Consider the following 115,343-nt stretch of genomic DNA (forward strand, 5'->3'; position numbering starts at 1 on the left):
CGGCTAACCCGGCGTCCTGCCGGGTTACCCACGAATTCAAGCCTGCGTTCGGCCAGCGTGGTTTAACGGGGCGCCTGAGATCAAGATCAAAAGCAGATCAAGAGCAAGATCAGGAGCAGTCCCTTGCTCCAGGCATAAAAAAGGCGACTGGGCCGTGGGGCCGCAGTCGCCTTTATTCTTTTGGATGAGGTGCTTACTGCACTTCTACCGCCAGGCTGTCACTGATCTTTTTCTGCCAGATGGCAGGACCGGTGATGTGGACGGATTCACCTTTGCTGTCTACTGCAACGGTGACCGGCATGTCTTTGACGTCGAACTCGTAGATGGCTTCCATACCCAGTTCGGCGAAGGCAACCACGCGCGACTTCTTGATGGCTTGGGCCACCAAATAAGCGGCGCCGCCCACGGCCATCAGGTACACGGCCTTGTGATCCTTGATCGCTTCGATGGCGGTAGGGCCGCGCTCGGATTTGCCGATCATGCCCAGCAGGCCGGTTTGCTCCAGGATCTGGCGGGTGAACTTGTCCATCCGCGTTGCAGTGGTCGGGCCCGCTGGGCCAACCACTTCTTCGCGCACCGGATCAACCGGGCCGACGTAGTAGATAAAGCGGCCCTTGAGGTCCACCGGCAAGGTTTCGCCCTTGTTCAGCATCTCGACCATGCGCTTGTGCGCCGCATCGCGACCGGTAAGCATCTTGCCGTTGAGCAGGACGGTTTCGCCCGGCTTCCAGCTCTGCACTTCTTCCGGGGTCAGGGTGTCGAGGTTGACGCGGCGAGCCGATGGGCCGGCTTCCCAGACGATTTCCGGGTAGGCGTCCAACGGTGGCGCTTCCAGTGACGCCGGGCCCGAGCCGTCGAGCACGAAGTGCGCGTGACGGGTGGCGGCGCAGTTGGGGATCATGCACACCGGCAGGGACGCGGCGTGGGTCGGGTAGTCCATGATCTTCACGTCGAGCACGGTGGTCAGGCCACCCAGGCCCTGGGCGCCGATGCCCAGTTGGTTGACCTTCTCGAACAGCTCCAGGCGCATTTCTTCGATACGGTTTTGCGGGCCGCGCTTTTTCAGCTCGTGGATGTCGATGGACTCCATCAACACTTCCTTGGCCATTACCGCGGCTTTCTCGGCGGTACCGCCGATGCCAATGCCGAGCATGCCCGGTGGGCACCAGCCGGCGCCCATGGTCGGAACAGTCTTGAGCACCCAGTCGACGATCGAGTCGGACGGGTTGAGCATGGCCATTTTCGACTTGTTCTCGGAGCCGCCACCCTTGGCCGCCACGTCCACTTCCACGGTGTTACCCGGGACGATGGAATAGTGGATGACCGCAGGGGTGTTGTCCTTGGTGTTCTTGCGGGCGCCGGCCGGGTCGGCGAGGATCGAGGCGCGCAGGACGTTTTCTGGCAGGTTGTAGGCGCGACGCACGCCTTCGTTGATCATGTCGTCCAGGCCCATGGTTGCGCCGTCCCAGCGCACGTCCATACCCACGCGCACGAACACGGTGACAATACCGGTGTCCTGGCAGATCGGGCGATGGCCGGTGGCACACATGCGCGAGTTGATCAGGATCTGGGCGATGGAGTCACGGGCTGCCGGCGATTCTTCGCGCAGGTAGGCTTCGTGCATGGCCTGGATGAAATCAACGGGGTGGTAGTAGGAAATGAATTGCAGGGCGTCGGCAACGCTCTGAATCAGGTCGTCTTGCTTGATCACGGTCATGAGTCGCGCTCCTCTATAAGGGAACATTCAATAAAGATGGCCTCAGTGTTGCATCGGTCGGCTGAAGCCATCTTTCCAAGGCACGCCAGAATGGTGCAGGCGCGACGCTAAAAAGGCGCGGCAGTATAACCCGGCACGGTGGCCGATACACCCGACTATGGTCAAACTGTCGCAGGCATGATTCCCTGTGCGCGCTCCTTATGATCGAGTCTTTATATGCCTGAACTGTATGTCGGCGAACGCCACTGGTCGGTCACCCCCGGCAGCAACCTGCTGGATGCCTTGAATCAGGCCGGTGTGGCCGTGCCCTTCAGTTGCCGGGCCGGCAGTTGCCATGCGTGCCTGGTGCGTTGCGAGGGTGAGGTTGACGACAAGCAGCCCGAAGCCCTGAGCCCGACGCAGCGCCAGCAAGGTTGGCGGCTGGCGTGCCAGTGCCGGGTCATTGCGGACCTGAAGGTCGACGCGTTTGATCCCCTGCGCGATGGCTTGCCCGCCCAGGTGGTGGGCGCCGATTGGCTGAGTTCGACGGTACTGCGCCTGCGCCTGCAACCAGAACGTGCCCTGCGGTACAGGGCCGGGCAGCATTTGGTGCTGTGGGCAGGGCAGGTGGCACGCCCTTATTCCCTGGCGAGTTTGCCCCAGGAGGAGCCGTATCTGGAGTTCCATATCGACTGCCGTCAACCCGGTGCCTTCAGCGATGCCGCGCGACAGTTGAAGGTCGGTGATCCTGTATGCCTGGGCGAACTGCGGGGTGGAGCGCTGCACTATGATCCTGACTGGCAATCACGACCCTTGTGGCTGCTGGCCTCCGGTACTGGCCTGGGCCCCTTGTGGGGCGTGTTGCGCGAGGCACTGCGCCAGGATCATCAAGGCGAGATTCGCGTGATTCACCTGGCCCATGAGGCCGAGGCTCATTATCTGGCTGAACCCCTGGCAGCGCTTGCCGCGCAACATGGGCACCTCACCGTGGAGCTATGGACCGCGGCGCAGTTGCAGCCGGCATTGGCGCAACTGCGGCTTGTTTCCCGGCACACCCTGGCCTTGCTTTGTGGGCACCCTGCCAGCGTCGAGGCCTTTTCCAAGCGCTTGTTCCTGGCGGGCCTGCCGCGTAATCAATTGCTGGCGGATGTGTTCCTGGCTCGCCCTTTTACGTTATGAAAAGCCTGGTCAAGTCGGTATCGGAGCTTATCGTCCGGAGCCGATGACGCCATCGCAGGCAAGCCAGCTCCCACAGTAGACCGAGTTGTCTGACTATTGTGGGAGCTGGCTTGCCTGCGATGAGGCGCTGAAATTCAACACAATGGCCTGCACTGAAATGCAAAAAGCCCCGCCATTCACAGGGCGGGGCTTTTGTTTTTCAGCTTGTCACTCAGACCTGCGGGTCGCCCACATGCAGGATCTTCATGCCATTGGTGCCACCGGTGGTGTGGTAGCTGTCGCCCTTGGTCAGGATGACCCAGTCGCCTTTCTCCACGACGCCGCGTTTGACCAACTCGTCGATCGCCTTCTGGCTGACTTCGTTCGGTGCCAGCGACGCCGGGTCGAACGGGATGGTGTACACGCCACGGAACATGGCCGCGCGGGCCTGGGCTTCGCGGTGTGGGGTGAAAGCGTAGATAGGCACCGAGGAACGGATGCGCGACATGATCAACGGCGTGTAGCCACTTTCGGTCAGGGCGATGATGGCCTTGACACCCGGGAAGTGGTTGGCGGTGTACATGGCAGCCAGGGCGATGCTCTGGTCACAGCTTTCGAAAACCTTGCCGATGCGGTGGCTGGAGGTCTTGCTGGTCGGGTGCTTTTCGGCACCGACGCAGATACGCGCCATGGCCTGCACGGCTTCCAGCGGGTACGGGCCGGCGGCACTTTCAGCCGAGAGCATCACGGCGTCGGTGTAGTCGAGCACGGCGTTGGCCACGTCGGACACTTCGGCACGGGTCGGCATCGGGTTCTGGATCATCGACTCCATCATCTGGGTCGCAACGATCACCGCTTTGTTATGACGGCGTGCGTGCAGGATGATCTTCTTCTGGATACCGATCAGCTCGGCGTCACCGATTTCCACGCCCAGGTCGCCACGGGCAACCATCACGGCATCGGAAGCCTTGATCAGGCCGTCGAGGGTTTCATCATCGGCCACGGCTTCAGCACGCTCGATCTTCGCTACCAGCCAGGCGGTACCGCCGGCTTCGTCGCGCAGCTTACGGGCGTATTCCATGTCGGCGGCGTCGCGCGGGAAGGACACGGCGAGGTAGTCCACTTCCATTTCGGCGGCGAGCTTGATGTCAGCCTTGTCTTTTTCAGTCAGGGCCGGCGCCGTCAGGCCACCACCGCGACGGTTGATGCCTTTGTGGTCGGACAGCGGGCCGCCGATGATCACGGTGCAATTGAGTTCGGTCGGCGTGGCGGTGTCGACGCGCATGACCACACGGCCGTCGTCCAGCAGCAGCTCGTCACCGACGCCGCAGTCCTTGACCAGGTCCGGGTAGTCGATGCCCACCACGTCCTGGGTGCCTTCGGTCAGCGGGTGGCTGGTGGAGAAGGTGAATTTGTCACCGATCTTCAGCTCGATCCGCTTGTTGGTAAATTTGGCGATACGGATTTTCGGGCCTTGCAGGTCGCCCAAGAGTGCAACGAAGCGGCCATGCTTGGCGGCCAGGTCACGCACCAGCTTGGCACGAGCCTTGTGCTCGTCCGGGGTGCCGTGGGAGAAGTTCAGACGGGCGACGTCCAAACCAGCCAGAATCAGCTGTTCGAGGACTTCCGGCGAGTTACTGGCCGGGCCAAGGGTGGCGACGATTTTGGTACGACGGACGGACATGCACGGACTCCTGAGTTCAAGCGCTGGGGAAGGCTACTATGCTCTTTCGTTGTAGTCATTGTTCGTTTGCACTACTTATCGACGATTGGCTTGTTTTGGCTGCGGTTGAATGGGCAAACGCCTTGAAGATTTTCGACCAGGGGTCGATACACTGCACAAGACAGGAGAACCCCATGCGAATTTTGCTCGTTGCTGCCCTGGCCGTCAGTGTTGTCGGCTGTACCCGCTGGTCGATGGACCACCATTTGAACAACGCTTACCGCGCCTATGGGGTCGGTGATTGCCAGCGTGTCACCCTGGAGTTGTCCCAGGTCGATCGCGAGAGCCGTACCCGCCGCTACGTGCAACCGGAGGTTTCGATGTTGCGCGGGCAGTGCCTGGAACGCCAGAAACTGTTTGTCGATGCCGCGCAGACCTATCAGTTCATCATCGGCCACTACCCGTCTAGCGAGTACGCCTATCGAGCCCGCGCGCGGCTCGATACCTTGCAGCAACTGGGGCATCTGCCGGCTGCAGGCCTGGCAAAACCAAGGCCTGCGTCGTTGTAATGGTATTTGTCATTTTATAGCTGGCCTGTCGCCAGTCTTGGGCTAATCTTTGAATGTCTGTTTGTGCAGTTTCCCATTCGAACGGATGCAAGGCCCGGATTCGGCAGTTGTTTGGTGACAAGCGGTAGGTTTTGTCACACCGAGATCCAGGGAGAGCGAGCGATTGCTTGTTCCGAATCACTGGCACGGCCAGATTTTTGGCTATTGGATGGCGACTTCACCATGTTTACCGAACGACGGATCGAGCGGCATCAACTGCCGTATTTTCTGCAGGTGTTCAATCGTATTACCGACAAGCCAATCGGCTATCTTGGAAATGTGTCTGAAAACGGTCTGATGCTGATCAGCTCGTTACCCATGATGACCGAGGTGGATTTCGAGCTGCGCTTGAAAGTGCCGGTGGCGCAAGGCGAGTTCAAGGCGATTGACCTCACGGCAACCTGCTTGTGGAGCCACGAGGATGTCACCCCGCAGCATTACGACTCGGGGTTCAGCGTGCTTGAGGCGCCCGAGGAATACCGGCACCTGATCAACGCGCTGTTGCAGTACTTCAGCTTTTATCCTTTGCAGGCCTCTGTCTGAATTATGCGTGGGGTCGTGGCCGTTTCCTGGCCATACCCCTGCGCAGTCATCCTCAGAATACCCCGGCCTTTTTCCACTCCAGATAGCGTGTGACCAGCCCGGCACCCAGCGCCGATGGCAAGGTATCGAGCACCGACAGCCCATGGGCACTCAAACGATCATGGCGTTGGTTGCGGGTGTTGAGGTAATCGATCGTGCCGCTGTAAGCCAGGGCTTCGGGCAATGTCTGCACAGGCGTCTGACGTAGCTGGTCGAGGACCTCTTCCCTCAGGCTGGCCACCAGTACCCGGTGATGCCTGCCGATACGCTGGACGGCAGCCATCAGCGCTTCATCCTCCTCATCCCGCAGGTTGGTGACGATGATCACCAGCGCCCGGCGTTTTTGACGTGCCAACAACTGGCTGGCGGCCGCCTGGTAGTCGGCGGTTTTTCGCGTGGTCTGTAGGTCATAGACCGCATTGAGCAACAGGTTCAATTGGCCACTGCCCTTGACCGGCTTCAGGTAGCGCGGCTGGTCGCTGGCGAACGTGCACAGCCCTACCGCATCGCCCTGTCGCAAGGCGACATAGCTCAGCAGCAGGCAGGCATTGAGCGCGTGATCAAAATGGGACAGTTCGTCATCCTGGCTGCGCATGTGCTGGCCGCAATCGAGCATGAACACGATTTGCTGGTCGCGTTCGTCCTGGTATTCCCGGGCAATGGGCGTTCGTTGGCGGGCGGTGGCTTTCCAGTCGATCTGACGCAGGCTGTCACCTTCACGAAACTCGCGCAGTTGGTGAAATTCCAGGCCCAACCCTCGCCGCTGATGTTGGCGCACGCCCAGTTGGCTCAGCCAGTTATCCACACCCCGTAACTGCGCACCGTATAAGCGCGCGAAATCCGGGTAAACACGGGTGGAATCGCGGGTGTCGACCCATCGTCGTGCCGACCACAGCCCCAATGGGCTGGGCAGCAGCAGCTCGCAGCGACTGAAATGGAACTGCCCGCGCCGCAAGGGGCGCACGCGATAGCCCAGCTCAGCACGTTCACCGGGGCGTAGTTGAATGAATTGAGACAGGTTCTCCACAGCCAGGCCATCGGGCACGTGATCGAACACCTGCACGGTCAGAGGTTGCGGGTAGTCGTGCTCCAGGCACAGGCGTATTTCTTCCCAGCGCCCCAGCGCCAGGCTACCAGGCAATGTTCTGTACACGCGGGTCGAAGGGCGGCGACGCAAGCGTGCAGCATCCAGCAACGCCAGCAGCAACAGGGCCAGCAGCAGGCCCCAGGCTACCGAATGCAAGGTGGCGGGCACTTTGAACTGCAACGCTGCCGAAGCGCCCAACAAGATGTTCAAGCCGAGCAGAACGCCCAGCCAGGTCAGCAGCAGACGAGTCGGTTTCATGGCCGCGTCATTGCCTTGGTGCCGCAATCTGGTCGAGTAACTGCTGGAGCACCTGGTCGACCTCCAAGCCGTCGATGTCCAGCTCTGGTGCGATGCGTACCCGGTGACGCAGTACCGCCAGGGCGCAGCCCTTGATGTCATCGGGGGTGACGAATTCGCCACCGCGCAACAGCGCACGGGCACGGGCACCGCGTACCAGAGCGATGGAGGCCCTGGGGCCGGCACCGATGGCCAGCCCCGGCCAACTGCGCGTGGCACGGGCCAGGCGCACGGCATAGTCGAGCACCTGTTCATCCAGTGGCAGGTCACTGGCAATTTGCTGCATCGTTACTACGTCCTCGGCTTGCAGCACAGTACGCAACGGCTGTACCTCCAGCATGTCGGCCTTGGACGAGCGCGTCACTTCGCGGACCATATCCAGCTCTTGTAGAGCATCCGGGTAGTCCATTCGCACCTTGAGCATGAAGCGGTCCAGTTCGGCCTCGGGCAGTGGGTAGGTGCCTTCCTGTTCGATAGGATTCTGGGTTGCCAGGACCATGAAGGGCTGGCCGATGGGCAACGCCTCGCCCTCCAGGGTCACTTGGCGTTCCTGCATGGCCTCCAGCAGCGCTGCCTGGGTCTTGGCGGGTGCACGGTTGATCTCGTCGGCCAGCAACAGGTGGGTGAACAACGGTCCCTTGCGCAGTTTGAACTGTTCGGTCTGCAGGTCGTAAACGGCGTGGCCGGTGACATCGCTGGGCATTAGGTCCGGGGTGAACTGGATGCGGGCGAAATCACCGCCAAAGCAGCGGGCCAGGGCCCGTACCAGCAAGGTCTTGCCCAGGCCAGGCACGCCTTCAAGCAGGACGTGGCCGCCTGCGATCAGGGCGGTGAGCACGTCGTCAATCACCGGGTCCTGGCCAATCACGGCCTTGCGCAATTCCACGCGCAGCGCCTGGGCCTGCTGGCTGGCCTGCTGAAGGTTTTCGGCGGTCAGGGCGGTGGCCAGTGGAGAGTCGCTCATAAGGCATTCCTGAGGGTTTGCAGGTGCGCCACCTGACGGCTGAAGTCGGCGCTGGAAAGCCGCTTCAGCGCAACGGGCTCAAGCGCCTGGCTGATGATGTGAGGGGGTTGTCGCGTAAGGTGTTCCAGCACTTGGCGTTGCTCTGACGCATCGAGGTGTTCGAACCCTGGATGGCGTCGCCGGGCTGCGCGCAGAATGTCGTGTCGCAAGGCTTGCAACAACGTGCCCTGGCCGCTGCGGCGCAATAGGAAGTCCGCGCTGGCCTGCAAGTGTTCCTGCAGCTGGCGACGTGCCTTGGGCGCCGGTGTCTGGATCGGGCCCTGGCGCATGCCTGCCTGCCACAGCCCCAAGGCAAGCAGCGCAACCAGGGCGACGAGGGCCTGAGGGAAATAACGGAGCAACAGGGTAAACAGATCGTCCGTGTCACTGTTGAACAGCAAGGTGACGTCAGTGCCCTGGTTCAGGTACCACAGCAACCAGGCGTTATCATGGCTGCCGATATCTGCGGTTTTCCATAGGTCGCTGTCGGTGATCACCGTTACGCGGCCTTGCCCCAGGTCGAGTTGTATCAGGTGGCTGGACTTGGCGCTGTTGGCGGAAAACTGCGCCAGGTGCTTGGGGTCGGTGAGGTTGAAGTAAGTGTCAAAACTGAAGTACGCCGGTGCGGTTTCGTTGTCGACATAGAGCTTGGTCAGATCCGGTTTGTTTTTTTTACGCGGTGGCACGGGTTCGTCGAAGGTGTCGCTCAAGGTTTGGCGGATAGTGAGGCGATCAAGCAGCAGGTCACCGCTTGTGCCGGCTTCTTCATCCCATAATGCCTCGGCGACCAGGAGCAGGTGGCCACCGGCTTTTGCCCAGCCCAGCAGTTGGTCGACCTGGCGTGGGGTCATGTTGCTGCGCTCTCCCAGCAACAACAGGCTATGGCCTTTGGCGGGCAGTTCGGCGAGTCGTTCAAGGCCCTTGGCGTGTGCCACGACCAAGCCGTGCTGGCGTAGAAAGTGCTCGGCGGCCAGATAGGGATTGGCGCGAGCCTCTGGCGACGGGCCCCGGTCAACCACTTCCTCGTAGGGAATTGCCTTGTGCCAGGCATATAAGCCGCCCGCACCCACCAGGCACGCCAACAACAGCGCTGTCCACAATAGCGCGCGATTCACTGGCCCGCTCCGTCACTGAAAAGAGCACGCCAGTCGCTGCACAGTTTTTGTTGGGCTGAAGAAGGCGGCAGACGGTGACCATAGGCCAGGTTTTGCCAGTGGCGTGTCAGTTCGTCGCTGAACGCCAGTAACTGCGGTTGTTGCAAATGATGAACACGCTCCAGTACCTGCCCCTCGGTATCGGCGCTTGTCAGTGGCAGGTCGAACTCGTGCAACAGCCGGCTGAGCAACCCGCGATACAGCAGGCCAAGGGCTTCCCGTGGGTGGGTGGGCCATAGTTGTTCGGCGGTACTGGCGATGTCTTCGGGCAATGTCTCGGTGCCCAGTTCCAGCCCGAACAACTGAGCGGGAACGGGCGAGGGAGCGGCCGTGCGAGTAGGCCCAAGGCGGCTGACGAACGTGCGCAACCATTCACGGTAACGCCAGCACACCAGGGCCAGGCCGCCAATCAGAAGGCTCCAGAGCAGTATTTCCAAAGTTTTGGCGACGTATTTGAAGGTGTCGCTGTTAAGGTTGTCGAGCAGTGCCTGGAGCCAGCCAGGTAATTTGCCGTCGCCCGTGGCCTTGTTTTTAACCGGCGCTTTTTCTTCGCCAAACCGATAGCGTGTGACGGTTTCCGGGTTCTTGAAAGGTGGCTTTTCCAGCAACGCCTGGATGGATTGGCTGGCGGCCTGGGTGCTAAGTGGCTTATGGGCTGTGGTTTCATCTGCCATGGTCGGTGGGCTGATGTGTAGCAACGCCAGGCCAACCACCAGCAACAGCAGCGGTGCAACATTGCTCAGGCGCTGGCGCAGCCGACGGAATACCAGTTCCAGGTCCCAGGCCTCCAGCACTGTGCGGCGGTTGAGGTACAGGCTGAAGCCACAGGCGACGTAGATGGGTTCCCAGAACACCAGGACCAGGGCATAGAAGGCATTGCTCAGGTGCTCAAGCCAAAGCACGTCCGAGGCTGACGCGAATATTAGCCGTTGCCAGTCCCAGTCCAGTTCAACCTGTTGCGGGATGAAGAGATAGAACAGGGTCATGCCGCCAAACCAGAGGCCGATTTCCATGTGCACACCGATGGTCGTCAGCCAGCGTGCGGCGCCAGCGTTACGTTGCAGCAACACTCCAAGGCGTCGTTGACGTGCGTCACCGTCCAGGCCTTCCAGTTGGCTGACGGGCAGGGTGAAGCTGCGGCTCATGCTCAGCCGCCGCCACGTCAGGCTTGCGAACAGTTGCCCCTTGAGCAATTGCGGCCACTGGCGAACGGCCTGTTTGAGGCTGGGGGGCTCACCAAACAGGGCCTTGGACAGAATGTACAGCGGCAAGCGGTCGAAGGCCGGCTTGAGCCACCAGAACAGGAACATGACCAAAGACGGGTAATTCCAGAGCAGCACCGTCAACAGGCTGAATACCGGCAAGCTTACCAGCGCCCAACTGCCCATCAGCAGGACACGGTGTTCCCTGGCCATCAGTACGCCCAGGTCCATGGCTTCCCAGGAAGTACGCGGGCGAATCACCACGCTGGCGTCAGTCAGGCGCATGGCGACTCCGCCCGGCCAGGGACAGGTAAGCGGCCACCAGCAGCCAGAGCGCGGCGCCTACTGCGTATTTGATCCAGGGCTCAATGCGAGTGGTTGAGGACCAGTAGGCTTCGATAAAGGCTGCGATCAACAGGAACACCATGACACCGCAAAGCATCCGTACGCTTTTGCGGGCGGCCAGGCGCAGGGCCTCGCTGCGTGCCAAGCGCCCGGGGGCAACCAGTGACCAGCCCAGTTGCAAACCTGCGGCACCGGCCAGCGTGATGGCGCTCAACTCGAATGCGCCGTGACCAATGACAAACGACCAGAAGGTCTGGCCATAGCCAATGTCGGTAAGGTGCCCGGAGACTGCACCTATGACCAGGCCGTTGAAAATCAGGAAGAACACACTGCCCAGGCCGAACAACAGGCCGGCGGCAAAGGTCTGGAAGGCGATGCCGATGTTGTGCATCACGTAATAGCCAAACATCATCCAGTCTTCGCTGGCGGCCCGTTCGGCAGCACGGCCCAGACGGCTGGCGTCGGGGTTGTACATGCCCTGCATGTCGGCCAACTGCTGGGGGCTGATGATGCTGTAGATAAGATCGGGGAACAGGTACACCAGCAGGGCTATCCCCACCAGGCTGCCAAAGAACAGCAGGCCAGCGATCAGCACGAAGCGCCATTGTTCGCGTACCAGGCGCGGGAATTCGGCGAGAAGAAACGCCAGTATGTTTGCCGTCAGTTGGCTGCGATGGCGATACAGTTGTTGATGGCCGCGCAGTGCCAGTTGTTGCAACGTGTCGACCAGGTAACTGCTATAGCCGCGTTGCTGAGCCAGGGCCAGATGTTGGCACAGGCGTCGATATTGATGCGGGAAGTCGGCAACATCGGCGGCCTTGGCTTTACCTTGCTCCAGTTGTGTCAACTGCTCGGCGAAGGTATGCCATTGGCGCTGGTGGCGGCTTTCAAAAAGGCTCTGCTTCATGTCGGCCCCAACAAACCACGGGCTACCCCGTTGAGTTGCTCCACGGCGCGCGGCGCAGACACCTGCAGGGGCTCTGCGAGGATGGCGGCCAATTCATGCACCCGTTCGGCCGAGAGTTCGGCCTGGCGTTCGGCGAAACCGAGGATGGCCCTCTGTTCGCTCAACTCCAGTGCGAAGGGTAGGCGCAGGGCGGGCGCTTGAGGGATGCTTGGGCGTACCAGCGGCAATTCCCGGTAGACCACCAGCGTACCGGCGGCCAGGTCGCCGAGCCGCTTGAAGTGCGGATGTTGCAGGCAACTGATCGCGCCCAGGAAATAACCGAAGGGCAGCATGTCGACAAAACGCAGCAGGTTGCGGATCAGCGATGCCGACCAGCCAATGGGCGTGCCGTCATCCTGTACCACGCGCAGCCCCATGACCTGCTTGCCTGGCGAGCAGCCCTGGTTGAGCACTTCGAACAACACCATGTACCACCAGCTCACCAGGAACAGCAGCAGCGAACCCAGCCCGATCCCCACATTGCCGAGCAGCGCCAGTGGCACCAGCAGGATACCCATGATGATCCCGCGCACGCCCAGGTCGAATGCAAACGCCAATGCCCGGGAGGGCAGGCCAGCAGGGCGCAGGGGCAGGTCGATGCCCTCGGGCGTTTCTATCTGATAGTGGGTATCCAGAGGGGTTGATGGCATTGCGATCCTTGGCACTGCGAGGCGACTTGAGAGACACGGATGCTAGCAGTGTCGAGGATGGAAGCAACCACCCGAGGTTTTTCTGGATATTTATACAGTAAGGTATCGCTGGCCCCGGACGCCTTGCAGCGCCTAGACTTTGTCGGTCTTCAGCACAGGAATAGCCCGTGACCTCGATTTTCTGGTACGACTATGAAACCACCGGCATCAACCCGCGCAACGATCGCCCGCTCCAGGTAGCCGGTATCCGCACCGACCTTGAGCTCAATGAGGTCGGTGCGCCGATCAACCTTTATTGCCAGCCCAGCGACGATATCCTGCCTCATCCGGCAGCGTGTGCGATCACGGGTATTACGCCGAGTATCCTCGCTGAGAAGGGCCTTGCCGAGGCCGATTTCATGACCCGGGTGCACGCCGAATTGGCCGCGCCAGGTACCTGCGGCGCCGGCTACAACACCCTGCGATTCGACGATGAAATGACGCGCTACAGTCTGTACCGCAATTTTTTCGACCCCTATGCGCGCGAGTGGCAGGGCGGCAACAGCCGCTGGGACTTGATCGATGTGATGCGCACCGCCTACGCCCTGCGGCCGGAGGGCATCAACTGGCCCGAGCAGGACGGGCGTGTGACCCTCAAGCTCGAACGCTTGACCGAGGCCAACGGCATAGACCACGGCCAGGCCCATGACGCGTTGTCGGATGTGCGTGCAACCATCGCCCTGGCGCGGTTGGTCCGGGAGAAACAACCGAAGTTATATGAATGGTTGTTTCAACTGCGCAGTAAACAACGGGTCATGGATCAGGTGCGGTTGCTGCAACCGATGGTGCATATCTCCGGGCGTTTCTCCGCCGAACGCCATTACCTGGGCGTGGTCTTGCCCCTGGCCTGGCACCCACGCAATCGCAATGCCTTGATCGTCTGTGACCTGGGGCTCGATCCACAAGGGCTGTTGGACCTGGATGCGACGACCCTGCGCCAGCGTCTTTACACGCGCCGCGATGAGCTGGCCGAAGGTGAGCTGCCGGTTCCGCTCAAGCTACTGCATATCAACCGCTGCCCGGTGGTTGCGCCGTTGAAGGTGCTGCGCCCGCAAGATCTTGAGCGCCTGCAACTGGATAAGGAGGCTTGCCTCGCGCGGGCGCTGCGACTAACTGACGCACAGGAAGTTTGGCGGGACAAGTTAGCGGCCATTTATGCCGAGGAAGACTTTGCGTCGAACGCGGACCCGGAGCAGCAGCTCTACGAGGGTTTTATTGGTGATCGTGACCGCCGTTTATGTGAGCAAGTTCGCATGGCAGAGCCCGCGCAATTAGCCCGTCAGCAGTGGCCGTTCGATGATCATCGTTTGCCGGAATTATTATTTCGCTACCGGGCGCGTAACTTTCCTGAAACCTTGAACAATGACGAGCAACAACGCTGGAAACTTTTCTGTCAGCAACGTTTGTCGGAGGCGCAGTGGGGGGCGCCGAATACCCTGTTGGCATTTAAGCAGGCGCGTGAGGAGTTGGCGGTTAGTGCTACATCGTTTCAGTGCCAGGTGCTGGCGCAATGGCAGGACTATGTGGATTCATTAGCGGCGCGCTTGAGTCTGTAAGCGCATAACTACAGAATATTCAGACAATAAAAAACGCCAGCAAGCTGGCGTTTTTCATGTGTGACGTATCGGGTGAACGTCCGACCGGGCTTAGCCCAGCAGGGTTGCCCAACCTTCAACTACGTCACCGCCCCACTTGGCTTTCCACTCTTTCAGAGTTTTGTGGTTGCCACCTTTGGTTTCAATCACTTCGCCGTTGTGTGGGTTTTTGTATTGCTTGACCTTGCGAGCACGCTTGGTGCCGGTAGTTTTCACAGCGCCGCGCGGTGCTTTAACTTTCGACTCTGGATCCAGCAGCGCGATGATGTCACGCAGGGATTTGGAGTATTCACCCATCAGGGTGCGCAATTTGCCTTCGAATTCCAGCTCGGTTTTCAGCTTGTCGTCTTCGGACAGGTTCTTCAAACGGGCTTGCAGCTCTTTGATAGCTTCTTCGGTGGCGCGGTATTCGTTGATCAGTGACATGTGGACTACCTTATGTAGAACGCTGATTGACAGGGTGAGTGGCCTAATAATAGTCAGGCAATTTCATCAAGTAAACATTTAAGACGTTATTCAGGTGAATGACATTGAATGTGTGTGAGAAAACCTGGCCGATGAGTTAATTAGTCAGCGTTAAGCGCAAAGATAATCGCGTTAATTTTTTGCTACTGACCTCAGCATGCCGTTGTACCGTCATATAGCGGTGGTAAAACCTTACACGATTAAGGGGTGTTACCACGGCCATGCCTCAAGATAAGGTGCAAGGGAATACTGCAGTTTTTCTGCGTAATCGCTAGAATAGCGGCCTTTGTGAAGTTCTGGAGTTTCCCCCTAATGCGCACTTTTCGGCTGGTGATTGCTTGCCCGGACCGGGTTGGCATCGTTGCCAAGGTCAGTAACTTTCTGGCTTCCCATAATGGCTGGATCACCGAGGCGAGCCATCACTCGGACGATCTCAGTGGTTGGTTTTTCATGCGTCACGAAATCCGTGCCGATACGCTGCCCTTTGGCCTGGAAGCATTCCGCGAGGCGTTTGCGCCGATTGCCGAAGAGTTTTCGATGACCTGGCACATCACCGATACAGAGCAGAAGAAACGCGTGGTGCTGATGGCCAGCCGCGAATCCCACTGCCTGGCAGACCTGCTGCACCGCTGGCACAGCGACGAACTCGATTGCGAGATTGCTTGCGTGATCTCCAACCACGACGACCTGCGCAGCATGGTCGAATGGCATGGCATCCCTTATTACCATGTGCCGGTCAACCCACAGGACAAGGAACCGGCATTTGCCGAGGTGTCGCGTCTGGTCAAGCAGCATGATGCGGATGTAGTGGTGCTGGCGCGCTACATGCAAATCCTGCCACCGGAACTGTGCCGCGAATACGCTGGCAAGGTGATCAACATCCACCACAGCTTCTTGCCGTCCTTTGTCGGTGCCAAGCCGTATCACCAGGCTTCCCTGCGTGGCGTGAAGCTGATTGGTGCAACCTGCCACTACGTGACCGAAGAGCTGGACGCCGGCCCGATCATCGAGCAGGACGTGGTGCGCGTCAGCCACAGCGACAGCATTGAAGACATGGTGCGCTTCGGCCGTGACGTCGAGAAGATGGTGCTGGCCCGTGGCCTGCGCTATCACTTGGAAGATCGCGTGTTGGTGCACGGCAACAAGACCGTGGTCTTCTGACCCGGCGATTGTGATTGAAAGACACCGGGGCCTGGAGGTAAAACTCTCCAGGCCCTTTTTTATTTCTGCTTCTGGAGATTCCCATGAGCGATCCGCTCGATAAAGCCACCTCACGGGCGCCTGCTACCTTGGGCGAGGGCTGTTTGAGCCGTTACGACCCGGACGCGCTGGATGCCGAGGATGGTACTGATTTTCCAGGCGCGGCGCGTTTATGGGAGCAGACACAGGCGCAGGACCAGCCGCCTGCCGCCCCTGAAAAAGACGCTTGAGCAGCGGTTTGCCGACCATCAATAGAAACACTGGCGCACCGGCCAGCAAATAGAAGTAGTAGGTCACCGCGCGCCAGATCAGAATTGCCGCAGCCGCTGTGGATGTGCCCACCATGGGCGCCAGCAGTGCCGCTGACGTCAATTCCGCAGCGCCGGCCCCACCAGGCGCCAGGCTGAACTGCCCCGCAGTCAGGGATAACATCTGGATCAGAAAGCTCCAGGCCCACTGTACCTCGCCCCCCAACCCGCGCAGCGCCAGGTACAGCACGCTGTAACGCAGCAGCCAATGCAGGCTGGTCAGCGCAAAGACCCCAAGCAAGGTGCTCCGGGGTAGTTTCAGGGTGGCGCTGAACGCCGCAAGAAAACGCAGCAACCGGCGTGCCCAGCGTCGGCGGCTGGTAGCGCCGACCTTCATGGCCTTGAGTGCCAAACCCGCCAGGCGAATCAGCCGCCGGTGAACATGCACCACGGCCCAGCCACTGATTACCCCACCCACCATCGACACGGCGCTAAGCCCCAGCAACCACTCCAGACGCGGGCTGAGGCTATGGAACAGCGCATACAGCAAGATCCCCACCAGTGCGCAGAGAAAAAACACCAGGTCGCTCAATTGGTCCATGGCGAACACCGCGCTGCCATGGGCGGGACGGATACCATTGCGCGCCAGCAGGGCCATCAGGGTCAACGGCCCGCCGCTGCCGCCGGGAGTTGCACACATGGCGAATTCAGTGGATATCACCACGCCAAGGCTTTTGAGCGGCCCTAACTGGCCGCGATGCTCGCCAAGCAACAGGCGGATGCGCAGGCTGTTGATCAGCCAGCAGCCGATGATCATGGCGAACATCCCCAGTAACTGGGGCAACGGAAACTGGCGCAGGCGCGCAATGCTTTCGCCGCCGCCCAGCCATACCGGAATGGCCAGCGCCACCAAAAGGGCCAGCACCAGCCAGATCAGTCGGCCCATGGCTGCGTGGCCAGCCAGGCGGCTTTGGTTTGGGGGACGCGCCCTGTGCTGAGCAGGCGTTGCAGGGTGTGCAACCAATAATCGCGGGAAAACCTGTGGCGCATGTCCACCGGGTGCAATCCCAGTCGGATCAGCGCAGCCTCCTGCCAACGCTGTTCACGGCGGTCGCTGAGGACTTTGGACAATCCCCGGCGCCAGGCACTGCGGGCACTCCACACCAGGCCGGGGGCGCTGATAGGCGTGAAGTCCGGTAGGCGATAAAGATGTTGTGGGTCGCTGGTGTAGCTCAGCGGCAACTGGCGCAATGCCTGCCGGGTGCCATCGCTCATCAACCAGGCTGGCGCAACAAAGCCATGCAGCGGCCAGCCATTGCGCTGGAATACCTCGATGCCGGCGGTCAGCCGCCGCAACGCCTCGGCCTCGGACAGCTGGTAAAACTCGCCTTCGTGGGTATAGATGCGTCGCATAAACCATTCTTTTGGCGTACGCGGCCGAGGTTGGTCGTCGCAATGGTAATAACCATGCAAGGTGAGTTCATCGCCCTTGGCGACACGGCTATCGAGCAGGCGCCGAAAATCGCGGTGGGCGGCCAGGTCGTCATGGTGATGGAAGTCTGGCACCACCAGCCAAGTGATGGGCACGTTGCCCAGTGCATCGACGGCCTCGACGAAGGGCCGGTAGTCGGCCCAGGTGTGCGGGGCCACGTCGTGCAGTACCAGCATCAGCGCGCGCTCAGCCATGGGCGAGCATCGGTTCATGGCTGCCCAGCACGGCGCAGTAATGCCCCAGCAGGCTGTCGACTACCGTGTTCCACGCATAATGCTGCTCGACATGGCGCCGAGCCTGAGCACCCAGGCGTCGGCTGTCGGTACTGAACAGCTCGCGCACCGCCTCGGCCATGGCCTTGGGGTTGTTTGGCGCGCACAGCAGGCCACAACGCTCGTCGACAATCTCGGTAAAGGCCCCGGCCGCCACGGCGACCACTGGAATACCGCAGGCCATGGCTTCCAGGATCACCAGGCCGAAGGTCTCCTGGTCACCACCATGCAGTAAGGCGTCGGCGCTGGCCATCAGCCGAGCGACATGTTGGGCGGGCCGGAATCCGTCAACCACGGTGACATTGTCTGGCACGCTGGCCGGCATGCCGGAGCCCACCAGCAGCAAGTGATAGCCTTCCCCCAGGCGTTTCATGCAGTTGAGCAGCACCGGCAGGTTTTTCTCCTTGGAGCCGCGCCCGGCGAAGATCAGTAGTCGAGTGTCTTCGCCAATCCCCAGTTCGGCGCGCAGGCCGGGGTCACGTACCTCAGGGGTGAAGGTTTGCAGGTCTACACCCAGGGGTTGCACGAAGACATTTCTGACGCCAAGCCCGGTGAGCTTGTCGGCCATTACCTGGCTGGGGGCGAGCACTCGGTCGAAATTCCCATAGAGTTTGCGCACATAGGCTTCAACATTGGGGGTAAACCAAGGCCCCATGCGATTGCTCACCAGCAGTGGCAAGTCGGAGTGGTAAAAGCCGATGACCGGCACATCCAATTGGCGTCGGGCATCCAGTGCGGCCCAGGCGGTCAGGTAAGGGTCGCCAACTTCGATCAGGTCAGGCTGTAAATCGTGCAGGACATTTCGCCAAGGCGCCAAACGAAGGGGGAAGCGATAGCCTTTGCCGAAGGGCAGGGCGGGCGCCGGTACTTTGAAGATGCCGTCCTGCTCGCTCAAGTGTGCACCGGGTATCAACAGGCTGTGGCGAATGCCCGGCTTGAGCGCCAGACGCCGGTGCTTGGCGTCAAGGTAAGTGCGTACGCCACCGCTGGCCGGGGCGTAGAACATGGTTATGTCAGCGATATGCACGATGAACATCCCTCCGATCCATTGCTCTCCCTAGATGGACCTGAGGTAAGGATAGATGTTCGATTGGGATTGGTGTGTTATGCCGGTCGGTTAAACGCAGGTCCCCTGTGGGAGCGGGCTTGCTCGCGAAAGCGGTGAATCAGTCAGTGCATCTTCAACTGATAGACTGCTTTCGCGAGCAAGCCCGCTCCCACATTGGATCGCATTGCGTTCGCTGTAATGGTCGGTATTGCCCCTCAGATCCGGAAGCTGCCCACCAATTGCTTCAAACGCGAGGCCTGTTGTTCCAGGTCCGAGCAGGCGCGCAGGGTCGATTGCAGGTTTTCCACCCCTTCCTGGTTGAGGGTGTTGATCTCGGTGATGTCCATATTGATCGACTCCACCACCGAGGTCTGTTCTTCAGTGGCGGTGGCGACCGACTGGTTCATACCGTCGATCTCGCCAATGCGCTGGGTCACGCTGTTCAGGCGCTCGCCGGCCAGGTTGGCGATTTCCACGCTGTCCAGGCTGTGGCGTTGGCTTTCGCTCATGGTAGTCACCGAGTCCCGGGCACCCACCTGTAGCTCTTCGATCATCGTCTGCACCTGTTGCGCCGACTCCTGAGTGCGATGAGCGAGGTTGCGCACTTCATCGGCCACGACCGCAAAGCCACGCCCGGCTTCCCCGGCGCGCGCCGCTTCGATCGCCGCATTGAGCGCCAGCAGATTAGTTTGCTGGGAAATGCTGGTGATCACCTCAAGAATCTGGCCGATATTCACCGTTTTGCTGTTAAGTGCTTCGATATTGGTGCTTGAGGTGCTGATCATGCTGGATAACTGCGTCATCGCCTTGATATTGCGTTCAACCACCTGCTGGCCGTCTTCGGCCAAGTGCCTGGCATCGCTGGCCTGACTGGAGGCTTGGGCGGCGTTGCGTGCGATCTCCTGGGCCGCGGCCCCCAGTTGGTTGATGGCGGCGGCGACGCTGTTAGTGCGGTTGGCCTGTTCGTCGGAGTTGACCATCGACGAGTTGGAGGCGCTGACCACCCGCAGGGCCACTTCATTGACGTGCTCGGTGGCTGAAGACACTTCGCGAATCGAGGTATGAATGCGCTCGACGAAGCGGTTGAAAGCATTGCCCAGGGTGCCGAATTCATCATTGTTCTGGATGGTCAGGCGGCGGGTCAGGTCGCCTTCACCGTCGGCAATGTCCTGCATGGCTCGGGTCATCAGGTGCAAAGGTTGCAGCAAGACGCGGATGAGCATGCCGAGCAGGGCGATGATGATCACCACCGCGATGATCGTTGCGATCACCGCCGAGGTGCGAAACTCACTGAGCATGGCGAAAGACTTGTCTTTATCCACCGAAACGCCCAGGTACCAGTTTACCGAGGGCAGGCCCTTGATCGGTGTAAACGTCACGATATTGGTCTTGCCGTTGGCTTGCACTTCGCTGAAATCGCCGCTGATCTTCGGCGTGTCTTTTGGATAAACGTCCGCCAGGGTCTTCATCACCAGGGCTTTATCCGGGTGCACCAGCACTTTGCCGTCGGCGCTGACCAGGAACGCATAACCCATGCCGCCAAAATCCAGCGCGCCGATGTTGTCCACCAGGGTCTGCAGGCTCAGGTCGCCGCCGACTACGCCGATGCTCTGGCCACCCTTGGCGCTGGGCGTGGCGACAGAAATGATCAGTTGCCCGGTCGCCGCGTCGATATAGGGTTCGGTCAGGGTTGAACCGTTGCTGGCCTGGGCGCCCTTGTACCAGGGGCGAACACGCGGATCGAAGCCGTCGGGCATCTTGGTGTCAGGACGAATGGTGAAGGTGCCCTGGCTGTCACCGACGTAGGTGGCCATGAATGACGAGGTCAGCGCTTTCTGTTCCAGCAGGCTGGCGACCACGCTTTGTTCAGGGTTGATGGCGATGTTCTGTGCGGCGTTTTCCACCAGGGCGATACGCCCGGTGAGCCAGGTCTGGATGTTGCTGGCGGTGACGTCGCCCATCTCATGCAGGTAGTTATTGAGGTCGTCACGAATCGCGTTGCGCTGCAGGTAGTCGTTGTAGAGGGTAAACAACGCGAAAGCGGCGATGACGATAAGGGAGGCTGCAAGCAGGATCTTGTGGCTGAAGCGCAGATTTTTGTTCATGGCTTGAAGGGTCCGCTAAGGTCTTAATATCCGAGGCGCATCCTATGCGGGAGGCGCAAAATGGCAGCGTCAAAAAAGGTGTGGTATTTCTGGTGATAGCTCCGTTGGTCCATATCGGAATTATCTGACCGTTTTTTAGTCTTTGTCGGGCTTACATCCGTCTATATCGACCTCGCGGCACTAAAGATTAACCATAGGTGACGAAATGCCTGACTCCACACAACTGCTTATCGGTGCTGGCCTTGACGGCCTGCCCATCGCCCAGTCCATGCGCCTGGCCAACCGTCATGGGTTGATCGCTGGCGCCACGGGCACCGGCAAGACCGTCACCTTGCAGCGCCTGGCGGAAGCCTTCAGTGATGCGGGTGTGGCGGTGTTCGCTGCCGACATCAAAGGCGACCTCTGCGGCCTGGGCGCCGCAGCCAACCCCCAGGGCAAAGTGGCCGAGCGCATCGCCGGTATGCCCTTCCTTAATTACACGGCCCAGGCGTACCCGGTCACCCTGTGGGATATCCACGGCCAATCCGGTCATCCGTTGCGCACCACCATCAGTGAAATGGGCCCGCTCTTGCTCGGCAGCCTGTTGGAGCTCACCGACAGCCAGCAATCGGCGCTCTATGCGGCGTTCAAAGTGGCCGACCGCGAAGGCCTGTTGCTGCTGGACCTCAAGGACCTCAAGGCACTGCTCAATCACCTGCGCTATCACCCGGAACTACTGGGCGAAGACGCCGCCTTGATGACCACCGGTTCCAGCCAGGCCTTGTTGCGGCGTCTGGCAGTGCTGGAGCAGCAGGGCGCCGAAGCCCTGTTTGGCGAGCCGGCCCTGCAATTGGAGGATATTTTGCAGCCCGCCAGTGATGGGCGTGGGCGCATCCACCTGCTGGACGCCAGCCGCTTGGTGCATGAAGCGCCGAAGGTCTACGCGACCTTCCTGTTGTGGCTGCTGGCAGAGTTGTTCGAACAATTGCCGGAACGCGGCGATGCCGACAAACCGTTGCTGGCGTTGTTTTTCGATGAAGCGCACTTGTTGTTCGCCGATACGCCAAAAGCCTTGCAGGAGCGCCTGGAGCAGGTAGTGCGCCTGATCCGGTCCAAAGGCGTCGGCGTGTATTTCGTCACGCAATCGCCGGGCGACTTGCCGGATACGGTGCTGGCGCAACTGGGCCTGCGCATCCAGCACGGTTTGCGCGCGTTCACTGCCAAAGAACAGAAGTCCCTGCGAGCGGTGGCGGACGGTTTTCGTCCCAACCCGACATTCGATACCTTGTCGGTGCTTACAGAGTTGGGCACTGGTGAGGCCTTGGTGGGAACCTTGCAGGAAAAGGGCACGCCGGAAGTCGTCCAGCGCGTACTGGTTGCTCCTCCGCAATCGCGGATCGGGCCGCTCACCGAAGCCGAACGTAAAGCGTTGGTTGCCAGCTCGCCGCTGTTGGGGCGCTATGACAAGCCGGTGGATCGTGAGTCTGCCTATGAAGTGCTGATGGCCCGCAAGGAGCTTGGGCCTGCCGAGCAGGCTGCTCCGGCCGCCGAAGAGCCGAGCTTTACCGACAGGGCCGGTGCCTTCCTGGGGACCACGGCGGGCAAGGCGTTGAAGTCAGCCATGCAGCAGGCCGCCAATCAGATGGGGCGCCAGTTGGTACGTGGTCTGCTGGGTTCGTTATTGGGCGGCAGCAAACGCAAATAACGTTTCAGGCTTTGGGCCGGGCATGGGCGGCCAGCCGTTCCAGGGCGGCGCGCAAGCCCGGGTCGTTGATCCCTTCGGCGGTGGCCTGAAGGGTTTCGGCGGCCGTTTCCGACAGGTCCAGGGTATGCCCCACTGCGCCTTGCGGCACGGTGGGTGGCTGTACCTTGAACTGAATGCGCGTCAAGCCGGCGAATTCTTCAAACGCCATCAACTGGCGCTGCAAGCGTTTTTGCTGATAACGCAAGCGCGTGGCCCAATGACCATCGGTGACAATTAATAGCAGATTGCCTTCTCGCCAGGACGCCACATGACAGTGCTCACGTGCGGCAGGTTGCAGCTGGCTTTCCAGCAGGCGTTGCAAATGGCCCAGGCGTTTGGCATGGCCAAAGATGGCTTTCAACGGCTTGGCTTCGCGAAGCAACACGCCGGGCGCGCGGGCTGTAAGAGGGCGAAATGCCATGTTTAGACACCTTAGGTAACAGAGCGGTTATCTTAACAGAAAGCGCCGGTACACCCCGCGGCCGTGCCTCGGCTGGGCTTTGCCCATGAAATCAATAAGTAACTTCTGCGCTCCATGGGTTGAAGTTCGCGCAAAAGCCCTTATTTTAAACAGGCCCTCTCACAGCGCCGTGCCTGCCTCGGGGAACAACGCCACTTTCCTCACCCACGATTCCGGGTAGAATGCGCGTTCGCAATGCGGCCGTGAGGGCTGCTCGGGCCACTCACGGTGCGCCCTCCATCCCTATGTGTGGAAGAACCTGCCGATATGTTTGCGCCTTTGTTAAAGAAACTTTTTGGAAGCAAGAATGAGCGCGAAGTCAAACGCATGCTCAAGACGGTGCAGCTGGTCAATGCCTTCGAAGAGCAGATGGTTGCTCTGTCGGACGAGCAATTGCGCGCCAAGACCCAAGAGTTCAAGGCCCGCATAGCCAAAGGTGAAACCCTCGACAAGCTGCTGCCCGAAGCCTTTGCGGTCGCCCGTGAAGCCGGTAAGCGCGTCATGGGCATGCGCCACTTCGACGTCCAGTTGATCGGCGGCATGACCTTGCATGAAGGCATGATTGCCGAAATGCGCACCGGTGAAGGCAAGACCCTGGTGGCAACCCTGGGCGTTTACCTCAACGCACTGTCCGGCAAGGGCGTGCACGTTGTGACGGTGAACGACTACCTGGCTCGCCGGGACGCCAACTGGATGCGCCCGCTGTATGAATTCCTCGGCCTGACCGTCGGCGTGGTAACGCCGTTCCAGCCGCCGGAAGAGAAGCGCGCCGCGTACGCCTGCGACATCACCTACGGTACCAACAACGAATTCGGTTTCGACTACCTGCGCGACAACATGGCGTTCAGCATGGATGAAAAATTCCAGCGTGAACTCAACTTTGCCGTGATCGACGAAGTCGACTCCATCCTCATCGACGAAGCCCGTACCCCGCTGATCATCTCCGGCCAGGCCGAAGACAGCTCGCGCCTGTACACCGAGATCAACAAGTTGATCCCGCGTCTTGAGCAGCACATCGAGGAAGTGGAAGGCGTGGTGACCAAAGAAGGTCACTTCACCATCGACGAGAAGACCCGCCAGGTCGAACTCAACGAAGCCGGTCACCAGTTTGTCGAAGAGATGCTGACCCAGATCGGCGAATTGGCCGAAGGTGAAAGCCTGTACTCGGCGCACAACCTGGGCCTGTTGACCCACGTGTACGCTGGCCTGCGCGCCCACAAGCTGTTCCACCGCAACGTCGAGTACATCGTGCAGGACGGCCAGGTCGTGCTGGTTGACGAGCACACCGGTCGTACCATGCCCGGTCGTCGTCTGTCCGAAGGCCTGCACCAGGCCATCGAAGCCAAGGAACACCTCAACATCCAAGCCGAAAGCCAGACGTTGGCGTCCACCACTTTCCAGAACTACTTCCGTCTGTACAACAAGCTGTCCGGCATGACCGGTACGGCCGACACCGAAGCGTTCGAATTCCATCAGATCTACAACCTGGCCGTGATGGTCATCCCGCCGAACAAGCCGTTGGCGCGTAAAGACTACAACGACCTGGTGTTCCTGACCGCCGAAGAGAAATACGCGGCGATCATCAATGACATCAAGGATGGCATGGCCAAGGGCCGTCCGATCCTGGTGGGTACCGCCACCATCGAGACCTCCGAGCACGTGTCCAACCTGCTCAACAAGGAAGGTATCGAGCACAAGGTACTGAACGCCAAGTTCCACGAAAAAGAAGCCGAGATCATCGCCCAGGCCGGTCGCCCAGGCGCATTGACCATCGCCACCAACATGGCCGGTCGTGGTACCGACATCCTGCTGGGCGGCAACTGGGAAGTGGAAGTGGCCTCGCTCGACAACCCGACGCCTGAGCAGATCGCCCAGATCAAGGCCGACTGGCAGAAGCGTCACCAGGCTGTGCTGGAATCCGGTGGCTTGCAGGTGATCGCGTCCGAGCGTCACGAATCGCGCCGTATCGACAACCAGCTGCGTGGCCGTGCCGGTCGCCAGGGTGACGCCGGTTCCAGCCGTTTCTACCTGTCGCTGGAAGACAGCCTGATGCGTATCTTCGCGTCGGACCGGGTGAAGAACTTCATGAAAGCCCTGGGCATGCAGTCCGGTGAGGCGATCGAGCACCGCATGGTGACCAACGCCATCGAGAAGGCCCAGCGCAAAGTAGAAGGCCGTAACTTCGACATTCGCAAGCAATTGCTTGAGTTCGACGACGTCAACAACGAACAGCGTAAAGTGATTTATCACATGCGTAACACGTTGCTGGCCGCCGACAACATTGGCGAGACCATCGCTGATTTCCGTCAGGACGTGCTCAACGCCACTGTCAGCGCCCACATCCCGCCACAGTCCCTGCCTGAGCAGTGGGATGTTGCCGGCCTGGAAGCGGCATTGAAGAGCGACTTCGGTGTGGACTTGCCGGTTCAGCAATGGCTGGACGAAGACGATCACCTGTACGAAGAAACCCTGCGCGAAAAACTGATGGCCGAGCTGCTGGCGGCGTACAACGAGAAAGAAGAGCAAGCGAGTGCCGAAGCACTGCGCACCTTCGAAAAACAGATCGTATTGCGCGTGCTGGATGACCTGTGGAAAGACCACCTGTCGACCATGGACCACCTGCGTCACGGTATCCACCTGCGTGGCTACGCCCAGAAGAACCCGAAGCAGGAGTACAAGCGCGAGTCGTTCACGCTGTTCTCCGAATTGCTGGATTCGATCAAGCGCGATTCGATCCGCGTGCTGTCCCACGTTCAGGTGCGTCGCGAAGACCCGATCGAGGAAGAAGCACGCCTGCGTCAGGAAGCCGAAGCACTGGCGGCGCGCATGCAGTTCCAGCACGACGAAGCGCCGGGCCTGGATGAGCCTGAAGCATTGGGTGAAGAGGTCGATGTGGCCCTGGCCCAGACCCCGGTTCGCAATGACCAGAAGCTGGGCCGCAACGAGCTGTGCTACTGCGGTTCGGGCAAGAAATTCAAACACTGCCACGGCCAGATCGAATAAGATTTTCGCCTGACGCTGCAACACCCCGCGCCGCGACCGGCCTTTGCCGTCGCGGCGTTTTGCCATTAATTCCCACCGTCGATAGCGACGGCACAGACATCACCTATTTTTAAGGAGCGCATTCATGGCTGTTGGTCTTGGTCCTTTGCCCACGTTGCACCCGGTTGCCGGTTTTGAACTTGGTATCGCTTCGGCCGGCATCAAGCGCCCGGGGCGCAAGGATGTGGTGGTGATGCGCTGTGCTGAAGGCTCGACCGTAGCGGGCGTGTTCACCCTCAACGCCTTCTGCGCCGCGCCGGTGATTCTGGCCAAGCAGCGCGTGGCCGGGTCGATTCGCTACCTGCTGACCAATACCGGCAACGCCAACGCGGGCACCGGCGAGCCCGGCCTGGTGGCGGCGGCGCGCACCTGCGCCAAGCTGGCCCAGTTGACCGGCGTCGATGCCAGCCAGGTGTTGCCGTACTCCACCGGTGTGATCGGTGAGCCGCTGCCGGTGGAAAAAATCGAAGGCGCCCTGCAAGCCGCGCTCGATGATCTGTCTGTGGATAACTGGGCGGCTGCGGCCACTGGCATCATGACCACCGACACCTTGCCCAAAGGCGCGAGCCGCCAGTTCGTGTATGAGGGCGTGACCATCACCGTCACCGGTATCAGCAAAGGCGCAGGCATGATCCGCCCGAACATGGCCACCATGCTCGGCTATATCGCCACCGACGCCAAAGTTTCCCGTGATGTGCTGCAACGCCTGATGCTGGACGGCGCCAACAAGTCGTTCAATCGCATCACCATCGACGGTGACACCTCCACCAACGACTGCTGCATGCTGATCGCCACCGGCCAGGCCAACCTGCCGGAAATCACCTCCACCGAAGGCCCGTTGTTTGCGGCGTTGAAACAGGCGGTGTTCGAAGTGTGCATGGACGTGGCCCAGGCCATCGTGCGTGACGGCGAGGGCGCGACCAAGTTCGTCACGGTTGAAGTCAACGGCGGCGGCAACCATCAGGAATGCCTGGATGTGGGCTACACCGTGGCGCACTCGCCGCTGATCAAGACCGCGCTGTTTGCTTCGGACCCGAACTGGGGACGTATCCTCGCGGCTGTCGGCCGTGCCGGCGTGCCGGACCTGGACGTGAGCAAAATCGACGTGTTCCTGGGTGACGTGTGCATCGCCAGCCGTGGCGCCCGCGCCGAAACCTACACCGAAGCCCAGGGCTCGGCGGTGATGCAGCAGGAAGAAATCACCATCCGTATCGAACTGGGTCGTGGTGACTGCAGCGAAACCATCTGGACCACCGACCTGTCCCACGAGTACGTGAAGATCAACGCGGAATACCGTACCTGATACCAAGAGGAAACTGGCGGTGAAACGAGTACATGTAGCAGCAGCGGTGATCCGCGGTGTCGATGGCAGGATCCTGCTGGCGCGCCGTGCCGATACTCAGCATCAAGGCGGCCTCTGGGAATTTCCCGGCGGCAAGGTGGAGGCTGATGAGTCGGTTGCCACGGCCTTGTCCCGTGAATTGCAGGAAGAGCTGGGCATCCAGGTCACCACGGCGCGGCCGCTGATCAAGGTGCAACATGACTATCCGGACAAGCAGGTATTGCTGGATGTCTGGGAAGTCTCGGCTTTTACCGGCGAGCCCCATGGCGCTGAAGGGCAGCCGTTGGCGTGGGTGGCACCGCGGGACCTGGTCAACTATGAATTTCCGGCGGCGAATGCGCCGATTGTCGCCGCGGCACGCTTGCCCGCCGAATATCTGATCACCCCTGGCGAGCTGGAGACCCCGACGCTGTTGCGCGGTATCCAGAAGGCTATTGCCGGTGGCATCAAGCTGGTTCAACTGCGTGCGCCCAACGGCTATGACCCCAAATACCGTGACCTGGCGGTGGATGCGGTGGGCCTGTGTGCTGGCAAGGCGCAACTGATGCTCAAGGGGCCGTTCGAGTGGCTGGGGGATTTCCCTGCTGCGGGGTGGCATATGACCTCGGCGCAGTTGCGCAAATACGCGAGCAAGGGCCGGCCGCTGCCCAAAGACCGCTGGTTGGCGGCGTCTTGCCACAACGCGGAAGAACTGGCGCTGGCAGAGTTGATGGACGTGGATTTTGTCACGCTGTCGCCGGTGCAGCCGACTCAGACCCATCCGGATGCGCAGCCGTTGGGTTGGGAACAGGCGGCTGAGTTGATCGCCGGGTTCAGCAAGCCGGTGTTTCTGTTGGGCGGGGTTGGGCCGGCGCAGCGGGAGCAAGCTTGGGAGGCTGGTGCGCAAGGTGTGGCAGGTATTCGGGCGTTCTGGCCGCAGGTGTGATGAGCGTTCCCACGCTCTGCGTGGGAATGCCTCCTGCGACGCTCTGCGTCACGCTTTGGGACGCGGAGCGTCCGTTGATGCATTCCCACGCAAAGCGTGGGAACGATCTGCTCAGTGTGGCTTGGCCGCCGCCTGCCACAACACTTCCGCAACACCTTGGCGTTTGGCAATCACCCTGGCCGCCACAAACAGCAAATCCGACAACCGATTGATGTACGCCAACCCCACACCCTCCAACGGTTCCACCGCATTCAGGTGCTGACAACGGCGTTCGGCGCTGCGCGCCAGGCTGCGGCACACATGGGCTTGAGCGATCAACGCTGAACCGCCAGGCAGGATGAAATTCTCCAGCGGCCCGACTTCCTCGTTCCAGCGATCAATCGCAGCCTCCAGCCGATCCACTTCCGCCGCATTCAACGCCTTGTACACAGGCATGGCCAGCTCACCGCCCAAGTCAAACAGACGGTGCTGGCAAGGCGTGAGCACTTCAATCACATCCTTCAGCCCCGGATGCTTGCCGCTTTGTTCTTCAAGGTTAGCCAACAGCAGGCCGAGTTGGCTGTTCAGCGTATCCACCTCGCCAATCGCTTCCACGCGTGGATGGTCCTTGGGCACGCGGCGGCCGTCGCCGAGGCCGGTCTCGCCTTTGTCGCCGGTACGGGTGTAGATCTTCGACAGGCGAAAGCCCATGGTCAGTGCTCCAGTTGGGTAAGTTCAGTGGGGGGCAATTGGCTGCCGGCCAAAGGCAGGCGCAAGGTAAAGCAGGTGCCCTGGCCCAGGGTGGAATGCACTTCCATCTGGCCCTTGTGGTTGTTGGTGATGATGAAATACGACACTGACAGCCCAAGCCCGGTACCTTGGCCGATTTCCTTGGTGGTAAAGAACGGTTCGAACGTGCGTTTGCGCACGTTTTCGCTCATGCCGATGCCGTTGTCTTCCACCTGGATTTCCGCCCACGGCGGGTTGAGGCGGGTGCGCAGGATGATGCGCCCCGGCTCGCTGTCGTCCTCGCGCAGGTGAATGGCCTGGGCAGCGTTTTTCAGCAAATTGAGCAGCACTTGCTCCAGCTCGTTGGCGGTGCCGGGCACCGGGCCCAGTTGCGGATCGAACTGGCGGATGATCGCCTGGCCCTTGAAATCGAAACCGATGGTCAGGTCAAAGTCGTTACCGGCGATTTCCACGGCCTGGTCGATCAGCGCCGGCAAATCGCAGGGCGCCATCTGGCGATTGCTGCGGCGGCTGAAGCTGAGCATGTGGGTAACGATTTTCGCGGCACGCGCCCCGGCCTGCTGAATGCCGTCGAGCAGTTGCGGGACTTCGCGGCCTTGCAGGTATCGGTTGACCGTCTCCAGCGCGATGCCCACCTGTTCGGCAAGTTCAAGGTTCTTGGGCAGCTCGGGGGACAGGCGCCGCCGAATGTTCTGCACGTTATGCAGGATCGCGCCCAACGGGTTGTTGATCTCATGGGCCATACCTGCGGCCAGGCCGCCCACGGAGAGCATTTTTTCCGATTGCACCATCATTTCTTCCAGGGACAGGCGCTGGGTGATGTCGTCGATTCGGATCACCACACCGCGCCCGGCGCCGCCCATCAACGGGTAGAACGTCAGCGCATAATGCTTGGGCTCGTCGTCCTTGATCCAGGTGACCCGTTCTATCCGCTCCACTGTGTGCTGCTCCACGGTGGCCTTGATCTGTGGCAGGTACGGCTTGAGCGGCTGGAAGGCCAGGAACACCGGCTGGTTCAGGGCTTCGTCCAGACGCGTACCGGAGAGGGCGGTAGCTTCCTGGTTCCACTGGGTGACATAGAGTTGTTCGTCCAGGGCGATCAGCGCCGAGGGCATCGAGTCAATGATGCTGTTCAGGTAGTTCTGGAAGCCCGTGAGCTTTTTCTCGATCTTGCTGCGTACCTGGACTTCCAGTTCCAGCTTGCGGTTGGTATGCCGGGTTTCTTCGGCCAAACCCTGGGCCTGGTCATACGCGGCCTGAGAGTCGTCGCGCGCGCGTTTGAGCTGCTGCTCGCGAGCTTCGATGCGCGACAACATGGTGTTGAACGCTTCGGCCAGGCTGCCGATTTCATCACGGTTGCCACGCCCGGCGCGTAAAGCGTAGTTCTCCTCGCGGGTCACCTGGCGGGACAGTTCTTCAAGTTCATGAATCGGTCGTGTGATCAGGCGTTTTATTTGCCGGGCGATGACCAGCCACAGCAACACACTGAAAATCAGGATGCCCAGGCTCGCGGTCAGCGTGCCGGTATAGAACGCCACCGGCAGCTCACTGCTGGCCACCAGCAACAAATGCCCCGAAGGCTGAGTGCCACGGGGCAGGGTGATGATCTGGTTGCTGCGAAATTCGGTGAGGCGCCACGCTTCGATATGCCGGTAGTGGTCCGGCAGGTGCAGGCGGTCGCCGTGCTGCATCTGCGCCAGGCGGTTGCCTTCGCCGTCGTACAGCGCGGCGGCGCGCAACGGTGAATAGCTGGTCAATTCATTGAGCAGCGCCTCGGCCTTGGTCGGGGACTCAAGCGCCTCGGCGGCGAGCGAGGGGTTGGACACCAGTCGACCAATAGCCTGCAAGGCCTGGGGGGCCATGCTTTCCTGGGAGATCCAGTAGGCGGCGCTGATAAACGTCAGGTTGGCCACCAGCAATACGGTGGTGAGAAGCACCAGCAGGGCCGCCAGCAGTTTTTGTCCTACTGGTAGATTTTCAAGACGCTGGCGCAGTGGCATCAGAGTTTTCCCAGGTGATAGACAGGTAGGCAGGGTAGCGCGTGCCTCAGTCGCTGGCCAATCCGCGTGCAAGCAGATGCGCCACCAACCGCGTGTGTACCTGTTGCAGGTGCGGCGCTGCCAACTGATGGCGGGCCGCGGCCTGGCAAGCGTAGCCCAGCAGGTAACTGATCTCGGTGCGTCGGGCGTTGGCGACGTCCTGGTACATGGAGGAATAGTTGGCGGCGGTGGCCTGGATCACCCGCTCGACTTCACTGTGCAAGTCCTGTGCAGCCGCAGGCTGGCCACAGCGCTCCAGCAGTTCGGCCAGTTCGGCGCAGAGCGTGGCGACCTCGCAGTGGTGGGCGCTCAAACCGCCGTTGCGGCAGTGGTACAACACGGTCAGTGGGTTGATGGCGCAATTGAGCGCGAGCTTGCGCCACAGGCGCGTCAGGATATCGGTGGCCCATTCATGGGGGATGCCTGCCGCTTGCAAATCATCCAGCCACAGCGGCGGGGTGGGATGGCTCGCGTCCCCCAGCCAGGTGTAGCCATGGCCGGCAAATACCACCCGCCAATCGCCATCGCGAAATGCGCCCTCGGTGCTGGAGGCAAAGATGCAGCGCGCCGACGGCCATTGCGCAGCCACGGCGTCCTGGCTGCCGAGGCCGTTTTGCAGCAGGATCAATTCGGCGTCCGGCGCCAGTCGATGCTGCAACTGTGCGATGGCGCTTTGAGCGTCGTAGGCTTTGCACGCTACCAGCAGACGCCGAATCGGCTCCGAGCTATCAGGCGTTTCGCCGATGACCGGATAAGTCTGTTCCACGCCGTGCTCCACCAGGGTCAGCCCTTTGCCTGCGCGATAGCTGGCCAGGCGCGCCTGGTTACGCAGGATCAGCCTGACGGGCACCCCCGCGCGTGCCAGCCGCGTGGCCCAGAGGGTGCCCAGGCTGCCAGCGCCAAGAATATGCCAGGGGGTCGACATCAGTGTGTACTCCATAAGGTCGCCAGCGGTGAACGGCGCGAAAGAACCGCTATAATGCCCCGGCATTTTAGCTCGGGCGCGCTCCATCTCTACTGAGCCCGCCCCTTATATTGGAGAAATCACATGCCTTCGTTCGACGTGGTATCTGAACTGGACAAACACGAAGTCACCAACGCCGTCGAGAACGCCGTCAAGGAACTGGACCGTCGCTATGACTTGAAAGGCAAGGGCAGCTTCGAATTCAAGGAAAAGGAACTGACCGTCAACCTGACCGCTGAAGCCGATTTCCAGCTGGAAGCGATGATCGAGATCCTCAAGCTGGCCCTGGTCAAGCGCAAGATCGACGTGCAATGTCTGGAAGTCAAAGATGCCTACGCCTCCGGCAAGCTGATGAAGCAGGAAGCCGTGCTCAAGGAAGGCATCGACAAAGAGCTGGCCAAGAAGATCGTGGCGCATATCAAGGACGCCAAGCTCAAAGTCCAGGCCGCCATCCAGGGCGAGCAGGTTCGCGTCACCGGCAAGAAGCGTGATGACCTGCAAGAGGCTATCGCAGCTCTGCGCGCCAAGACTTTCGACATGCCGCTGCAGTTCAATAACTTCCGCGACTGATGGCACTTTGGGGAACCTGTGGGCACTTTTGACGTCCCACGCCCCAGCATCAGTGCCTACAATTGAGCCCTTCGGGGCTCAATTGCGTTTTCAGGCAGTCAATACAGCCTTATCGCCGCACAACAGGAGAAAGTAGATGGATTTGAACGCTGAAATGGATCACCTGATCAAGACCTCCCAGTCTTGGCTCCCCATGATCATGGAATACGGCAGCCGCGTATTGCTGGCGTTGGTCACCCTGGCCATCGGCTGGTGGCTGATCAACGTCTTGACTCACCGCGTGGGCCGTCTGCTGGCCATGCGTAACGCAGACTTGGCACTGCAACACTTCATCACCAGCCTTGCGAACATCGCGCTCAAAGTCATGCTGGTGGTCAACGTGGCCTCGATGATCGGTGTGGCAACCACCTCGTTCGTTGCGGCGATCGGTGCCGCTACCCTGGCTATCGGCCTGGCCTTGCAAGGCAGCCTGGCGAACTTTGCCGGCGGCGTGTTGATTCTGTTGTTCCGCCCGTTCCGTATCGGTGACTGGATCGAAGCCCAGGGTACCTCGGGTACCGTCGACAGCATCCAGATCTTCCACACGGTGCTGCGTACCGGCGACAACAAGACGGTGATCATTCCCAACGGCAGCCTGTCCAACGGCCTTATCACCAACACCAACCGCCAGCCGACCCGCAAGGTCGTGTTTGACGTGGGTGTGGACTATGAGGCGGACCTGCAAAAGGCCCGTGAAGTATTGCTGGCTCTGGCCGAAGACCCGCGTGTACTGAAGGACCCTGCCGCTGTGGCGGTGGTGTCGACCTTGGGCGACAGTTCCATCACCGTCTCCCTGCGTTGCTGGACCAATACCCCGGATTATTGGGATGTGGTGTTTATGCTCAATGAACTGGCGCGTGACCGTTTGAAAGCGGCCGGGATTGATATTCCGTTTCCGCAACGGGTTATTCGGGTGATGCAGGAAAGTGCGCCGAAGTAACTTGGCGTGATGCTATCGAAGTTGGCCGAAAGGTCAGCTTTGAAAAAACTAGTTACTTAGCTTGCTAGTTGTTTTGTTGGTTGAAGTAAAACTGCAATAAAAAAGCCGCTCCCTGTTTAAACAGAGGAGCGGCTTTTTGTTTAAGGCCGAGGCCTCAAGTCATCGTTGTAATTGAACCGGCAATTACAAGATGTTCAGCGGGTAGTTGGCGATCAGACGCAGCTCGTCGATCGACGGCGAACCGTAGTACACGCCATCACCGGAACGGTAAGTCGCTTGACGCAGGCGCAGGCTCAGGTTTTTCGCCGGGCCGCTCTGGATCACGTACTTGGCTTCGATGTCGCGTTCCCACTCTTTGCCGTTCGAGGTGGTGCCGGTGTTGGCGCCGCTACCGGTGACGTAACGGGTCATGAAGCTCAGGCCCGGAATGCCAAAGGTCGCCATGTTGATGTCATAACGCGCCTGGTAGGACTTTTCGCCTTCGGCGTTGAAGTCGGAACGGGCGATGGAGTTGGCCAGGAACACAGTGCCGCCGCCGTCTACGCCGTAACCGTAGTCGCCGTCACCGGTGACTTTCTGGGCTGCCAGGGTGAAGGTGTGAGCACCGATGGTGTACGCACCCTGCAAGCTGAAGGCGCGGTTGTCGAGCTTGGTCACGCCATCTTTCTCTGCGCGTTGCAGGCCGGCGCCGTCGCTCTTGGTGTCGTAGATGTTGAAGTCCAGGGCGAACGACTGATCATCGCTCAGGGCGTGGGTCCAGTTCAGGTTGCTGTAGTACTTGCGGAAGTAATCTTCGGTTTTCGCGTAGTACAGGCTGCCGGTGACTTCTGGAGTGAAGGCATACACACCGCCGACAAAGTCGGTTTTGGTCAGGCCCAGGCTGTCGTGGTAGGTCTGGTTCTGCGCGACGCTGGAAGTGAAGTGACCGCCTTCAAGCTTCAGGCCCTTGATTTCGTTGCTGGTGATGGAGATACCTTGCGGCAGCTCTGGCAGCAGGCGGCTGTCGTCGGAGGCAAACACTGGGGCTGTGGTGTATTGGTCACCGATTTTCAGCACTGTGTTGGAGATGCGGAACTTCACCGCGCCGCCGCCTTTGGAGTAGTCGTCTTGCGAGCGACCATCGGAACCGGTTGGGAACAGGCCGGTGCCGGCGCGGCCCTTGCCGCTGTCGAGCTTGACGCCCATCAGGCCGATCACGTCGACACCGACACCAATGGTGCCCTGGGTGAAGCCAGACTCGTAGAGGGCATTGAAGCCCAGGCCGGTTTCTTCAGCACGGCTTTTACGCTTGCCGTTGACGGTGCTGTAACCGCCCCCTGGCTCATTTCGAAAGTCACGGCTGAAGTACAGCGCGCGAGTATTGATGCTGAACGTGCTGTCTTCAACAAAGCCCTTGGAATCGTCCTGGGCGGACGCCATTGCGAACTGCGAGGTGCCTGCTGAAACAGCCAGGGCGATCATGCTCCACTTCATCACGCGCATCGTGATTTGCTCCTTTGGTTTTAGGAAGAGTACTGCCGTCCCACCTGTATTTTTATCTGGGCGGCTCTTTCTTTTTGTGTCGGCGCAAAGTTAGCTCACGCAGACCCTATTGACGATACTTACTCAACTATCCTTTCAGCTTCTTTACGAGGCTGTCGTAAATCGCTAGATCCATGTCGCAAATTCACAGCCCAAAATGTATCCAGGCTGACAACTTCAATGCGGTTTTCAGACTTCTTTCAAAGTTTGAACACTTCCCTGATACACATTGAAACGCCACTATTTTTATCGCGAAACACCTGTGTCCAAACGGGTGCCGTTGCCGACGATATGGGGGTGAATGCAACAAGCGTGCTCAAACCGCTGACCGAATGTCATTTTTTCGTGAAAAGTGTGATGAACCTGTAAAAACCGCATAAGCACGGGGGTTTTACGCCATTTGGGTTGGGCTTGACGCCAGGGTGTTACCCCGGTTCGGTGGTATCTGAATCCTGTACCTGGGTAAAACGTTACCGGTTGACCCTTATCAGTGGGTAATCGGCGGATCCCTTTGAGGCACAGGTGGGTCATTTTGGTGCATCCCGTTGAGGCCCGGCCTAGCGTTGCTCTCTTGAGTTACTGCCTCTAAAGGGTGCATTTTTTTGCCCGGCTGCCTCAAGGCCGCCAGCATTGCCCGTGAAGCCTTGGGCATTCGAAGGTATGCTGGGCATCTGTTACCGACCTGCCGAACGGAGTGCCACGTGTTCGCCTTAGATCAACGCCTGCAACAAGATACCTTGGCCATTGGGGACTTCCCGCTCTGTCGCCTGCTGCTGTCCAATGACGCCAATTACCCCTGGTTCATTCTGGTGCCACGCATCGACGGTATCAGCGAAGTGTTTCAACTGGATGTCGCCGATCAACAAACCTTGTGGCAAGAAACGACAGCCTTGGCGCAGTTGCTCAACGAGGGCTTGGCGGCCGACAAAATGAACATCGGCGCGTTGGGTAACGTGGTCAGCCAGTTGCATGTGCATGTGATTGTGCGCAAGCGCGACGACGCCGCCTGGCCAGCCCCCGTGTGGGGCAAGCACCCGGCCCAGCCCTATACCGAAGAGCAGGTGGCCGCGATTCGCAGCCGATTGCGTGAGCTATTGCCTGCCGACTTCATCTTTACCCAGGACTGAACCATGGACCTGCAAGAACGCGTCACCGACCTGGAAAGCCGCCTGGCCTTCCAGGACGACACCATTGAAACCCTCAATGACATTCTGGTCACCCAGCAGCGGGCCGTCGAACGCCTGCAATTGCAGATGACTGCACTGCTCAAGCGCCAGGAAGAAATGGGCGGGCAATTCGAGTCATCCGAAGAAGAAGCGCCGCCGCCCCACTATTGATTGCGCACGCAATAAAAAACCGCGACCCAGCCAAGGCTGGATCGCGGTTTTTTTTGCTGCGAAAGCTGGGGAATCAGCGACGCGGCAGGGCAGCGATGACGTCTTCGGCTTGCAGGCCCTTGTCACGGTTCATCACCGAGAATTCCACGCGCTGGCCTTCGACCAGTACGCGATGGCCTTCGCCACGAATGGCTCGGAAGTGGACGAAGATATCGTCGCCCGAATCGCGGGAAATGAAGCCGAAGCCCTTGGAGGTGTTGAACCACTTGACGGTCCCGGTATCCCGGTTAGTCATGTCATAGTTTTGCGACGCGGCCGCTGGAGACGAGCGGTAGAAGCTGATGGCCAGGTGAAGAACGATGGCGACCACAGCAATCACCAGGCTGAGCAGGATGGCCGGATGGCCCCCGACTTCAGGCATGGGCGCCAGGAGGGTAAGGGTTTGTACGACAACAGTCAGCACCAGCAGCGCACTGACCAGGTTTTGCAGTTGATGACGCGTGCCTTTGTTCCAGTAAGGGATTACCGGTGCGAGCGTCAGGTTAAGAAGGCCGAACAAGGCCAGGTACAGGGCGTCGTGTTGTTCCAGGTAGGGCAGGCTTTCAGGCTGCAGGCTCGGAATAAAGGACAGCAGCAACGCTGCAACGCCCGTTAGCAGGTGGACGATTTTCAACATTTTGGTTAACTCACGTTAAGACGGATCACAAGGAAGAGCTGACTGGCACGGTTCGCTTCTGAACAATGGGAGGCGTTGAGCACGTGCGCGGGTATCAGCCTATGTGACGTGCCGCAGGAATAAACGGCAGCCACACCGCGTCTATTTAACAGCAAAGGCTGTGCCTACTCAAATCAAGCATTTCGGGGTGTTGCCACGGTCACGGCATTTTTGCGTCAAACGCTTGTCCTAGACAGGTGCGGGATTTTTTCAGTGGCAGCCAAGACCCTTCCTACAGGTAAACAGGCTTGCCAACTCAGATCTCGCAGGCGGTGCGGGGCGATTTGCCGCATGCCGTCCGAGTGTGTCGGGCTGCACGTGGCGCACTCTCTTGCTAGAGTGGAGCTGCACCTGATCAATGAATGCTCGTCAATTGAAGGGGAAACACATGGCAATCGATATTGGTATCAGTGAAGAAGACCGTAAATCCATCGTCGACGGACTTTCCCGCCTGCTCTCCGATACCTATGTTCTGTATCTGAAGACCCACAATTTCCATTGGAACGTCACAGGCCCCATGTTTCGTACACTGCACCTGATGTTCGAAGAGCAGTACAACGAGCTGGCGCTGGCAGTGGACTCCATTGCTGAGCGTATCCGTGCCCTGGGCTTCCCGGCGCCGGGTGCCTATTCGATTTACGCCCGCCTGTCTTCCATCAAGGAAGAAGAGGGTGTGCCGAGCGCCGAAGAGATGATCAAGCAGTTGGTCGCCGGCCAGGAAGCAGTCACGCGTACCGCGCGGGGCATCTTCCCATTGCTCGACAAAGTCAGTGATGAGCCGACGGCGGACCTCTTGACCCAGCGTATGCAGGTTCACGAGAAAACCGCGTGGATGCTGCGCTCCCTGCTTGAAAACCAGTAATCGTCGAACCCTGGCGGCGCCTTTTGGGCGCCGCCTGCTGGTTTCCCTGCGCTTCCTGGCGTTGTCCTACGACTAACAACTCCCCGTCTTCTGGCTGCTCTGTGCTGGCTGCTGTTTTATAGGCCCATCGTCCAATGGGAGAAACCTGTTGGCTGTTGTTTGGCAATGGAGTGTCAGCTGTATGTCACGTGGAGTGGGTAAGGGAGTGATGGAAACCTGTGGTTTTCACAAGATAAAGGTCGACCCTTTTGCCAAGGGTTTTGATATGGGGCTGGCCAAGCCGCTGTCCCGGTCGGTCAGGCTCAATGGGTTTTCTACCTGCCTGCGGCTTGAACAGATCTATTGGAACATCCTGACGGAAATCGCCAGGCTCAATACCTGTTCGGTCAGTGCATTGTTGTCCTACGTCGATCGGGAAGTGCATTTGCGTTACGGAGGCGTGAAGAACTTCAGTGGGCTGGTGAGGGTGGTGTGCGTGGTCCATGTGCTCAAAGGCCGGGACGCCCTCACGTCCGCGGACACGCTCGCGCAGTAGTCCGGTGATCGGTCCGTCATCCCGGCGGGCCGGGCCCTGGGCACAAAGCCGGCTGCGCTGTGTTGATTTACCAGATATAATCCCGCGCTTTGCTGCGCATGCCGGGCTTTTAGCACAGGGCAGGGCGTGGCGCTGTAACGATCTGATCGCCGAGACATCTCCATGCCCATGTACGACTATCAATGCGCTTCCTGTGGTCATCAGTTGGAAGCCATTCAGAAGATCAGCGCCGCGCCGCTGGTCGATTGCCCTGCCTGCCAGGCACCTGAGTTGAAGAAGATGTTGTCCATGCCGGGCTTCCGTCTGAGCGGCAGTGGCTGGTACGAGACCGATTTCAAGACCGGCGCCAAGAAGAACCTGGCGGGCGGCGACAAAGCAGACTGAGTTGAACTCTACGCGCAGGCTCCTGCATTATCCGTCCCCTGCTTTAATGTACGGTGACGAGGCGGGCCTGCCACCGAATTTCGAATTACGAGAAGTGAAACCACGACCATGATGCGCAGCCACTATTGCGGCCAACTGAACGAGACCCTGGAAGGTCAGGAAATCACCCTTTGCGGATGGGTTCACCGTCGCCGCGACCACGGCGGGGTGATCTTCCTCGATATCCGTGACCGTGATGGTCTGGCCCAGGTGGTGTTCGACCCGGACCGCGCCGAGAGTTTTGCAGCCGCCGACCGCGTGCGCAGCGAATACGTCGTCAAGATCACCGGCAAGGTACGCCTGCGTCCGGCCGGTGCCGTGAACAAGAACATGGCGTCCGGCGGCATCGAAGTACTGGGCTATGAGCTGGAAGTGCTGAACGAGTCGGAAACCCCACCGTTCCCACTCAACGAATACTCCGATGTGGGCGAAGAAACCCGCCTGCGCTACCGCTTCCTGGACTTGCGTCGTCCGGAAATGGCCGAGAAGCTGCGCCTGCGTTCGCGCATGACCACCAGCATCCGCCGCTTCCTGGATGAAAACGGCTTCCTGGACGTCGAAACGCCGATCCTCACCCGGGCCACCCCGGAAGGCGCGCGTGACTACCTGGTACCGAGCCGTACCCATGCCGGCAGCTTCTTCGCCTTGCCGCAATCGCCGCAGCTGTTCAAGCAACTGCTGATGGTGGCCGGTTTCGACCGCTACTACCAGATCGCCAAGTGCTTCCGTGACGAAGACCTGCGCGCTGACCGCCAGCCGGAATTCACCCAGATCGACATCGAGACCAGCTTCCTCGATGAAAAAGAGATCATGGGCCTGACCGAGCAGATGATCCGCAACCTGTTCAAGGAAGTGCTGGGCCTGGAGTTCGGCGAATTCCCGCACATGACTTTCGAAGAAGCCATGCGCCGCTACGGTTCCGACAAGCCAGACCTGCGTAACCCGCTGGAACTGGTGGACGTGGCCGACCAGCTCAAGGACGTCGACTTCAAGGTGTTCAGCGGCCCAGCCAACGACCCTAAATGCCGCATCGCCGCCCTGCGCGTGCCTGGCGGCGCGAGCATGCCGCGCAAGCAGATCGACGATTACACCAAGTTCGTCGGCATCTACGGTGCCAAGGGCCTGGCTTACATCAAGGTCAACGAGCGCGCCAACGGCGTCGACGGCCTGCAATCGCCGATCGTGAAAAACATCCCTGAAGCCAACCTGAACACGATCCTTGATCGCGTCGGTGCGGTTGACGGCGACATCGTGTTCTTCGGCGCCGACAAGGCCAAGATCGTCAGCGAGGCCCTGGGCGCGCTGCGTATCAAACTCGGCCACGACCTGAACCTGCTGACCTGCGAATGGGCGCCGATGTGGGTTGTGGACTTCCCGATGTTCGAAGAGAACGACGACGGCAGCTTCAGCGCCTTGCACCACCCGTTCACCGCACCGAAGTGCTCCCCGCAAGAGCTGGAAGCCAACCCTGCAGGCGCGCTGTCCCGTGCCTACGACATGGTGTTGAACGGTACTGAACTGGGTGGCGGTTCGATCCGTATCCACCGCAAAGAGATGCAGCAAGCGGTCTTCCGCCTGCTGGGCATCAACGAAGCGGAACAGGAAGAGAAATTCGGCTTCCTGCTCGACGCCCTGAAATACGGCGCGCCGCCGCACGGTGGCCTGGCGTTCGGCCTGGACCGTCTGGTGATGCTGATGACCGGCGCCCAGTCGATCCGTGAAGTGATCGCCTTCCCGAAAACCCAGAGCGCTGCGGACGTCATGACCCAGGCGCCGGGTGTGGTGGATGCCAAGGCCTTGCGCGAGCTGCACATCCGCCTGCGCGAGACGCCGAAGGCTGAGTAAGGCTGCAGCGTGAAAGCGCGATAAGGTTGTACGCAGTCAAAAAGGCGCATCTTCGGATGCGCCTTTGCGTTTAAAAGAGGGAAATCTCGCCTGGGGCGGGATTGATAAGGTTTCTAGAGAATTCGGAGTTGTGTTATGGCTGGCCATTCCAAGTGGGCGAACATCAAGCACCGCAAAGAGCGTCAGGATGCCAAGAAGGGCAAGATCTTCACCAAGTGGATTCGCGAACTGACCGTCGCGGCCCGCCAGGGTGGCGGTGACCCGGGCTCTAACCCGCGTCTGCGCCTGGCGCTGGACAAGGCGCTGGGCGCCAACATGAGCCGCGACATCATCGACCGCGCCGTGGCCCGTGGTGCTGGTGCGGCCGACACCGACGATATGGTCGAGCTGACCTATGAAGGCTACGGCCCGGGCGGCGTGGCGGTGATGGTCGAATGCATGACCGACAACCGCAACCGTACCGCGGCAGCCGTACGTCATGCGTTCAGCAAGTGCGGCGGCAACCTCGGCACGGATGGTTCGGTGGCCTACCTGTTCGAGCGCAAGGGGCAGATCACCTTCGCACCGGGCACCGATGAAGACGCGCTGATGGAAGCCGCAATGGAAGCGGATGCCGATGACGTCGTGACCAACGAAGACGGCTCCATCGACGTGTTTACCTCGTTCGCCAGCTTCTACGCCGTGCGCAACGCCCTGGAAGCCGCTGGTTTCAACGGCACCGACGCAGAAATCGTGATGCTGCCGACCACCAGTGCCGAACTGGACCTGGACGGTGCGCAAAAGGTGCTGAAGCTGCTGGACATGCTTGAAGACCTGGATGACGTGCAGAACGTGTATTCGAATGCCGACATCCCTGAGTCTGTGGCCGAGCAGCTCACTTAAGAACGATGAATATCCACTGTGGGAGCTGGCTTGCCTGCGATAGCATCACCTCGACTTGACAGAAGCACCGAGGTGCCCGCATCGCAGGCAAGCCAGCTCCCACAGGGGTTCTATGCTGTTACACAAATGTGTGCCTGGCACATGCCGTTGTAAATCCAACCCGCAGGCGTTATGACTTTAATCCTAGGTATCGACCCCGGTTCGCGCATCACCGGATTTGGCGTGGTGCAGCAGACCCCACGTGGCTGTGTGTACGTCGCCTCGGGCTGCATCCGCACTGGCGCAGGGGAATTGGCCGAGCGGCTGCAGATCGTCTATCGCGGCGTTCGTGAAGTCATCCAGACCTACGGCCCGGTCACCATGGGCATCGAAAAAGTGTTCATGGCCAAGAATGCCGACTCGGCGTTGAAGCTCGGCCAGGCCCGTGGCGCTGCCATCGTAGCGGGTGCCGAGGAGGGCATGGAGATCGCTGAATACACCGCGACCCAGGTCAAGCAGGCCGTGGTCGGCACCGGTGGCGCCAACAAGGAGCAGGTGCAGATGATGGTCATGCACATGCTCAAGCTCACTTCAAAGCCACAGATCGACGCCTCGGATGCCCTGGCCATCGCCATTTGCCATGCCCATACCCGCTCCAGCCTGTTGCCTCACGGCTTGGGCGCAGCACGTAGTCGTGGCGGGCGCCTGCGTCTCTGATAGCATCAGCGCAATCGTTATTTTTGCGGTCAGGCTCCGATCTGACCCCCCAGCTTTAAGGATCTGAACCGTGATTGGACGCTTGCGCGGCACCCTGGCTGAGAAACAGCCGCCGCACCTGATTCTGGATGTGAATGGGTTGGGTTATGAGCTGGAAGTGCCCATGACCACCTTGTATCGCCTGCCGTCGGTCGGCGAGCCGATAACCTTGCACACTCATTTAGTGGTGCGCGAAGACGCGCAACTACTCTATGGTTTCATCGGCAAGCGCGACCGCGATTTCTTCCGCGAGCTGATTCGTCTCAATGGCGTGGGGCCCAAATTGGCCCTGGCCTTGATGTCGAGCCTGGAAGTGGATGAGTTGGTGCGTGCTGTATCGGCCCAGGATACCTCGGCCCTGACCAAGGTGCCGGGCGTCGGCAAGAAAACTGCCGAGCGCTTGCTGGTCGAGCTCAAGGACCGCTTCAAAGCCTGGGAGGTGGTACCGAGCATGTTCGCCTTGGTACCGAACCAGCCGGATATGCCGGCGGCCCAGGTCGCCAGCGCCGAAAGCGATGCGGTCAATGCGCTGATCTCCCTGGGCTACAAGCCTCAGGAAGCCAGCAAGGCCGTATCGGCCATCAAGGACAAGAACCTGAGCGCTGAAGACATGATTCGCCGTGCCCTGAAGGGAATGATTTAAGTGATTGAAGCCGATCGTCTGATCGCGGCCACCGGCCCGCGTGACCGTGAAGAAGTCCAGGACCGGGCCATCCGCCCGCTGAGCCTGGCCGAATACATCGGCCAGCCCACCGTGCGCGAACAGATGGAGTTGTTTATCCAGGCCGCGCGCGGGCGCAGTGAGTCCCTGGACCACACCTTGATCTTCGGCCCGCCCGGGTTGGGCAAGACCACCCTGGCCAATATCATCGCCCAGGAAATGGGCGTGTCGATCAAGTCCACCTCCGGCCCCGTGCTGGAGCGTCCTGGAGACCTGGCGGCGCTGCTGACCAATCTTGAACCCCATGACGTACTGTTTATCGACGAGATCCATCGGTTATCACCGATTGTCGAGGAAGTGCTGTACCCGGCGATGGAAGACTTCCAGCTTGACATCATGATCGGTGAAGGCCCGGCGGCCCGTTCGATCAAGCTCGACCTGCCGCCCTTTACCCTGGTGGGCGCGACCACCCGTGCGGGCATGCTGACCAACCCGCTGCGAGACCGTTTCGGCATTGTTCAACGTCTAGAGTTCTATAGCACCGCCGATCTGGCGACCATTGTCAGCCGGTCGGCGAGTATCCTCGGCTTGCCCCTGGACCCGGAAGGCGCCTTTGAAATCGCTCGACGCGCTCGCGGTACGCCACGAATTGCCAACCGTTTGCTGCGCCGCGTGCGAGACTTTGCCGAGGTGCGTGCCAAGGGCCACATCACCAAGGCCGTGGCGGACCTTGCCTTGAACCTGCTGGATGTGGACGAACATGGTTTTGATCACCAGGATCGACGCCTACTTTTGACCATGATCGAGAAATTCGACGGTGGCCCGGTGGGCGTGGACAGCCTGGCCGCAGCCATCAGCGAAGAGCGCCATACCATTGAGGATGTGCTGGAACCGTACCTGATTCAGCAGGGCTACATCATGCGAACCCCGCGGGGCAGGGTCGTGACGCGTCATGCTTACCTGCACTTTGGGCTAAACATTCCGTCACGATTGGGAGAGATGCCCGTGGTAGACGAATTCCTCGATGCGGTAGACGATTAAAAAGCTTACGCCGGACGATTTATCTGAGCTTTGTGCTGTCCCAGTGTCTGGCGTCGTCATTTGATTCACTGCAAAAGCGTTCAGGAATGAAAAAACAGTTGCCCAGCCAATTGGCAACCTGAGGAGTAAGCACTAGAGTATGCGCGCGCAAAACGGGGATCAGTCGTTCGCACATCGCTGTCGCGTTTATTACGAGGACACCGATGCCGGCGGCATCGTTTATTACGTCAATTACCTGAAATTCATGGAACGGGCTCGAACCGAGCGGCTGCGGGAGTTGGGTTTTGCCCAGTCCGAGCTTGTAGGCGAGGACCTGTTATTCGTCGTGCATTCCAGCGAGGCGCGGTATTACGCGCCGGCGCGACTGGACGATGAGTTGCTGGTCAGCGCTGAAGTCATCGAATTGAACCGTGCCAGCCTGCGTTTCAAACAGCAGGTCAGGCGGGCCACGGATGCAACGCTGCTCTGTGAGGGGCAGTTCCTGGTGGCGTGTGTGCGCACCAACAGCTTGAAACCTCGGGCCATTCCCGAAACTCTACGCGCGGCCTTTGCCGCCGTGAGCGGCGCGGGTCAACAATCAAAGCAGGAGATTTAGCGTGGAACCTACCGTCGTCGACCATTCCTCCATGTGGAGCCTGGTCAGCAATGCCAGTGTCGTGGTTCAACTGGTCATGCTGACCCTGGTAGCCGCATCGGTTACCTCTTGGGTCATGATTTTTCAGCGCAGCAACATGTTGCGCGCCGGTCGACGTGCCCTGGAGAGCTTTGAAGAGCGCTTCTGGTCGGGTATCGACCTGTCCAAACTGTACCGCCAGGCCGGCAGCAACCCGGACCCGGATTCGGGCGTCGAGCAGATCTTTCGTGCCGGCTTCAAGGAGTTCTCGCGCCTGCGCCAGCAGCCGGGTGTCGATCCTGAAGCGGTGATGGAAGGTGTGGCCCGTGCCATGCGCGTGGCCATCTCCCGCGAAGAAGAGAAACTTGAGCAGGGCCTGCCGTTCCTCGCCACCGTGGGTTCCGTCAGCCCGTATATCGGCCTGTTCGGTACCGTATGGGGGATCATGAACTCCTTCCGCGGCCTGGCCCAGGCGCAGCAAGCCACACTGGCCACCGTGGCCCCGGGTATTGCCGAAGCCCTGATCGCCACCGCGATCGGCCTGTTCGCCGCTATCCCCGCAGTAATCGCCTACAACCGTTTCGCCGCAACCAGCGAAACCTTGATCGGCCGTTACTACACCTTCGCCGATGAATTCCAGGCGATCCTGCACCGTAAAGTGCACACCAGCGAAGAATAAGCAGGTAATTCCCAATGGCTTTAATCGCTCGAGCTCGCAAAAAGCGCAAGCCGGTCGCCGAGATGAACGTAGTGCCTTACATCGACGTGATGCTGGTGCTCCTGGTGATCTTCATGGTGACCGCGCCGATGCTCAACCAGGGCGTGAAGGTTGATCTGCCCAAGGTTTCCAGTGAAGCCTTGCCGCAGGACAACAACACTCAGGTCCTGACCATTTCGATCAAGGCTGACAAGACCTATTACTGGAACCTTGGCAGCGAAGTCGACACGCAAAAGCAGCAGGACAAGGCCCTGACGTTGCCGGCCATGACCGATGCTGTGACCAAGATCATTCGCTCCGGCAACGAAGGCGGCAAGCACACCCAGGTGTTTATCCGGGGTGACAAATCGGTCGACTACGGCTCCGTCATGGGCGCCATGGGCGGGCTGCAGAAGGCCGGCGTCGGTAACGTTGGCTTGATTACCGAGGCGCCCTGATGCAGCAACAGCGAGAGCCGTCCGCCTCGGAAAGCTACTTCTGGCCTGGCGTGTGGGCAATAGCCCTGCACGTCCTGGTGTTCGGCATGCTGTTTGTCAGCTTTGCCATGACCCCGGACCTGCCGCCAGCCAAGCCGATCGTGCAGGCGACCCTGTATCAGCTGAAATCGAAAAGTCAGGCCACCACCCAGACCAATCAGAAGATTGCGGGTGAGGCCCAGAAGTCGGCTGCGCGCCAGACTGAAGTCGAGCAGATGGAACAGAAGAAGGTCGAGCAGGAAGCGGTGAAGGCTGCTGCGGAACAAAAGAAAGAAGAGGCGGCTCAAAAGGCCGAGGAATCGAAAAAGGCTGACGAAGCCAAGAAAGCCGACGAGGCGAAAAAGGCTGATGAAGCCAAGAAAGCCGAGAAAGCTGCCGAAGCCAAAAAGGCCGAAGAGAAACAATTGGCTGATATAGCCAAGAAGAAATCGGAAGAAGAAGCCAAAAAGGCTGCCGAAGAAGAGGCCAAGAAAAAGGCCGCTGAAGAAGCCAAGAAAAAGATAGTCGAAGACGCGAAGAAGAAAGCCGCCGAAGACGCCAAGAAAAAAGCTGAAGCAGACGAGGCGAAGAAGAAAGTCGCCGACGAAGCGAAGAAGAAAGCTGCCGCCGACGCCTCCAAGAAGAAGGCCCAGGAAGCAGCACGCAAATCCGCCGAAGAGAAAAAGGCCCAGGCCCTGGCAGATTTGCTTTCCGACACGCCGCAGCGTCAGCAAGCCTTGGCCGATGAGCGTGGCGATGAAGTCGCGGGCAGTTTCGACGACCTGATTCGGGCGCGGGCAGCGGAAGGCTGGACACGTCCACCTTCGGCACGTAAAGGCATGACAGTAGTGCTGCAGATCGGCATGTTGCCGGACGGTACGGTGACTTCGGTCAGCGTGGCCAAGTCCAGTGGTGACGGTTCGTTCGACAGTTCGGCGGTTGCCGCGGTCAAGAATATTGGCCGGTTGACCGAGATGCAGGGAATGAAACCAAGTGACTTCGCTCCCTATCGTTCATTCAAGATGACATTCACACCTGAGGATCTAGCCTTGTGAGAAACCTTCTTCGAGGAATGCTTGTCGTTATTTGCTGTATGGCAGGGATAGCGGCGGCGGATGAAAAGAACATCCTGGTTACCAGCGGCAGTGATCGGGCCACACCGATTGCGGTAGTTCCGTTCGGTTGGCAGGGCGGCAGCGTGCTGCCGGACGACATGGCCCAGATCGTCAGCGACGACCTGCGTAACTCCGGTTACTACGCGCCAATTCCAAAAGGCAACATGATCAGCCAGCCAACCCAGGCCAGCGAAGTCATCTTCCGTGACTGGAAGGCCGTCGGTGCCCAGTACCTGATGGTCGGCAGCATCACGCCGGCCGGCGGTCGCCTGCAGATCCAGTACACGTTGTTCAACGTGGCCACCGAGCAGCAGGTGTTGACCGGCAGCGTATCGGGTACCGCCGAGCAACTGCGCGACATGGCCCACTACATCTCGGACCAGTCGTTTGAGAAACTCACCGGTATCAAAGGGGCGTTCTCGACGCGCCTGTTGTACGTCACCGCTGAGCGCTTCTCGGTAGACAACACCCGCTACACCCTGCAGCGCTCGGACTACGACGGTGCACGTGCAGTGACCTTGCTGCAGTCCCGTGAGCCAATCCTGTCGCCGCGCTTCGCGCCGGATGGCAAGCGTATTGCCTACGTATCGTTCGAACAGCGTCGTCCGCGCATCTTTGTGCAGCACATCGATACTGGCCGTCGTGAGCAGATCACCAACTTCGAAGGCCTCAACGGTGCGCCAGCCTGGTCGCCGGATGGTTCGCGCCTGGCTTTCGTGCTGTCCAAGGACGGTAACCCGGATATCTACGTGATGAACATGGCCTCGCGTCAACTCTCGCGTGTGACCAGCGGCCCGGGCATCAACACCGAACCGTTCTGGGGTAAGGATGGTTCGACCATCTACTTCACCTCCGACCGTGGCGGCAAGCCTCAGGTCTACAAGGCAAATGTGAACGGCGGCGGTGCGGAACGTGTGACCTTTATTGGTAACTACAACGCCAACCCCAAGCTTTCGGCCGATGAAAAGACGTTGGTGATGATTCACCGTCAGGATGGTTTCACTAATTTCCGGGTTGCGGCCCAGGATTTGCAGCGGGGAACCGTAAAAATCCTTACAGATACCAACCTTGATGAGTCAGCCACTGTTGCGCCCAACGGCACCATGGTAATCTACGCCACCCGCCAGCAGGGCCGGGGAGTCTTGATGCTCGTGTCCATCAATGGACGCGTAAGGCTCCCACTTCCTACCGCACAAGGCGAAGTCAGAGAACCATCCTGGTCCCCTTACCTGAACTGACGCGGCGCTACAAAAAGAAGTACTTAACACACTGGGGTTCATTAGGAGTTTCACGATGGAAATGCTGAAGTTTGGTAAGTTTGCTGCTCTGGCTCTGGCTCTGTCCGTAGCCGTTGGTTGCTCCTCTAAAGGCGGCGACAATGCCGGTGAAGGCGCAGCTGTTGATCCAAACGCTGGTTACGGCGCCAACACTGGTGCGGTCGACGGCTCCCTGAGCGAAGAAGCTGCTCTGCGCGCAATCACCACTTTCTACTTCGAATACGACAGTTCGGACCTGAAGCCAGAAGCCATGCGCGCTCTGGACGTTCACGCCAAGGACCTGAAAGCTAACGGCGCTCGCGTTGTTCTGGAAGGTAACACTGACGCCCGTGGTACTCGTGAGTACAACATGGCACTGGGCGAGCGTCGTGCGAAAGCCGTTCAGCGCTACCTGGTACTGCAAGGTGTTGCTCCAGGCCAACTGGAACTGGTTTCCTACGGTAAAGAGCGTCCAGTTGCAACTGGCAACGACGAACAGTCGTGGGCTCAGAACCGTCGCGTCGAACTGCGTAAGTAATTCGTCATGCGAACGTGCCGTCGTGCTCTGACTGTATTGGCTCTCAGCTTCGCACCGCTTGCGGTGTGGGCTGCGGTTCCTGTAACGGATAGCAACTCAGGCTATAACAATAGCGGGAGCAGTTATCCGCCAGCAGGTTATGGCACGAACGGCGCCTATGCGGGGGGAGCGGCTACGTCCGCTCCCTCGGCACAGGGCGAGCTGTTCAACCAGCTGCAACGCATGCAGGATCAATTGGCCCAGCAACAAGGCGCCATTGAAGTGCTGCAGAACCAGGTGAACCAGCTCAAGCAAGAAGGCCTGGAGCGTTACCAGGATCTTGATCGTCGTATTGGAGCCGGTGTTGCACCTGCCGCTACTCCTGATAATTCTGCTGCCGGTGGCGCGCCAAGCGCCGCTGCCGGTGGCGCAGCATCAGGGGCCGCCGCGGCTGCCCCTGCCGCCAGCAGTGAACCGGGTGATCCGGCGAAGGAAAAACTGTATTACGATGCAGCCTTCGACCTGATCAAGGCCAAGGATTTCGATAAGGCCAGTCAGGCCTTCACCGCTTTCCTGCGCAAGTACCCCAACAGCCAGTACGCGGGCAATGCCCAGTACTGGTTGGGTGAGGTCAACCTGGCAAAGGGTGATTTGCAGGGCGCGGGCCAGGCTTTTGCCAAGGTCAGCCAGCTGTACCCCAAGCACGCCAAGGTGCCGGATTCGCTGTACAAACTCGCTGACGTAGAACGCCGCCTGGGTCATACCGACAAGGTCAAAGGCATTCTGCAGCAGGTGGTTGCCCAGTATCCGGGTACCTCCGCGGCGCAGTTGGCCCAGCGGGACCTGCAACGCTTGTAAGCAATGCAGCCCGTTCAGAAGAAACCCGCGCTTGTCGCGGGTTTTTTCGTTAGAATCCACGCCCTTTTATGAAACACGCTTCCTGGGGTTGACGCGTTGGCGCAATCCCTTGAAGTGCCTGACGGAGGCGGACAGCCTGTTTAGCTGTTACGCCCGTGGCGACTATGCAAGACACATTACGTATTACCGAAGTCTTTTACTCGTTGCAGGGTGAAACGCGCACTGCTGGCCTGCCCACCGTATTCGTACGGCTCACCGGCTGCCCATTGCGCTGCCAATACTGCGACAGCGCCTACGCCTTCAGCGGCGGTACCGTGCGCACCCTCGACGACATCCTGGAACAGGTTGCCGGCTACCGGCCGCGCTACGTCTGCGTGACGGGCGGTGAGCCATTGGCGCAACCCAATGCCATCCCATTGCTCAAGCGGCTGTGTGACGCGGGTTACGAGGTCTCACTGGAAACCAGCGGCGCCCTGGACATCTCTGCGGTCGACCCGCGTGTCAGCCGAGTAGTCGACCTCAAGACCCCGGACTCCAAGGAAGCCCACCGCAACCGCTACGAGAACATCGACTTGCTGACGGCCAACGATCAGGTCAAGTTCGTCATCTGTTCTCGCGACGATTACGACTGGGCCACCTCCAAGCTGATCCAGTATGGCCTGGAGCGTCGTGCGGGCGAGGTGCTGTTCTCGCCCAGCCATCACGACCTGAACGCCCGCGACCTGGCCGACTGGGTAGTGGCGGACAATTTGCCGGTGCGCCTGCAATTGCAGCTGCACAAGTACCTGTGGAACGACGAGCCAGGGCGCTGATCAGGCGGCTGCGAGAGGCGTTCTACCCACCGAATTACCGTTCAAATGCGTTTTTTCTGATTTATTTAAAATAAGGTGTTGAATAATCCTTAGAAATCAGTATTATACGCGCCACCACACAGCGGGTCGTTAGCTCAGTTGGTAGAGCAGTTGGCTTTTAACCAATTGGTCGTAGGTTCGAATCCCACACGACCCACCATTTTTGGCGGTTTAGAAAATCCGGAAGGCCCACGCAAGTGAGGATTTCCGGGTTTTTTTTTGCCTGTTATTTGGCATCACCGACTGGACGGTGAGCCGTCCCTTGCTCAGATTCCCGCTCTCGTCCAAAAAAAAGTCCTGTCAGTACTTTGAAAGAGCGAACTATAGAAAAGGGCTCAGCTAATCGGCTGATATGAATAAAGAAAAATAAAAAGGACCGACCTTGATTCACGGTGACCTGTCCCGTCCTGTGCGTAACCCACAGGTATCAAATCACGTGTGTTTAGAAATCCTGAGAGCCTCACACCAGTAAGGCTCTCGGTTTTTTTTTGCCGTCAGAAATGTTTTCCCTGGCTCCTTGCCGGTAACTCGTGCTTTTAAGTCTTCGATTGTTGACTTTCATGCCTTTGCGCAATTTTTTTTGGTTTTTTCAGTCTGCTTGGGTTTTTTTTGGTTTTTCTTATTCCACAAACTCAACAACGCAATTTGTATCAAACTATGTTCGTTTAGTATTGGATCCAATCAGTCGGCATCGCCGACGGTGTGTCTGACACAAACAAACTGCTGAAAAAGGAGAAACGCCATGATGCTCAAGGACCCTTCCCGCAAATATCGCCACTTCACCACGGTCAACCTGCCGGATCGCACATGGCCCAGTACTGTCCAGGTTGCCGCTCCTACCTGGTGCAGTGTGGATATGCGCGATGGCAACCAGGCGTTGATCGAGCCGATGAATGCCGAGCGCAAGCGGCGTTTCTTCGATTTGCTGGTGAAGGTCGGTTTCAAGCAGATCGAGGTGGGCTTTCCTGCCGCTTCGCAGACCGACTTTGACTATGTCCGTGAGCTGATTGAAAGCGGTGCGATTCCTGATGATGTGACGATTCAGGTCATGACCCAGGCGCGCAGCCACCTCATCGAGCGCACGTTTGAGGCGTTGAAGGGCGCGCCTCGCGCCATCGTGCATGTTTACAATGCGACGGCGCCGGTGTTCCGGGACGTTGTCTTCAATGTGGACAAGGCGGGCTGCATCGAGATTGCTACCCAGGCAACTCGGGAGATCAAGCAGCACATGGACGCAAACCCCGATACGCAGTGGACGTTCCAGTATTCCCCGGAAACCTTTTGCTTCACCGAGCTGGATTTTGCACTGCAGGTGTGTGAAGCGGTGACAGATACGTTCGGCCCGACCCCGAGTAACAAGATGATCCTGAATCTGCCTACCACTGTGGAGGTGTCTACCGCCAATGTCTTCGCCGACCAGATCGAATGGTTCTGCCGGCACTTCAGTCGCCGGGACAGTGTGGTCATCAGCGTGCATCCGCACAATGATCGGGGCACTGGGGTCTCCACCGCGGAGCAGGCGTGCCTGGCTGGTGCCGAGCGTGTCGAGGGCACGTTGTTCGGTAACGGTGAGCGCACTGGCAACGTAGATATCCTCACGTTGGCGATGAACCTCTACACCAGCGGCATCGATCCGCAGTTGGATTTCTCCGACATCCTGCACGTCCAGCGTGAGGTGGAATTCTGCAATCAGTTGCCGACCCATCCTCGTCACCCTTACGCCGGTGAGTTGGTGTTTACCGCATTCTCCGGCTCGCACCAGGACGCGATCAAGAAAGGCTTTGCGGCGCGCCAGGCCAATCCACAGGGCATGTGGGAAGTACCGTACCTGCCTATCGATCCTGCCGATATGGGCCGTAGCTATGAAGCGGTAATTCGCGTAAACAGCCAGTCGGGCAAGGGGGGCGTGGCCTATCTGTTGGAGCAGCACGGCATTGTGATGCCGCGTCGCTTGCAGATGGAGTTCAGCAGCCTGGTACAACAGGAAGCGGATGGCTCCGGCCAGGAAATCAGTGGCGAGATGATCCTTGCCTGCTTCACCCGGCATTACCTGGAGCAGGGCAAGCCTTACGCGTTACGAGCCCACAAACTGGTGAGCGAGGGCGATGTGACTTACCTGGAGGCCACCCTTGAACAAGGCACACAGCGCATCGACTTGAGTGGCGAGGGCAACGGCCCGCTTGCGGCGCTGGTCGATGCGTTTGCCCAACGTGGCATTCATTTTGATATCGCCGATTACCACGAACATGCCACCCGTGACGGTGCCCAGGCTGAGGCGTTGGCCTATGTGGAAATTCGCGTGGGCAACCAGTTGCTGTTCGGCGCCGCTCGTGATGGCAGTAGCCTTCTCGCTTCCCTCAAAGCGGTCACCAGTGCGGTCAATCGTGCATCGCGCCTGGGCTTGCTCAGCCTGGTGAATGCTGCGGTGCCGTCCTGAGATGAACGCGCATACCGCATTGGCGGCACTTGCCGGTAATTATGGCCACGGTGACATCGTGGCCTCGCATCGACATGACGAAGGCCAACTGGTCTACGCCATCAACGGTGTGATGCTTGTGTCGGTGGAGGAGACCACCTGGGTGGTACCTTCCGGGCATGCGCTGTGGGTGCCTTCAGGTTTGGAGCATCAGATCCGCATGACCGGCGAAGTGCGCATGCGCACTTTGTTGATCTCGCCGGGAGCGCACCGTCGTTTGACGGAGGAATGCGAGGTCATCAGGGTTTCACCCTTGTTGCGCGAGCTGATTGTGGCTGCGGGCGATGAGCCTGACAGCCAGGCGGCGTCGTTGCGTCATGTGCAGATTGTGGAGCTGATTTTCTCGGAACTTGACCGTGCGCAAAGGGTGCTGGCTCACGTGCCGATACCGGACGAGCCGAGGCTCAAGTCACTGTGTGCGGACTTTATCGACAACCCTTCTCAGGAGTCGAAACTGGAGAGTTGGGCGGTGCAGCTCAATATGAGTTCACGCACCCTGGCTCGGCTGTTCCAGAAAGAGTTGGGCATGAGTTACGGCGAGTGGCGCAAGCGCACGCGGCTGCTGCTCAGCATGCAGCGGCTTGCCAGTGGCGCTTCCATCCTGGAAGTGGCATTGGAGCACGGTTACCAGAGTCCGAGTGCATTTACCGCGATGTTCAAACGCACCATGGGCTACACCCCGAGTAACTGTCGCTTGGTCTGAATCTACCTGGCGATAGCACCACCTCCTTTTGAACATGGCCCCGCCTCCAGGCAGGGCCATGTTTACCTGTGCCTGGTGGAGCCTGCGGCCCAGAGGGCGCGCCGGCACATTGTCCCAATCGAAACGATGGTTGTCTGGAACTCGGGAGATGCGCAACCGGTTGCTCTCTTACCCTGCGTCTCTACTTGGCATTCTGGATTTCTTCGATGGGTTCGCCTTCTCTTTTCCCACGGCATTGCCGTCTTTCGCTGCTTGGCATGGCGGTGGCGTTATTGGCGGGTTGTTCGTCCTGGGTCGCCCATACACCGGCACAGCCACATCCGGAACGCATCAATGCCCTGAGTCACCTGCCCCAAGGTGTCTCGGCCCAAGCGTTACCTGAGCGCTGGTGGCAGTTGTACAACGATCCGCAACTCGACGCGCTGGTGCAAAAGGCCCTGCTGCACAACCGCGACCTGGCGGCGGCCCAGGCCCATGTGCAGGCGATGCTGGCCGGGATCCAGCAGGCCGATGCCGAGCGCTGGCCGTCCACCCAGGCGTCGCTGGGGGCCGCTTATGGCAAGACGGCCGATGACCAGACGCTGGCCAAGGCCACCGATAGCCATGCGCCGTCAGAGTGGGCATTCAACCCAGGCTTCGAGCTGGCTTATCAAGTGGATGTGTGGGGCCAGGTTCAGCGCACCATTGAACGTGCCCACGTGCAAACCGCAGCGGCGCAGGATGCCGAAGACTTGCTGCGCATTACGGTCGTGGCGCAAACCACTCGCGCCTATGTGAATGCCTGCGCCCTGGGCGCGCGTGCCAAGGTCCAGCGCCATTCGTTGGACGTGGTCGCGCATAGCCTGGCGTTGACCGATCGCCAGCGCCAGGCCGGTGTGGTGACAGACCTTGAATACAGCCGCATGCAAGCCCTGCAAGGCGAAACCCAGGCGCTGCTGCCGATGTTGGAGGCGCGTCGACAAGCCGCGCTCTACGAATTGGCCATGCTGACGGGCGTCGCTGATCTTGAACAAGGCTCTGGCGCCGCAACGTGTGAAGTGGTGCCACAACTCAATGCCGAGTTACCGGTGGGCGATGGCTGGCAATTATTGGCACGCCGCCCTGACGTCCGGCAGGCCGAGCGCGCGTTGCAGGCGGCCACGCTGCAAGTGGATATTGTCCAGGCCGACCTGTACCCCAAGGTGACGTTCGGTGCTTCAGTGTCCTCCTCGACCAACAAACCCCATGAGCTGGGGGACAACCGTGCGGTGATGTTCGGCATCGGCCCGCTGATTACCTGGCAGTTCCCTAATTGGCAGGCCAACCGCGCGCGAGTCAAGCAGGCACGGGCACTCGAGCAGGTGGAGGTCGCACAGTTCGAGGCCAGCGTCCTCAAGGCCCTCAAGGAGGTGCGCCAGGCCCTGGCGTTGTACGACGGCGAGCGGCAGCGCCACGCGGCCTTGAGCCGGGCGCTGGACAGCAGCCGCCAAGCCTACAAGTTGGCCCAATTCAACTATGACGCAGGTTCTATCGACTTTCTCGACGTGCTGGACAGTGAGCGAGAACTGATCCGCTTGCAGGCCACGCGCGCCGACGCCGATGGCCAGTTACTGCAACGCCAGATCGGCCTGTTCCGTGCCCTTGGCGGCGGTTGGCAGTCCGGCGCCGTCGAAACCCCGGCCGCTGCGCCCACCCATGCGTCCATCCCTTCTTCCGGTACCCAGCCATGAATATCGCCGTTGATGAAAAAACTGCAGTCCAGGACGAGCAGGAGAATGTGCTCGAGCAAATCATGCATGCGCGTAAGCAACGGCGAAAAAGGAACCTGATCCTGCTGGGCGGCGCCGCGCTGTTGATCGCGGCGGTGGTGTTCGGCGTGTATTGGATGACCGTCGGCCGCTACCTGGAGCAGACCGATGATGCGTATGTGCGGGCCGACTGGATTCCCATCAGCCCGAAGGTCTCAGGCTACGTGGCCGAGGTGATGGTAGAGGACGATCAGCCGGTCAAGGCGGGGGATGTGCTGGTGCGCATCGAGGACCGTGACTACCAGGCCCGTTTGGCACAAGCCCGCGCAGAACTGGCCGAGACCCAGGCCTCGGTGGCGGCGCAAGAGGCCAACTTGAAAGTCACTGACAGCCTGATCGCCCAGCAAAAGGCCGGCGTTGCCCAGGCTGAGGCCCACGCCCGCAGCGTGGCCGCCGAATTGCGCCGCGCAAGCCTGGACCAGCGCCGCTATGAAGGCTTGGTGCGCGAACACGCCGCCAGCGCCCAGCGCTTGGAAACGGCCGCCGCCAGTTACACCCAGGCCAGTGCCGCAGTGGAAATGGCCAAGGCCATGCAACGCCAGCAGGAAACCCGCTTGACCGTGGCCGTCACCCGCCGTCAATGGGCCCAGGCCTCGTTCCAGCAACAGATAGCCCGGCGCAGCCAGGCCGAGGCGCAGTTGAACCTGGCGACGCATGCCCTGGAAGACACCTTGATCCGCTCACCCATTGACGGCGTGGTGGGGCAGCGCAAAGTGCGTACCCGCCAATACGTCGCGCCAGGGTTGCCGCTGCTGGCGGTGGTGCCCTTGCAGCAGGCTTACGTCGTGGCCAACTACAAAGAAACCCAATTGCGCGATATGCGTGCCGGCCAACCGGTGGATATCAGCGTCGACAGTTATTCGGGACGCAAGCTCAAAGGCCATGTGGTGAGCTTCTCGCCAGGCTCTGGAGCGGTGTTCGCACTGTTGCCGTCGGATAACGCCACCGGCAACTTCACCAAGATCGTGCAACGCTTTCCAGTGAAAATCGTCATTGATGAGCATGACGAAGGCGGACCTATCCTGCCGGGCATGTCGGTCATCACCACGGTGGACACCCGCCCAGATAAGCAGGGCGCTGTACATGACTGAAGCGGCTGAAAAGAGCGTCTCCTTTCGCGCCTGGGTGGCCGTGATCGGTGGGCTGTTCGGTTGTTTCATGGCCGGCATGAACGTGCACGTGACCAGCGCCGCGCTGCCGGAGATCGAAGGCTCCCTGGGGGCGACGTTCGAAGAAGGCTCGTGGATTTCCACCGCCTACCTGGTCGCGGAAATCGTCATGATCCCGCTGACCGCCTGGTTGGTGCAGGTGTTCTCTCTGCGGCGTGTGATGCTCGTGGGCTCGTTTGTGTTTTTGGTGGCGTCCATCGCCTGCTCCTGGGCACCCAACCTGCAAGTGATGATCATCATTCGGGTGATCCAGGGCGCCGCCGGCGCAGTGCTGATTCCCTTGTCATTCCAGCTGATCATCACTGAACTGCCGCCCAGCAAGATCGCGATGGGCATGGCCTTGTTCGCGCTGTCCAACAGCGTCGCCCAGGCCGCCGGGCCGTCCATTGGTGGCTGGCTGACCGATGCCTATTCCTGGCGCTGGATCTTTTACCTGCAACTGGCCCCCGGCATTCTCTTGCTGTTGGCGGTGGCATGGTCGATCGATGCCAAGCCCATGCAGTTGAGCCTGCTCAAACGCGGCGATTGGGGCGGGATCATCGCCATGATCGTCGGCCTGGGTGGCTTGCAGATTGTGCTGGAAGAAGGTGGCCGCAAGGACTGGTTTGGCTCCGATTTCATTGTGTGGATGTCACTGGTGGCCGGCGTGGCCCTGGTGTACTTCGTGCTGTCGCAGTTGTATGGCAGTCGCTCCTTCATCAACCTGCGCCTGCTCAAGAGCTACAACTTCGGCGTGGCCAGCGCAGCGATGTTCATCTTTGGCGGGGCGACTTTCGGCCTGGTGTTCCTGGTGCCCAATTACCTGTCCCAACTGCAGGGCTACAACGCCCGGGAGATTGGCATCAGCCTGATCGCCTACGGCATGGTGCAGCTGGTACTGGCGCCGTTCATGCCGCGCCTGATGAAGTGGCTCAACCCGAAACTGATGGTCGCCAGTGGCTTTTTCATTATGGCCCTGGGGTGCTACCTCGGCGCGCACCTGGACGTGGACAGCGCCGCCAACGTGATTATTCCGTCCACCGTGGTACGGGGCATCGGGCAGCCGCTGATCATGGTGGCGCTTTCCGTGCTCGCGGTGTCTGGCCTGGCCAAAGATGAAGCCGGCTCCGCCTCGGCCTTGTTCTCCATGCTGCGCAACCTGGGTGGTGCCGTGGGTACCGCGGGCCTGACGCAGATCGTGGCCATGCGCGAGCGCTTTCACTCTGAGCGGGTAGGGGAGTCGATCACGCTGTTTTCCCCGTCCTTTCAGGAGCGCCTGCGCGCCAGCATGGCTGACAGCGAGGCTTTTATCTTCAACCAGCTATTACCCGCTCAACAGCAGGTCCTTGAGGGCTTGATCCACACCGTGCGTCGTGAGGCGTACCTGATGGCCTACAGCGATGCGTTTTATGTGTCCTGTATTGCGTTGATCGTGTGCGGGGTAGCAGCCTTGGCATTACGGCAGTCAGCCAAGAGCGGATAACCACGCCAAGCAGGTGTTGAACTTGTACAGCCCACTGCATTTGGTAGGCGCCCACTATCCGCCCTTCGGAAAAAAGGAGCTCTCTCATGCAACAACCCGATACCCTGGTTCGCAACCCGGTGGGCAACCCTGTCGTCGCCAGCGTCAGCGTGAAGGGCGATGCTCGCAGTGTGTGGAATGTCGTCGGAGATTTCGCCGGTTTCGCGAAGTTTATTCCGGCCTTGTCCCATATCGAGATGACGGGCGAGGGCGTGCGTTCGGTACGCAAAAAGCTGTTCAAGGACGGCAATGTGGTGATCGAGCAACTCCACAGCCATGACGACCAAGCCATGACCATGACCTGGTCACTGATCTACACCTCGCTGAACATCGGCAACCTGTGGGCGCTGATGGAGGTGGTGCCACAAGGCCCGAACCAGAGCCTGGCGACCTGGACCATCATTGGTCAGCCCTACACGGGCGGCAAGGAAGACGTACCGGCGTTCGAAGCCTTCCTGCAAGGCTTTGCCGATGACGCGATGAAGAACGTACAGGCACTCTTCAACTGACATGACGCGCAGGGTGGCACGCTGAGAATGTCCTAGGTAGGAGCGAGCTTGCTCGCGAAAAACCTGAGGGCGCCGCGTACTCTCAACATGCCAGTGTCATCGTTAACGTCTTTCGCGAGCAAGCTCGCTCCTACAGTGGGGTGGGCCTTCCCCGACAGTGCCCACCGTTTATGGTTTTGGAAAGGTCTCGGGTTTATAAGTAAAAGCCCACCATTTAAACGGATTCCAATGGGGGTTTTTCTTTGCCGGTTTGAAGTTTCTGTTTTTTGCCATTTCTCGGGAGACGTATTTTTCCGCTTCGGATCTGGCCAATGCCTTATCAGCGTCAGTCAGTGGAGTGTTCTGATTTTTTTTCAGGGTGTCCAGATAGATATTTTCTACTTTTACAATCGCAGCATTTATATCTTCCGGTACTAGGTTGGCGGTGAGGGTGCCGCTATAGCCCTTGACAGGGCGCCCTATGAGCTTCTGAAACTCCGCCGCGAAGGACGCATCTCCACCACTTGCAGAGTCACATGACAGTAGTCTTACGTTGTCAAACGTTTCCGGGTAAATGCCCGAGTCATGAAGTGTCTGAAGTAACTCTTGTGGCGTATTGAGTTTTCCGTTGTATGAAACTTTCGAGATGCCAGTAGCCGGGTCGACGCTTCCGTGCACCAGGATGTTGAGTCGTTCTTGACGGCCGTTTTTGTTGAAGTCGGTAAATGTATAAAGTTTTTCGTCAAGGGAATTTAGCTCGTTAAGCTCTCCACTTAGTACTACGTTTTTATCCACAGTGGAAAAAAGCGCTTCGCCGGTCGGTAAGTTCTCTACGGATGTCAGAAGTGAGCGCTTACTGTTTGGTATTTCGATTGTCGGAGGGACACCTTCACTGACGTGTGGTGTATCCGGTTCGCTTGGTGCGGTATTGGCGACGGAGGACACGTCGCTGTCATTCGCGGCGTTTACTTTCCTCACGAAATCAAAACGGTTGCTTTGCTCATTGTATTTCCAGCCGTAATGTTCGCTGCCAGCGATAGTCGATGCGGAGGGTGCTTCGCCCAACCCAGCCTCAGCTCCAAATGGTGTGAGTTCGTGCGCCAGCTGCAAGCCCGATATCACTGCAGCCGCTGTGCCGCCAACACGATCGTCGGCGGTCATACCATAAATGGAATCATGGGTACCGAAGACAATATTGCCCGCGTTTCCAAGGATGGGCACATAGCCGAAGGTGCGCCCCCATAATTCTTTGGCTTCCTTCCACGTTTGCTTCGAGGAACCAAATACCTCTGTTTGATCGGCCCACACGGCATTGTTGGCGTTGATCTTTTGATAATTGCTGGCAATACCAGAGTTCAGATCTCCAAATTTTAAATGGTAGGTTTTCTTTCGCGATTGAGTGTAATTAAATAACTCTCTAACCGGAATCTGTTTGTCGCTGAGTAGATTTTTGCGTCCCGGATAGTGCGCATGATTACCCTCAATCAAATTTTCGAGCACACTGCTCGCTGATGGCCAATGAGCATCCTTTCCGCCTTGTCTGTCTTCGGCGTTAAAGCTGGCTTTTAAGGCATCACGGTTGTCTTTGGCCCAACGAGCAAAATCATCGTCTCCGCGTATTTCGCTGACTGTGCCGTTCTTCAAGTCGAGCATCAGGCCTTGATTGGGGCGGGTGTCATAATTGCCGTGATAGTTGACATAAGGAATAAACGCATACCCGGCCAGTGGATAACCGTATATGTTGGGTATGACGACATTTCCCTTATTGTCTAGCGTGCGTTCAACGGCTGATCGGCCTTCAGGCGATAGCATTTTATACGCATCTTTGTCGTTACGCAGGCCTTGCAAAGTTCCCAGCACAACATAAGCATCGGCTTTTCCCGAGTGCTTCGCCAATTCGCCCGTCTCGTCGCTCATGGTGGAGGCGACATCATCTTGCCAATGATTTTGTAGCTTCGCACCCAGCGCTTCCAGATCGTTGATCTTGCTCCGGTCTTGCGGCTTGATTTCCATGGTCTGGAAGTTGAGCAGGCCACCTCCCGGTGGTTTATCGTGCTTAAGAGCACCGGCTGCAATTTCCCATGCAAAATAGGTGCGTGTATCGGTGTTGGTCTCGACTTCCGGCTTCCATTTTCCAACGTAACTTTTGAAGGTTACAGTGATTTTTTCATGCGGGTCGAACCCGGCAGCCAATAACCCGCCGCTGAAATAACCGGCAGGCTCCAGGAACGGGCGAGTTTTCTGGAACCTGATATTACTTTCGTTTTCTTCACCGCTTTCTTCTATTTTCTTGATTTGCGTGACAACACGGTCGGCGTAAGCGTCAATCCTCTGTAGCTGTTCCTGGTGCGTATAACTTGCTGTGGGAGGGGAAACGCTGACAGAGCCATAAATGACTCCCTTGGCGAAATCTAACTCATGGTCGGGGGCGGGCGCAGGGATCGTTTTTTGTCCCAGCCCCAGCTTTTTATCTTCCGAGGCGCTCGGCGCGCCCGCAAGTGTATTTTCGACTGGCGGTGCATCGTCAATTGCCCGAGTGGAGCGACGGTGTTCAGCATTTGTTGTATGGGGATAGTTGCTGAGTGGCTGTGGCACGGGCGAGAATATATTCATTGCTGGGTCACTTTATTTATATGAGATCAACGATATAGCTTTAAACGCAGTCGTTCGGCGGGCGTGTGTGCACTGCACTAACATGCCATACCCTTTTAACGGGCTCACTGTTTAACCTCTGTTTATGGTTATAGACGCCAAAGGGAAGCGCTGAATTTTCTGGTGCGTCCGTCTGTCGAGCTTATTTTCTCTTGTTTGAAAATATCCGCATGAGGTTAGTTTTTTGTTGGGTGGTTGAGGTCTGTGAAAGGTTCCACTTTCTGGGTGTGCTTTGTTTGTAAGAACGCGATCATAAGGACCAACCTACAGCGACCCGAGAAAAAGCGTACAACTGAGCGCGCCGGCTGGCACGCTGAGAATGTGCCTGTGGAGCGAGCTTGCTCGCGAAAAACCTGAGGGCGCCGTGTACTCCAAGCATGCCAGCGTCATCGTTAACGTTCTTCGCGAGCAAGCTCGCTCCTACAGTGGGGTGGCTTTACCCTTTAGTTGATGGCCTGATCAATCCCCGCCTGCAAGGCCTGGCTCTCACTGTGCCCACCCGCTCGCAGCGGGCCCAGATTTAAGGCTTGGTCCTTGCGCGTGGCGTCGTCGTGTTTCTGGGTCAGTTCGTCCTTGGCGCCCAGGGCCAGGTTGACCGGTGACTTCGAAACGTTCAGCCCGACATCGGCACGGTAGTCGCTGCCGGCCAGTGTGGTTGCAGTCACCTTGGAGCCACCCAGCTCAACCTTGCCATTGGGCGCACTGATCCGCGCGCCCGTGAGCTGGGTATCACCCTTCACCAGCAGGTTGACGCCGTGGCCTGCGCGAATGCCTGACGCCTGGGTGACGCTGTCCTTGACCACATGGCTGACATCCAGATACAGGGTCGGGGTGTAGCTGGTGTTGCCGCTCTTGTCGCCGAACAACACGCTTTCGGCGGTGTTGGCCACCTTGCTGCCGGTGGTGTCTTTGCCACTGACGGTGTAGCTGTCGCTGGTTTTTGGCCAGACCTTATCCTTGAAGCCAGACAGGCGTGTGCCCAGGGCGTCGGTCTTGTCTGCCAGGTAAGCCTTGGCCTTGTCCACGCGAGTACCGAAGGCGCCACGGGGTTGCGGGTTCACGTCGTAGCTGCCACTGCGGGTAAGTTTTTCGCCCAGGCGTTCCTTGGCATTGACCACGCTGTTGACCACGCTGTCCTTGGCCGAAGCCAGGTGCCCGGTGCCTTTGTCGACGACGTTCTCCAGCTTGTCGCGATGCTTGTCGAACGCACCTTCAGCCTTGGCTTGTACCTTGTCCTTCAGGGGGCCGCTGGTTTTGGCCAGCTTATCCACCACCCCCGGCTGGTTCTTCTCGACATCCAGCCTGGCGTCAACATTCACCTGGGTGCTGTTGACGTGGTCCTTGCGGCTTTCGACGACGAGGTCGCCGCCCACCGTGCCGTGCACCTTGTCGGCGTCGATACGCGCTCCGGCCAGATGGGTATCGCCGCCACTGTTTAGGGTGACGTCACCCGCCGTGATCACGCTGTTGTGCTGCGTGGTGCCTTGCAAGTGATCCACATCGACCTTGGCCCGCGCATTGATGCCGCGCTGGGTCTTGGGTGTCTCATGTTCACCGGCGTCGGCCAAGGTGGTTTTGCCGATGCTGGCGCCTGCGCCCAGGGTCACGCCCCAGCTGTTATGGGCCTGGGTCGATTGTGAGGACTCTTGCAGGATGCCGCCGTTTTGCGCATCCAGGCTAACGCTGGCTGCGCTGACCTGAGTGCCCTGCAAGTGGATGGCATCGGTTGCCTCAGCGCCACTGGCGAGGCTGACCTTGCCGCTGCTGTGCAATTGCCCGACGACCGCGCTCTTGTCGTTCTCCGCCACTTTACCAATATTGAAATTGGCGCTGAGGCTGCCGGTCTTGCTGCTGCTTTCGGCGCTGCTGGTCTTGCCGGCACCGAGGGTCAGACCGCCGCCCAGGTTGCTGCCGTTGCTGACGTGGCTGTCGGTGGCGGCTTGCAGGTCCAGCTTGCCGCCGGCATTGAGGCTGATATCGCCAGCCTTTGCGCCCGTGCTGCCGATCTGCGTGCCTTGCAGGGTCATGTCTGCGCCGCTGCTGAACTGAACGGGGCCGCTGCCTTGAATGGTCGCGACCTGTGCCTGGCTGTTCTGGGTGTCCAGGCGCTTGTTATCCAACTGCACGCCGGCACCGAGGTTGATGTTGCTGCCATTCGCACCGGGCGCGGTGCCCACCGTCAGTGAGCCGTTGCCGCGCAGCGTGCTGCTGTTTTTGCTCTGGGTGTTGGTGGCCTGGTTGAGCGCCAGCTCACCGCCGGTCTTGAGGTTAACCCCGGCCTGGCCGCCGTCGAACTGGCTGCCTTCATAACGGGCATCGCCCTTGGCCTCGATGCTCACGCCTTGGCTGGCCACATAGCTGCCGAGCACCGCCGTGCTGGTGGATTCGCGCACATCGCTGCTGCCGCCCAGGCCGCTGCCGCGCACATTCACGTCTTCGCCGGTGGTGGTATAGACCCGCACGCCAGCCTTGGCGTCCACGCTTTGCTCGCTGCTGCTGTGGGTGTTGGCCGCTGCCGTGGCCAGGTGCTCGCCGGCCTTGATGTTCAGCCCGCCCTCGGTGGCGCGGTACTGGGTGCCCTCGTCCTGCAACGTGCCGGCTGCATTGACCTGCACCGCGGCGCCACTGAACTGGCTGACCACGGCGGTGCTGTCTTGCGTTGTGCCGGTTTTGTTCGTGTGCCCGACTTCCACATCCAGGCCGACATTGGGTTGCTCGAACGCGTCCAGCAAACCGGGCTGATGGAACTTGGCCTGGGCCACGCCCTCGACGGCTTTTTCGATCGGGCGGGTAATGCCTTTGTATTCCACATTGGCGCCAACATCGGCGGTCCAGCCGTTTTCCTTGTGGGTGCTGGTCTCGGTGGAATGGGCAGCCTGGTTGTCGATCTGACCCGCGTTGACCTGCAGTTCGGCGCCGGCCTTGGCCTGTGCACCCTCGCTGGTGAAGGTGTTGCCAGCGTTGATGGTCAGCTTGCCGGTCGCGGCCACGGTGCTGGTTTGCGCGGTGGTTTTTTCAGTGGTGTCTTGGCTGCTTTGGTGGCTGAACTGAGCGCCACTGCCTGCCCGATCAATGCCGCCGGTGTAGTAGAAACTGCCGCCGGTGGTGGTGGTGTCGACGGCTTCGGTGCGCTTGTCGTGGGCGGCCAACAGCTCGACGTTGTTGCCGCTCAGGGTGGCATCGCCTGCGGTTGCCTTGAGGTCCGAACCCTGGATGCTCACATCGCCACCGGCCTTTACTACGACACTGCCGCCCTTGAGGCTGGAACCCTGCTGCTGGGTGGTGTCGGTCTTGCGGGTTTGCTGCTGGTCTTCATAGCTCAACCCCGCACGGTACTGGCGGCTGACGCCCTCGGTTTCCTTGGCGTAGCCATCGAAGCCACGGCTATGGGTGCGAGTGGTGTCGTGGGTGGTGTTCTCGGCGGCAACGACCTTGATATCGCCCTTGGCATCCGCTTGCAGTTCACCCGCGGCGGCTACCTGGGAGCCACTGACGGTGATGTCCTTGGCACTTTGCAGCTTGAGGTTGCTGTCCGAGCGCAGGTCGCTGGCAACCACGGTGCTGTCCTTGAGGTTCTTGCGGCTTTCATCCTTGGAGAGGCCGAAGAATTTGCTGTCATTGTTGTAGCGGTTGTCGTGGGAGCTGTCCTGCACGCCGTCGATCACCAGCGAACCTTTGTCGCTGATGACATTGGCCTGCTTGCCGCCACGGGCCTGGCTACCGCTGATGCGCACGTCGTCGGCCTTGACGATCAGCTTGCCGTCGGCGTTGACCTTGCTGCCGGTGTTCGACGTCTTGCCCTGGTCACCGTCGCCTTGCTTGCCGAAGAAGCTGCCACCGGTGAGGTCGCCGGAGTAGGCGTTGTCGCGGCTGCTCTGGGTACGGCTGGCGCTGATGATTTCCACGTGCCGGGCGGCCAGTTGAATATCGCCGGGGGTTTTCAGCTCGGCGCCTTGCACTTGCAGCTTCTGTTGGCTGGTCAGCTCCAGTGTCTTTCCGGCCTTGAGGCTGCTGGTGATACTGCGTTGTTCGCTGCTGGATTTATCCCAGTTGGCTTTCCACAGGTGTTTGCGATGGTTGCCCTGGTCGCGGCTTTCATGGGTTTCGGTGGCGGCGTTAACGTGCAGGTCGGCACCGCTGTCGACGCGCAGAGTGTTGCCCGCTTCCACATGGCTGGCTTTGATCTCGGTGTTGGCGCCGGAAGACAGCGCCGCGTCCTGTTGCGCCACGACCTTGTTGCCGTGCTGGCGCGAGTCTTTGTCGGTGGTGGTGCGGTCGTAGGTTTCGTAGGTGAACAAGAAGTTGCTGTTGTTCCACTGCTCACGCTTTTCCTGGAGCTTGCGGCTTTCCAGGCTGCTGAGGGTCAGGTTGCGGCTGGCGTCGAGTTTGACGTTGCGCCCGCTGACGTCGGTGGCGGCCAGGTTCAAGTCCTTGGCACTGTGCAAATCGACATCGCCCTGACGGCTGTGCACGCCAGCGCGGGTGGCGTCGAGGCTGTCGGCATGCACTTGGCCGCTGATGTCGAGGTCGCCGGCCGAACTGACCTTCACCCCGTCAGTGCCTTGCACCTGCACACCGCCCACACGCACACCGGCGCCCTCGGCGGTGCTGATGATGTTGATGCGCCCGGCCTGCATGGCGCCGAACAGGCGTGCGTCGATGCGTTGGTCCTGGGTCTTGCTGGCCGGGTCGACCTGGCGCACTTGCCCGCTAGCGAAATCGACCTGATTACGGCCCACCGTGAGGTTCAATTGATCGCGGGCGCTGAGGCGACCTTCGCTGTCGATGCGCGGCGCGATCAGGTTGATAGAGCCCTCGCGATTGTGCAGGCCCTGGCCTCGCACTGTCAGTTGGCCGTTGGCATCGCGGGTGCTCAAGGCTTGCAGCTTGCCGTCGTTGAGTTCAGGGCGGCCGACCACCAGGTTGGCATTGGGCGTGTTGATGAAACTGCCGCCATTCACCGAAATGCCGTTAGGGTTGGCCAGCACGTAATCGGCTGCCTGGCCAAAAATCTCCTGGGCGCCATTGAGGGTCGAGGCGTTGCGGCTGATCACTTCATTGAGGATCACGCTCGCCGCCTGGCCCTGGAACTGCGGGTTGGCTGCCAACTGCCCGGCGAGTTGGGACTGGCCAGCCTGCAAGGCGTTGTTCAACACCAGGCCCTGGCGGTCGACGTTGTAGTCCAAAAACTGGTTATGGGACAGGCCACCGGCGTTCGGCGCGACGATGTTGACGATGGGTACACCGCCCTGGTTTTGCAGTTGCGGCGTGCCGCCAGGGCCTTCGACGACGGTCAAGCCTGCGGCGAGCGCGAGTTGCGGCAGCAGGAACAGGCTGGCGATGGCCCAGCGCAGTTTGCCCTGGGGTGAAAGGTGGAAGCTGTGTGGAGTAGTCGGCATAAATAATCTCGCTCTGTGTTGGCTGATCCACGACGCGCGTTGTTCGTTGCAACGCTGCTGGAGTGGCCAGGTACGGCGGTGACTCAGGCAAAAAACGGGTGTGAGCTCATATCTGCACGCTAAGGCGCGTCAGCCAGACCTCCGGCTCCTGGCGAAAACCTGTAGGGGTGTTGAGGTTGCGTTGGTAGTCGACGTCGAGCTGCACGTTCTTCCAGCTCAGGTTGAGCCCCGCGCTGGCGCCGCTCAGGCGTTGGCTCCGGGCACCGTGTTCGTGCTTGACCCAGCCGTTGTCCAGGCCCAGGCGCGGGGTGAGCTTCACCGGCAAGTCAGTGTTGAGCGGCAGGCGCAAAGTGTTGCGCCATACCGTGCCAATGGCACCGGAAGTACTGTTTTCGCGGTAGCCGCGCACGGCCGAGTCGTCGGTGATCAGCAGTTGTTCGATGGCGGGCAATGCATCCGGGCTGTACTGCACCGATAACTGGCTTTGCCACTGCCACGGCTGCGCTGCCCATTGGCCGTTGCGCCATTGGGTGAGGTTGGCGCGGTACTTTTGAAACTGCGCCTTGGGCTGGTTTTTCTGCACTTGGCTGGCATCGCGATCGGCGCCGAACCAGGTCAGGCCCTGGGCGTAGTTGACGTCCAGGTTCCACACCGCACTGTTGAGCCAGAACAGGTTCAGGCCCGCTTCGGCCACGGTCAGCGTCGGGCTCTGGATGTCCAGGTGTACCTTCTGTAGGTAACTATCGACGTCTTTGTAGGCCAGTTGCAGATTGGCGCTCAGTTGGTGGCCCTGGTCGCGCCACAGCACACGGTCGCTGCGCAAGCTGACTTGATCGGTGCGGCCACTGTTGTAGAACGTGGCGCGGCTGAGCTTGAACGGCGAGCGGTATTCGGCATGGCTGGCGAACAGGCTGTAGGTCCAGTAACCGTAGGGGATCGAGTAGAACAGGCTGTGGCTGCGGCTGTAGCGCGGCCCATGGTTGAGCGTGTCGCTGAAGCTCAGGTTCAGCGAGTCGTTGATTTGCAGCGGGCTGTCCAGGCTCAAGTTGATTGCATTGCGATCCCGCCCGGTGCCGGCGCTGCCGAGGTTATCCACCCCCAGGCCCAGGGCCCAGCGCGAGGCGCTGCTGCGCGTGCGCAGGATGATGCGCGAGGCGCCCGCTGTGCTGCCTGGGGCGATGTCGGCGGTGAGGTCGACCGAGCGCAGGCGGTTGAGCTGGTCCAGGCCCTGTTCCAGGTCTCGCAGGTTCAGTGGTTTGCCGAGCATGCCGGGGAATGCCCCGCCCAATGACACCGGCAGGCTCTGGTCGGCCAGCTCGATGGTCTCCAGGTAGCCTTCTTCGACGTGAATATCCAGCGGCTGCCCGGCGGTGGGTGCACTGATCAGGTAGGGGCGGCTGGCGATATAACCGGCCTCGACATACAGCCGGGTGATCTCGGCCAGCAGGCGGTTGATCTGGGTGACGCCCATGCAAGGCGCCACGTAGGGCTCGATGTGTTTGTCCAACTCGGCACGGCTGAACAGCGTGACCCCGGCCAGGCGCGTACCGCTCAAGGGCCAGCAATGTTCATCCTTGGCGATGTCCGTGGGCAAGGCGGGTATGGCCGCTGGTGTACCGAAGCTGCCGCGTTGCATCTGGCGTTGGCGCTGCTCCAGGTGTAATTGCTGCAGGTCGCGTTGCTGTTGTTGCTGCAAGCGCAGGGCTTCCTGGCCTGGCTGCGGCACCTCGGCGCCAGCCACGGGCAGCGCCCACAGGCAGAGCAGGGCGATGCCCAGATTACGGATACAACACAAGTGTCCGGTTGAGAGCTGATTTGGCACTCGACATCCTTAACGTAGAAATACACACGATCCATACCGTCTGAGCCAGCGTTGAACTCAGCGGTAGTTGCCCTACTTGAGTGAGTGGTCGACGGTTTGTTACATCGCTGTAGGATTTATTACACAAGACGTAAGAAAAATCGCGTAATTCAGTGCTTAAATGCACAAAATTAGGGCGCGACAGGGTGTGGGGGGCTGATATTTCTGATTTTTCAGGCGTGTGGGAGGGAAAGGGTCGGTTTTGATTGTTGTGCAGGCATCGCCTAATCGGCGTGTCGCGGCCAGGGATCGGGCACTTGGCCGGGTCACTAGATTAGGCTTTTGAATCCATTGGATATTCTGTAGCCTTGCGCAGCTTTAAGCTTTACCCGTGCTTGATGAACAAAAACACTTCGTCCGGCGGCGCCCGAAGGGCTCCGGAGCCGGTGGTACACTCGACTTTCGCGCTACTGCGCCTGCAGGTCTTGCGAACATGACGCACATTTCCGAACGCCTACTGGTTCAAGCCCACCTCGACGCCAAGCAGCCCAAGGTGCTCAGCGCTGCTGAAGAGGCGAGCCTGCGAACCGCCATTGCCGCCGAGCTCAAGGCTCAGGACGCGGTGTTGGTTGCCCACTTTTATTGCGACCCGGTGATTCAGGCCCTGGCCGAAGAAACCGGTGGCTGTGTTTCCGACTCCCTGGAGATGGCGCGCTTCGGTGCCGCCCACCCTGCCAAGACCGTACTGGTGGCTGGCGTGCGTTTCATGGGGGAGACCGCCAAGATCCTCACGCCTGAAAAACGCATCCTGATGCCGACCCTGGAAGCCACCTGCTCCCTGGACCTGGGTTGCCCGGTGGATGAGTTTTCCGCGTTCTGCGATCAACACCCCGAGCGCACCGTGGTGGTGTACGCCAACACCTCGGCGGCGGTCAAAGCCCGGGCGGATTGGGTGGTGACCTCCAGCTGCGCGCTGGAAATCGTCGAAAGCCTGATGGACAACGGCGAGACCATTATCTGGGGCCCGGACAAACACCTGGGCACCTACATCCAGCGCCAGACCGGTGCCGACATGCTGCTGTGGGACGGTGCCTGCATCGTCCACGAAGAGTTCAAGTCCAAGCAGCTCGAAGACATGAAGGCGCTCTACCCGGATGCAGCGATCCTGGTGCACCCGGAGTCACCGACTTCGGTGATCGAACTGGCGGACGCGGTGGGTTCCACCAGCCAGCTGATCGCCGCAGCGCAACGCTTGCCGAACAAAACCTTTATCGTCGCCACCGACCGCGGCATCTTCTACAAGATGCAGCAGCTGTGCCCGGACAAAGTCTTCGTCGAAGCGCCTACCGCCGGTAACGGTGCAGCCTGCCGCAGTTGCGCGCACTGCCCGTGGATGGCGATGAATACGCTGGAGCGCACGTTGCAATGCCTGCGCGAGGGCAGTAATGAGATCTTCGTGGAACCGGCGGTGATTCCGCAGGCGGTACGGCCGCTCAAGCGCATGCTCGACTTTACCCAGGCAGCACGGTTGAAACTGGCCGGCAACGCCTGATCCTCAGGCTGAGACAAATCAAAATGTGGGAGCCAGCTCCCACAGTTGATCTGTGATGCGCTTGAGTTACTTCTTTTGCTTCGGGATTCGCACCAACTGCGTATCCGAATAGATGTCATGCCAGCTGCGTTTGTGTTTATCGAACAACGACCAGATAAACCCCAACCCCACGCACAGCCATGACGCAATCGACACCACAAAACGCAACAGTGCCTGCCACAGGCTGATCCGCGACCCGTCAGCGTTCTGCACGCGCACGCCCCACACCTGCATGCCCAGGGTTTGCCCCGAATGGGTCCAGAACTTGGCGAAGAACCCGAACAGCACGAACAGCAGCAGAGTCGACAGCAACGGGTCACCGTCCAGCGCGCCGGACTCGGTGAGCGTGCGCATCTTCGCTTCGCCCACGAAGGCGATCCACACCAGCTTGTAGATAAACGCGGTGACGATCAGCAGGGCGGTGCACAGCAGGAAATCGTAGAACATCGCTGCCAGGCGACGGCCCAGGCCAACGGCGGGGAATTCGCCCTGGGGGCTCAACAGGGGTTTGGACATGGCAGGGCTCTCTGGAGAAAGCACGCAGTTTACGCAATGGCGCCCATAAAAAAGCCCCTGATGTCATATCAGGGGCTTTTTGTCGCAGCAAGGATCAGCCTTCTGCTTGTACTTCGTCAGCCTGCAGGCCTTTTTGGCCTTGTACTGAAACGAAGGTGACCTTCTGGCCTTCCTTCAGGCTCTTGAAACCGTTGCCCTGGATAGCGCGGAAATGCACGAACAGATCCGGGCCGCTTTCAGGAGTGATAAAACCAAACCCTTTCTCGTCGTTGAACCACTTGACGGTACCGCTCTGACGTCCACCTTTATCCGACATTTTCTTCTTTCCTTTGACGCTAAAAATTAATGACAGCCCCTTTCACACGAAAGAGTACTGGGCTGGGTTGCAGGAAAGTAAGAGACGTCGAACGGGTTGTAGCAAACTACTTGAGCTACTGCCCAGGTCCAGGTTCCAAGCGACCCATGCAAACACAGTGGGCAAACTCTACGCCAACTAATATGAAAAAAACAAGCCCTTGTGCAGGCCCTTGTTTTATTAAGTCTCATGACACTTTGTTGAATGTTCTGATACCGGCTTATTCGATAGAGTTATTCACTTGTTATAGGGCGTCAGCTATAAAAAGCCTATCGTGAATGCACTGTTTTATGGCGGTTGCGTTACAGTTCAGTGCGCATTAACGCAACCGCGTTACTTATAGAAACAGTCAATCAGCCACGGTAGTAACGTTGCGGAACGAATGGCATTTTACTTACACGCAGTGGCACCTTTTTCCCACGTACCATTGCGCTAACTTCGGTATCCAATGCGACAAATGCGCTGTCCAGGTAACCCATCGCCAGCGGGCCGCCCAAGGTTGGGCCAAAGCCTCCGCTGCACACGCTGCCGATAACCGTACCCTGTGCATCGACAATTTCAGCGCCTTCACGCACCGGGGTACGCTCCTGCGGCAGCAGGCCTACGCGTTTGCGCGCCACACCGGTTTGCTGTTGGGTGAAGATGCGGTCGGCGCCAGGGAAGCCGCCGGCCCGTGCGCCGTCGGCACGCCGAGCCTTGGAAATCGCCCACAACAGGCTGGCTTCGATTGGCGTGGTGTCGGTGTTCATGTCATGGCCGTACAGGCACAGGCCGGCTTCCAGGCGTAGCGAATCGCGGGCGCCCAGGCCGATGGCCTGCACTTCGGTTTCGGCCAGCAGGCTGCGGGCCAGGCTCTCGGCATTGGCCGCCGGCACGGAGATTTCAAAGCCGTCTTCACCGGTGTAGCCGGAGCGGCTGACGTAGCACTCCACGCCCAGCAAACGCAGGGTGGCAAATTGCATGAAGGTCATCTGGGTGACTTCAGGGGCCAGGCGCGCCAATACTTTCACTGCCGCAGGGCCTTGCAGGGCCAGCAGGGCGCGTTCTTCGAACAGCGGTTCGATGGTGCATTGGTCGCCGATATGTGTGCGCAGGTGTGCCAGGTCCTGGTCCTTGCAGGCTGCGTTGACCACCAGGAACAATTCGTCGTTGCCCAGGTTGGCGACCATCAGGTCGTCGAGGATGCCGCCTTGCTCGTTGGTGAACATCGCATAGCGCTGCATACCCACTGGCAGGTCGATGATATCGACGGGCACCAGGGTCTCCAGAGCCTTGGCGGCATTCGCGCCAGTGAGACGAATCTGGCCCATGTGGGAAACATCGAACAACCCGGCCTGTTCACGGGTATGCAGGTGTTCCTTCATCACGCCCAATGGATACTGCACCGGCATGTCGTAGCCGGCGAAGGGCACCATGCGTGCGCCGAGTTCGAGATGCAAGGCGTGCAGAGGAGTTTTCAACAGGGTTTCGGTGGACATATTCAGCTCCTGAAAAACGTGCCGACGCGCTTGTGGGCGTCAGCACTCGATAATGTTGACCGCCAAACCGCCACGGGCGGTTTCCTTGTATTTGCTTTTCATGTCTGCGCCGGTCTGGCGCATGGTGCGGATGACCTTGTCGAGGGACACAAAGTGCTGGCCGTCACCACGCAGGGCCATGCGCACCGCATTGATCGCCTTCACCGAGCCCATGGCATTGCGCTCGATGCACGGCACCTGCACCAGCCCGCCAATGGGGTCGCAGGTCAGGCCGAGGTTGTGTTCCATGCCGATCTCGGCGGCGTTTTCCACTTGGGACACGCTGCCGCCCAGCACTTCACAGAGTGCGCCTGCGGCCATGGAACAGGCCACGCCGACTTCGCCCTGGCAACCGACTTCGGCGCCTGAGATCGAAGCATTTTCCTTGTACAAAATGCCGATGGCGGCCGCGGTGAGCAAAAAGCGCACCACACCGTCTTCGTTCGCGCCGGGGATGAAGCGCATGTAGTAGTGCAGCACGGCGGGAATGATCCCAGCCGCGCCATTGGTGGGCGCAGTGACCACGCGCCCGCCATTGGCGTTTTCTTCGTTGACTGCCAGCGCATACAGGTTGACCCAATCGAGCACCGACAGCGGGTCGCGCAGCGCCGACTCCGGGTTCTTGCACAACTGCCGATGCAAGGCCGCCGCCCGGCGCTTGACCTTCAAGCCTCCGGGCAAGATACCTTCGTTGCGACAGCCGGCATCGACGCAGTCCTGCATGACTTGCCAGATCTTCAACAACCCGCTGCGGGTTTCGGCTTCCGGGCGCCAGGCACTTTCATTGGTCAGCATCACCTGGCTGATAGACAGGCCATAGGTGGCGCAATGGCCGAGCAAGTCCTTGGCGTGTTTGAACGGGAAGGTCAGGGGTGTGGCGTCTTCGACGATACGGTCGGCGCCCGCCGCGTCTTCATCCACCACGAAACCGCCACCGACCGAGTAGTACTCGCGGCTACGGGTCTGAATGCCGGCGGCGTCAAAGGCACGAAAGATCATGCCGTTGGGGTGATAGGCAAGGGGCTTGCGAATCATCGCCAGGTGTTCTTTCTCGTTGAACGCAATGCTGTGTTCGCCGAGCAGGTTGAGGCGCCCGTCACTGCGCATCTGCGCCAGGCGTGCAGCCACGGTTTCGGTATTCACGGTGTCCGGATGTTCGCCTTCCAGGCCCAGCAACACAGCCTTGTCGCTGCCGTGGCCTTTGCCGGTGGCGCCCAGCGATCCATAGAGTTCCACCTTGATGCCGCAGGTGGCGTTGAGCAGGTTGTCACGCTTGAGCCCCTCGACGAATCGAGCGGCGGCACGCATCGGGCCTACGGTGTGGGAACTGGAGGGGCCAATGCCAATTTTGAACAGGTCGAACACGCTAAGGGACATGGTTGTTCTCCGGTTTCTTATTATTTTCTGAGGAGGACTCGGTCAATGTGGGAGCCGGGCTTGCCCGCGATAGCGGTGGGGCAGACAACATCACTGTCGGCTGATACACCGCTATCGCAGGCAAGCCAGCTCCCACACTGGCCGCGTATCTCCCGTCAGATCAGGCGTAGCTCTCGATAGAAGGGCACGCACACACCAGGTTGCGATCGCCAAACACGTTGTCAACTCGGCCAACCGGCGGCCAGTACTTGCCTTCGATCAATGAAGCCACCGGGTACACCGCTTGTTCACGGCTGTATGGGTGGCTCCATTCGCCCACCAGTTCAGCGGCGGTGTGCGGCGCGTTTTTGAGTGGGTTGTCGTCTTTGTCCAATGTGCCGTTTTCCACCGCGCGAATTTCTTCGCGGATGGCGATCATGGCGTCGCAGAAGCGGTCCAGCTCTTCCTTGGATTCACTTTCGGTCGGCTCGATCATCAAGGTGCCGGCCACCGGGAACGACATGGTCGGCGCATGGAAACCAAAATCGATCAGGCGCTTGGCCACGTCGTCCACGCTGATGCCGCTGCTGTCTTTCAACGGGCGCAGGTCCAGGATGCATTCGTGGGCCACCAGGCCATTGCTGCCGGTGTACAGCACGGGGTAGTGCTCTTCCAGGCGACGGGAAATGTAGTTGGCATTCAGGATCGCCAACTGCGACGCACGCTTGAGGCCGGCGCCGCCCATCATGCTGATGTACATCCAGGTGATCGGCAGAATGCTCGCGCTGCCGAACGGCGCAGCGCACACCGCGCCTTCCTTGCGTTCCATGGCTGCGTGGCCGGGCAGGAATGGCGTGAGGTGCGACTTGACGCCAATCGGGCCAACGCCTGGGCCGCCACCGCCGTGGGGAATGCAGAAGGTCTTGTGTAGGTTCAGGTGGGACACGTCGCCGCCGAACTTGCCCGGTGCGCACAGGCCAACCATCGCGTTCATGTTGGCGCCGTCGATGTACACCTGGCCGCCGTTGTCGTGAATGATCCCGCAAATTTCGCGGATACCTTCCTCGAACACGCCGTGGGTGGACGGATAAGTGATCATCAGCGCAGCGAGGTGCTCGCGGTGCTCGATGGCCTTGGCGCGCAGGTCTTCGATGTCGACGTTGCCGCGCGCGTCGCAAGCGGTGACCACCACGCGCATGCCGGCCATGTTGGCGGTGGCAGGGTTGGTGCCGTGGGCTGACGACGGGATCAGGCAGATGTCGCGACGTGCTTCGCCACGGCTCTGGTGATAGGCACGGATGGCCAAGAGGCCGGCGTACTCACCCTGGGAACCGGCGTTGGGTTGCAGGGAGATCGCGTCGTAACCGGTGGCCGCGCAGAGCATGGCTTCCAGTTCGCTGGTCAGTTGCTGGTAGCCGGCGCTTTGCGCGGCGGGGGCGAACGGGTGCAGGGCACCGAATTCGGCCCAGGTCACCGGGATCATTTCGCTGGCGGCGTTGAGCTTCATGGTGCACGAACCCAGCGGGATCATGGTGCGGTCCAGGGCCAGGTCTTTGTCGGCCAGCTTGCGCAGGTAGCGCATCAGCTCGGTTTCCGAGTGGTAACGGTTGAAGACCGGGTGGCTGAGGATCGGCGACTGGCGCAGCAACGCGCTCGGCAGGGTGCTGTCGGTGGCGGCAAAGGCTGGCAGGGTTTTGCCGTCCGCGAAGATGGCCCACAAGGCCTCGATATCGGCCTGGGTGGTGGTTTCGTCGACCGACAGGCCAACGCGCTCGCCATCCACCACGCGCAGGTTGATGCGCTGGGCGCGGGCCTTGTCGTGCAGGGCGGCGGTGTGGGCGCCGGTATTGAGGGTCAGGGTGTCGAAGAAGTGTGCCTGCTCGACGTTCTGGCCCAGGGCCGTCAAGCCCTTGGCCAGGATCGCGGTCAGCTGGTGAATGCGCTGGGCGATCTGGGTCAGGCCTTTGGGGCCGTGGTACACGGCGTACATGCTGGCGATGTTGGCCAGCAGCACTTGGGCAGTGCAGATGTTGCTGGTGGCTTTCTCGCGGCGGATATGTTGCTCGCGGGTCTGCATGGCCAGGCGCAGGGCCGGCTTGCCGAAGCGGTCGACGGAAACACCGACCAGACGGCCTGGCATGTCGCGCTTGAACGCATCCTTGGTGGAGAAGTACGCCGCGTGCGGGCCACCGAAGCCCAGTGGCACGCCAAAGCGCTGTGCGCTGCCAATGGCGACGTCGGCGCCGAATTCACCCGGCGGCGTCAGCAGGGTCAGGGCCATCAGGTCGGCGGCTACGGCGACCAGGGCGTTGGCGGCGTGGAAGCGCTCGGTCAGCTCGCGGTAATCGAATACATCGCCGTTACTGGCCGGGTATTGCAGCAGGGCACCGAAGAACGCGCTGACGTCGGTCAGTTCACGCTCATCGCCGACCACCACATCGATGCCCAAAGGTTCAGCACGGGTGCGCAATACGTCGAGGGTTTGCGGGTGGCTGTGCACCGACGCGAAGAACGCGTGGCTGCCTTTGTTCTTGCTCAGGCGCTTGCAGAAGGTCATGGCTTCAGCAGCGGCGGTGGCTTCGTCAAGCAGGGAGGCGTTGGCAATCGGCAGGCCGGTGAGGTCGCTGATCAGGGTCTGGAAATTCAGCAGCGCTTCCAGGCGGCCTTGGGAAATCTCGGGTTGATACGGCGTGTAGGCGGTGTACCAGGCCGGGTTTTCCAGCAGGTTGCGCAGGATCGGCGACGGCGTGTGGCAGTTGTAATAGCCCTGGCCGATGTAGGTCTTGAACAGTTGGTTCTGGCTGGCGATGGCCTTGATCTTGGCCAGGGCCTGGGCTTCGCTCAGGCCGTCTTCCAGGCCGAGCACGCTGGTGCCCTTGATGCTTTCCGGGATCACGCTGGCGCTCAGGGCTTCGAGGGAATCAAACCCCAGGCTGGCGAGCATTTGCTGCTCGTCTTCCTGGCGCGGGCCGATGTGGCGGGCGATGAATTCGTTGGCGGTGGTCAGATTAACGGTCATGGCGCGCTCCTCAAGCTTCAGCGTTGGCTTTGATCAGACGGTCGTACGCATCCTGATCCAACAGCTTAGCCACTGCATCGGCATCGGCGGGTTTAAAGCGGAAGAACCAGCCTTCGCCCATCGGGTCTTCGTTGACCAGTTCCGGGCTGCCATCGAGCTTGTCGTTGACTTCGAGGACTTCACCGTCCAACGGCATGTACACACCACTGGCGGCCTTGACCGACTCCACGGTGGAGGCTTCGGCGCCCTTGGTATAAGCCTGCAACTCTGGCAGTTGCACGAAAACCACATCACCCAGCGCGTTCTGCGCAAAAGCGGTGATACCCACGGTGACGCTGCCATCGGCTTCGGCGCGCAGCCATTCGTGATCTTCAGTGAAACGCAACTCGCTCATGGAAACTCCTCAGGGCCAGAATCGTCTGGTGGACGGGATTGGAATAATGAGGAGTTGCTTAGCAATATCGCGGCCAACGTTATTAAATCGTTATAGATCAAAGGGTTAATATATTCAGTCATAGGCGTAATGGAATGTGCTGTAGCGTTTTCGCTACAGTCGAGTGCGTTAAAAAAAGCCTATGTGGATCAAAGCCTTGCATGGCGCGCAAAAAACAGGGTTGTAGCGATATCGTTACGCTGTAGCGCTTTCAGTACACGGAGTGTCGTTCTCAGACCAAATCTGTAATGCGGTCTCTATGGGAGCTGGCTTGCCTGCGATAGCGGTCTACCCGTCACTAAGGCGTTGGATGACCCAACGCTATCGCAGGCAAGCCAGCTCCTACAGTTGAACCGCGTTTATTCCGTCAGGGTTTGTTGGGAATGCCGTATTTGCGCAGGCGATGGGCGATAGCCGTGTGGGAGGTTTGCAGCCGGCTGGCCAGTTGGCGGGTCGAGGGGTAGCGGCTGTAGAGGCTTTCCAGCAGGCCGCGCTCGAAATCTTCCACGGCCTGTTCCAGGCTGTCGACTTCACCATCGCTCTGGCGCGCCACGGAGGTGCCGGCGATGTCCAGGTCGCCGATGTCCACCAGGCTGCTTTCGCAGATGGCGGCAGCGCGGAAGATCACGTTTTGCAACTGCCGCACGTTGCCCGGCCAGTGGTTGCCCAGCAGGGCTGGATAGGTACCCGGCGCCAGGCGGCAGACCGGGCGCTGGATCTGCGCGCAGGCTTGCTGCATGAAGTAGCGCGCCAGCAGCAGGATGTCCTGGCCGCGTTCACGCAAAGGCGGCACGGCGACGTTGAGCACGTTGAGGCGGTAAAACAGATCTTCGCGAAAGGTGCCTTCGCTGACCATCTTTTCCAGGTCGCGGTGGGTGGCGCTGAGGATGCGCACATTGACCTTCACTTCGCGGTCGCCACCCACGCGGCGAAAGCTGCCGTCGTTGAGAAAGCGCAGCAGTTTGGCTTGCAGGTACGGCGACATTTCACCGATCTCATCGAGGAATACCGTGCCCTGGTTGGCCAGCTCCATCAGCCCCGGTTTGCCACCGCGTTGCGCGCCGGTAAAGGCGCCAGGCGCATAGCCAAACAATTCGCTTTCGGCGAGGTTTTCCGGCAACGCCGCGCAGTTCAGTGCCAGAAACGGCGCACTGTGACGCGCGCTGATGGCGTGGCAGGCGCGGGCCACCAGCTCTTTGCCGGTGCCGGTTTCGCCCTGGATCAGCAGCGGTGCATCCAGCGCCGCCACCCGTTGCGCCCGAGCCTTGAGCGTGCGGATCGCCGGGGACTCGCCCAGCAGCGCATCAAACCCTTCGGCATGGTCATGGTGCAGCGCCGACAGTTGTTCGCCGATGCGGTTGGGCTGGTAGAGGGTAAGCAGGGCGCCAGCGTCGGTGATCGGCGTGGCGCCCAGCAGCAAGGTCTGGCCGTTGACGCTGATCTCGCGCAACGGCAAGCGAAAGCCCTGGTCCAGCAAGGTTTCCAGCAAGGCCGGATCATCGAACAGCTCGGCGATGCTCTCACCGGCCGGTTCACGCCCGTACAAGGCGATCAGCGCCGGATTGGCCAGCAGGATCTTGCCTGCACTGTCCAGGGCCAGCACCGGGTCGGTCATGGCCGCCAGCAGGGCGTCGAGTTGCAAGTGGCGACGCTGGCCCGGAAGGATGTCGACGACCTTTACCGCCTGCACGCCGTGCACGCTGAACAACGCATCGCGCAGCTCTTCAAGCACCTCGGCGCTGAGGGTCGGCGCATCGATATAGACATTGGGCGGCACCATTTCCACCGCATCCAGATTGAGATTGCGCCCACCGAGCAAGGCCAGGACTTCCTGGGTGATGCCGACGCGGTCGATGAAGCTGACGTGGATACGCATGGGGCGGATCTTGATTCTGGAGTGCTGAGGGTGGCCAGTATGCCTTGGAGCCGGTGGAGATCAAAATGTGGGAGCTGGCTTGCCTGCGATGGCGGTGGGTCAGTTACCGAAAATATCGTCTGACAGGTCGCTATCGCAGGCAAGCCAGCGCCCACATTCGATTGGGGGGCAGGTTATTCCAGGTGTTCGGGTTTGACCGGGTCGCCGGATTTCATATCCAACTGGTGGCGCACATCCTCAAACATCAGATCGTAATGCTTGTGCTGTGAACCGACGCTGCTATGGGTCTTGGGAATGCCGTATTTTTCGACAATCTTGGTCACATTGCTGGCGAAGTTGTAGGCCTGGTCCTTGGGCAGGAAAAAGGTCTCTTTCATGTCCTTGCCCTGGATGCTGCCATGCAGGGTGAACTGCATGCCTTTGCCTTCGCGGTCATCCGTGACAACTTCATAGTCCAGGCACAGGTCGTAGCTGACATCGTCCTTGTTCAGCGCGTGTCGCTCGATATGCAGGTGACCGGGTTCAAAGATAGCCATAGGCGTTTCTCCTCAACTTCACAGGTAGGTGATGCCAGGTTTGGCCGTGCTGATGCGCGTGCCGGCGCTGCCCTGGACGATGGCTTCGATGTCCGAGAGTGAACCGATCACCGCAGTTTTGCCAGTCTGGCGGGCGAACTCGCAGGCGGCCTGGACCTTGGGACCCATGGAGCCGGCGGCGAAGCCGAGTTTTTCCATGTCGTCGGGGTGGGCCTGGCCGATGGCCTTCTGGGTGGGCTTGCCGAAGTCGATAAAGGCGGCGTTGACGTCGGTGGCGATCACCAGCAAATCGGCCTCCAGTTGCGTGGCCAGCAAGGAGGAACACAGGTCTTTGTCGATCACGGCTTCAATGCCGCGCAGCTTGCCGTCTTCGCCATACATCGTCGGGATGCCGCCGCCACCGGCGCAGATCACGATGGCTTTTTTCTCCAGCAGCCATTTGATCGGGCGAATTTCAAAGATGCGTTTGGGGCGCGGGCTGGCGACCACGCGGCGGTATTTGTCGCCATCGGGCGCGATGGCCCAACCTTTCTCGGCGGCGAGTTTCTCGGCTTCGGCTTTGGCATACACCGGGCCGATGGGCTTGGTAGGGTTCTGGAAGGCCGGGTCCTTGGCATCCACTTCGACCTGGGTGAGCAGGGTGGCGAACGGCACTTCAAAGTCCAGCAGGTTGCCCAGTTCCTGTTCAATGATGTAGCCGATCATGCCTTCGGTTTCGGCACCCAACACGTCCAGCGGGTAGGGCGAGACGCTGGTGTAGGCCGCCGCCTGCAACGACAGCAGACCGACCTGCGGGCCGTTGCCGTGGGCGATCACCAGTTCGTTGCCGGCGTGGATTTTGGCGATCTGTTCGGTGGCGATACGGATGTTGGCCCGTTGATTGTCTGCGGTCATGGGTTCACCACGACGCAGGAGGGCGTTGCCGCCCAGGGCTACGACGATGCGCATACAGAATGTCCTTCTAGAATGATCGTTCCCACGCTCTGCGTGGGAATGCCTCACCGGACGCTCTGCGTCCGCTCTTGTGGCGCAGAGCGCCACTGGCTGCATTCCCACGCGGAGCGTGGGAACGATCAGAGTGGGGTTAGATATCCGCCAACGCCGACACCAGAATCGCCTTGATGGTATGCATGCGGTTTTCCGCCTGCTCGAAGGCGATATTGGCCGGCGACTCGAACACCTCTTCGGTCACTTCCACGCCATTGGCCAGGTGCGGATAGCGCGCCGCGATGTCCTTGCCGACCTTGGTTTCACTGTTGTGGAACGCCGGCAGGCAATGCATGAATTTCACCCGAGGGTTGCCCGAGGCTTTCATCATCTTGGCGTTGACCTGGTACGGCAGCAGTTGCTCGATGCGCTCGTCCCACGCTTCCACTGGTTCGCCCATGGACACCCAGATATCGGTGTGGATGAAATCCACACCTTTCACGGCTTCTTTCGGGTCTTCGGTGATGGTGATGCGTGCGCCGCTTTCCTCGGCAAAGGCCTGGCATTGCTTGATGAAATCTTCATGGGGCCACAGCGCTTTGGGCGCGCCGATGCGCACGTCCATGCCCAGCTTGGCGCCGATCATCAGCAGCGAGTTGCCCATGTTGTAGCGGGCGTCCCCGAGGTAGGCGTAGCTGATGTCATGCAGCGGCTTGTCGCTGTGTTCGCGCATGGTCAGGGTGTCGGCGATCATCTGGGTCGGGTGGAATTCGGCGGTGAGGCCGTTGAACACCGGCACACCGGCGAACTTGGCCAGCTCTTCGACGATTTCCTGTTCAAAGCCACGGTACTCAATGGCATCGAACATCCGGCCCAGTACGCGGGCGGTGTCTTTCATGCTTTCTTTGTGGCCGATCTGCGACGACACCGGGTCGATGTAGGTGACGTGGGCGCCCTGGTCATGGGCCGCGACTTCGAAGGCACAGCGAGTGCGGGTGGAGGTTTTTTCGAAGATCAGTGCGATGTTCTTGCCCTGCAGGTGCGGACGCTCGGTGCCGGTGTATTTGGCGCGTTTGAGGTCGCGGGACAGGTCCAGCAGATAATGCAGCTCGCGAGTGGTGTGGTGCATCAGCGACAACAGGCTGCGGTTGCGCATATTGAAAGCCATGATGAAATCTCCTTAATAGTCGATAGGGTCGCGGATGATCGGGCAGGTCATGCAGTGGCCGCCGCCACGGCCTCGGCCAAGTTCACCGGCGCTGATGGTGATCACTTCCACACCGGCCTTGCGCAGCAGGGTGTTGGTGTAGGTATTGCGGTCGTAGCCAATCACCACGCCCGGTTCCACGGCCACCACGTTGTTGCCGTCATCCCATTGCTCGCGTTCGGCGGCGAAGCTGTTGCCGCCGGTCTCGACCACGCGCAGGGCCTTGAGGTTGAGCGCTGCGGCCACGGTTTCGAGGAAGTTGGTTTTCTCGCGCTGAATGTCGATGCCGTGGGGCTTGCTCTCGTCAGGACGCAGGGTGAAAGGCACGATCTGGTTGACCACTTCGGGGAAGACGGTGACCAGGTCGCGGTCGCAGAAGCTGAACACGGTGTCCAGGTGCATCGCGGCGCGGGATTTAGGCAGGCCGGCCACGATGACGCGCTCCACGGCTTTGTTCTGGAACAGGTTGCGCGCCAGTTGGCCAATGGCCTGGTGGGACGAACGCTCACCCATGCCGATCAACACCACGCCGTTGCCAATCGGCATCACGTCGCCGCCTTCCAGCGTCGCGGCGCCATGTTCCTGGTCGGGGTCGCCGTACCAGATCTGGAAGTCCGCGTTGGTGAACTCAGGGTGGAATTTATAGATGGCGCTGGTCAGCAGGGTTTCCTGGCGGCGCGCCGGCCAGTACATCGGGTTGAGCGTCACGCCGCCGTAGATCCAGCAAGTGGTGTCGCGGGTGAACTGGGTATTGGGCAGCGGCGGCAAGATGAAACTGGCGTGGCCGAGAAAATCGCGGAACATCTCGATGGTCTTGCCACCGAAGCTGCTCGGCAGGTCGTCGGCCGATACGCCGCCAATCAGGTACTCGCTGATTTTGCGCGGCTCCAGGCTGCGCAGCCACGAACCGACTTCATCGACCAGGCCCAGGCCTACGGTGTTGGCGGTGATCTTGCGTTCCAGGATCCAGTCCAGCGCTTCGGGGTTGGCGACGATGTCGGTGAGCAGGTTGTGCATTTCCAGCACATCAATGTCCCGCTCGCGCATCTTGGTCACGAAGTCGAAGTGGTCGCGCTTGGCCTGGGCCACCCACAGCACGTCATCGAACAGCAGCTCGTCGCAGTTGTTTGGGGTCAGCCGCTGGTGGGCCAAACCTGGGGAGCACACCATGACTTTGCGCAGTTTGCCGGCTTCGGAATGTACGCCGTACTTCACTTTTTCCGTGGTCATTACAGATCCTCCAGTGAACAACAATTACAGGGTCAGGAAGCCGTCGTAGAGCCCATAGGCCGCCACCAGGGCGCCAATGACCACTGCGGCGAAAATCAGCTTCTCGACGGGGGTGAAAATCGGTTTGCCCAGTTCACGCTTGGCTTTGGCGAACAGGATCGCGCCAGGGGCATAGAGCAGGGCGGAGAGCAGCAGGTATTTGGTGCCGCCGGCGTAGAGCAGCCAGATCGCATAGATCAGGGCGATAGCGCCGATGAACAGGTCCTTTCTGCGCTCTTTGAGGGCGTTCTCGTAGGTCTCGCCGCGTACCGCCAGCAGCAGGGCGTAGGCCGCCGACCACAGGTAAGGCACCAGGATCATCGAGGTGGCGAGGTAGATCAGTGACAGGTAGGTGCTGGCGGAAAACAGCGTGATCACCAGGAATATCTGCACCATTGCGTTGGTCAGCCACAGGGCGTTGACCGGCACATGGTTGGCGTTTTCCTTGCGCAGGAACTCCGGCATGGTGTGGTCCTTGGCGGCGGCGAACATGATCTCCGCACACAGCAGCACCCAGGACAGCAGCGCGCCGAGCAGGGAGATGATCAAGCCCACGCTGATCAGCACCGCGCCCCAGTGGCCCACCACATGCTCCAGCACGGCGGCCATCGACGGGTTTTGCAGTTTGGCCAGTTCCGGCTGGGTCATGATCCCCAGGGACAGCACGTTCACCAGCATCAGGAACAGCAGCACAGTGATAAAGCCGATCACGGTGGCCTTGCCCACGTCACTGCGTTTCTCGGCACGGGACGAGAAGATGCTCGCGCCTTCGATGCCGATAAACACCCACACGGTGACCAGCATCATGTTGCGCACCTGGTTCATCACACTGCCCAGGTCCGGGTTTTTCACGCCCCAGATGTCAGCGGTGAAGATGTCCAGCTTGAACGCGAACAGGGCGATGAGCACGAACAGCAGCAGCGGCACCACCTTGGCGACGGTGGTCACCAGGTTGATGAACGCCGCTTCCTTGATCCCGCGCAGCACCAGGAAATGCACGGCCCATAACAGCACTGACGCAGCGATCACCGCCGTCGGGGTATTGCCCTCGCCAAAGACCGGGAAGAAATAGCCCAAGGTGCTGAACAGCAACACGAAGTAGCCGACGTTGCCCAGCCATGCGCTGATCCAGTAGCCCCAGGCGGATGAAAAGCCCATGTAGTCGCCGAAACCGGCCTTGGCGTAGGCGTAGACCCCGCCGTCAAGGTCAGGCTTGCGGTTGGCGAGGGTCTGGAACACGAAGGCGAGGGTCAACATACCGATGGCGGTAATCACCCAGCCGATCAACACCGCACCGACATCGGCGCTGGCGGCCATGTTTTGTGGCAATGAAAAGATACCGCCGCCAATCATCGAGCCGACGACAAGTGCGACCAGGGCGCCTAGTCGAAGTTTTCCGGGAGTTTCAGACATTGCATGACTCCAATGCAGGAGAAGAGAGACCACAGAATAATTCCGTGCGCTAATCAAACAGCTGACTCAGATCACTTCATTGGCACATTCCATTGTGAATTAACGACTTAGGGTGAGGTTTTTGCGGACGAACAAGTCCCGCAAAGGCGCTTGATAGAGCGCTCTTTGCTGTGTGGTTAATCATTTGGTCGAGGGCATGGGTGTTGACGCTAGTTCGTATTTGCGAATGTGCAAATTTTTTGTACGTTGTTTGACTATCGCTTCATAATTGACGTATTTAAATTCTAAATAAGCCTAAACTTCCTACCTTTACATATCCTTATGTTATGACAACGTCATTAATCTGAATTACTTATGTGCGCAGTTGTCGCCCAACCGTTTATTTCGAGGAAGCTGCATGACCCAACCCGCCCAGAAACTCCGGCTCAGTGCCCTGATCGCCCTGGTGGTGGGCTCGATGATTGGCGGCGGCATCTTTTCATTGCCGCAGAACATGGCCGCCCGTGCCGAAGTGGGCGCCATATTGATCGGCTGGGCGATCACCGCCATCGGCATGCTGACCCTGGCCTTTGTATTCCAGACGTTGGCGAACCGTAAGCCCGAACTGGACTCCGGGGTGTATGCCTACGCCAAGGCGGGTTTTGGCGACTACATGGGCTTTTCATCCGCCTGGGGTTACTGGATCAGTGCGTGGATGGGCAATGTCGGTTATTTCGTCTTGCTATTCAGCACCCTCGGCTACTTTTTTCCGGCGTTCGGCCAGGGCAATACGCCGCTTGCCATCGGCTGCGCGTCGCTGTTGCTGTGGGCCGTACATTTTCTGGTGATGCGCGGGATCAAAGAGGCAGCGTTCATCAATCAGGTGACGACGGTGGCGAAGATCGTGCCGCTGCTGATGTTTATCGTGATCGCCGCCGTTGCATTCAAGGCGGATATTTTCACCCGCGATATCTGGGGAATGGGTAACCCGCAGATGGGCAGCGTGGTCGAGCAGGTGCGCCACATGATGCTGGTCACGGTGTTTGTATTTATCGGGATCGAAGGCGCCAGTGTGTATTCGGCGCGGGCGCAGAAACGCTCGGACGTGGGGCGCGCCACGGTGATTGGTTTCGTGGGCGTGCTGGCCTTGCTGGTGCTGGTGAATGTGTTGTCCCTGGGCATCATGAGCCAGCCGGAGCTGGCGCAATTGCAGAACCCGTCCCTGGCCGGTGTGTTGGAGCATGTCGTCGGGCCTTGGGGCGCGGTATTGATCAGTATCGGCCTGGCGGTTTCGCTGCTCGGCGCGTTGCTCTCCTGGGCGCTGCTGTGCGCGGAAATCCTCTATGCCACCGCCCAGGACAAGACCATGCCGGCGTTCCTGAAGAAGGAAAACGCCAATCAGGTGCCGGTCAATGCCTTATGGCTGACCAACGTGATGATCCAGGCATTCCTGGTGATCACGCTGTTTTCCGCCAGCACCTACACCACCCTGATCTACCTGGCGTCCTCGATGATCCTGGTGCCTTATTTGTGGTCGGCGGCCTATGCGGTGCTGTTGAGCGCGCGCGGCGAAACCTATGCAGGCTGGCAGCGCCGGCGCATGAAAGATCTGCTGGTGGGGCTGGTTGCCCTCGGCTACGCGATTTGGCTGCTGTATGCGGGGGGCTTGAAGTATTTGCTGCTGTCGGCGTTGCTGTACGCCCCGGGTGTGATCCTGTTTGCCCTGGCCAAGCGCGAGCAGGGCCTACCCTTGTTTACCGCCGTGGAAAAAGGCATTTTCAGCGGCGTGATCGCGGGCGCCGGGTTAGCCGCGTATGGGCTGTATAGCGGGGTATTGTCACTGTGAGATTGGCGTATCAACCGCCCTACGACTGGGCGGCGATGCTGGGGTTCCTATCGGCGCGGGCGATTACCGGGTTGGAAACCGTGGTCGCCGGCGTATATCGGCGCAGTATCAGTGTGGCGGGCCGACATGGCTGGGTCAGCGTCGAACCGGGCGTGGGGGATTGGCTGGAGGTGACGGTCGACTTTCCCGAGCCTGCAGCGATGCCTGAGATCGAGCGGCGCTTGCGCAGGATGTTTGATCTGGATGCGGTGCCTGAGGTGATCAACGCGCAATTGTCGCAAGATCCCCTGATGGCGCAACTGGCTGCGGCCCGCCCTGGCCTGCGGTTGCCAGGCACCTGGGACGGGTTGGAACTGGCGATTCGTGCAGTGCTGGGCCAGCAGATAACCGTGGTGGCGGCGATTCGCCTGGCGAGCAAGCTGGTGGCTCAGTATGGCCTGGCGCTGGCATCCCCGCACGCCGGTATCACCCACCTGTTCCCGACACCAGAAGTGCTGGCGGCGGCAGACTTGGCCACCCTGGGCATGCCCAAGGCGCGGGGTCGTACGTTGTCCGGTGTGGCCCAGGCGCTGTTGGATGATCCTCAGCTTTTCGAACCCAAGGCCAGCCTCCAGGACGGCGTTGCACGGCTGGTTGCGTTGCCGGGGATTGGAGAGTGGACCGCGCAGTACATCGCCATGCGCCAGTTGCGCGAGGTGGATGCATTTGCGTCGGGGGATATCGGGCTGATCAATGCTTTGGCAGCCTTGGAAGGTGGGCCGGTGTCGGCGCGGCAGTTATTGGCGCGGGCCGAGGCGTGGCGGCCGTTGAGGGCGTATGCGGCGCAGCATTTGTGGACGTCGTTGAACCGCGGGGATTGATAGCGACGGTGATGGCCCCATCGCGGGCAAGCCCGGCTCCCACACTGATCCTGTGGGAGCTGGCTTGCCTGCGATAGCGGTGCCCAGGTCACCACTGAGGTCGGTGTGACCCTAACTCCACCGCCGGCAAATCCCACTGCAACGGCGTGCCACTGATGCTCAGCGGCGCCAGCAGTCGATGGGCCTGGCCCCAGGCTGTCTGCTCCACCACCAGGCCTTGGTCATTGATATCTTCCTCGCGCAATGCCGCTTGCTGTGGCACTTGCCCGGCCGCCACCAGCAACTTCGCCGTGCGCGCCAACGACAAGCGCGCCGAACCGCCGCGTCCGGAGTCCAGGCGCTCGGCCAAAGCCCGGATCGCACTGGCGGCCATCAAATAGCCGGTAGCGTGATCCAGCGCCTGCACCGGCAGCGGCAGCGGTTTATCCGTCTGTTTCCAGGCCATGCCGGCCTCGGCAATCCCGCTGCTCATCTGTACCAGGCTGTCAAAGCCACGCCGATTACGCCATGGGCCGCTCCAGCCGTAGGCGTTGAGGCTGACGTCGATCAGGCCGGGGGCGATGTGCTGACGTTCGCCAAGGGTATAACCGAGTTGCTCCAGGGCATCGGCGCGGTAACCGTGGAACAGAATGTCGGCGTCCTTGAGCAACGCTTCAAACACCTGCCGGTCGTCGTGGCGCTTTAGATCAAGGCGGGCGCAGCGTTTACCCAGAGTCATTTCCGGGACGACGCCAGGTTCGTTCCAGGTGGGCGAGTCGATGCGCAGTACGTCGGCGCCTAAGCCTGCGAGGAAACGACTGGCCACCGGGCCGGCCAGCACCCGGGTCAAATCCAGCACCTTGATGCCGGCCAGTGGGCGAGCGGCTGAGCCTAGCCAGGGTTTGTCGATGCCGGGTTCGAAGACCTGGCGCTGGATCAACGCTTCGGCGTTTACCGCCAAGCCTTGGGGATGCTGCTGCCAGGCTTGCCAGCTACGCATTTGCGCGGCACAACCGCCCGCATCGACAACCGCCTGTTCCAGTTCGGCGGCTTTCCAGGTCGCGACTCTACTCGCCATGGCGGCGCAATCAGCGGCAGGCCCCAATACCCGCTCGGCCGCCGCACGATGATGGGGCGCGTTGGTGTGCAGGCGGATCCAGCCATCGACGCTGGCGTAATCACCCGCTACCGGGTCCCACAAAGGCGGCACTTGCCACCCCACGGGGCGAATCGACGAAGAGAACCACAACGAGGCCAGGCGCCGATCCACGCTGACGCTGGGCAGACGCCCGGTTTGTTGCTCAATCAACTGGGCGATAGCCTGGCCCGCGGCGCCGATGCTGGCGGCCGCCAGGTCAGTCACGGCAAAGGTCGAGGGCAAGGCACCGGCCTGGGTCTGGGGCAGTGGGGCGTGCGGTAACGCGAGTGCGGCTTGGATGGGAGTCAGCAGGTCAGTCATCAAAGGCCCTCCGTAAGAGAAGGGCCACTATAGAAGATCATCCCACTGGTGTGGCAACCCCAGGGATCAAGGGCAGTTCGATGCTGGCGATAAAGCCGCCATCGGGATGGTTGGCCAGGATCAGGTTGCCGCCATGGCGCTCGGCGGCGCGACGGGCGATGGCCAGGCCCAGGCCATGACCTTGGGCGGTCTGGCCCGGCGCCCGATAGAACGGCTCGCCCAATTGGCTCAGGTGCTCGGCTTCAACGCCGGGGCCGTGGTCGCGTACGCTGATCAGAATGCGCCCGCCTTGATGCTGGGCCTGCAATTCAATCGGTTCGCCCACCGGGTTGAAGCGCTGGGCATTGCGCAGCAGGTTGTCCACGGCGCGTTCGATCATGGTCGGCCAGCCTTTAAGCTGCAAATCATTGGCAGTCGTCAGTTGCACCACTTGCTCGGGGGCACTGAGTTGGGCGTCCTTTTGCAGGGTTTTAAGCAACGGGGTGAGGTCGATGTCTTCGGCGCTGGCGTTGTCGGCGTCGACCCGTGCCAACACCAGGATCTCGCTGATCAAGGCTTCCAGGCGATCGCATTCGCGGGTCAGGCGCGGCCAGAGTTTTTCCCGCTCTTCGGGGCTGGCGCGTTCGGCCAGGGCCAGGGCGATACGCAAGCGCGCCAACGGCGAGCGCAGTTCGTGGGAGACGTCGCGCAGCAACTGGCGCTGGCTGCCGATCAGGCTTTGCAGGCGCGCGCCCATGCGGTTGAAGTCGTTAGCCAAGACACCGAATTCGTCGCGCCGGTTGGCCAGTTGCGCCAGGCTGTTTTGTTGATAGGTGGTTTGCCCCAGATCATGCACCGCGCCGCGCAAACGACTGAGCGGGCGAGTAATGGACAACGTCACCAGAAGGCTGAACAGGGTCAGCACCACCAGGGTAATCGCCAGGGCACTGAGCGGCCACAGCAGGCTGCTGCGGTGCCAGGCCTCCAGCTCCGGGTGGGGAATGCGGTAGATCAGCAGGTAGGTGTCGCCGGTTTTGTCGCTGGTGTACTCGGCGGTCAGGCGTCGCCACGGCAGGTGGCCGTCCTGGCTGTCGTTCTGCCGGGCTTCGAAGGCGGCGGCGCGGCGCGGGAAGGTGCCCCGCACCACCGGCTCGCCACTCTCGTTCAGCACTTGCACATCAATGTGGTACTGGCGTTTGCGCTGTTGCAGCAAGTCCTGGGCGGCGTCTTCGCCCTGGGCTTCATAGAGTTGCGTCCACTCTTGGGCCAGGTTGTTGAGGCCAGGGTGGCGGCTCAGAATCCAGGCGTCCTGGTTGAGCATATGCCCAAGCAAAATCGACAACCCGCCTACCAGGGCGATGGCCAGCCAGAAACTCGCCAGGATACGCCAGAACAATGAACGCACAGGAAACCCTCAAACAGGAAAAGCCCAGCGGCGCGAACCACTGGGCTGGGGTGAAGCTAGGCCATTATTGCGCTTTTTGCGCTTGCTGGGCTTTCCAGGCCTGGAACTCTTTCCATTCGGCGCGGCGCTCGGCTTGCTTCTTGACGATCTCGTCGTACTTCTTCTGTTGGTCGGGCTTGAGCACGGCGCGGATATCGGCCTGGGTTTTCTGCTTGCCGGCGGCGATTTCGTCCTGCATCGCCTTCTGGTCAGCGGCCGGCAGTTTGTCCAGGTACTTTTGGGTCAGGTCTTTGCGAGCGTGCCATTGCTAACCCATCAGCTTGCGGATCTGCTCACGCTGTTCCTTGCTCAAGTCCAACTGGCTGAACGGGCCACCTTTACCACGCGGACCGTGTTCACCGTGGCCTGGGCCACCCATCATGTGGCCTTCGTGGCCGCCCATCGGGCCCGGGCCTTCAGGCATGGCCATGGCGACGGTAGGCAGTGCAGCGGCGAGCATCAAAGCGATAAGGGTCTTGCGCATGGTGATTCTCCTGTCTCTATTCCGGTGAGTCCGGATGTGAGTAGGTTACGCAGCGCAAGGTCAGCGGCGGTCAGGGGAGGGTAAAGCTTCGGTAAAGACAGGTTTGACAGGAGCTGACAAAACCCTTGAAGGTGATGAAATCAATGGTGGGAGCTGGCTTGCCTGCGATAGCGGTGGGCCAGTTAGCATAACGGTGGACTGACACACCGCTATCGCAGGCAAGCCAGCTCCCACAGGGTTAAGCGTGATGTTTAGAGGCTGTAGTAGTAGCCACGACTACGCAGCGCCACGATGCGTGGCCGGCCATCGGGGTGCGGGCCGATCTTTTTACGCAGGTTGCTGACGTGCATGTCCAGGCTGCGGTCATACAGGGTCAACTTGCGGCCCAGGGCGATCTGCGCCAGTTCCTGTTTGTCCAGGGGCTCGCCGGGCTGACGCAGCAAGGCTTCAAGCAGGCGGCTTTCGGAGACGGTCAGGGTGAATTCCTGCTCATCAATGCTGACCACCCCGCGCACCGGGCTGAAGCACAAGTCGCCCAGTTCCAGCTGGGTCGATACCGCGGCCGGGTGGCTGCGGCGTAACACGGCGCGCAGGCGCGCCGTCAGTTCGCGCGGATCGCAAGGCTTGGCCAGGTAGTCGTCGGCGCCCAGTTCCAGGCCGAGGATGCGGTCCAGAGGCTCGCCCCGCGCCGAGAGCATCAGCACCGGCAACTCCGGGTGGTCGTTGCGCAGTTGCTTGAGCAACTCCAGGCCGCTGCCGTCGGGCAGCATCACATCGAGCACCACCGCCGCCGGGGCGGCTTCGGCCAAGGCTTTGCGGGCGCTCAGGCCGTTGTGGCAGGCGCGCACCTGGAAGCCTTCCTGGCTCAACCAACTGGTCAGCAGCTCACAGAGCTCCTGGTCATCATCTATCAGTAACAGCTCGCTCATGACTCACTCGATTTAGCCATTGTCGACGGCGACGACCCCACCGGTGACGCCGTGAGCCATTAGGAGTGCGCCGAAACGATTAGGTTCGACGCAGCCGGGTTCAAGGCAGGACTTGCTTGAACGGCTTGATCACCACATCGGCATAGACGCCTGCTGCAACGTAAGGGTCTGCCTTGGCCCAGGCCTCGGCGTCGGCCAGGGAGGCAAACTCGGCCACGATCAGGCTGCCGGTGAAGCCGGCGTCGCCCGGGTCATTGCTGTCGACCGCCGGGTGCGGGCCGGCCAGTACGATGCGGCCTTCGGCTTGCAGCTGTTTAAGGCGCTCGACGTGGGCCGGGCGTACGCTCAAGCGTTTTTCCAGCGAGTTGGCAATATCGGTGGCAATGATGGCGTAGAGCATGTCAGTCCTCGGTTTTCGGCGTGGTAGACGCGGTGTCATGCAGGTGGCGCGACAGGTAGATGCCCTGGCCGATCAGGAACAATACGGTCATGCCCAGGCTGCCGAACACTTTGAAGTCGACCCAGTAGTCCTGGAACGTGAAGGCCACGAACAGGTTGGCGGCACCGCAGAACAGGAAAAACACGATCCAGGCCACGTTCAGGCGCACCCACACCGGCTCCGGCAAGGTCAGCGCATGGCCCATGATTCGCTTGATCAGCAGGCGGTCACCAATGAAGTGGCTGCCGATGAACACCAGGGCGAACAGCCAGTTCACCACCGGGGCTTTCCATTTAAGGAAGGTTTCGCTGTGGAAGGCCAGGGTCAGGCCACCGAATACCAGGCAGGCGATAAGGGTCAGCCATTGGCTTTTTTCCAACTTGCGCTGGGAGATGAAGATGGCGCCGTACACTACGATGGAGCTGATGATCAGTACGGCAGTGGCACTGTAGATGCCTCCGAACGATAGCTCGTGGCCGGCGATTTCGATGACCCTGGGGTCGAGTTTGGTAACGATGAAAAACAGCAACAGCGGGATGAAGTCGATGAATTGTTTCACAGTAAGAGCCAGAAGCTGGATGTGACGGCATAATAACAAACATCCTTGGTTGCGATAGCGCCAGCTGACTTGAGGTTACACACTCCCGTGAATGTTGATTTGCACTGCCACAGCACGGCCTCCGACGGCGCCCTGGCGCCCGCGGTATTGGTTGCGCGTGCGTTTGAAAAAGGCGTGCGAGTTTTGGCATTGACCGACCACGACACCCTCGAAGGCCTCGATGAAGCCCGCCAGGCCGCGCATTCCCTGGGCATGCAGCTGGTCAACGGCGTGGAATTGTCCTGCACCTGGGGCGGCGCCACCATCCATGTGCTGGGCTACGGTTTTGATCAAAAGGCCCCGCCCTTGGTGGCGGCGATTGCCCAATTGCACGATGGCCGCTGGCTGCGGTCCGAAGAAATAAGCCGCAAGCTAAGCCTTAAAGGTATGCCTGGCGCCCTCGACGGCGCCCGCGCCATCCAGCAAGAGCTGGGCGACAGCGGCAACGCACCGGCCCGTCCGCATTTTGCCGACTGGATGGTGCGCGAAGGCTATGTCAAGGATCGCGCCGAGGCCTTTCGCAAATGGCTGGGCGCCGGCAAGTTGGGCGATGTGAAGCTGCATTGGCCGACCCTGGAAGACACCGTCCAGACCCTGCGGGCCTCCGGGGCCTGGGTCAGCCTGGCGCATCCCTGGCATTACGATTTCACCCGCAGCAAGCGCCGCAAGCTGATCAGCGACTATATTGGTGCGGGTGGCCACGCCATCGAGGTGGTCAACGGGCATCAACCGGCAGAACAGGTCGGCAGCCTGGCGATCCTTGCCCGCGAATTTGGTCTGCTGGTCAGTGCCGGCAGTGATTTTCATGGCCCAGGCGGCTGGTCCGAGATTGGCGAGTATCGTCAGGTCCCTGAAGATCTGCCGCTGTTGTGGGGGCGATTCAAGCATGACCCCATTATTGCCACCGTCTGAACAGGTAGAGCACGTGAGTCAATTCTTCCAGATTCATCCGGAAAACCCTCAGGCGCGCCTGATCAAGCAGGCCGTAGAGATCATCCGCGCCGGTGGCGTGGTGATCTACCCGACTGATTCGTCCTACGCCATTGGCTGCCAGATCGGCGACAAGGGCGCGGTCGAGCGGGTAAGACGCTTGCGCCAGCTGGACGACAAGCACAACTTTGCGCTGATCTGCAGCGACTTGTCCCAGCTCGGCCTGTTCGCCAAGGTTGACACCGGTACCTTCCGCCTGCTCAAGGCCCACACGCCGGGCCCTTACACGTTCATTCTCAACGCCACTCGCGAAGTGCCGCGCCTGTTATTGCACCCGAAAAAACGCACCATCGGCCTGCGCGTGCCGGAACACCCGATTGCCCTGGCGCTGCTGGCCGAGTTGGGCGAACCGCTGATGAGCGTGTCGTTGATCCTGCCCGGCGAAACCGAGCCGTTGTACGACCCTTACGAAATGCGCCGTTTGCTGGAAAAGCACGTCGACCTGATCATCGACGGCGGCTACGGCGGCAACAAGGCCTCCACGGTGATCAACCTGGCCGATGGCGAACCAGAAGTGGTGCGTGTGGGTTGTGGCGACCCGGCTCCGTTCATGGTCGAGGCCTGAATGTCAGCCGTGGAAGCCGCTGATCCCCAGGCTGGCGCCCAGCAAGAACTGCCGTTTGCCATGGTGTATGGCCAGGCGGTCATGGAAATGCCCCTGGACCTGTACATCCCGCCGGACGCCCTGGAGGTGTTCCTTGAAGCCTTCGAAGGCCCCCTGGACTTGCTGCTGTACCTGATCCGCAAGCAGAACATCAATATCCTCGATATTCCGGTGGCAGAAATCACCCGCCAGTACATGGGCTATGTCGAGCTGATGCAGTCGGTGCGCCTGGAATTGGCCGCCGAGTACCTGGTGATGGCCGCCATGCTCGCCGAGATCAAGTCGCGCATGCTGTTGCCGCGCTCGGAGACGGTAGAAGCCGAAGAGGATGACCCGCGCGCCGAGCTGATCCGCCGCCTGCAGGAGTACGAACGCTTCAAGGCTGCCGCCGAAGGCATCGACGGTCTGAGCCGTGTGGGCCGTGATGTGGTGGTGCCCAAGCTCGACGCTCCCGAGGCGCGCGCGCGCAAGTTGCTGCCGGACGTGAGTCTGGAAGAATTGCTGATGTCCATGGCCGAAGTACTGCGCCGTGGCGATATGTTCGAGAGCCACCAGGTCAGCCGTGAAGCGCTGTCCACCCGCGAGCGCATGAGCGATGTGCTGGAACGTCTCAAGGGCGGTGGGTTTGTGCCCTTTGTCGAGTTGTTCACCGCCGAAGAGGGCCGACTGGGCGTGGTGGTGACCTTTATGGCGATCCTTGAGCTGGTCAAGGAATCCTTGGTCGAGCTGGTGCAGAATGAGCCTTTTGCGGCTATCCACGTGCGGGCGCGAGCCGAATAACGAGCTGAATCGATGAATCTGACTGAACCCCGCGAACTGGCCCCTTTGCTGGAGGCCTTTCTCCTGGCCTCGGGCAAACCGCAATCTTTGGAGCGCCTGTTCGAACTCTTTGAAGAAGCCGAACGCCCGGAGCCGCCGGTGTTCAAGAAAGCCTTGGAGATCCTGCGCAAGTCCTGTGAGGGCCGTGCCTTTGAGTTGCGCGAAGTGGCGTCGGGTTATCGCCTGCAGATCCGTGAGAAGTTTTCACCGTGGGTCGGGCGTTTGTGGGAAGAGCGCCCGCAGCGCTACTCGAGGGCGATGCTGGAGACCATGGCGCTGATCGCCTATCGCCAGCCCATCACTCGGGGCGAGATCGAAGACGTGCGTGGTGTGGCGGTCAACAGCCATATCGTCAAGACCCTGCTGGAGCGCGAGTGGATTCGCATCGTTGGCTACCGTGACGTGCCCGGCAAACCGGCGATGTTCGCCACCACCAAGGTGTTCCTCGATCACTTCAACCTGAAGAACCTCGACGACCTGCCGCCGCTGGCCGAACTGCGCGAAATGGAGGCCGAGCCAGTGCTCGATTTCGACGACGCGCCGGTGCCGCAAAGCCTGCAGGAACTGGCCGATGCCAGCGCCGAGCCGGAGGAGCCCAAGGACGAAACCAGTTTCCATACGTTGTTGCTGGAGCTGGACGACATGGAGCAGGGGATCAAGACCGACTTCGACGATTTGCTGCGTGATGGTGCGGCGGAGCCAGAAACCCAGGTGAACGTTGAATCCGAGCCTGAGGTCGAAGCCCAAGACGATGTGCTTGGCGTGGCCCAGGCCCGGGAAAAGCTCCTGGCCGCCGTCGCCGCCCTCGAACAGCCGCCCCTGAGTGACGAAGAAGACGAAGCCCGGGCGCTGGCCGAGGCCATCGAAAACGAACGCCGCCAGCTCGAAGACTGACCCGTTCTGACTCTCACCGTGCAACCCATGTGGGAGCTGGCTTGCCTGCGATGCAGACGCCTCGGTCTCTCAGATGCAAGGAGGTGATGCCATCGCAGGCAAGCCAGCTCCCACAGAGGATCGACCATGAGTGCCCTGAAAGACCCGTGCATCAGCATCTGCAAATTCAGCGACGACATCTGCGTCGGCTGTGGCCGCAGCAAGCGTGAAATCCGTGCCTGGAAGAAACTCGATAAAGCCGACAAGCGCACGGTATTGGCCGAAGCCCAGCTGCGTTTGCTGGCCCTGGGCGCCACCGGTCGGCGGAAAAGCAAATGACTTGGGCGTTATCGGCTAGTCTGTGATGCGCAACACGCGCCATGCGCGTATGATTCGCGACCCCTTGCCGACCTATTCGGCCTAGGCCCCGCTTTCAATACCCCTCAGGCCATGCCTGAATCGACCCACCGGGAGGTGCTTACGATGAATGACCAAGACCAGAAAGACCAGGAAATCGGCCCAGCAGGCGAAAAGCTGCAAAAAGTGCTGGCGCGTATCGGCGTGGGCTCTCGCCGCGACGTCGAAGCCTGGATCACCCAGAAGCGCATCAAGGTCAACGGCGTCGAGGCTACCCTCGGCCAGCGCGTCGACCTGCACGATGCAATCACCATTGATGGCAAGGTCATCAAGCGTGAAGAGGCCGCCGAATCGGTGCGCCGCGTGATCATGTACAACAAGCCCGACGGCGAGATCTGCACCCGTGACGACCCGGAAGGCCGTCCGACCGTGTTCGACAAGATGCCCAAGCCTAAAGAAGGCCGCTGGATCAACATCGGCCGCCTGGACATCAACACCACCGGCTTGCTGATGTTCACCACTGACGGTGAGTTGGCCAACCGCCTGATGCACCCGTCCTACGAGATGGACCGTGAATACGCCGTGCGTGTACGTGGTGAAGTCGATGACGAGATGATCGAACGCCTCAAGGCGGGCGTGGTGCTTGAAGACGGCCCGGCCAAGTTCACCGACATCAAGCAGGCGCCGGGTGGCGAAGGTTTCAACCACTGGTACCACTGCGTGGTGATGGAAGGCCGTAACCGTGAAGTGCGTCGCCTGTGGGAGTCCCAGGGCCTGGTGGTCAGCCGCCTCAAGCGTGTGCGTTTCGGTCCGGTGTTCCTGAACTCCGACCTGCCGATGGGCCGCTGGCGCGAAATGAGCCAGTACGAGGTCGATATCCTCAGCGCCGAAGTGGGCCTGACGCCGGTTGCCATGCCGCAGATGAACGCCAAGAGCAAAGACAAGCTTGAGCGTATGCAGCGCAAATCGTCGCGCCCAGTGCCACGTACCGAACGTGTTGCCCGCACCCTGCGCCCTGCGCTGGATGCACCGGCCACCGGCGGTCGTATCTCGCGTCAGCCGCACATTGAAGGTGAACGCCGCCCCACCACGCCATCGCGTCAGGAAGGCGAGCGTGCGCCACGTACGCCGCGTCCTGCTCCGGCGGGTGGTCGTAGCAACCGTGGTGAAGCGGATCGCCCGGCCGACAACGCCAGCACCAAGCGTCCAGCCAAGCCAGCGGCGAACAAGCGCCCTGGCCCGAAACTGGTCGCGGACGAGCCTTCGGGCAAGCGCCGTGGCGCACCGGCCGGTTCCGGCCAGCGTCCTGGTTTTGGTCGCAAGAAGCCGCAGTGATACGTTAAGCGCCGCATAAAAACGCCAACCCTAGGGTTGGCGTTTTTTTTTGCGATCTACATTTGAAATGCAATCAACTGTGGGAGCCGGGCTTGCCCGCGATAGCGGTGGGTCAGTGAGTAAAAAGGTGACTGACACACCGCTATCGCAGGCAAGCCAGCTCCCACCGGGATCTCTACACGTCTATGATCTTTTAAAAGGCAAAGGCGCCATCAAACACCGGCTTGTCATCCAGCGCCAGCACCCCACTGGCAAAGATCAGGTCCAGGTGATGACTGCCTTTCTGCCCGCCACCCAAGCCCAAGTGCAACCCGCAGTGACGCTCTTCAAACCCGGCATTGCGCGCATACAGGTCCTTGACCCCTTCATTGGTGCCAATCCCCAACTCCTCCACACGACGGTTGGACGGGTTGGCATTCAGGTACTTGTTGAAGTCATCTGCCAGCCCTGGCACTTCGCTGGCCACGCTGCAAACGGTGGAGTTCTCGATCCATAGCTCCAGCGGCAATTGCAGCACGCCGTATTTGCGTGCAAAGGGGATGGTACTGAGGAAGGTGCCGACAAACCGCACCTGGCCGTTGATGGCTTCGCTGTGGGTGGCGATTTCGCCGGGCGCCAGGTCGTGGTTGCCGACGCCGTTGATATTGGTCCACTTCTTGATGCTGCTCATCGGCGCTTCCAGGCGCGAACCGTGTTTGTCGGTAAAGCTCAGCACGTTGGCCTGGGCCATGCGCCGGATCAGTGTGGCGTTGAGGTCGGCGATGCGTTGGGGCTCGACGCTGAAGGTGTCGTAGAAATAGTCGCCGTAATCCTTGAACAGCAGGGATTTTTTCCAGTGCTCGGCCATCACGCCTTGCAGGGCACGGATAAAGTCCGGGCCTTCGGCGCGTGGGTTGGGCAGCGTGGAGGAATCATAGAGAAACAGGTACAGGTCGCAGCTTTGAATGGCCTGGGACAGGGTGTCGCTGGGCGCCAGGTCCAGGCGTTGCAGTTGAAAGTTGAAGCGGGCGGCGCTGCCGTGGGTAATCGCCTGGGCGATGGCGTCATAGCGCTCGGTGTGGCCCAGCAACACGGTGGGGCGGTTCAGGCCGTTGAGGGCGGGGTGGTGTGCCAGGTAGTAGAGAAAATGTTCGACGGCGCGGGCCTTGTCCATGACGGGTGTCCTTCTGTGCCTTGGGTAAGGGGGCAGGCGCCGTGCACAGCGCCTGCCGGATGCCTGCCGGGTATTAGAAAGGCCACATCGCGGTGCCAAAAGGCACAACGGCATCGGCTTGCATCATTTCAACGGCGGCCTCATGGGTCGGCGCTTCAAACCAATCGTCGAGTTGCAGTTCGGTTTCCAGGTCGTTTTCCAGTGCTTGCATGGTGTATCTCCTAGAGGACGTTGTTTGAGAACGGCTTGCCCACGGGCTTCGCGGGCAAGTGCAAAGAACCTAGAAGAGAGTGTTTCGAAATGCAAAAAATTTATTGACACGGTTTCATTTGGATTTTTTCTTCTGTTTTTCAGCAGATTTTTTTATTCAGGCAAAACAGTGAATTGGCTGAAGCGATTCTTCAGGCATTGCTTACCGACAGAATTCCGTTGAGGGTTGCCAAAGTCTGGCTGTAACGCGGATTTTCCGGGGTGTAACGATAGATTTACGCAACTGCCCTGGCTTTGTTGGGGGGCGCGCCGATGTAAGCATTAGCTGACAGAATCGCCCGTGCACTTTCCCGGTGCGTGCCGAAGCTGTCGAGCGGTGTACAATGCGCCGCGTTTTACTGTGACCCCCCTTGCGTACCCACGCAAAAGGCCAAGACCTCAGGGTTTGATCCCCCTGATCACTCCGCCTGGCCACGAGCCGGACGGGTTCGATTTCGTCACAGATAAAAACAAACAGGTGACGCATGACCATTAGAAAGACGCTGTACTCCTGGTGCCTGCGCTGGGGTTTGAGCGGCGCTGCTTGAGTCGGTAATTCAAGGCAGCAACCTGCATTCAACTCTTCAAACCTTGCGTGAGACCCTTTTCATGAGTGGACCCCATTCTTCTTCAGGCGAGCTGAAACGCGGCCTGAAAAACCGGCATATCCAGTTGATCGCCCTCGGTGGCGCCATCGGCACCGGCCTGTTCCTGGGCTCGGCCGGGGTGCTCAAATCCGCCGGCCCTTCGATGATCCTGGGCTATGCCATCTGCGGCTTTATCGCCTTCATGATCATGCGCCAGCTTGGCGAAATGATTGTCGAGGAGCCGGTCGCCGGCTCCTTCAGCCACTTTGCCCACAAGTACTGGGGCGGTTTCGCCGGCTTCCTCTCGGGCTGGAACTGCTGGATTCTGTACATTCTGGTGGGTATGTCGGAGTTGACGGCCGTCGGCAAGTACGTGCACTACTGGTGGCCGGAGATCCCGACCTGGGTCTCTGCTGCGGCGTTTTTCGTGCTGATCAACGCGATCAACCTGGCCAACGTCAAAGTCTTCGGTGAAGCCGAGTTCTGGTTCGCCATCATCAAGGTGGTGGCGATCGTCGGCATGATTGCCTTGGGCAGCTACCTGCTGGTCAGCGGCAGCGGCGGCCCGCAAGCCTCGGTCAGCAACCTGTGGGAGCATGGTGGTTTCTTCCCCCATGGCGTCGGCGGCTTGGTGATGGCCATGGCGATCATCATGTTCTCCTTCGGCGGCCTGGAAATGCTCGGCTTTACCGCTGCCGAAGCCGACCAGCCACGTACGGTGATCCCCAAGGCGATCAATCAGGTGATCTACCGCATCCTGATTTTCTACATCGGTGCCCTGGTGGTGCTGCTGTCGCTCACCCCGTGGGACAGCCTGCTGGCGACCCTCAACGCCTCCGGCGATGCCTACAGCGGTAGCCCGTTCGTGCAGGTGTTCTCGATGCTGGGCAGTAACACCGCCGCGCATATCCTCAACTTCGTTGTGCTGACCGCCGCGCTGTCGGTGTACAACAGCGGCACCTACTGCAACAGCCGCATGCTCTTGGGCATGGCCGAGCAGGGCGACGCGCCCAAGGCCCTGGCGAAAATCGACAAGCGCGGCGTGCCGGTGCGTTCGATCCTGGCCTCGGCGGCGATCACTCTGGTGGCGGTGCTGATGAACTACCTGATGCCCCATGACGCGCTGGAACTGCTGATGTCGCTGGTGGTGGCCACGTTGGTGATCAACTGGGCGATGATCAGCTTCTCCCACTTCAAGTTCCGCCAACACATGAACCGCATTGGCCAGGTGCCGCTGTTCAAGGCGTTGTGGTACCCGTATGGCAACATCATCTGCGTGGCCTTTGTGGTGTTTATTCTGGGCACCATGCTGATGATTCCGGGCATTGACCGCTCGGTGTACGCGATCCCGGTGTGGGTGGCGTTCATGGGCGTTTGTTACTGGGTCAAGAACAAGCGGGCGCAGCAGTCCATGGATATGGCGGTCCCCGCGGTGAAGTAAGCGTCAATGTTGTTAAGCAGACCCGGCCTTGTGCCGGGTTTGTTGTTTGAGGGGATGGCCAAGGTGCATTCGCGTATCCTAGGGCTTCTTCCGGAGGACCGTGTTACATGCTGGTGATTTCCAACAACGTACAGCTGCCCGATGCCGAGATTGAGCTGACCGCCATTCGCGCCCAGGGTGCCGGTGGGCAGAACGTCAATAAAGTGTCGAGTGCGGTGCACCTGCGGTTTGATATTCCGGCGTCTTCGTTGCCGGAGTTCTACAAGGAACGCTTGCTGGCACTGCGTGACAGCCGGATCACCAGCGAAGGCGTGCTGGTGCTCAAGGCCCAGCAATATCGCACCCAGGAGCAGAACCGCGCCGATGCGCTGGAGCGCCTGGTGGACTTGATCCAGAGCGCCACCAAGGTCGAGAAAAAACGCCGTCCGACCAAGCCTACCCTGGGCTCGAAGAAACGCCGCCTGGAGTCCAAGACCAAGCGCGGCAGCATCAAGGCCGGGCGCGGCAAGGTCGACTTCTAGGCGTCGCGTGTTTCGCGGGCCTTGGGCGCCTGGCGGTACAGGTAGACGCTCAGCAGCAAACCGGCGAAAGCGGCGAGGGCGGCGAACAGGAAGATCGAGGCAAAGCCAAACCCGGCCGCCACGGCGCCCGCCAGCGGCCCGGTGATGCCCAGGGACAAGTCGATAAACAGCGAATAGGCGCCCACCGCCGAGCCACGGCTGGAGGCCGGCACCAGGTTGACGGCCTCCACTCCCAACGCCGGGAACACCAGGGAAAAACCGAAACCGCTCAACGCCGCACCCGCCAACGCCAGTTGGGCATCCGGCGCCAGCCACAGCAACAGCAGGCCCAGTACTTCCACCGACAGGCAGGCGATTGCGACGCGAAAACCACCAATGCGGTTGATCAAATTGCCAAACAGCAAGCGCGCGCCGATAAAACTGGCACCGAACAGGCTCAAGGCCCACACCGCGTTATCCCAGTGCTGGGTGCTGTAATACAACGTGATAAAGGTGGCGATGGTGCCAAAGCCGATAGAGCCCAAGGCCAGCGCGCAACCATGGGGGAGCACGCGGCCCAGTACATTCATGAACGGCAAACGGATGCCGGGCACAATCGGCGCGGCTTGTTTTTTCCAGGCCAACACCACACCCAGTACGGCCAACAGAATGATGCTGACGCCCATGCTCCACAGCCCCAACTGGCTGACCAGCAGCACCCCCAACGGCGCGCCGACCGCCAGCGCGCCGTAGCTGGCGATGCCGTTCCAGGAAATAACCTTGGCCGTGTTCGCGGCGCCGACACGGCCTATGCCCCAGCCAATCGCCCCCGAACCCACCAGGCTTTCAGCGCTGCCCAGCACCAGCCGACCGACCAGCAGGCAGCCGAGGCTCAGAGCCGGCAGGCTGGAAAACCACGCCGCAAACAACATGAACACGCCACTCAAGCCGCAGCCCACCAGGCCGATCACCACGGCGCGCTTGCTGCCCAGATTGTCGATGATCTTGCCGGCATAGGGGCGGCTCAGCAGGGTTGCCAGGTATTGCACGCTGATCACCAGCCCGGCAATGACGGCGCCATAGCCCAGCTGGCTATGGACATAGCCCGGCAATACGGCCAGGGGGATGCCGATATTCAAATAGCCGATGAAGGTAAACAGCACGATGGAAACAACTTGCAGCGTGACCGCCATGGGGCGCTGGGTATCTGGCATGGGAGAGATCCACTGTCGCAGCAGGTAAAGATAGGCTGCTAATGATACCGGCGCGCAGGCCGGGCAGGGCGGCAAAAATGTAAAACGTCAGCTCTAAAGCCGATCAAGCTTGGGTGGGGGCCAGCAATTGAGTGGTCACCAGGGCAGCCAAAGCGTTTTCCTGGGTGCCAAAGCGCTTGAGCAGTGCTGCTTGCTTGTCGGCACTGAGGCGGTTCCAGACTTCGACCATCTGCAAGGCAGCGTCGAGTACAGCGGCGTCCGGCGTGTCGGAAGGGGAGGTGGTCATAGTGAAGGTCTCGGATGATTCAGGCAGTGTGGAAAGCGCTCAAAGGCGCGCTTTCCACACGGTCTGGTACGGCGTCAGTCCCGGCTTTCGCGCTCGACTGGTTTTGCTTCTTTGGCCTCAGGCTGCTTGTCGCTGGCCTGCTGCGGTGTTGGCTGCTCAGTTGGGTGCAGGCTTGGGAAGGGGAGATTAGGTATCTCGTGCATCGTGGTCGCTCCTCGCAAGGTCTGTTTTTTCAATCGCAGGTGATTCCGCGCTCTCAAAAAGCCTTGGCAGGATACAGCACCGTAAATGACAAAAAGACTTTTATCTCGACGTATGCACAATTTTTAATGGTTCAGACGCAAGTGACATGAGGTCACACCCCTAGAACGGCACCTTGCCCAGAATCATGTCGCGGTACATCACAAAATCTCCCAGCAAGCTGTAGAACGGGTGTTGAAAGGTGGCGGGACGGTTCTTTTCGAAGAAGAAGTGACCAATCCAGGCAAAGCTGTAGCCCGCGAGCGGCAAGGCCAGCAGCAGGACCCATGAACCTCTGCCGATGGCGTACGCAAGAATGCCGATCACCAGGGTGGTGCCGATAAAGTGCAGGCGTCGGCAGGTACTGTTGCCATGCTCGGCCAAGTAGTACGGGTAGAACTCGGCAAAACTGTTGTATTTCTTGATGTTTTCCACGGTCACCGGCCCTCTGGTTGTTGTGCCGCCAACGGGTGTGCGGCGGGGAGCTTATTTGAGTCTAGAGTGATCAGTGGTAACAGCCAGTGACAATAGATGCCACTTTAGTATCCTTGGCTTCCTGGCTGCCGTTTGAGCCTGCTTTCAACAAGAAGACGCCATGAGCGAACGAACAACTTCTGCAAGCTGGGCGATGGGCATCGTCAAGGCGCTGGAAATGGATGGCCTGGATTGCCGTGCCTTGTTCAAGCAACTGGGCCTGGATTATGCGGCCCTCAGTGATCCCGATGCGCGCTTCCCGCAAGACGCCATGACCCGCCTGTGGCAACGCGCGGTAGAGGTGTCGGGTAACCCGGCGATTGGCCTGAACATGGGCAAGGTGGTGCGCCCGGCCTCGTTTCACGTTGCCGGTTATGCGTTGATGTCCAGCAACACCCTGGCCGAAGGTTTTATGCGATTGGTGCGCTACCAGCGCATCATCGCCGAAAGCGCTGACTTGAGTTTCCGACTGTTACCCGAAGGCTATGCGTTGATTCTGACGGTGCATGGCGATCACCTGCCGCCCACCCGTCAAAGCGCCGAAGCCTCGCTGGCCAGCGCCCTGGCCCTGTGTGGCTGGCTCACCGGGCGCACCCTGCAGCCCCGCAAAGTGCTGCTGCAGGGCGAACAGCCAGCGGACCTGGCGCCCTACCAACGCGCCTTCCATGCGCCTTTGCAATTCAATGCACCCTATGACGCGCTGATTTTCGAGCAGGCGGATATGGAGGCGCCGCTGCCCACGGCCAACGAAGCCATGGCGCTGTTGCACGATCGCTTTGCCGGTGAATACCTGGCGCGTTTTTCCGAAAGCCGCGTGACCCATAAGGCGCGTCAGGTGCTGTGCCGCCTGTTGCCTCAGGGCGAGCCCAAGCGCGAAGCGGTGGCCCAGACGCTGCACCTGTCCCAACGCACCTTGCAGCGGCGTTTGCAGGAGGAGGGCACCAGCTTCCAGGCCTTGCTCGATGACACCCGGCGCGAACTGGCCGAGCAGTACCTGGCGCAACCCAACATGACCTTGCTGGAAATCGCCTACCTGCTGGGGTTTGCCGACCCGAGTAACTTTTTCCGCGCGTTTCGCCGTTGGTTCGATGCCACGCCCGGTGAATACCGGGCGCGCTTGCAGCAAATGTCGTCGGTCAGTGACGCCAGAACGCCGGAATGCACAACACAAACACGGTGATGATCTCCAGGCGCCCCAGCAACATGCCCAGGGACAGGATCCACTTGGCGGCATCCGGCAGGGTGGCGAAGTTGCCGGCCGGGCCGATGGTTTCGCCCAGGCCGGGGCCCACGCCGGAAACGGTACTGGCGGCGCCGGTCAATGCGGTCATCCAGTCCACGCCCAGCAGTGACAGCGCCAGGGCGATCATGCAGATGGTGATGGCGAAGAAAAACGAGAAAGTCAGAATCGAGCGCACGATCTCCTCATCGAGGCGATGACCGTTGTACTTCTGCTTGATCACCGCGCGGGGATGGATCAACTGATTCAAGTTGGCTTTGAGCAGGATGTAGGCCACCTGGAAACGGAAGATCTTGATACCGCCTGCGGTGGAGCCCGAGCAGCCGCCGATAAAGCCCAGGTAGAAAAACAGCATCAGTGAGAAGTTGCCCCACAGGCTGTAGTCCCCCAGTGCAAAGCCGGTGGTGGTCACCACAGACGTCACGTTCAGCGCCACATGGCGCAAGGCATCGAGCCAATGCAGGTTGGTGGTCCACCAGTACCAGGTGCCGAGTACCAGCCAGGTCACCAGCAACAGGCCGAGCAAGCCTTGCACCTGCTGGTCCTTGATCAGCGCTCGACGGTTACCGCGCAAAGTGGCCACGTACAGGGCGAACGGCAAGCTGCCAAGGATCATTACCACCACCGCGACCCAGTGCACCGCCGGTTGTTTCCAATGGGCCAGGGACTCGTCCGAGGTGGAAAACCCACCCGTGGAAATCGCCGACATCGCATGGTTGATCGCATCGAACACGCCCATTCCGGCCCACCAGAAGGCCAGGCTGCCGAAGATGGTAATGCCCACATACGCCGCCACGATCAGGCGCGCCACCATGTGTGAACGAGGCATGACCTTTTCCGAGCGATCCGAGGATTCGGTCTGGAACAGGCGCATGCCACCAATGCGCAGCAGCGGGAGGATCGCCACCGCCATGCCGATAAAGCCGATACCGCCAAGCCAGTGCAGCAACGAACGCCACATCAAAATGCCCGGCGACATGCTGTCCAGGCCGCTCAACACGGTGGAGCCGGTGGCGGTGATGCCGGACATGCTTTCAAAGAACGAGTCGGTGTAGCTGATGTGCTGGGTCAGCAAAAAGGGCAGGGCGGCGAAGATGCACACCACCACCCAACTGCTGACCGTCAGCAGGTACATGTCCCTGGGGCGCAGGTGCACGTGCTCGGGGCGGCCAGGAATGACCAACGCCAACCCGGCGATAAAGGTGATCAGGCTGGCCCACAGGAACGAGGGCAGGTCGCTGGTGCGTTCGAAGATCACCAGGGTCGCCATCGGGATTACCATGGCGACCGCAAGGGTGATCAGGAAGATGCCGATGATGAAACCGATGATGCGCAGGGTCGGCAACGCCATGAAGTTCGCTCGGGTGATTGGGCAGAGGCGCCATTCTACCTGCGGTGCAGGTCTTGTAAACCGAGGGCCGCGGGTTGATGGAGAACCCCTGTGGGAGCTGGCCTGCCAGCCGGCGTATATTCACCTGACGCCTCGCAATCCAATGTGGGAGCTGGCTTGCCTGCGATGGCGGTGTGTCAGTTACAGATTAGTCGACTGAACCACCGCCATCGCAGGCAAGCCAGCGCCTACAGGGATAGACGCGGCAGTTATTGCGCGCATGAAAAAGGCGACCCGCAGGTCGCCTCTTCAATTGCGCTTGATCAGAACTCGTGATCAGCGCTGTCCGGGTTCAGGTCACTGATACCCAGCTTGCCAGCAGCGGCTTCGATCGAACCGGTCTGCTTGACCAGGGCGGCAATCGAGTCACGCACGATCTGGTTGCCCTTTTCATTGTCAGCGGCGATCAACTGGTCGTAGTGCTCGCCGTTGTTGGCGTGGTCAACCATCACCTGGATCTTCGCTTCGGTGGCTGCCAGGTCAGCCTTGAGGGCTGCGTCGGCTGCCGGGTCGAGCTTGGCCACCAGAGACGACAGGCTGGCGCCGGTCAGCTTGGTGCCGTCAACACGGGTGTATTCGCCCAGGTAGACGTTACGGATGCCCTTGGCGTCGTAGAAATGCGAGTAATGGGTGTTGTCGCTGAAGCAGTCCTGCTCGTCTTCCGGCGAGTTGGCTTCCAGGGACACTTTCATGCGCTCCCCGGCGAGCTCGCCCAGGGACAGGCTGCCCATGCCGAACAGCATTTTACGCAAGCCGTCGGTGCCCGGTTCCGACTCCAGGGTGGCGCGGTAGTTGTCTTCGACGTTGGGCTTCCAGTTGTCGACCATTTCCTGCAGGTCGCTGACCAGCAGTTGGGTGACAGCACGCAGGTAAGTGCGGCGACGCTCATTGTGACCGCCGGTTGCACCGTCACCGGTCATGTAGTCCGACGCCGGGCGGTTGCCCGCGCCTGGGCCGGTGCCGTTGAGGTCCTGGCCCCACAGCAGGAATTCGATGGCGTGGTAGCCGGTGGCGACGTTCGCTTCGGAACCGCCCAGCTCATTGAGGCTGGCGAGTTTTTCCGGGGTGATCTCCTTGACGTCGACCTTGTCTTCGCCCACCTGAATCTCGTTGTTGGCGATGATATTGGCGTTGGCACCTGGGTTGCCCAGCGCGTGCTCGTAGGACTTGTCGACGTAGTCGATCAGGCCTTCGTCCAGGGGCCAGGCGTTCACTTGGCCTTCCCAGTCGTCGATGATGGTGTTGCCGAAGCGGAATACTTCGCTCTGCAGGTAGGGTACGCGTGCGGCGATCCAGGCGGTACGGGCCGCTTTCAGGGTTTCGTCGTTCGGGTTGGCGAGGAAAGTATCGATTGCGGTCTGCAGGGTTTTTGCGGTGGATTCGGCATCGCTGTACACCGCAAACACCATGTCTGCGTAGTGCGCGACCACGGCCTTGGCGGCTGCTTCGTCGACCTGGCCTGCCGGGGCAGCCGCCGGTGCGGTAGTGCTGGCGGCAGCGGGTGCCTGGGGCGCGGCGGCCTTGTCTTTACCTTCGCCGCAACCGGCGAGAGAAATGGCAATGGCCAGCAGACTGGCGGTGGCCAGGGGCATACGAATCATGGCGAACATCCTGCTTCGGTTGTTGAAAGGGCGCGCGGGGAGCGCAAACGCTGCGACATAATGCGAAAGATTTGCATTTTGTGTAAAGGCTTATACGCGGGAAATATTGAGTATCGAAGTGTAAATTCAAAGACTCACGGCGTTATTACGTTCGGACTGCTTCAGATAAGCCGTCAACTCCCGGGCCTGCAGCGGTTTGCTGTAGTGATAACCCTGCCCTTCATGGCACCCCTCGGAGATGATGTAGGCCTCCTGTTCGGCGGTCTCCACCCCTTCGGCAATCACCTGCATGCCCAGGCTTTTACCCAATTGGATAATGGCGCGCACGATGGTTGCGTCATCGTCGTCGTCCTGCAGGTCCTGGACGAAGCTCTTGTCGATCTTGATCTTGTCCAGTGGCAGGCTTTTGAGGTAACTCAGGGAGGAATAGCCGGTGCCGAAGTCATCAATGGCGATCAGCGCCCCGGAGCGACGCAGGCTCAGCAGATGCTGAGCGGCGGTGCTAATGTCTTCCATCAGGCCGGTCTCGGTGACTTCCAGCTCCAGGCTGCGTGGCGGTAGGCGATAGATCTGCATCAGGTTGTTGACCACCCTCGGCAACTCGGTGTGGTGCAGTTGCACCGTGGACAGGTTGACGGCCATGCGCAGCGCCGTGAAACCCTGGTCATGCCATTCGCGCAATTGCCGGCACGCTTGGTCCAGCACCCATTCGCCAATGGGAATGATGGTGCCGTTCTGTTCCGCCAGCGGGATAAACAAGTCCGGCGGTACCAGCCCATGTTCCGGGTGTTGCCAGCGCAGCAGGGCCTCCACGCCGACCACCTGATGGTCGCGATAGCTGATTTGCGGTTGGTACACCAGGTGGAACTGCTCGCGGCTCAGGGCATCGCGCAGGTCTTTCTCCAGTTCACGGCGCCGGCGCATTTCGCTGTCGACGCTGGCGATATAAAACTGATAGCGGTTGCGCGAGCGGCTCTTGGCCAGGGTCATGGTCTGCTCGGCTTTTTGCAGCAACTTCTCGGTGCTGTCGCCATCTTCCGGAAACAGCGTGATGCCGATGGTGGCGCGCAGGCGGATCAGGTCGTGGTCGAGGGCGAATTCAGCCTCCAGGTCATCGAGGATGCTTTGTGCCAGTTCGGCGGCCTCGTAGGGCTGGTCGATATCGGCTTGCACCAAGGCGAACTGGTCGCCGCCCAGGCGGGCGAGCGTGCCCAGGCGGCCACTATGGGCGCGCAGGCGGTCGGCCAGGGCCAGCAAGAGTTTGTCGCCGGCCTGGTAGGTGAATTGCTCGTTGACGCTCTTGAAGTCATCCAGCCCCACGCATAACACCGCGACACGGCGTTGCCGGCGGCCAGCGTCCGTTAGGATCTTGTCCAGTTGCGCCTGCAACTTCTGGCGGTTCGGCAGGCCGGTCAGGAAGTCGTACTGGGCCATGCGCAACAGGCTGGACTCGGCCTCGTGCCGCAGGTGGGTATTGCGCTCAATGGATTCGAGCAATTGGTTGGCGGTGTTTATCCACTGCCCCAGTTCGTTGCGTTCATGACCCTTGAGCTGAGGGATCTTGTGCTCGCTGGGGCGGTCCGGGTTGATCGAGGTCAGGTGTTGGAGCATCCGCGACAGCGGTTTGGTCAGCATCCAGTGATACACCAGGTACAGCACCAGCCCCATGACCAGGGCGCGCAATACGCCCGAGATAAAGATGATGACCGAGCTGACCAGGAAACTTCGGCCATAGGTGGCGGTGTCGAGGGTGATGCTCAGGTCGCCGTAATATTCGCTGTAGGGGCCCTTGCCGACTAATGCGGTAGTAAAGGATCGTTCCTGGCCAAGAATCAGGTCGGTCAGCCAGCGGCTGGGGGACCGCTGTAAAGGGCGGCTTTTTTCCGCCAACATGGTCTCGTTGGGATGGCCGATAGAGGCCATGCGCACAGCATCGTCCTGGAACAGACCTTCGATCACCTGCATGCCCATCTCGCGATCCAGGCTGTACACGGCCTGGGTCGAGGGGTCGCGAAACATGTCGAGGATGCGCTGGGCATCGCCCGCCACGGCCTGGCGTGTCTTGTAGGCATCAAAAACGATCTGCGCCACGCTCAGCGCCACACCCACGATCAAGGCCGACAGCAGCACAACCCGTAGCAACTTCACCGACAAGCTGTTCTTGAGTTCCAGCTTCAAAGGGGCATTCCTTGTCTCATGCGGGTGGCCGTCAATATGCCATGAGTATTGGCAATCTGGGGAGGGCAGTCAAAGGGACATTACTGTGGGAAGGGGGGTGGCGCTTTGCAGCGACGGTGGGCAGGAAAACGGCGGATGGAATCCGCCGTGAATGTTGCCTTGCGGGGGCAAGTGGTTGTTTGATTAAAAATTAATCTGTGGTGGGGCAGATGACTGTGGATCCGCGCCCAGTTGGCCGCCTTGGGCTCCGTTCGTGACACTGTCAATCATGTCCTTGAGTATATCCATTCCCATCTCGGCCGCTTTTCCTGCAATGGGCAGTGCCACCGAGGCGGCGGCGCCGGCGGCGGCCATCATCGAAACTGGTTCCATAGTTGACTCTCCTGCGTTGGACGAGAGGTGTATTCCTCTCTTCGACTACGTGGCCGGTTCGTCTCAATGAGTTCCATTTTTTCGGCCGATCCACACTCGTCGCCCAAAAAAAAGCCCGGCAATCGCCGGGCTTTTCCTACTGCAAGCATCGCTTAGGCAGTGAAGGCCTTGCCTTCGAACTGCTCAGCCACGAACTTCCAGTTGACCAGGTTCCAGAACGCTTCCACATACTTTGGACGCACGTTGCGGTAGTCGATGTAGTAGGCGTGTTCCCACACGTCGCAGGTCAGCAGCGGGGTGTCGCCGTTGGTCAGCGGGTTGCCGGCGCCGATGGTGCTGGCCAGGGCCAGGGAACCGTCAGCCTTTTTCACCAGCCAGCCCCAACCGGAACCGAAGGTGCCAACCGAAGTCTTGGTGAACTCTTCTTTGAACTTGTCGAACGAACCGAACGCAGCGTTGATGGCTTCAGCCAGCGCGCCGGTTGGTTGACCGCCGGCGTTTGGCGCCAGGCAGTTCCAGTAGAAGGTGTGGTTCCAGACCTGAGCGGCGTTGTTGAAGATACCGCCCGAGGAAGACTTGACGATCTCTTCCAGGGTCTTGCCTTCGAACTCGGTGCCAGGCACCAGGTTGTTCAGGTTCACGACATAGGTGTTGTGGTGCTTGTCGTGGTGGTACTCCAAGGTTTCCTTGGAGATGTGCGGCTGCAGGGCATCGTGTGCGTAGGGCAGCGGCGGCAATTCGAAAGCCATGATGATTCTCCTAATCAGGTCAGTTGCGGTGAGCGCAAGGCCGATCACGGGCGGCCAAACATGCGCCGGGGAGTTTGTACTCTTTGCGGCGCAGGGGTCCGATCATAGCACCGGGGGTGCGGCATAACCACGCAACAACTGTGTGGGATAGAGGTTCCAGAGCGTTTTGGAATATTGCTCAGGCGCTGATCAGTTGATAGGCCACCCAGAACATCATTACCGCGACCAGCAGGTCCAGCAGGCGCCAGGTGGCCGGGCGTGCCAACCAGGGTGCCAGCCATGCCGCGCCCAGCGCCAGGGTGGAGAACCACAGGAACGAGGCACTGGCTGCTCCGGCTACATAAGCACCCGGTTCGGTTTGTTGCGCGCCCAGGGAGCCGATCAGCAGGACGGTGTCCAGGTAGACATGGGGGTTGAGCAAGGTGACCGCCAAGGCGCTCAGCAGCACGGCGCGCATTGAGCGTGTCTTGAGGCTGTCGCTTTGGTCCAGGCTCTGTTTCGAGCAGGCCCTGCGTAGCGCGCATGCGCCGTACCAGAGCAAGAACGCTGCGCCGCCCCAGCGTGCCACCGCCAGCAGTATCGGGCTTTGCGCCAGCACGGTGGCCAGCCCGAATACCCCGGCGGCTACTAAAATCGCATCGCACACGATGCACAGCGCCGCCACCGGTAAATGATGTTCGCGGCGCAGGCTTTGTGCCAATACAAAGGCATTTTGGGTGCCGATCGCCATGATCAGGCCGAGAGCGACCAGCAATCCGTTCACATAGCTTTGCCACATAGGGTTTACTCCGCGTTCGCTGCCAATTGCCGCAATACGTCCATGGCCCGCTGGGCATCGGCGCGGCCGACGAACAGGTGGTCGTGGTAGTAGCCGGCAATCACGTTGCAACTGATACCGGCTTGGCCCAGCGCGCTGGCGAAGGCGGCGGTCAGGCCCACGGCTTCAAGGGCGGAATGCACATTCAGGGTGATCCAGGCGGCAAGATAGTCGAAGCTCAACCCAGCCTGTTCGGCCTGTTGTCGTTCGACAATCACCGTCAGCCCTTCCTGTTCACGAAAACTGCCGATGACCTCGCAGCCCGCAGGGATACGGTTGTCGGGAAGGGTGCAGAACACATAGTCGCCGTCATTCAACTGCGGGCTCATGCTGCGCAATAAAGTGGTCAGGGCGGTTTCGCCAGCCATGTGAGGTTTCCTTAAGTGGGGAAGCAATGCTGGTCATTTTCACGGGAGAGCCTGTATAAGAAAAACCAATATTGCTGATCGCTCATTAGAGAAACTGATGTTCGACTATAAATTGCTTTCTGCCCTGGCGGCGGTGGTGGAACAAGCCGGCTTTGAGCGCGGTGCCCAGGTGCTGGGGCTGTCGCAGTCAGCCATCTCTCAACGCATCAAGCTATTGGAAGCGCGCATTGGCCAGCCGGTGTTGATACGCGCCTCGCCGCCGACGCCCACCGATATCGGCCGGCGCTTGCTCAACCATGTGCAACAGGTGCGCTTGCTGGAGCGTGACCTGCAAAGCCAGGTGCCGGCCCTGGACGAGGAGGGCATGCCCGAGCGTCTGCGCATTGCCCTGAATGCCGACAGCCTCGCCACTTGGTGGGCCGAGGCGGTCAGCGACTTCTGCGCCGAACAGCATTTGCTGCTGGACCTGGTGGTCGAAGACCAGACCGTGGGCCTCAAGCGCATGCGCGCCGGTGAAGTGGCGGCCTGCATTTGCGCCAGCGAGCGTCCCGTGGCCGGTGCCCGCAGCCTGTTGCTGGGCGCCATGCGTTATCGGGCCCTGGCCAGCCCGGCCTTTCTGGCGCGGCATTTTCCTGGGGGCGTGCGGGCTGACCAATTGGCGCGCACGCCTGCGCTGGTGTTCGGCCCGGATGATTTCCTGCAGCACCGCTACCTGGCGTCCCTAGGAGTGGACGGTGGTTTCGAACACCATCTATGCCCGTCATCCGAAGGCTTTATCCGCCTGACAGAAGCCGGCCTGGGCTGGGGCTTGGTGCCTGAATTACAGGTGCGTGACCAGTTGGAAACCGGCGTGCTGGTCGAGTTATTGCCAGATAAGCCCATCGATGTGCCGCTGTACTGGCATCATTGGCGCAGTGGCGGGCAACTGTTGGGCTTGCTGACCGACCATCTGGCCGATGTGTGTGGTCATTGGTTGGTGCCGTTGGAGTGATGGCGCGCGTCAAGGCAAGAGCGATGAAAAACGAAAGAACACGGAGTACGACATGAAAATTCTGGTCACCGGCGCAAGCGGCTTCATTGGCGGGCGCTTTGCGCGCTTCGCCCTTGAACAAGGCCTGGACGTGCGGGTCAACGGGCGGCGCGCCGAGGGTGTGGAGCACCTGGTACGGCGCGGTGCCGAGTTTATCCAGGGTGACTTGAATGATGCCGACCTGGTGCGCGACCTGTGCCGCGATGTTGAAGCCGTGGTGCATTGCGCCGGCGCCGTCGGGCTGTGGGGCAAGTATCAGGACTTCCACCAGAACAATGTGCTGGTCACCGAAAACGTCGTCGAGGCCTGCCTGAAACAGCGCGTCGGGCGCCTGGTGCACCTGTCGTCGCCGTCGATCTACTTTGACGGTCGCGACCATCTGGGGCTCACCGAAGAACAAGTGCCCAAGCGTTTCAAGCATCCCTATGCCGCCACCAAATACCTGGCTGAGCAGAAGGTCTTTGGCGCCCAAGAGTTCGGCCTGGAAGTGATAGCCCTGCGCCCACGATTTGTTACCGGGGCCGGCGATATGAGCATCTTCCCGCGCCTGCTGAAAATGCAGCGCAAGAACCGCCTGGCGATCGTCGGCGACGGCTTGAACAAAGTCGACTTCACCAGCGTGCATAACCTTAACGAGGCGCTGCTCAGCAGTTTGCTCGCCACTGGCTCGGCCCTGGGAAAAGCCTACAACATCAGCAACGGCGCACCGGTGCCGATCTGGGATGTGGTGAACTACGTGATGCGGCAAATGGAGCTGCCCCAGGTGACCCGTTACCGCTCCTACGGTGTGGCCTACAGCGTGGCGGCCCTGAATGAAGCCTTCTGCGCGATGTGGCCGGGGCGGCCGGAACCGGCGTTGTCGCGCCTGGGCATGCAGGTGATGAACAAAGATTTCACCCTCGACATCAGCCGCGCCAGGCATTATCTCGACTACGAGCCCAAAATCAGCCTGTGGGCCGCGCTCGACGAGTTCTGCAGCTGGTGGAAAGCCCAGGACCCGGGCCGCCAATAAGCTCATAAGCAGCAACACTTCGGGAACCCAATTCCAGGTTCCGAGTCGATCCATGCGCCGGGAGTGCGGTTTATACTCCTGCCGCTCGGCTTTGCAGCCAGCCATCTCATTGATTTAGGGCAGATTCATGCGTAACGATGCTAAAGACGACTTCGACAACGTTCCCAGCCTGCGGGCCGACCTTGGGGATGACGATGATTTCGTGCCGACCCCTGCGACGTCGGTGCGTTCGCGAACGACGCCTGTGGTCAAGGTCAAGAGCGCCAGCACTGGCCCGTTGTGGGCACTGGTCGGCGCGCTGTTGATTGCGTTTGCAGGCCTGGCTTGGTGGAGCTTCCAGCAGATCTCCCTGATGGGCCAGCAGTTGGTTGCCACCCAGGAAAGCTTTGCCCGCATCAGCGAGGAAGCGGCGGGGCGCCTGCAGGCGATTTCCGGCAAGGTCGTGGCCAGCGAAGCCAATGTGAACAACGGCAGCGAAGCGTTGAAGCTGCAGATCAAGCAACTCGAAGCCCAGTTGCAGGAACAGGGCAAGCAACAGTTGGGCGTCGCGGGTCAAGCCACCGAACTGGACAGCCGCCTGGCCCAGATGAGTGCCAGCACCGCCGAACTGACAGCGGCCAATACCAAGCTGCAAGGCCAGGTGCAGGCCCTTACTGACGCTGTCGCCAGCCTCACGGCAGCACAGGCCGAGACCAAGGGTCTGGTCACCGATGTGGCGGCCTTGAAGAAACAAGGCAACCCTAGCGCGGCCATCGCCCGTCTCGAGCAGGACTTGCTGGTGCTCAAGAGCGCTCAGGAAAACCAGCCGGCCAATATCGACGCGCCGACCAACAAGGAATTCGACGTGTTCCGCATCCAGACCACGCGCAATATCACCACCTTGCAGAGCCAGGTGCAGAACTTGAATCA

The 115,343-nt window shown here is 60.2% G+C and carries 102 protein-coding genes, 1 tRNA gene and 3 pseudogenes (1 of these 106 running past the window's edge); 52 read left to right on the forward strand and 54 right to left on the reverse strand.

Annotated elements, in window-relative coordinates; all coding sequences use genetic code 11:
- Positions 1-193: 193 nt before the first annotated feature.
- On the reverse strand, positions 194-1,717 hold the full coding sequence (locus BOP96_RS10405) for a fumarate hydratase (protein ID WP_003193907.1): 1,524 nt from the start codon (positions 1,715-1,717) through the stop codon (positions 194-196).
- 216 nt (positions 1,718-1,933) lie between these two features.
- Between BOP96_RS10405 and BOP96_RS10410 the strand changes: the two genes are divergently transcribed.
- Positions 1,934-2,875, forward strand: coding sequence for an iron-sulfur-binding ferredoxin reductase (locus BOP96_RS10410; RefSeq protein WP_073452628.1), 942 nt, complete (start codon positions 1,934-1,936; stop codon positions 2,873-2,875).
- Positions 2,876-3,086: 211 nt separating this feature from the next.
- Here BOP96_RS10410 and pyk read toward each other — a convergent pair whose 3' ends face one another.
- A complete protein-coding gene (gene pyk, locus BOP96_RS10415) occupies positions 3,087-4,538 on the reverse strand; it encodes a pyruvate kinase (RefSeq protein WP_003193904.1) in 1,452 nt (483 codons plus the stop codon).
- A 173-nt stretch (positions 4,539-4,711) separates the two neighbouring features.
- On the opposite strand from pyk, the gene BOP96_RS10420 reads away from it, so the two are divergent.
- Positions 4,712-5,086 carry a tetratricopeptide repeat protein gene (locus BOP96_RS10420; RefSeq protein ID WP_003193903.1) on the forward strand — a complete coding sequence of 125 codons (375 nt, stop codon included), beginning with the start codon at positions 4,712-4,714 and terminating at the stop codon, positions 5,084-5,086.
- A gap of 222 nt (positions 5,087-5,308) precedes the next feature.
- Entirely contained in the window at positions 5,309-5,668 is a 360-nt protein-coding gene (locus BOP96_RS10425) for a PilZ domain-containing protein (RefSeq protein WP_019821226.1), read from the forward strand.
- Positions 5,669-5,720: 52 nt separating this feature from the next.
- On the opposite strand, the gene BOP96_RS10430 is transcribed toward BOP96_RS10425, so the two are convergent.
- From BOP96_RS10430 to BOP96_RS10455, 6 genes are read right to left on the reverse strand one after another with little or no spacing between them, the layout of a single operon-like run.
- Positions 5,721-7,052, reverse strand: coding sequence for a DUF58 domain-containing protein (locus BOP96_RS10430; RefSeq protein ID WP_073452630.1), 1,332 nt, complete (start codon positions 7,050-7,052; stop codon positions 5,721-5,723).
- Positions 7,053-7,059: 7 nt separating this feature from the next.
- Positions 7,060-8,055 carry an AAA family ATPase gene (locus BOP96_RS10435; RefSeq protein WP_032902736.1) on the reverse strand — a complete coding sequence of 332 codons (996 nt, stop codon included), beginning with the start codon at positions 8,053-8,055 and terminating at the stop codon, positions 7,060-7,062.
- On the reverse strand, positions 8,052-9,209 hold the full coding sequence (locus BOP96_RS10440) for a DUF4350 domain-containing protein (protein WP_073452632.1): 1,158 nt from the start codon (positions 9,207-9,209) through the stop codon (positions 8,052-8,054). Before BOP96_RS10440 ends, BOP96_RS10435 begins: the two co-directional genes overlap by 4 nt.
- Positions 9,206-10,735 (reverse strand): DUF4129 domain-containing protein, encoded by a 1,530-nt coding sequence (locus BOP96_RS10445; protein WP_019821229.1) that lies wholly within the window; start codon positions 10,733-10,735, stop codon positions 9,206-9,208. Before BOP96_RS10445 ends, BOP96_RS10440 begins: the two co-directional genes overlap by 4 nt.
- On the reverse strand, positions 10,722-11,702 hold the full coding sequence (locus tag BOP96_RS10450; protein WP_073452635.1) for a stage II sporulation protein M: 981 nt from the start codon (positions 11,700-11,702) through the stop codon (positions 10,722-10,724). Before BOP96_RS10450 ends, BOP96_RS10445 begins: the two co-directional genes overlap by 14 nt.
- Complete coding sequence (locus BOP96_RS10455; RefSeq protein ID WP_014719736.1) at positions 11,699-12,391, reverse strand: RDD family protein; 693 nt, start codon at positions 12,389-12,391, stop codon at positions 11,699-11,701. Before BOP96_RS10455 ends, BOP96_RS10450 begins: the two co-directional genes overlap by 4 nt.
- Before the next feature lie 167 nt (positions 12,392-12,558).
- Here BOP96_RS10455 and sbcB point away from each other — a divergent pair, with 167 nt between their 5' ends.
- Positions 12,559-13,986 carry an exodeoxyribonuclease I gene (gene sbcB / locus BOP96_RS10460; RefSeq protein ID WP_073452637.1) on the forward strand — a complete coding sequence of 476 codons (1,428 nt, stop codon included), beginning with the start codon at positions 12,559-12,561 and terminating at the stop codon, positions 13,984-13,986.
- 90 nt (positions 13,987-14,076) lie between these two features.
- Here the strand turns inward: sbcB and mvaT are convergent, their stop codons facing one another.
- Positions 14,077-14,451 (reverse strand): histone-like nucleoid-structuring protein MvaT, encoded by a 375-nt coding sequence (mvaT, locus tag BOP96_RS10465; protein WP_019821235.1) that lies wholly within the window; start codon positions 14,449-14,451, stop codon positions 14,077-14,079.
- Positions 14,452-14,802: 351 nt separating this feature from the next.
- On the opposite strand from mvaT, the gene purU reads away from it, so the two are divergent.
- On the forward strand, positions 14,803-15,651 hold the full coding sequence (gene purU, locus BOP96_RS10470; RefSeq protein ID WP_019821236.1) for a formyltetrahydrofolate deformylase: 849 nt from the start codon (positions 14,803-14,805) through the stop codon (positions 15,649-15,651).
- Between the two features lie 123 nt (positions 15,652-15,774).
- Here the strand turns inward: purU and BOP96_RS10475 are convergent, their stop codons facing one another.
- The 5 genes and pseudogenes from BOP96_RS10475 to BOP96_RS30840 form a co-directional block, all read right to left on the reverse strand.
- Positions 15,775-16,884 carry a lysylphosphatidylglycerol synthase transmembrane domain-containing protein gene (locus BOP96_RS10475; RefSeq protein WP_073452639.1) on the reverse strand — a complete coding sequence of 370 codons (1,110 nt, stop codon included), beginning with the start codon at positions 16,882-16,884 and terminating at the stop codon, positions 15,775-15,777.
- Positions 16,872-17,624, reverse strand: coding sequence for a DUF2334 domain-containing protein (locus BOP96_RS10480; protein ID WP_073452641.1), 753 nt, complete (start codon positions 17,622-17,624; stop codon positions 16,872-16,874). The genes BOP96_RS10475 and BOP96_RS10480 overlap by 13 nt, the downstream gene beginning before the upstream one ends.
- Positions 17,617-18,738, reverse strand: coding sequence for a glycosyltransferase family 4 protein (locus BOP96_RS10485; protein ID WP_073452643.1), 1,122 nt, complete (start codon positions 18,736-18,738; stop codon positions 17,617-17,619). Before BOP96_RS10485 ends, BOP96_RS10480 begins: the two co-directional genes overlap by 8 nt.
- Positions 18,739-18,965: 227 nt before the next feature.
- The gene (locus tag BOP96_RS30835) at positions 18,966-19,730 is read right to left on the reverse strand and encodes a methyl-accepting chemotaxis protein (protein WP_370694806.1); all 765 of its coding nucleotides are present in this window, start codon (positions 19,728-19,730) and stop codon (positions 18,966-18,968) included.
- 93 nt (positions 19,731-19,823) lie between these two features.
- Positions 19,824-20,855: pseudogene (locus BOP96_RS30840) on the reverse strand (HAMP domain-containing protein); the annotation flags it as partial.
- A 205-nt stretch (positions 20,856-21,060) separates the two neighbouring features.
- Here BOP96_RS30840 and BOP96_RS10495 point away from each other — a divergent pair.
- A complete protein-coding gene (locus BOP96_RS10495; protein WP_014719728.1) occupies positions 21,061-22,539 on the forward strand; it encodes a helicase HerA-like domain-containing protein in 1,479 nt (492 codons plus the stop codon).
- Between the two features lie 4 nt (positions 22,540-22,543).
- Here the strand turns inward: BOP96_RS10495 and BOP96_RS10500 are convergent, their stop codons facing one another.
- Positions 22,544-22,999 (reverse strand): DUF721 domain-containing protein, encoded by a 456-nt coding sequence (locus tag BOP96_RS10500; protein WP_019821244.1) that lies wholly within the window; start codon positions 22,997-22,999, stop codon positions 22,544-22,546.
- 306 nt (positions 23,000-23,305) lie between these two features.
- Here BOP96_RS10500 and secA point away from each other — a divergent pair, with 306 nt between their 5' ends.
- The 3 genes from secA to BOP96_RS10515 all read left to right on the forward strand — a co-directional run bounded on the left by secA (position 23,306) and on the right by BOP96_RS10515 (position 28,347).
- Positions 23,306-26,041: a preprotein translocase subunit SecA gene (gene secA, locus BOP96_RS10505; RefSeq protein WP_014719726.1), complete on the forward strand. Its 2,736-nt coding sequence runs from the start codon at positions 23,306-23,308 to the stop codon at positions 26,039-26,041.
- A 124-nt stretch (positions 26,042-26,165) separates the two neighbouring features.
- A complete protein-coding gene (argJ, locus tag BOP96_RS10510; protein ID WP_014719725.1) occupies positions 26,166-27,383 on the forward strand; it encodes a bifunctional glutamate N-acetyltransferase/amino-acid acetyltransferase ArgJ in 1,218 nt (405 codons plus the stop codon).
- A 19-nt stretch (positions 27,384-27,402) separates the two neighbouring features.
- Positions 27,403-28,347: a Nudix family hydrolase gene (locus BOP96_RS10515; protein WP_014719724.1), complete on the forward strand. Its 945-nt coding sequence runs from the start codon at positions 27,403-27,405 to the stop codon at positions 28,345-28,347.
- A 111-nt stretch (positions 28,348-28,458) separates the two neighbouring features.
- On the opposite strand, the gene BOP96_RS10520 is transcribed toward BOP96_RS10515, so the two are convergent.
- From BOP96_RS10520 to BOP96_RS10530, 3 genes are read right to left on the reverse strand one after another with little or no spacing between them, the layout of a single operon-like run.
- Complete coding sequence (locus BOP96_RS10520; RefSeq protein ID WP_014719723.1) at positions 28,459-29,037, reverse strand: cob(I)yrinic acid a,c-diamide adenosyltransferase; 579 nt, start codon at positions 29,035-29,037, stop codon at positions 28,459-28,461.
- A 2-nt stretch (positions 29,038-29,039) separates the two neighbouring features.
- Positions 29,040-31,076, reverse strand: a complete 2,037-nt coding sequence (locus tag BOP96_RS10525) for a sensor histidine kinase (RefSeq protein WP_073452645.1) — start codon at positions 31,074-31,076, stop codon at positions 29,040-29,042.
- Positions 31,077-31,122: 46 nt separating this feature from the next.
- Entirely contained in the window at positions 31,123-32,040 is a 918-nt protein-coding gene (locus tag BOP96_RS10530) for a putative 2-dehydropantoate 2-reductase (RefSeq protein ID WP_014719721.1), read from the reverse strand.
- Between the two features lie 123 nt (positions 32,041-32,163).
- Between BOP96_RS10530 and BOP96_RS10535 the strand changes: the two genes are divergently transcribed.
- Positions 32,164-32,649 (forward strand): YajQ family cyclic di-GMP-binding protein, encoded by a 486-nt coding sequence (locus BOP96_RS10535; RefSeq protein WP_003193880.1) that lies wholly within the window; start codon positions 32,164-32,166, stop codon positions 32,647-32,649.
- Between the two features lie 136 nt (positions 32,650-32,785).
- On the forward strand, positions 32,786-33,628 hold the full coding sequence (locus tag BOP96_RS10540) for a mechanosensitive ion channel family protein (protein WP_058409974.1): 843 nt from the start codon (positions 32,786-32,788) through the stop codon (positions 33,626-33,628).
- A 183-nt stretch (positions 33,629-33,811) separates the two neighbouring features.
- On the opposite strand, the gene BOP96_RS10545 is transcribed toward BOP96_RS10540, so the two are convergent.
- On the reverse strand, positions 33,812-35,110 hold the full coding sequence (locus tag BOP96_RS10545; protein WP_014719719.1) for an OprD family porin: 1,299 nt from the start codon (positions 35,108-35,110) through the stop codon (positions 33,812-33,814).
- 740 nt (positions 35,111-35,850) lie between these two features.
- Here BOP96_RS10545 and BOP96_RS10550 point away from each other — a divergent pair.
- Positions 35,851-36,276, forward strand: a complete 426-nt coding sequence (locus BOP96_RS10550) for an HIT domain-containing protein (RefSeq protein ID WP_020302709.1) — start codon at positions 35,851-35,853, stop codon at positions 36,274-36,276.
- Positions 36,277-36,279: 3 nt separating this feature from the next.
- Positions 36,280-36,486: a SlyX family protein gene (locus BOP96_RS10555; RefSeq protein WP_005790924.1), complete on the forward strand. Its 207-nt coding sequence runs from the start codon at positions 36,280-36,282 to the stop codon at positions 36,484-36,486.
- A 73-nt stretch (positions 36,487-36,559) separates the two neighbouring features.
- On the opposite strand, the gene BOP96_RS30755 is transcribed toward BOP96_RS10555, so the two are convergent.
- Complete coding sequence (locus BOP96_RS30755; RefSeq protein ID WP_003193875.1) at positions 36,560-37,162, reverse strand: cold-shock protein; 603 nt, start codon at positions 37,160-37,162, stop codon at positions 36,560-36,562.
- A gap of 427 nt (positions 37,163-37,589) precedes the next feature.
- Between BOP96_RS30755 and BOP96_RS10565 the strand changes: the two genes are divergently transcribed.
- The 23 genes from BOP96_RS10565 to BOP96_RS10675 all read left to right on the forward strand — a co-directional run bounded on the left by BOP96_RS10565 (position 37,590) and on the right by BOP96_RS10675 (position 58,713).
- Positions 37,590-38,063 carry a Dps family protein gene (locus BOP96_RS10565; RefSeq protein ID WP_003193874.1) on the forward strand — a complete coding sequence of 158 codons (474 nt, stop codon included), beginning with the start codon at positions 37,590-37,592 and terminating at the stop codon, positions 38,061-38,063.
- Positions 38,064-38,244: 181 nt separating this feature from the next.
- Positions 38,245-38,598, forward strand: a complete 354-nt coding sequence (locus BOP96_RS10570) for a ribbon-helix-helix domain-containing protein (RefSeq protein ID WP_019821251.1) — start codon at positions 38,245-38,247, stop codon at positions 38,596-38,598.
- Positions 38,599-38,760: 162 nt separating this feature from the next.
- Positions 38,761-38,982, forward strand: a complete 222-nt coding sequence (locus BOP96_RS10575; protein WP_003193872.1) for an FmdB family zinc ribbon protein — start codon at positions 38,761-38,763, stop codon at positions 38,980-38,982.
- Between the two features lie 108 nt (positions 38,983-39,090).
- Positions 39,091-40,866: an aspartate--tRNA ligase gene (gene aspS, locus BOP96_RS10580; protein ID WP_014719716.1), complete on the forward strand. Its 1,776-nt coding sequence runs from the start codon at positions 39,091-39,093 to the stop codon at positions 40,864-40,866.
- A gap of 135 nt (positions 40,867-41,001) precedes the next feature.
- Complete coding sequence (locus BOP96_RS10585; RefSeq protein WP_003193870.1) at positions 41,002-41,748, forward strand: YebC/PmpR family DNA-binding transcriptional regulator; 747 nt, start codon at positions 41,002-41,004, stop codon at positions 41,746-41,748.
- 171 nt (positions 41,749-41,919) lie between these two features.
- On the forward strand, positions 41,920-42,444 hold the full coding sequence (gene ruvC / locus BOP96_RS10590; protein WP_019821257.1) for a crossover junction endodeoxyribonuclease RuvC: 525 nt from the start codon (positions 41,920-41,922) through the stop codon (positions 42,442-42,444).
- Positions 42,445-42,514: 70 nt separating this feature from the next.
- Positions 42,515-43,126 (forward strand): Holliday junction branch migration protein RuvA, encoded by a 612-nt coding sequence (gene ruvA / locus BOP96_RS10595; protein ID WP_003193868.1) that lies wholly within the window; start codon positions 42,515-42,517, stop codon positions 43,124-43,126.
- Positions 43,127-44,185, forward strand: a complete 1,059-nt coding sequence (gene ruvB, locus BOP96_RS10600) for a Holliday junction branch migration DNA helicase RuvB (RefSeq protein WP_003193867.1) — start codon at positions 43,127-43,129, stop codon at positions 44,183-44,185.
- A gap of 139 nt (positions 44,186-44,324) precedes the next feature.
- Positions 44,325-44,780, forward strand: coding sequence for a tol-pal system-associated acyl-CoA thioesterase (gene ybgC / locus BOP96_RS10605; protein ID WP_014719714.1), 456 nt, complete (start codon positions 44,325-44,327; stop codon positions 44,778-44,780).
- Between the two features lies 1 nt (position 44,781).
- A complete protein-coding gene (gene tolQ / locus BOP96_RS10610; RefSeq protein ID WP_003193865.1) occupies positions 44,782-45,477 on the forward strand; it encodes a protein TolQ in 696 nt (231 codons plus the stop codon).
- Between the two features lie 23 nt (positions 45,478-45,500).
- Positions 45,501-45,953: a protein TolR gene (gene tolR, locus BOP96_RS10615; RefSeq protein ID WP_161793227.1), complete on the forward strand. Its 453-nt coding sequence runs from the start codon at positions 45,501-45,503 to the stop codon at positions 45,951-45,953.
- Positions 45,953-47,026 (forward strand): cell envelope integrity protein TolA, encoded by a 1,074-nt coding sequence (gene tolA / locus BOP96_RS10620; RefSeq protein WP_003193863.1) that lies wholly within the window; start codon positions 45,953-45,955, stop codon positions 47,024-47,026. The genes tolR and tolA overlap by 1 nt, the downstream gene beginning before the upstream one ends.
- A gap of 17 nt (positions 47,027-47,043) precedes the next feature.
- Positions 47,044-48,324, forward strand: coding sequence for a Tol-Pal system beta propeller repeat protein TolB (gene tolB, locus BOP96_RS10625; RefSeq protein ID WP_032874245.1), 1,281 nt, complete (start codon positions 47,044-47,046; stop codon positions 48,322-48,324).
- A 55-nt stretch (positions 48,325-48,379) separates the two neighbouring features.
- The gene (gene pal / locus BOP96_RS10630; RefSeq protein WP_003193861.1) at positions 48,380-48,880 is read left to right on the forward strand and encodes a peptidoglycan-associated lipoprotein Pal; all 501 of its coding nucleotides are present in this window, start codon (positions 48,380-48,382) and stop codon (positions 48,878-48,880) included.
- A 6-nt stretch (positions 48,881-48,886) separates the two neighbouring features.
- The gene (ybgF, locus tag BOP96_RS10635; RefSeq protein ID WP_020302706.1) at positions 48,887-49,717 is read left to right on the forward strand and encodes a tol-pal system protein YbgF; all 831 of its coding nucleotides are present in this window, start codon (positions 48,887-48,889) and stop codon (positions 49,715-49,717) included.
- Positions 49,718-49,881: 164 nt separating this feature from the next.
- A complete protein-coding gene (queE, locus tag BOP96_RS10640) occupies positions 49,882-50,529 on the forward strand; it encodes a 7-carboxy-7-deazaguanine synthase QueE (RefSeq protein ID WP_014719712.1) in 648 nt (215 codons plus the stop codon).
- Positions 50,530-50,652: 123 nt separating this feature from the next.
- A tRNA-Lys gene (locus BOP96_RS10645) sits at positions 50,653-50,728 on the forward strand.
- Positions 50,729-51,310: 582 nt separating this feature from the next.
- The gene (gene leuA / locus BOP96_RS10650; RefSeq protein ID WP_073452647.1) at positions 51,311-53,005 is read left to right on the forward strand and encodes a 2-isopropylmalate synthase; all 1,695 of its coding nucleotides are present in this window, start codon (positions 51,311-51,313) and stop codon (positions 53,003-53,005) included.
- A 1-nt stretch (position 53,006) separates the two neighbouring features.
- Entirely contained in the window at positions 53,007-53,747 is a 741-nt protein-coding gene (locus BOP96_RS10655) for an AraC family transcriptional regulator (RefSeq protein ID WP_014719710.1), read from the forward strand.
- 206 nt (positions 53,748-53,953) lie between these two features.
- Entirely contained in the window at positions 53,954-55,456 is a 1,503-nt protein-coding gene (locus tag BOP96_RS10660) for a TolC family protein (protein WP_073452649.1), read from the forward strand.
- Complete coding sequence (locus BOP96_RS10665; RefSeq protein ID WP_073452651.1) at positions 55,453-56,625, forward strand: HlyD family secretion protein; 1,173 nt, start codon at positions 55,453-55,455, stop codon at positions 56,623-56,625. The genes BOP96_RS10660 and BOP96_RS10665 overlap by 4 nt, the downstream gene beginning before the upstream one ends.
- Positions 56,618-58,165: an MDR family MFS transporter gene (locus tag BOP96_RS10670; RefSeq protein ID WP_020303026.1), complete on the forward strand. Its 1,548-nt coding sequence runs from the start codon at positions 56,618-56,620 to the stop codon at positions 58,163-58,165. The genes BOP96_RS10665 and BOP96_RS10670 overlap by 8 nt, the downstream gene beginning before the upstream one ends.
- 86 nt (positions 58,166-58,251) lie before the next feature.
- Positions 58,252-58,713 carry an SRPBCC family protein gene (locus BOP96_RS10675; RefSeq protein WP_073452654.1) on the forward strand — a complete coding sequence of 154 codons (462 nt, stop codon included), beginning with the start codon at positions 58,252-58,254 and terminating at the stop codon, positions 58,711-58,713.
- A 35-nt stretch (positions 58,714-58,748) separates the two neighbouring features.
- Here the strand turns inward: BOP96_RS10675 and BOP96_RS30465 are convergent.
- The 4 genes and pseudogenes from BOP96_RS30465 to BOP96_RS10690 form a co-directional block, all read right to left on the reverse strand.
- Positions 58,749-58,835 (reverse strand): annotated as a pseudogene (locus BOP96_RS30465) (outer membrane lipoprotein carrier protein LolA); the annotation flags it as partial.
- A 46-nt stretch (positions 58,836-58,881) separates the two neighbouring features.
- The gene (locus BOP96_RS10680; protein ID WP_073452656.1) at positions 58,882-61,305 is read right to left on the reverse strand and encodes a hypothetical protein; all 2,424 of its coding nucleotides are present in this window, start codon (positions 61,303-61,305) and stop codon (positions 58,882-58,884) included.
- A gap of 482 nt (positions 61,306-61,787) precedes the next feature.
- Positions 61,788-66,743, reverse strand: coding sequence for a hemagglutinin repeat-containing protein (locus BOP96_RS10685; protein WP_073452658.1), 4,956 nt, complete (start codon positions 66,741-66,743; stop codon positions 61,788-61,790).
- Between the two features lie 106 nt (positions 66,744-66,849).
- Positions 66,850-68,520, reverse strand: coding sequence for a ShlB/FhaC/HecB family hemolysin secretion/activation protein (locus BOP96_RS10690; protein ID WP_230957536.1), 1,671 nt, complete (start codon positions 68,518-68,520; stop codon positions 66,850-66,852).
- Positions 68,521-69,037: 517 nt separating this feature from the next.
- Here BOP96_RS10690 and nadA point away from each other — a divergent pair.
- Complete coding sequence (gene nadA / locus BOP96_RS10695; protein ID WP_003193840.1) at positions 69,038-70,096, forward strand: quinolinate synthase NadA; 1,059 nt, start codon at positions 69,038-69,040, stop codon at positions 70,094-70,096.
- Positions 70,097-70,162: 66 nt separating this feature from the next.
- On the opposite strand, the gene BOP96_RS10700 is transcribed toward nadA, so the two are convergent.
- The 12 genes from BOP96_RS10700 to arcD (BOP96_RS10755) all read right to left on the reverse strand — a co-directional run bounded on the left by BOP96_RS10700 (position 70,163) and on the right by arcD (BOP96_RS10755) (position 84,559).
- Positions 70,163-70,651, reverse strand: a complete 489-nt coding sequence (locus BOP96_RS10700; RefSeq protein WP_032902749.1) for an RDD family protein — start codon at positions 70,649-70,651, stop codon at positions 70,163-70,165.
- 94 nt (positions 70,652-70,745) lie between these two features.
- Positions 70,746-70,967: a cold-shock protein gene (locus tag BOP96_RS10705; protein ID WP_014719702.1), complete on the reverse strand. Its 222-nt coding sequence runs from the start codon at positions 70,965-70,967 to the stop codon at positions 70,746-70,748.
- 392 nt (positions 70,968-71,359) lie between these two features.
- Positions 71,360-72,484: a glycine cleavage system aminomethyltransferase GcvT gene (gcvT, locus tag BOP96_RS10710; RefSeq protein WP_038451322.1), complete on the reverse strand. Its 1,125-nt coding sequence runs from the start codon at positions 72,482-72,484 to the stop codon at positions 71,360-71,362.
- Positions 72,485-72,523: 39 nt separating this feature from the next.
- Entirely contained in the window at positions 72,524-73,900 is a 1,377-nt protein-coding gene (locus tag BOP96_RS10715) for an L-serine ammonia-lyase (RefSeq protein WP_020303147.1), read from the reverse strand.
- A gap of 160 nt (positions 73,901-74,060) precedes the next feature.
- On the reverse strand, positions 74,061-76,898 hold the full coding sequence (gcvP, locus tag BOP96_RS10720; protein WP_020303146.1) for an aminomethyl-transferring glycine dehydrogenase: 2,838 nt from the start codon (positions 76,896-76,898) through the stop codon (positions 74,061-74,063).
- Between the two features lie 10 nt (positions 76,899-76,908).
- Positions 76,909-77,292, reverse strand: a complete 384-nt coding sequence (gene gcvH, locus BOP96_RS10725; RefSeq protein ID WP_014719698.1) for a glycine cleavage system protein GcvH — start codon at positions 77,290-77,292, stop codon at positions 76,909-76,911.
- Between the two features lie 406 nt (positions 77,293-77,698).
- On the reverse strand, positions 77,699-79,207 hold the full coding sequence (locus BOP96_RS10730) for a sigma-54-dependent transcriptional regulator (protein ID WP_073452660.1): 1,509 nt from the start codon (positions 79,205-79,207) through the stop codon (positions 77,699-77,701).
- A 173-nt stretch (positions 79,208-79,380) separates the two neighbouring features.
- The gene (locus tag BOP96_RS10735; protein ID WP_057710468.1) at positions 79,381-79,743 is read right to left on the reverse strand and encodes a DUF5064 family protein; all 363 of its coding nucleotides are present in this window, start codon (positions 79,741-79,743) and stop codon (positions 79,381-79,383) included.
- 18 nt (positions 79,744-79,761) lie between these two features.
- The gene (gene arcC, locus BOP96_RS10740; protein ID WP_019819394.1) at positions 79,762-80,691 is read right to left on the reverse strand and encodes a carbamate kinase; all 930 of its coding nucleotides are present in this window, start codon (positions 80,689-80,691) and stop codon (positions 79,762-79,764) included.
- Positions 80,692-80,827: 136 nt separating this feature from the next.
- Entirely contained in the window at positions 80,828-81,838 is a 1,011-nt protein-coding gene (locus BOP96_RS10745; protein WP_014719695.1) for an ornithine carbamoyltransferase, read from the reverse strand.
- 12 nt (positions 81,839-81,850) lie between these two features.
- Entirely contained in the window at positions 81,851-83,107 is a 1,257-nt protein-coding gene (gene arcA, locus BOP96_RS10750) for an arginine deiminase (protein WP_014719694.1), read from the reverse strand.
- Between the two features lie 24 nt (positions 83,108-83,131).
- Positions 83,132-84,559, reverse strand: coding sequence for an arginine-ornithine antiporter (arcD, locus tag BOP96_RS10755; RefSeq protein WP_014719693.1), 1,428 nt, complete (start codon positions 84,557-84,559; stop codon positions 83,132-83,134).
- Positions 84,560-84,956: 397 nt separating this feature from the next.
- On the opposite strand from arcD (BOP96_RS10755), the gene arcD (BOP96_RS10760) reads away from it, so the two are divergent.
- Both arcD (BOP96_RS10760) and BOP96_RS10765 read left to right on the forward strand, forming a co-directional pair.
- Positions 84,957-86,384 carry an arginine-ornithine antiporter gene (arcD, locus tag BOP96_RS10760; RefSeq protein WP_014719692.1) on the forward strand — a complete coding sequence of 476 codons (1,428 nt, stop codon included), beginning with the start codon at positions 84,957-84,959 and terminating at the stop codon, positions 86,382-86,384.
- Complete coding sequence (locus BOP96_RS10765; RefSeq protein WP_032902759.1) at positions 86,381-87,244, forward strand: DNA-3-methyladenine glycosylase family protein; 864 nt, start codon at positions 86,381-86,383, stop codon at positions 87,242-87,244. The genes arcD (BOP96_RS10760) and BOP96_RS10765 overlap by 4 nt, the downstream gene beginning before the upstream one ends.
- Before the next feature lie 88 nt (positions 87,245-87,332).
- Here BOP96_RS10765 and BOP96_RS10770 read toward each other — a convergent pair whose 3' ends face one another.
- The 6 genes and pseudogenes from BOP96_RS10770 to BOP96_RS10795 form a co-directional block, all read right to left on the reverse strand.
- Positions 87,333-88,682: a CoA transferase gene (locus BOP96_RS10770; RefSeq protein WP_073452662.1), complete on the reverse strand. Its 1,350-nt coding sequence runs from the start codon at positions 88,680-88,682 to the stop codon at positions 87,333-87,335.
- A 37-nt stretch (positions 88,683-88,719) separates the two neighbouring features.
- On the reverse strand, positions 88,720-90,066 hold the full coding sequence (locus BOP96_RS10775; RefSeq protein WP_014719689.1) for a sensor histidine kinase: 1,347 nt from the start codon (positions 90,064-90,066) through the stop codon (positions 88,720-88,722).
- Between the two features lie 64 nt (positions 90,067-90,130).
- Positions 90,131-90,589, reverse strand: a pseudogene (locus tag BOP96_RS10780) (LTXXQ domain protein).
- Between the two features lie 251 nt (positions 90,590-90,840).
- Positions 90,841-91,518 (reverse strand): response regulator transcription factor, encoded by a 678-nt coding sequence (locus BOP96_RS10785; RefSeq protein WP_014719687.1) that lies wholly within the window; start codon positions 91,516-91,518, stop codon positions 90,841-90,843.
- Positions 91,519-91,618: 100 nt separating this feature from the next.
- The gene (locus BOP96_RS10790) at positions 91,619-91,918 is read right to left on the reverse strand and encodes a YciI family protein (protein WP_014719686.1); all 300 of its coding nucleotides are present in this window, start codon (positions 91,916-91,918) and stop codon (positions 91,619-91,621) included.
- Position 91,919: 1 nt separating this feature from the next.
- Entirely contained in the window at positions 91,920-92,516 is a 597-nt protein-coding gene (locus tag BOP96_RS10795) for a septation protein A (protein WP_014719685.1), read from the reverse strand.
- Positions 92,517-92,603: 87 nt separating this feature from the next.
- Here BOP96_RS10795 and BOP96_RS10800 point away from each other — a divergent pair, with 87 nt between their 5' ends.
- From BOP96_RS10800 to rluB, 6 genes are all read left to right on the forward strand, one after another.
- Positions 92,604-93,467: a PHP domain-containing protein gene (locus BOP96_RS10800; protein ID WP_003193798.1), complete on the forward strand. Its 864-nt coding sequence runs from the start codon at positions 92,604-92,606 to the stop codon at positions 93,465-93,467.
- Positions 93,468-93,480: 13 nt separating this feature from the next.
- On the forward strand, positions 93,481-94,110 hold the full coding sequence (locus tag BOP96_RS10805; RefSeq protein ID WP_003193796.1) for an L-threonylcarbamoyladenylate synthase: 630 nt from the start codon (positions 93,481-93,483) through the stop codon (positions 94,108-94,110).
- A 120-nt stretch (positions 94,111-94,230) separates the two neighbouring features.
- Positions 94,231-94,929: a segregation and condensation protein A gene (locus BOP96_RS10810; protein WP_164365898.1), complete on the forward strand. Its 699-nt coding sequence runs from the start codon at positions 94,231-94,233 to the stop codon at positions 94,927-94,929.
- 12 nt (positions 94,930-94,941) lie between these two features.
- Entirely contained in the window at positions 94,942-95,862 is a 921-nt protein-coding gene (gene scpB / locus BOP96_RS10815; RefSeq protein WP_014719683.1) for an SMC-Scp complex subunit ScpB, read from the forward strand.
- A gap of 126 nt (positions 95,863-95,988) precedes the next feature.
- Positions 95,989-96,180, forward strand: a complete 192-nt coding sequence (locus tag BOP96_RS10820; protein ID WP_014719682.1) for a DUF1289 domain-containing protein — start codon at positions 95,989-95,991, stop codon at positions 96,178-96,180.
- A gap of 144 nt (positions 96,181-96,324) precedes the next feature.
- Positions 96,325-97,533, forward strand: a complete 1,209-nt coding sequence (gene rluB, locus BOP96_RS10825; protein WP_014719681.1) for a 23S rRNA pseudouridine(2605) synthase RluB — start codon at positions 96,325-96,327, stop codon at positions 97,531-97,533.
- A 193-nt stretch (positions 97,534-97,726) separates the two neighbouring features.
- On the opposite strand, the gene BOP96_RS10830 is transcribed toward rluB, so the two are convergent.
- Both BOP96_RS10830 and BOP96_RS30055 read right to left on the reverse strand, forming a co-directional pair.
- Positions 97,727-98,686 (reverse strand): hypothetical protein, encoded by a 960-nt coding sequence (locus BOP96_RS10830; protein ID WP_014719680.1) that lies wholly within the window; start codon positions 98,684-98,686, stop codon positions 97,727-97,729.
- Between the two features lie 73 nt (positions 98,687-98,759).
- Positions 98,760-98,897 carry a hypothetical protein gene (locus tag BOP96_RS30055; RefSeq protein WP_003175756.1) on the reverse strand — a complete coding sequence of 46 codons (138 nt, stop codon included), beginning with the start codon at positions 98,895-98,897 and terminating at the stop codon, positions 98,760-98,762.
- Between the two features lie 647 nt (positions 98,898-99,544).
- Here BOP96_RS30055 and BOP96_RS10835 point away from each other — a divergent pair.
- Both BOP96_RS10835 and arfB read left to right on the forward strand, forming a co-directional pair.
- The gene (locus BOP96_RS10835; protein ID WP_014719679.1) at positions 99,545-100,963 is read left to right on the forward strand and encodes an amino acid permease; all 1,419 of its coding nucleotides are present in this window, start codon (positions 99,545-99,547) and stop codon (positions 100,961-100,963) included.
- A 107-nt stretch (positions 100,964-101,070) separates the two neighbouring features.
- Positions 101,071-101,484 (forward strand): alternative ribosome rescue aminoacyl-tRNA hydrolase ArfB, encoded by a 414-nt coding sequence (gene arfB / locus BOP96_RS10840; RefSeq protein WP_073452664.1) that lies wholly within the window; start codon positions 101,071-101,073, stop codon positions 101,482-101,484.
- Here arfB and BOP96_RS10845 read toward each other — a convergent pair.
- Positions 101,481-102,677, reverse strand: a complete 1,197-nt coding sequence (locus BOP96_RS10845) for an MFS transporter (RefSeq protein WP_014719678.1) — start codon at positions 102,675-102,677, stop codon at positions 101,481-101,483. The genes arfB and BOP96_RS10845 overlap by 4 nt on opposite strands.
- A 103-nt stretch (positions 102,678-102,780) precedes the next feature.
- Entirely contained in the window at positions 102,781-102,963 is a 183-nt protein-coding gene (locus BOP96_RS10850) for a hypothetical protein (RefSeq protein WP_014719677.1), read from the reverse strand.
- A gap of 14 nt (positions 102,964-102,977) precedes the next feature.
- Here BOP96_RS10850 and BOP96_RS30060 point away from each other — a divergent pair, with 14 nt between their 5' ends.
- A complete protein-coding gene (locus BOP96_RS30060) occupies positions 102,978-103,316 on the forward strand; it encodes a hypothetical protein (protein WP_019819373.1) in 339 nt (112 codons plus the stop codon).
- 10 nt (positions 103,317-103,326) lie between these two features.
- Here the strand turns inward: BOP96_RS30060 and BOP96_RS10855 are convergent, their stop codons facing one another.
- Positions 103,327-103,638 (reverse strand): DUF962 domain-containing protein, encoded by a 312-nt coding sequence (locus tag BOP96_RS10855; RefSeq protein WP_014719676.1) that lies wholly within the window; start codon positions 103,636-103,638, stop codon positions 103,327-103,329.
- 160 nt (positions 103,639-103,798) lie between these two features.
- Here BOP96_RS10855 and BOP96_RS10860 point away from each other — a divergent pair, with 160 nt between their 5' ends.
- Entirely contained in the window at positions 103,799-104,857 is a 1,059-nt protein-coding gene (locus tag BOP96_RS10860; RefSeq protein WP_014719675.1) for an AraC family transcriptional regulator, read from the forward strand.
- Here BOP96_RS10860 and BOP96_RS10865 read toward each other — a convergent pair.
- The 7 genes from BOP96_RS10865 to BOP96_RS10895 all read right to left on the reverse strand — a co-directional run bounded on the left by BOP96_RS10865 (position 104,814) and on the right by BOP96_RS10895 (position 112,392).
- The gene (locus BOP96_RS10865) at positions 104,814-106,268 is read right to left on the reverse strand and encodes a TrkH family potassium uptake protein (protein ID WP_003193780.1); all 1,455 of its coding nucleotides are present in this window, start codon (positions 106,266-106,268) and stop codon (positions 104,814-104,816) included. The genes BOP96_RS10860 and BOP96_RS10865 overlap by 44 nt on opposite strands.
- Before the next feature lie 302 nt (positions 106,269-106,570).
- Entirely contained in the window at positions 106,571-107,908 is a 1,338-nt protein-coding gene (locus BOP96_RS10870) for an imelysin family protein (protein ID WP_073452667.1), read from the reverse strand.
- A 126-nt stretch (positions 107,909-108,034) separates the two neighbouring features.
- A complete protein-coding gene (locus tag BOP96_RS10875; RefSeq protein WP_014719673.1) occupies positions 108,035-110,086 on the reverse strand; it encodes a putative bifunctional diguanylate cyclase/phosphodiesterase in 2,052 nt (683 codons plus the stop codon).
- Between the two features lie 183 nt (positions 110,087-110,269).
- Positions 110,270-110,458: a hypothetical protein gene (locus BOP96_RS10880; RefSeq protein WP_073452669.1), complete on the reverse strand. Its 189-nt coding sequence runs from the start codon at positions 110,456-110,458 to the stop codon at positions 110,270-110,272.
- Positions 110,459-110,610: 152 nt separating this feature from the next.
- A complete protein-coding gene (locus BOP96_RS10885) occupies positions 110,611-111,207 on the reverse strand; it encodes a superoxide dismutase (RefSeq protein WP_014719672.1) in 597 nt (198 codons plus the stop codon).
- A gap of 178 nt (positions 111,208-111,385) precedes the next feature.
- Complete coding sequence (locus BOP96_RS10890) at positions 111,386-111,985, reverse strand: LysE/ArgO family amino acid transporter (RefSeq protein ID WP_014719671.1); 600 nt, start codon at positions 111,983-111,985, stop codon at positions 111,386-111,388.
- Positions 111,986-111,990: 5 nt separating this feature from the next.
- Entirely contained in the window at positions 111,991-112,392 is a 402-nt protein-coding gene (locus BOP96_RS10895) for an ACT domain-containing protein (protein WP_014719670.1), read from the reverse strand.
- Between the two features lie 97 nt (positions 112,393-112,489).
- On the opposite strand from BOP96_RS10895, the gene BOP96_RS10900 reads away from it, so the two are divergent.
- From BOP96_RS10900 to BOP96_RS10910, 3 genes are all read left to right on the forward strand, one after another.
- A complete protein-coding gene (locus tag BOP96_RS10900) occupies positions 112,490-113,383 on the forward strand; it encodes a LysR family transcriptional regulator ArgP (protein ID WP_003193773.1) in 894 nt (297 codons plus the stop codon).
- 52 nt (positions 113,384-113,435) lie between these two features.
- Positions 113,436-114,434 (forward strand): NAD-dependent epimerase/dehydratase family protein, encoded by a 999-nt coding sequence (locus BOP96_RS10905; protein ID WP_014719669.1) that lies wholly within the window; start codon positions 113,436-113,438, stop codon positions 114,432-114,434.
- Positions 114,435-114,561: 127 nt separating this feature from the next.
- On the forward strand, positions 114,562-115,343 hold the 5' portion of the coding sequence (locus BOP96_RS10910; RefSeq protein ID WP_020303134.1) for a hypothetical protein. Its footprint extends 43 nt past the window's final position; only the first 782 of its 825 coding nucleotides appear in the window; the start codon lies at positions 114,562-114,564; the stop codon falls past the right edge of the window.

Origin of the sequence: Pseudomonas sp. FSL W5-0203 (genome assembly GCF_001896155.1) — a bacterium.
In the GTDB taxonomy this organism is placed as follows: Bacteria; Pseudomonadota; Gammaproteobacteria; order Pseudomonadales; family Pseudomonadaceae; genus Aquipseudomonas; species Aquipseudomonas paracarnis.

Bases quoted from the DNA above. Each gene is read 5' to 3' on its own strand.
- BOP96_RS10405 (WP_003193907.1), bottom strand. From the start codon at position 1,717: ATGACCGTGATCAAGCAAGACGACCTGATTCAGAGCGTTGCCGACGCC.
- BOP96_RS10410 (WP_073452628.1), top strand. From the start codon at position 1,934: ATGCCTGAACTGTATGTCGGCGAACGCCACTGGTCGGTCACCCCCGGC.
- pyk (WP_003193904.1), bottom strand. From the start codon at position 4,538: ATGTCCGTCCGTCGTACCAAAATCGTCGCCACCCTTGGCCCGGCCAGT.
- BOP96_RS10420 (WP_003193903.1), top strand. From the start codon at position 4,712: ATGCGAATTTTGCTCGTTGCTGCCCTGGCCGTCAGTGTTGTCGGCTGT.
- BOP96_RS10425 (WP_019821226.1), top strand. From the start codon at position 5,309: ATGTTTACCGAACGACGGATCGAGCGGCATCAACTGCCGTATTTTCTG.
- BOP96_RS10430 (WP_073452630.1), bottom strand. From the start codon at position 7,052: ATGAAACCGACTCGTCTGCTGCTGACCTGGCTGGGCGTTCTGCTCGGC.
- BOP96_RS10435 (WP_032902736.1), bottom strand. From the start codon at position 8,055: ATGAGCGACTCTCCACTGGCCACCGCCCTGACCGCCGAAAACCTTCAG.
- BOP96_RS10445 (WP_019821229.1), bottom strand. From the start codon at position 10,735: ATGCGCCTGACTGACGCCAGCGTGGTGATTCGCCCGCGTACTTCCTGG.
- BOP96_RS10450 (WP_073452635.1), bottom strand. From the start codon at position 11,702: ATGAAGCAGAGCCTTTTTGAAAGCCGCCACCAGCGCCAATGGCATACC.
- BOP96_RS10455 (WP_014719736.1), bottom strand. From the start codon at position 12,391: ATGCCATCAACCCCTCTGGATACCCACTATCAGATAGAAACGCCCGAG.
- mvaT (WP_019821235.1), bottom strand. From the start codon at position 14,451: ATGTCACTGATCAACGAATACCGCGCCACCGAAGAAGCTATCAAAGAG.
- purU (WP_019821236.1), top strand. From the start codon at position 14,803: ATGCGCACTTTTCGGCTGGTGATTGCTTGCCCGGACCGGGTTGGCATC.
- BOP96_RS10475 (WP_073452639.1), bottom strand. From the start codon at position 16,884: ATGGGCCGACTGATCTGGCTGGTGCTGGCCCTTTTGGTGGCGCTGGCC.
- BOP96_RS10480 (WP_073452641.1), bottom strand. From the start codon at position 17,624: ATGGCTGAGCGCGCGCTGATGCTGGTACTGCACGACGTGGCCCCGCAC.
- BOP96_RS10485 (WP_073452643.1), bottom strand. From the start codon at position 18,738: ATGTTCATCGTGCATATCGCTGACATAACCATGTTCTACGCCCCGGCC.
- BOP96_RS30835 (WP_370694806.1), bottom strand. From the start codon at position 19,730: ATGGTCAACTCCGACGAACAGGCCAACCGCACTAACAGCGTCGCCGCC.
- BOP96_RS10495 (WP_014719728.1), top strand. From the start codon at position 21,061: ATGCCTGACTCCACACAACTGCTTATCGGTGCTGGCCTTGACGGCCTG.
- BOP96_RS10500 (WP_019821244.1), bottom strand. From the start codon at position 22,999: ATGGCATTTCGCCCTCTTACAGCCCGCGCGCCCGGCGTGTTGCTTCGC.
- secA (WP_014719726.1), top strand. From the start codon at position 23,306: ATGTTTGCGCCTTTGTTAAAGAAACTTTTTGGAAGCAAGAATGAGCGC.
- argJ (WP_014719725.1), top strand. From the start codon at position 26,166: ATGGCTGTTGGTCTTGGTCCTTTGCCCACGTTGCACCCGGTTGCCGGT.
- BOP96_RS10520 (WP_014719723.1), bottom strand. From the start codon at position 29,037: ATGGGCTTTCGCCTGTCGAAGATCTACACCCGTACCGGCGACAAAGGC.
- BOP96_RS10525 (WP_073452645.1), bottom strand. From the start codon at position 31,076: ATGCCACTGCGCCAGCGTCTTGAAAATCTACCAGTAGGACAAAAACTG.
- BOP96_RS10530 (WP_014719721.1), bottom strand. From the start codon at position 32,040: ATGTCGACCCCCTGGCATATTCTTGGCGCTGGCAGCCTGGGCACCCTC.
- BOP96_RS10535 (WP_003193880.1), top strand. From the start codon at position 32,164: ATGCCTTCGTTCGACGTGGTATCTGAACTGGACAAACACGAAGTCACC.
- BOP96_RS10540 (WP_058409974.1), top strand. From the start codon at position 32,786: ATGGATTTGAACGCTGAAATGGATCACCTGATCAAGACCTCCCAGTCT.
- BOP96_RS10545 (WP_014719719.1), bottom strand. From the start codon at position 35,110: ATGCGCGTGATGAAGTGGAGCATGATCGCCCTGGCTGTTTCAGCAGGC.
- BOP96_RS10555 (WP_005790924.1), top strand. From the start codon at position 36,280: ATGGACCTGCAAGAACGCGTCACCGACCTGGAAAGCCGCCTGGCCTTC.
- BOP96_RS30755 (WP_003193875.1), bottom strand. From the start codon at position 37,162: ATGTTGAAAATCGTCCACCTGCTAACGGGCGTTGCAGCGTTGCTGCTG.
- BOP96_RS10565 (WP_003193874.1), top strand. From the start codon at position 37,590: ATGGCAATCGATATTGGTATCAGTGAAGAAGACCGTAAATCCATCGTC.
- BOP96_RS10570 (WP_019821251.1), top strand. From the start codon at position 38,245: ATGTCACGTGGAGTGGGTAAGGGAGTGATGGAAACCTGTGGTTTTCAC.
- BOP96_RS10575 (WP_003193872.1), top strand. From the start codon at position 38,761: ATGCCCATGTACGACTATCAATGCGCTTCCTGTGGTCATCAGTTGGAA.
- aspS (WP_014719716.1), top strand. From the start codon at position 39,091: ATGATGCGCAGCCACTATTGCGGCCAACTGAACGAGACCCTGGAAGGT.
- BOP96_RS10585 (WP_003193870.1), top strand. From the start codon at position 41,002: ATGGCTGGCCATTCCAAGTGGGCGAACATCAAGCACCGCAAAGAGCGT.
- ruvC (WP_019821257.1), top strand. From the start codon at position 41,920: ATGACTTTAATCCTAGGTATCGACCCCGGTTCGCGCATCACCGGATTT.
- ybgC (WP_014719714.1), top strand. From the start codon at position 44,325: ATGCGCGCGCAAAACGGGGATCAGTCGTTCGCACATCGCTGTCGCGTT.
- tolA (WP_003193863.1), top strand. From the start codon at position 45,953: ATGCAGCAACAGCGAGAGCCGTCCGCCTCGGAAAGCTACTTCTGGCCT.
- tolB (WP_032874245.1), top strand. From the start codon at position 47,044: ATGCTTGTCGTTATTTGCTGTATGGCAGGGATAGCGGCGGCGGATGAA.
- pal (WP_003193861.1), top strand. From the start codon at position 48,380: ATGGAAATGCTGAAGTTTGGTAAGTTTGCTGCTCTGGCTCTGGCTCTG.
- ybgF (WP_020302706.1), top strand. From the start codon at position 48,887: ATGCGAACGTGCCGTCGTGCTCTGACTGTATTGGCTCTCAGCTTCGCA.
- queE (WP_014719712.1), top strand. From the start codon at position 49,882: ATGCAAGACACATTACGTATTACCGAAGTCTTTTACTCGTTGCAGGGT.
- leuA (WP_073452647.1), top strand. From the start codon at position 51,311: ATGATGCTCAAGGACCCTTCCCGCAAATATCGCCACTTCACCACGGTC.
- BOP96_RS10655 (WP_014719710.1), top strand. From the start codon at position 53,007: ATGAACGCGCATACCGCATTGGCGGCACTTGCCGGTAATTATGGCCAC.
- BOP96_RS10660 (WP_073452649.1), top strand. From the start codon at position 53,954: ATGGGTTCGCCTTCTCTTTTCCCACGGCATTGCCGTCTTTCGCTGCTT.
- BOP96_RS10665 (WP_073452651.1), top strand. From the start codon at position 55,453: ATGAATATCGCCGTTGATGAAAAAACTGCAGTCCAGGACGAGCAGGAG.
- BOP96_RS10670 (WP_020303026.1), top strand. From the start codon at position 56,618: ATGACTGAAGCGGCTGAAAAGAGCGTCTCCTTTCGCGCCTGGGTGGCC.
- BOP96_RS10675 (WP_073452654.1), top strand. From the start codon at position 58,252: ATGCAACAACCCGATACCCTGGTTCGCAACCCGGTGGGCAACCCTGTC.
- BOP96_RS10680 (WP_073452656.1), bottom strand. From the start codon at position 61,305: ATGAATATATTCTCGCCCGTGCCACAGCCACTCAGCAACTATCCCCAT.
- BOP96_RS10685 (WP_073452658.1), bottom strand. From the start codon at position 66,743: ATGCCGACTACTCCACACAGCTTCCACCTTTCACCCCAGGGCAAACTG.
- nadA (WP_003193840.1), top strand. From the start codon at position 69,038: ATGACGCACATTTCCGAACGCCTACTGGTTCAAGCCCACCTCGACGCC.
- BOP96_RS10700 (WP_032902749.1), bottom strand. From the start codon at position 70,651: ATGTCCAAACCCCTGTTGAGCCCCCAGGGCGAATTCCCCGCCGTTGGC.
- BOP96_RS10705 (WP_014719702.1), bottom strand. From the start codon at position 70,967: ATGTCGGATAAAGGTGGACGTCAGAGCGGTACCGTCAAGTGGTTCAAC.
- gcvT (WP_038451322.1), bottom strand. From the start codon at position 72,484: ATGTCCACCGAAACCCTGTTGAAAACTCCTCTGCACGCCTTGCATCTC.
- BOP96_RS10715 (WP_020303147.1), bottom strand. From the start codon at position 73,900: ATGTCCCTTAGCGTGTTCGACCTGTTCAAAATTGGCATTGGCCCCTCC.
- gcvP (WP_020303146.1), bottom strand. From the start codon at position 76,898: ATGACCGTTAATCTGACCACCGCCAACGAATTCATCGCCCGCCACATC.
- gcvH (WP_014719698.1), bottom strand. From the start codon at position 77,292: ATGAGCGAGTTGCGTTTCACTGAAGATCACGAATGGCTGCGCGCCGAA.
- BOP96_RS10730 (WP_073452660.1), bottom strand. From the start codon at position 79,207: ATGCGTATCCACGTCAGCTTCATCGACCGCGTCGGCATCACCCAGGAA.
- BOP96_RS10735 (WP_057710468.1), bottom strand. From the start codon at position 79,743: ATGGCTATCTTTGAACCCGGTCACCTGCATATCGAGCGACACGCGCTG.
- arcC (WP_019819394.1), bottom strand. From the start codon at position 80,691: ATGCGCATCGTCGTAGCCCTGGGCGGCAACGCCCTCCTGCGTCGTGGT.
- BOP96_RS10745 (WP_014719695.1), bottom strand. From the start codon at position 81,838: ATGGCTTTCAATATGCGCAACCGCAGCCTGTTGTCGCTGATGCACCAC.
- arcA (WP_014719694.1), bottom strand. From the start codon at position 83,107: ATGACCACGGAAAAAGTGAAGTACGGCGTACATTCCGAAGCCGGCAAA.
- arcD (WP_014719693.1), bottom strand. From the start codon at position 84,559: ATGTCTGAAACTCCCGGAAAACTTCGACTAGGCGCCCTGGTCGCACTT.
- arcD (WP_014719692.1), top strand. From the start codon at position 84,957: ATGACCCAACCCGCCCAGAAACTCCGGCTCAGTGCCCTGATCGCCCTG.
- BOP96_RS10770 (WP_073452662.1), bottom strand. From the start codon at position 88,682: ATGACTGACCTGCTGACTCCCATCCAAGCCGCACTCGCGTTACCGCAC.
- BOP96_RS10785 (WP_014719687.1), bottom strand. From the start codon at position 91,518: ATGAGCGAGCTGTTACTGATAGATGATGACCAGGAGCTCTGTGAGCTG.
- BOP96_RS10790 (WP_014719686.1), bottom strand. From the start codon at position 91,918: ATGCTCTACGCCATCATTGCCACCGATATTGCCAACTCGCTGGAAAAA.
- scpB (WP_014719683.1), top strand. From the start codon at position 94,942: ATGAATCTGACTGAACCCCGCGAACTGGCCCCTTTGCTGGAGGCCTTT.
- BOP96_RS10820 (WP_014719682.1), top strand. From the start codon at position 95,989: ATGAGTGCCCTGAAAGACCCGTGCATCAGCATCTGCAAATTCAGCGAC.
- rluB (WP_014719681.1), top strand. From the start codon at position 96,325: ATGAATGACCAAGACCAGAAAGACCAGGAAATCGGCCCAGCAGGCGAA.
- BOP96_RS10830 (WP_014719680.1), bottom strand. From the start codon at position 98,686: ATGGACAAGGCCCGCGCCGTCGAACATTTTCTCTACTACCTGGCACAC.
- BOP96_RS30055 (WP_003175756.1), bottom strand. From the start codon at position 98,897: ATGCAAGCACTGGAAAACGACCTGGAAACCGAACTGCAACTCGACGAT.
- BOP96_RS10835 (WP_014719679.1), top strand. From the start codon at position 99,545: ATGAGTGGACCCCATTCTTCTTCAGGCGAGCTGAAACGCGGCCTGAAA.
- arfB (WP_073452664.1), top strand. From the start codon at position 101,071: ATGCTGGTGATTTCCAACAACGTACAGCTGCCCGATGCCGAGATTGAG.
- BOP96_RS10845 (WP_014719678.1), bottom strand. From the start codon at position 102,677: ATGCCAGATACCCAGCGCCCCATGGCGGTCACGCTGCAAGTTGTTTCC.
- BOP96_RS10850 (WP_014719677.1), bottom strand. From the start codon at position 102,963: ATGACCACCTCCCCTTCCGACACGCCGGACGCCGCTGTACTCGACGCT.
- BOP96_RS30060 (WP_019819373.1), top strand. From the start codon at position 102,978: ATGATTCAGGCAGTGTGGAAAGCGCTCAAAGGCGCGCTTTCCACACGG.
- BOP96_RS10860 (WP_014719675.1), top strand. From the start codon at position 103,799: ATGAGCGAACGAACAACTTCTGCAAGCTGGGCGATGGGCATCGTCAAG.
- BOP96_RS10865 (WP_003193780.1), bottom strand. From the start codon at position 106,268: ATGGCGTTGCCGACCCTGCGCATCATCGGTTTCATCATCGGCATCTTC.
- BOP96_RS10870 (WP_073452667.1), bottom strand. From the start codon at position 107,908: ATGATTCGTATGCCCCTGGCCACCGCCAGTCTGCTGGCCATTGCCATT.
- BOP96_RS10880 (WP_073452669.1), bottom strand. From the start codon at position 110,458: ATGGAACCAGTTTCGATGATGGCCGCCGCCGGCGCCGCCGCCTCGGTG.
- BOP96_RS10885 (WP_014719672.1), bottom strand. From the start codon at position 111,207: ATGGCTTTCGAATTGCCGCCGCTGCCCTACGCACACGATGCCCTGCAG.
- BOP96_RS10890 (WP_014719671.1), bottom strand. From the start codon at position 111,985: ATGTGGCAAAGCTATGTGAACGGATTGCTGGTCGCTCTCGGCCTGATC.
- BOP96_RS10895 (WP_014719670.1), bottom strand. From the start codon at position 112,392: ATGGCTGGCGAAACCGCCCTGACCACTTTATTGCGCAGCATGAGCCCG.
- BOP96_RS10900 (WP_003193773.1), top strand. From the start codon at position 112,490: ATGTTCGACTATAAATTGCTTTCTGCCCTGGCGGCGGTGGTGGAACAA.
- BOP96_RS10905 (WP_014719669.1), top strand. From the start codon at position 113,436: ATGAAAATTCTGGTCACCGGCGCAAGCGGCTTCATTGGCGGGCGCTTT.